The organism is Pedobacter suwonensis (assembly GCF_900111825.1).
GTDB lineage: Bacteria > Bacteroidota > Bacteroidia > Sphingobacteriales > Sphingobacteriaceae > Pedobacter > Pedobacter suwonensis.
Genome location: NZ_FOJM01000014.1, coordinates 57,672 through 173,014 on the forward strand (window position 1 = coordinate 57,672; position 115,343 = coordinate 173,014).

General features: G+C 41.0%; 107 protein-coding genes, 1 pseudogene and 1 riboswitch (2 of these 109 cut by a window edge). Of the genes and pseudogenes, 45 read left to right on the top strand and 63 right to left on the bottom strand.

From position 1 onward, the window contains the following. The 9 genes from BM107_RS17625 to BM107_RS17665 form a co-directional block, all read right to left on the bottom strand. Positions 1 to 216, bottom strand: partial view of a TraG family conjugative transposon ATPase gene (locus tag BM107_RS17625; protein WP_090985779.1) — the start only. 2,250 nt of this gene lie to the left of the window's left edge; the window shows 216 of its 2,466 coding nt (coding positions 1-216); its start codon is at positions 214 to 216; its stop codon lies beyond the left edge, outside the window. Then, positions 194 to 502, bottom strand: a complete 309-nt coding sequence (locus BM107_RS17630) for a plasmid transfer protein (protein WP_090985781.1) — start codon at positions 500 to 502, stop codon at positions 194 to 196. Before BM107_RS17630 ends, BM107_RS17625 begins: the two co-directional genes overlap by 23 nt. Positions 503 to 504: 2 nt before the next feature. Beyond that, positions 505 to 813 (bottom strand): DUF4134 domain-containing protein, encoded by a 309-nt coding sequence (locus tag BM107_RS17635; protein ID WP_090985783.1) that lies wholly within the window; start codon positions 811 to 813, stop codon positions 505 to 507. Positions 814 to 882: 69 nt separating this feature from the next. After that, positions 883 to 1,179, bottom strand: coding sequence for a DUF4134 family protein (locus BM107_RS17640; RefSeq protein WP_090985785.1), 297 nt, complete (start codon positions 1,177 to 1,179; stop codon positions 883 to 885). 2 nt (positions 1,180 to 1,181) lie between these two features. Next, complete coding sequence (locus BM107_RS17645) at positions 1,182 to 1,499, bottom strand: hypothetical protein (RefSeq protein WP_090985787.1); 318 nt, start codon at positions 1,497 to 1,499, stop codon at positions 1,182 to 1,184. Further along, on the bottom strand, positions 1,496 to 1,852 hold the full coding sequence (locus BM107_RS17650) for a hypothetical protein (RefSeq protein WP_090985789.1): 357 nt from the start codon (positions 1,850 to 1,852) through the stop codon (positions 1,496 to 1,498). The genes BM107_RS17645 and BM107_RS17650 overlap by 4 nt, the downstream gene beginning before the upstream one ends. Positions 1,853 to 1,864: 12 nt before the next feature. Then, positions 1,865 to 2,503, bottom strand: coding sequence for a ParA family protein (locus BM107_RS17655; protein ID WP_090985791.1), 639 nt, complete (start codon positions 2,501 to 2,503; stop codon positions 1,865 to 1,867). Positions 2,504 to 2,520: 17 nt separating this feature from the next. After that, positions 2,521 to 3,648, bottom strand: a complete 1,128-nt coding sequence (locus BM107_RS17660; protein ID WP_090985794.1) for a relaxase/mobilization nuclease domain-containing protein — start codon at positions 3,646 to 3,648, stop codon at positions 2,521 to 2,523. Between the two features lie 247 nt (positions 3,649 to 3,895). Further along, a complete protein-coding gene (locus tag BM107_RS17665; RefSeq protein ID WP_139222303.1) occupies positions 3,896 to 4,357 on the bottom strand; it encodes a plasmid mobilization protein in 462 nt (153 codons plus the stop codon). A 1,206-nt stretch (positions 4,358 to 5,563) separates the two neighbouring features. Here BM107_RS17665 and BM107_RS17670 point away from each other — a divergent pair. Continuing rightward, entirely contained in the window at positions 5,564 to 6,007 is a 444-nt protein-coding gene (locus BM107_RS17670; protein WP_090985798.1) for a hypothetical protein, read from the top strand. 67 nt (positions 6,008 to 6,074) lie between these two features. On the opposite strand, the gene BM107_RS17675 is transcribed toward BM107_RS17670, so the two are convergent. Beyond that, entirely contained in the window at positions 6,075 to 6,350 is a 276-nt protein-coding gene (locus tag BM107_RS17675; RefSeq protein ID WP_090985930.1) for a helix-turn-helix transcriptional regulator, read from the bottom strand. A gap of 295 nt (positions 6,351 to 6,645) precedes the next feature. Between BM107_RS17675 and BM107_RS17680 the strand changes: the two genes are divergently transcribed. From BM107_RS17680 to BM107_RS17695, 4 genes are all read left to right on the top strand, one after another. After that, positions 6,646 to 7,767: a hypothetical protein gene (locus BM107_RS17680; RefSeq protein ID WP_090985800.1), complete on the top strand. Its 1,122-nt coding sequence runs from the start codon at positions 6,646 to 6,648 to the stop codon at positions 7,765 to 7,767. 147 nt (positions 7,768 to 7,914) lie between these two features. Further along, entirely contained in the window at positions 7,915 to 8,487 is a 573-nt protein-coding gene (locus BM107_RS17685; protein ID WP_090985803.1) for a cyclic nucleotide-binding domain-containing protein, read from the top strand. A 136-nt stretch (positions 8,488 to 8,623) separates the two neighbouring features. Then, positions 8,624 to 9,061, top strand: coding sequence for a MauE/DoxX family redox-associated membrane protein (locus tag BM107_RS17690; protein WP_090985804.1), 438 nt, complete (start codon positions 8,624 to 8,626; stop codon positions 9,059 to 9,061). A 107-nt stretch (positions 9,062 to 9,168) separates the two neighbouring features. Next, positions 9,169 to 9,555, top strand: coding sequence for a hypothetical protein (locus BM107_RS17695; RefSeq protein ID WP_090985806.1), 387 nt, complete (start codon positions 9,169 to 9,171; stop codon positions 9,553 to 9,555). 57 nt (positions 9,556 to 9,612) lie between these two features. On the opposite strand, the gene BM107_RS17700 is transcribed toward BM107_RS17695, so the two are convergent. Genes BM107_RS17700 through BM107_RS17710 form a run of 3 tightly spaced genes read right to left on the bottom strand, consistent with a single transcriptional unit; the run spans position 9,613 to position 14,828 of the window. Further along, a complete protein-coding gene (locus BM107_RS17700; RefSeq protein WP_159435273.1) occupies positions 9,613 to 10,971 on the bottom strand; it encodes a RagB/SusD family nutrient uptake outer membrane protein in 1,359 nt (452 codons plus the stop codon). Between the two features lie 25 nt (positions 10,972 to 10,996). Next, positions 10,997 to 14,251, bottom strand: a complete 3,255-nt coding sequence (locus tag BM107_RS17705; RefSeq protein ID WP_159435274.1) for a SusC/RagA family TonB-linked outer membrane protein — start codon at positions 14,249 to 14,251, stop codon at positions 10,997 to 10,999. A 10-nt stretch (positions 14,252 to 14,261) separates the two neighbouring features. Further along, the gene (locus tag BM107_RS17710; protein WP_090985812.1) at positions 14,262 to 14,828 is read right to left on the bottom strand and encodes a TlpA family protein disulfide reductase; all 567 of its coding nucleotides are present in this window, start codon (positions 14,826 to 14,828) and stop codon (positions 14,262 to 14,264) included. A gap of 610 nt (positions 14,829 to 15,438) precedes the next feature. Between BM107_RS17710 and BM107_RS17715 the strand changes: the two genes are divergently transcribed. From BM107_RS17715 to BM107_RS17730, 4 genes are all read left to right on the top strand, one after another. Beyond that, positions 15,439 to 15,702: a helix-turn-helix domain-containing protein gene (locus BM107_RS17715; protein ID WP_090985814.1), complete on the top strand. Its 264-nt coding sequence runs from the start codon at positions 15,439 to 15,441 to the stop codon at positions 15,700 to 15,702. A 111-nt stretch (positions 15,703 to 15,813) separates the two neighbouring features. Further along, positions 15,814 to 16,542: a LytR/AlgR family response regulator transcription factor gene (locus BM107_RS17720; RefSeq protein ID WP_090985817.1), complete on the top strand. Its 729-nt coding sequence runs from the start codon at positions 15,814 to 15,816 to the stop codon at positions 16,540 to 16,542. 193 nt (positions 16,543 to 16,735) lie between these two features. Continuing rightward, positions 16,736 to 17,872 (top strand): sensor histidine kinase, encoded by a 1,137-nt coding sequence (locus tag BM107_RS17725; protein ID WP_139222304.1) that lies wholly within the window; start codon positions 16,736 to 16,738, stop codon positions 17,870 to 17,872. A 49-nt stretch (positions 17,873 to 17,921) separates the two neighbouring features. Beyond that, the gene (locus tag BM107_RS17730; RefSeq protein WP_090985821.1) at positions 17,922 to 18,485 is read left to right on the top strand and encodes a hypothetical protein; all 564 of its coding nucleotides are present in this window, start codon (positions 17,922 to 17,924) and stop codon (positions 18,483 to 18,485) included. 166 nt (positions 18,486 to 18,651) lie between these two features. On the opposite strand, the gene BM107_RS17735 is transcribed toward BM107_RS17730, so the two are convergent. The 9 genes from BM107_RS17735 to BM107_RS17775 all read right to left on the bottom strand — a co-directional run bounded on the left by BM107_RS17735 (position 18,652) and on the right by BM107_RS17775 (position 24,379). After that, on the bottom strand, positions 18,652 to 18,831 hold the full coding sequence (locus BM107_RS17735; RefSeq protein WP_090985931.1) for a histone H1: 180 nt from the start codon (positions 18,829 to 18,831) through the stop codon (positions 18,652 to 18,654). Between the two features lie 244 nt (positions 18,832 to 19,075). Next, on the bottom strand, positions 19,076 to 19,867 hold the full coding sequence (locus tag BM107_RS17740; protein WP_090985823.1) for a PRTRC system ThiF family protein: 792 nt from the start codon (positions 19,865 to 19,867) through the stop codon (positions 19,076 to 19,078). Further along, positions 19,864 to 20,580, bottom strand: a complete 717-nt coding sequence (locus BM107_RS17745) for a hypothetical protein (protein WP_090985825.1) — start codon at positions 20,578 to 20,580, stop codon at positions 19,864 to 19,866. Before BM107_RS17745 ends, BM107_RS17740 begins: the two co-directional genes overlap by 4 nt. Further along, the gene (locus BM107_RS17750; protein WP_090985827.1) at positions 20,555 to 21,712 is read right to left on the bottom strand and encodes a hypothetical protein; all 1,158 of its coding nucleotides are present in this window, start codon (positions 21,710 to 21,712) and stop codon (positions 20,555 to 20,557) included. The genes BM107_RS17745 and BM107_RS17750 overlap by 26 nt, the downstream gene beginning before the upstream one ends. Before the next feature lie 19 nt (positions 21,713 to 21,731). Then, positions 21,732 to 21,950, bottom strand: coding sequence for a PRTRC system protein C (locus tag BM107_RS17755; protein WP_090985829.1), 219 nt, complete (start codon positions 21,948 to 21,950; stop codon positions 21,732 to 21,734). 18 nt (positions 21,951 to 21,968) lie between these two features. Then, entirely contained in the window at positions 21,969 to 22,505 is a 537-nt protein-coding gene (locus BM107_RS17760; RefSeq protein ID WP_090985831.1) for a PRTRC system protein E, read from the bottom strand. Continuing rightward, the gene (locus BM107_RS17765) at positions 22,502 to 22,726 is read right to left on the bottom strand and encodes a hypothetical protein (RefSeq protein ID WP_090985833.1); all 225 of its coding nucleotides are present in this window, start codon (positions 22,724 to 22,726) and stop codon (positions 22,502 to 22,504) included. The genes BM107_RS17760 and BM107_RS17765 overlap by 4 nt, the downstream gene beginning before the upstream one ends. 43 nt (positions 22,727 to 22,769) lie before the next feature. Beyond that, positions 22,770 to 23,855 carry a DUF932 domain-containing protein gene (locus BM107_RS17770; RefSeq protein ID WP_090985835.1) on the bottom strand — a complete coding sequence of 362 codons (1,086 nt, stop codon included), beginning with the start codon at positions 23,853 to 23,855 and terminating at the stop codon, positions 22,770 to 22,772. 68 nt (positions 23,856 to 23,923) lie between these two features. Next, positions 23,924 to 24,379 (bottom strand): single-stranded DNA-binding protein, encoded by a 456-nt coding sequence (locus BM107_RS17775; protein ID WP_090985837.1) that lies wholly within the window; start codon positions 24,377 to 24,379, stop codon positions 23,924 to 23,926. A gap of 382 nt (positions 24,380 to 24,761) precedes the next feature. Between BM107_RS17775 and BM107_RS17785 the strand changes: the two genes are divergently transcribed. Both BM107_RS17785 and BM107_RS17790 read left to right on the top strand, forming a co-directional pair. Then, complete coding sequence (locus BM107_RS17785) at positions 24,762 to 25,397, top strand: hypothetical protein (RefSeq protein ID WP_090985841.1); 636 nt, start codon at positions 24,762 to 24,764, stop codon at positions 25,395 to 25,397. Between the two features lie 133 nt (positions 25,398 to 25,530). Further along, on the top strand, positions 25,531 to 26,883 hold the full coding sequence (locus BM107_RS17790) for a toll/interleukin-1 receptor domain-containing protein (RefSeq protein WP_090985843.1): 1,353 nt from the start codon (positions 25,531 to 25,533) through the stop codon (positions 26,881 to 26,883). Between the two features lie 222 nt (positions 26,884 to 27,105). On the opposite strand, the gene BM107_RS17795 is transcribed toward BM107_RS17790, so the two are convergent. Beyond that, positions 27,106 to 28,107 carry a hypothetical protein gene (locus BM107_RS17795; RefSeq protein WP_090985846.1) on the bottom strand — a complete coding sequence of 334 codons (1,002 nt, stop codon included), beginning with the start codon at positions 28,105 to 28,107 and terminating at the stop codon, positions 27,106 to 27,108. A 143-nt stretch (positions 28,108 to 28,250) separates the two neighbouring features. On the opposite strand from BM107_RS17795, the gene BM107_RS17800 reads away from it, so the two are divergent. The 4 genes from BM107_RS17800 (at position 28,251) to BM107_RS17815 (ending at position 33,161) form a co-directional block, all read left to right on the top strand. Further along, positions 28,251 to 28,823 carry a YozE family protein gene (locus tag BM107_RS17800; protein ID WP_159435275.1) on the top strand — a complete coding sequence of 191 codons (573 nt, stop codon included), beginning with the start codon at positions 28,251 to 28,253 and terminating at the stop codon, positions 28,821 to 28,823. Continuing rightward, a complete protein-coding gene (locus BM107_RS17805; RefSeq protein WP_090985851.1) occupies positions 28,820 to 29,884 on the top strand; it encodes a hypothetical protein in 1,065 nt (354 codons plus the stop codon). Before BM107_RS17800 ends, BM107_RS17805 begins: the two co-directional genes overlap by 4 nt. A gap of 197 nt (positions 29,885 to 30,081) precedes the next feature. Next, positions 30,082 to 31,266 (top strand): hypothetical protein, encoded by a 1,185-nt coding sequence (locus BM107_RS17810; protein WP_090985853.1) that lies wholly within the window; start codon positions 30,082 to 30,084, stop codon positions 31,264 to 31,266. 8 nt (positions 31,267 to 31,274) lie between these two features. Further along, entirely contained in the window at positions 31,275 to 33,161 is a 1,887-nt protein-coding gene (locus BM107_RS17815) for a P-loop NTPase fold protein (protein ID WP_090985855.1), read from the top strand. Between the two features lie 295 nt (positions 33,162 to 33,456). Here BM107_RS17815 and BM107_RS17820 read toward each other — a convergent pair whose 3' ends face one another. After that, positions 33,457 to 37,311, bottom strand: a complete 3,855-nt coding sequence (locus BM107_RS17820; RefSeq protein WP_090985857.1) for a YobI family P-loop NTPase — start codon at positions 37,309 to 37,311, stop codon at positions 33,457 to 33,459. A 307-nt stretch (positions 37,312 to 37,618) separates the two neighbouring features. On the opposite strand from BM107_RS17820, the gene BM107_RS17825 reads away from it, so the two are divergent. The 3 genes from BM107_RS17825 to BM107_RS17840 all read left to right on the top strand — a co-directional run bounded on the left by BM107_RS17825 (position 37,619) and on the right by BM107_RS17840 (position 42,636). Continuing rightward, positions 37,619 to 38,146 carry a Panacea domain-containing protein gene (locus tag BM107_RS17825; RefSeq protein WP_090985859.1) on the top strand — a complete coding sequence of 176 codons (528 nt, stop codon included), beginning with the start codon at positions 37,619 to 37,621 and terminating at the stop codon, positions 38,144 to 38,146. 5 nt (positions 38,147 to 38,151) lie between these two features. Further along, positions 38,152 to 40,134 (top strand): hypothetical protein, encoded by a 1,983-nt coding sequence (locus BM107_RS17830; protein WP_090985861.1) that lies wholly within the window; start codon positions 38,152 to 38,154, stop codon positions 40,132 to 40,134. A 654-nt stretch (positions 40,135 to 40,788) separates the two neighbouring features. Next, the gene (locus BM107_RS17840) at positions 40,789 to 42,636 is read left to right on the top strand and encodes a hypothetical protein (RefSeq protein ID WP_090985865.1); all 1,848 of its coding nucleotides are present in this window, start codon (positions 40,789 to 40,791) and stop codon (positions 42,634 to 42,636) included. Between the two features lie 602 nt (positions 42,637 to 43,238). Here BM107_RS17840 and BM107_RS17845 read toward each other — a convergent pair. Next, positions 43,239 to 43,418, bottom strand: a complete 180-nt coding sequence (locus BM107_RS17845) for a histone H1 (protein WP_090985867.1) — start codon at positions 43,416 to 43,418, stop codon at positions 43,239 to 43,241. Positions 43,419 to 43,865: 447 nt separating this feature from the next. On the opposite strand from BM107_RS17845, the gene BM107_RS17850 reads away from it, so the two are divergent. The 3 genes from BM107_RS17850 to BM107_RS17860 are packed head-to-tail and all read left to right on the top strand — an operon-like array spanning position 43,866 to position 46,704. Further along, complete coding sequence (locus BM107_RS17850) at positions 43,866 to 45,032, top strand: di-heme oxidoredictase family protein (protein ID WP_208864411.1); 1,167 nt, start codon at positions 43,866 to 43,868, stop codon at positions 45,030 to 45,032. 2 nt (positions 45,033 to 45,034) lie between these two features. After that, positions 45,035 to 45,481 carry a QcrA and Rieske domain-containing protein gene (locus BM107_RS17855; protein WP_090985871.1) on the top strand — a complete coding sequence of 149 codons (447 nt, stop codon included), beginning with the start codon at positions 45,035 to 45,037 and terminating at the stop codon, positions 45,479 to 45,481. Continuing rightward, a complete protein-coding gene (locus BM107_RS17860) occupies positions 45,478 to 46,704 on the top strand; it encodes a hypothetical protein (protein WP_090985873.1) in 1,227 nt (408 codons plus the stop codon). Before BM107_RS17855 ends, BM107_RS17860 begins: the two co-directional genes overlap by 4 nt. Positions 46,705 to 46,779: 75 nt before the next feature. Here the strand turns inward: BM107_RS17860 and BM107_RS17865 are convergent, their stop codons facing one another. The 22 genes and pseudogenes from BM107_RS17865 to BM107_RS17965 all read right to left on the bottom strand — a co-directional run bounded on the left by BM107_RS17865 (position 46,780) and on the right by BM107_RS17965 (position 73,938). Beyond that, a complete protein-coding gene (locus tag BM107_RS17865) occupies positions 46,780 to 47,472 on the bottom strand; it encodes an HD domain-containing protein (RefSeq protein ID WP_090985875.1) in 693 nt (230 codons plus the stop codon). A gap of 7 nt (positions 47,473 to 47,479) precedes the next feature. After that, a pseudogene (locus BM107_RS25295) lies at positions 47,480 to 49,429 on the bottom strand (LTA synthase family protein). Further along, positions 49,426 to 49,680 (bottom strand): hypothetical protein, encoded by a 255-nt coding sequence (locus tag BM107_RS17875; protein ID WP_139222305.1) that lies wholly within the window; start codon positions 49,678 to 49,680, stop codon positions 49,426 to 49,428. The pseudogene BM107_RS25295 and the gene BM107_RS17875 overlap by 4 nt, the downstream one beginning before the upstream one ends. A 98-nt stretch (positions 49,681 to 49,778) precedes the next feature. Next, entirely contained in the window at positions 49,779 to 49,955 is a 177-nt protein-coding gene (locus BM107_RS24880; RefSeq protein WP_167398035.1) for a DUF2188 domain-containing protein, read from the bottom strand. Positions 49,956 to 49,977: 22 nt separating this feature from the next. Beyond that, positions 49,978 to 50,664 carry a DUF1345 domain-containing protein gene (locus BM107_RS17880; RefSeq protein ID WP_244278850.1) on the bottom strand — a complete coding sequence of 229 codons (687 nt, stop codon included), beginning with the start codon at positions 50,662 to 50,664 and terminating at the stop codon, positions 49,978 to 49,980. Between the two features lie 9 nt (positions 50,665 to 50,673). Next, a complete protein-coding gene (locus tag BM107_RS17885) occupies positions 50,674 to 51,417 on the bottom strand; it encodes a ZIP family metal transporter (protein ID WP_056095217.1) in 744 nt (247 codons plus the stop codon). After that, positions 51,407 to 51,940: a divalent metal cation transporter gene (locus BM107_RS17890; protein WP_139222306.1), complete on the bottom strand. Its 534-nt coding sequence runs from the start codon at positions 51,938 to 51,940 to the stop codon at positions 51,407 to 51,409. The genes BM107_RS17885 and BM107_RS17890 overlap by 11 nt, the downstream gene beginning before the upstream one ends. 3 nt (positions 51,941 to 51,943) lie before the next feature. Next, entirely contained in the window at positions 51,944 to 54,136 is a 2,193-nt protein-coding gene (locus BM107_RS17895) for a heavy metal translocating P-type ATPase (RefSeq protein ID WP_167543444.1), read from the bottom strand. Positions 54,137 to 54,284: 148 nt separating this feature from the next. Beyond that, entirely contained in the window at positions 54,285 to 55,517 is a 1,233-nt protein-coding gene (locus BM107_RS17900) for an efflux RND transporter periplasmic adaptor subunit (RefSeq protein ID WP_090985879.1), read from the bottom strand. Positions 55,518 to 55,527: 10 nt separating this feature from the next. Continuing rightward, positions 55,528 to 59,910: a CusA/CzcA family heavy metal efflux RND transporter gene (locus tag BM107_RS17905; protein ID WP_090985881.1), complete on the bottom strand. Its 4,383-nt coding sequence runs from the start codon at positions 59,908 to 59,910 to the stop codon at positions 55,528 to 55,530. Between the two features lie 104 nt (positions 59,911 to 60,014). After that, positions 60,015 to 60,335: a DUF6660 family protein gene (locus tag BM107_RS25335; RefSeq protein ID WP_146202963.1), complete on the bottom strand. Its 321-nt coding sequence runs from the start codon at positions 60,333 to 60,335 to the stop codon at positions 60,015 to 60,017. Positions 60,336 to 60,754: 419 nt separating this feature from the next. Next, positions 60,755 to 62,935: a TonB-dependent receptor gene (locus BM107_RS17915; protein ID WP_056095233.1), complete on the bottom strand. Its 2,181-nt coding sequence runs from the start codon at positions 62,933 to 62,935 to the stop codon at positions 60,755 to 60,757. Between the two features lie 59 nt (positions 62,936 to 62,994). Further along, entirely contained in the window at positions 62,995 to 63,315 is a 321-nt protein-coding gene (locus BM107_RS17920; RefSeq protein WP_056095236.1) for a DUF6660 family protein, read from the bottom strand. Between the two features lie 336 nt (positions 63,316 to 63,651). Then, positions 63,652 to 63,888: a hypothetical protein gene (locus tag BM107_RS17925; protein WP_139222307.1), complete on the bottom strand. Its 237-nt coding sequence runs from the start codon at positions 63,886 to 63,888 to the stop codon at positions 63,652 to 63,654. 70 nt (positions 63,889 to 63,958) lie between these two features. Continuing rightward, positions 63,959 to 66,496, bottom strand: coding sequence for a heavy metal translocating P-type ATPase (locus BM107_RS17930; RefSeq protein WP_090985884.1), 2,538 nt, complete (start codon positions 66,494 to 66,496; stop codon positions 63,959 to 63,961). A gap of 12 nt (positions 66,497 to 66,508) precedes the next feature. Next, positions 66,509 to 69,292, bottom strand: coding sequence for a multicopper oxidase domain-containing protein (locus BM107_RS17935; RefSeq protein WP_082489585.1), 2,784 nt, complete (start codon positions 69,290 to 69,292; stop codon positions 66,509 to 66,511). A 12-nt stretch (positions 69,293 to 69,304) separates the two neighbouring features. Further along, positions 69,305 to 69,781: a heme-binding domain-containing protein gene (locus BM107_RS17940; protein WP_056095245.1), complete on the bottom strand. Its 477-nt coding sequence runs from the start codon at positions 69,779 to 69,781 to the stop codon at positions 69,305 to 69,307. A gap of 7 nt (positions 69,782 to 69,788) precedes the next feature. Continuing rightward, positions 69,789 to 70,361, bottom strand: a complete 573-nt coding sequence (locus BM107_RS17945) for a DUF3347 domain-containing protein (RefSeq protein WP_056095249.1) — start codon at positions 70,359 to 70,361, stop codon at positions 69,789 to 69,791. Positions 70,362 to 70,478: 117 nt separating this feature from the next. Next, on the bottom strand, positions 70,479 to 70,967 hold the full coding sequence (locus BM107_RS17950) for a DUF3347 domain-containing protein (protein WP_056095252.1): 489 nt from the start codon (positions 70,965 to 70,967) through the stop codon (positions 70,479 to 70,481). 108 nt (positions 70,968 to 71,075) lie between these two features. Beyond that, positions 71,076 to 71,513 (bottom strand): hypothetical protein, encoded by a 438-nt coding sequence (locus BM107_RS17955; protein WP_056095255.1) that lies wholly within the window; start codon positions 71,511 to 71,513, stop codon positions 71,076 to 71,078. A 285-nt stretch (positions 71,514 to 71,798) separates the two neighbouring features. Beyond that, positions 71,799 to 73,013, bottom strand: a complete 1,215-nt coding sequence (locus BM107_RS17960; protein ID WP_056095258.1) for an efflux RND transporter periplasmic adaptor subunit — start codon at positions 73,011 to 73,013, stop codon at positions 71,799 to 71,801. Then, positions 73,006 to 73,938, bottom strand: coding sequence for an efflux RND transporter periplasmic adaptor subunit (locus BM107_RS17965; RefSeq protein ID WP_159435276.1), 933 nt, complete (start codon positions 73,936 to 73,938; stop codon positions 73,006 to 73,008). The genes BM107_RS17960 and BM107_RS17965 overlap by 8 nt, the downstream gene beginning before the upstream one ends. Positions 73,939 to 74,491: 553 nt before the next feature. Here BM107_RS17965 and BM107_RS17970 point away from each other — a divergent pair. From BM107_RS17970 to BM107_RS18025, 12 genes are all read left to right on the top strand, one after another. Then, on the top strand, positions 74,492 to 75,133 hold the full coding sequence (locus tag BM107_RS17970; RefSeq protein WP_090985886.1) for a Crp/Fnr family transcriptional regulator: 642 nt from the start codon (positions 74,492 to 74,494) through the stop codon (positions 75,131 to 75,133). 124 nt (positions 75,134 to 75,257) lie between these two features. Next, positions 75,258 to 76,055, top strand: coding sequence for a sulfite exporter TauE/SafE family protein (locus BM107_RS17975; RefSeq protein ID WP_090985888.1), 798 nt, complete (start codon positions 75,258 to 75,260; stop codon positions 76,053 to 76,055). 85 nt (positions 76,056 to 76,140) lie between these two features. Continuing rightward, positions 76,141 to 77,559: an MBL fold metallo-hydrolase gene (locus BM107_RS17980; RefSeq protein ID WP_056095268.1), complete on the top strand. Its 1,419-nt coding sequence runs from the start codon at positions 76,141 to 76,143 to the stop codon at positions 77,557 to 77,559. 7 nt (positions 77,560 to 77,566) lie between these two features. Further along, complete coding sequence (locus tag BM107_RS17985; protein ID WP_056095270.1) at positions 77,567 to 78,187, top strand: class I SAM-dependent methyltransferase; 621 nt, start codon at positions 77,567 to 77,569, stop codon at positions 78,185 to 78,187. 16 nt (positions 78,188 to 78,203) lie between these two features. Then, the gene (locus tag BM107_RS17990) at positions 78,204 to 78,542 is read left to right on the top strand and encodes a rhodanese-like domain-containing protein (RefSeq protein ID WP_197413310.1); all 339 of its coding nucleotides are present in this window, start codon (positions 78,204 to 78,206) and stop codon (positions 78,540 to 78,542) included. Positions 78,543 to 78,705: 163 nt separating this feature from the next. Beyond that, on the top strand, positions 78,706 to 79,263 hold the full coding sequence (locus BM107_RS17995) for a YeeE/YedE family protein (RefSeq protein ID WP_056095272.1): 558 nt from the start codon (positions 78,706 to 78,708) through the stop codon (positions 79,261 to 79,263). Between the two features lie 11 nt (positions 79,264 to 79,274). Further along, complete coding sequence (locus tag BM107_RS18000) at positions 79,275 to 79,688, top strand: DUF6691 family protein (RefSeq protein ID WP_090985890.1); 414 nt, start codon at positions 79,275 to 79,277, stop codon at positions 79,686 to 79,688. A gap of 14 nt (positions 79,689 to 79,702) precedes the next feature. Beyond that, positions 79,703 to 80,080 (top strand): DUF983 domain-containing protein, encoded by a 378-nt coding sequence (locus BM107_RS18005; protein ID WP_139222308.1) that lies wholly within the window; start codon positions 79,703 to 79,705, stop codon positions 80,078 to 80,080. Between the two features lie 122 nt (positions 80,081 to 80,202). Then, positions 80,203 to 81,543 carry an MBL fold metallo-hydrolase gene (locus BM107_RS18010; protein ID WP_056095282.1) on the top strand — a complete coding sequence of 447 codons (1,341 nt, stop codon included), beginning with the start codon at positions 80,203 to 80,205 and terminating at the stop codon, positions 81,541 to 81,543. Positions 81,544 to 81,555: 12 nt separating this feature from the next. After that, the gene (locus BM107_RS18015; protein ID WP_199562757.1) at positions 81,556 to 82,635 is read left to right on the top strand and encodes a c-type cytochrome; all 1,080 of its coding nucleotides are present in this window, start codon (positions 81,556 to 81,558) and stop codon (positions 82,633 to 82,635) included. A gap of 4 nt (positions 82,636 to 82,639) precedes the next feature. Continuing rightward, positions 82,640 to 83,095 (top strand): DsrE family protein, encoded by a 456-nt coding sequence (locus tag BM107_RS18020; RefSeq protein WP_056095285.1) that lies wholly within the window; start codon positions 82,640 to 82,642, stop codon positions 83,093 to 83,095. Positions 83,096 to 83,435: 340 nt separating this feature from the next. Further along, entirely contained in the window at positions 83,436 to 83,825 is a 390-nt protein-coding gene (locus tag BM107_RS18025; RefSeq protein WP_056095288.1) for a YidH family protein, read from the top strand. 73 nt (positions 83,826 to 83,898) lie between these two features. On the opposite strand, the gene BM107_RS18030 is transcribed toward BM107_RS18025, so the two are convergent. The 8 genes from BM107_RS18030 to BM107_RS25340 all read right to left on the bottom strand — a co-directional run bounded on the left by BM107_RS18030 (position 83,899) and on the right by BM107_RS25340 (position 93,014). Continuing rightward, positions 83,899 to 84,255 (bottom strand): response regulator, encoded by a 357-nt coding sequence (locus BM107_RS18030; RefSeq protein ID WP_056095291.1) that lies wholly within the window; start codon positions 84,253 to 84,255, stop codon positions 83,899 to 83,901. A gap of 87 nt (positions 84,256 to 84,342) precedes the next feature. Beyond that, entirely contained in the window at positions 84,343 to 84,525 is a 183-nt protein-coding gene (locus tag BM107_RS18035; RefSeq protein WP_056095295.1) for a hypothetical protein, read from the bottom strand. Positions 84,526 to 84,556: 31 nt separating this feature from the next. Beyond that, positions 84,557 to 85,123: a hypothetical protein gene (locus tag BM107_RS18040; RefSeq protein WP_056095298.1), complete on the bottom strand. Its 567-nt coding sequence runs from the start codon at positions 85,121 to 85,123 to the stop codon at positions 84,557 to 84,559. After that, a complete protein-coding gene (locus BM107_RS18045; RefSeq protein ID WP_056095301.1) occupies positions 85,120 to 85,350 on the bottom strand; it encodes a hypothetical protein in 231 nt (76 codons plus the stop codon). The genes BM107_RS18040 and BM107_RS18045 overlap by 4 nt, the downstream gene beginning before the upstream one ends. A 68-nt stretch (positions 85,351 to 85,418) precedes the next feature. Next, the gene (locus tag BM107_RS18050; RefSeq protein WP_090985894.1) at positions 85,419 to 86,498 is read right to left on the bottom strand and encodes an efflux RND transporter periplasmic adaptor subunit; all 1,080 of its coding nucleotides are present in this window, start codon (positions 86,496 to 86,498) and stop codon (positions 85,419 to 85,421) included. Positions 86,499 to 86,510: 12 nt separating this feature from the next. Further along, a complete protein-coding gene (locus BM107_RS18055) occupies positions 86,511 to 89,732 on the bottom strand; it encodes an efflux RND transporter permease subunit (RefSeq protein ID WP_056095306.1) in 3,222 nt (1,073 codons plus the stop codon). 7 nt (positions 89,733 to 89,739) lie between these two features. Next, positions 89,740 to 91,131 carry a TolC family protein gene (locus tag BM107_RS18060; RefSeq protein WP_056095310.1) on the bottom strand — a complete coding sequence of 464 codons (1,392 nt, stop codon included), beginning with the start codon at positions 91,129 to 91,131 and terminating at the stop codon, positions 89,740 to 89,742. A gap of 1,544 nt (positions 91,132 to 92,675) precedes the next feature. Continuing rightward, positions 92,676 to 93,014 carry a four-helix bundle copper-binding protein gene (locus BM107_RS25340; protein ID WP_008245450.1) on the bottom strand — a complete coding sequence of 113 codons (339 nt, stop codon included), beginning with the start codon at positions 93,012 to 93,014 and terminating at the stop codon, positions 92,676 to 92,678. A 227-nt stretch (positions 93,015 to 93,241) separates the two neighbouring features. Then, positions 93,242 to 93,310: riboswitch (Fluoride riboswitch) on the top strand. A 42-nt stretch (positions 93,311 to 93,352) separates the two neighbouring features. On the opposite strand from BM107_RS25340, the gene BM107_RS18075 reads away from it, so the two are divergent. Genes BM107_RS18075 through BM107_RS18090 form a run of 4 tightly spaced genes read left to right on the top strand, consistent with a single transcriptional unit; the run spans position 93,353 to position 96,975 of the window. After that, a complete protein-coding gene (locus tag BM107_RS18075) occupies positions 93,353 to 93,907 on the top strand; it encodes a phosphatase PAP2 family protein (protein WP_124910972.1) in 555 nt (184 codons plus the stop codon). A gap of 4 nt (positions 93,908 to 93,911) precedes the next feature. Beyond that, a complete protein-coding gene (locus BM107_RS18080; RefSeq protein WP_008245453.1) occupies positions 93,912 to 94,325 on the top strand; it encodes an EamA family transporter in 414 nt (137 codons plus the stop codon). Positions 94,326 to 94,383: 58 nt separating this feature from the next. Further along, entirely contained in the window at positions 94,384 to 95,664 is a 1,281-nt protein-coding gene (gene eno, locus BM107_RS18085; protein ID WP_008245454.1) for a phosphopyruvate hydratase, read from the top strand. Positions 95,665 to 95,682: 18 nt separating this feature from the next. Next, complete coding sequence (locus tag BM107_RS18090) at positions 95,683 to 96,975, top strand: voltage-gated chloride channel family protein (protein WP_008245455.1); 1,293 nt, start codon at positions 95,683 to 95,685, stop codon at positions 96,973 to 96,975. Positions 96,976 to 97,135: 160 nt separating this feature from the next. Here BM107_RS18090 and BM107_RS18095 read toward each other — a convergent pair whose 3' ends face one another. The 3 genes from BM107_RS18095 to BM107_RS18105 are packed head-to-tail and all read right to left on the bottom strand — an operon-like array spanning position 97,136 to position 98,964. Continuing rightward, positions 97,136 to 97,525: a YidH family protein gene (locus tag BM107_RS18095; protein WP_008245456.1), complete on the bottom strand. Its 390-nt coding sequence runs from the start codon at positions 97,523 to 97,525 to the stop codon at positions 97,136 to 97,138. Positions 97,526 to 97,565: 40 nt separating this feature from the next. Next, on the bottom strand, positions 97,566 to 98,072 hold the full coding sequence (locus BM107_RS18100; RefSeq protein ID WP_056095394.1) for a hypothetical protein: 507 nt from the start codon (positions 98,070 to 98,072) through the stop codon (positions 97,566 to 97,568). After that, complete coding sequence (locus BM107_RS18105; RefSeq protein ID WP_056095397.1) at positions 98,065 to 98,964, bottom strand: LysR family transcriptional regulator; 900 nt, start codon at positions 98,962 to 98,964, stop codon at positions 98,065 to 98,067. Before BM107_RS18105 ends, BM107_RS18100 begins: the two co-directional genes overlap by 8 nt. A gap of 144 nt (positions 98,965 to 99,108) precedes the next feature. On the opposite strand from BM107_RS18105, the gene BM107_RS18110 reads away from it, so the two are divergent. The 5 genes from BM107_RS18110 to BM107_RS18130 all read left to right on the top strand — a co-directional run bounded on the left by BM107_RS18110 (position 99,109) and on the right by BM107_RS18130 (position 103,474). Beyond that, positions 99,109 to 100,194 carry a c-type cytochrome gene (locus BM107_RS18110; RefSeq protein ID WP_082491480.1) on the top strand — a complete coding sequence of 362 codons (1,086 nt, stop codon included), beginning with the start codon at positions 99,109 to 99,111 and terminating at the stop codon, positions 100,192 to 100,194. 19 nt (positions 100,195 to 100,213) lie between these two features. Beyond that, entirely contained in the window at positions 100,214 to 100,669 is a 456-nt protein-coding gene (locus tag BM107_RS18115) for a DsrE family protein (protein WP_008245470.1), read from the top strand. A 19-nt stretch (positions 100,670 to 100,688) separates the two neighbouring features. Continuing rightward, entirely contained in the window at positions 100,689 to 101,609 is a 921-nt protein-coding gene (locus BM107_RS18120; protein ID WP_056870676.1) for a molybdate ABC transporter substrate-binding protein, read from the top strand. Positions 101,610 to 101,620: 11 nt separating this feature from the next. Next, on the top strand, positions 101,621 to 102,370 hold the full coding sequence (locus BM107_RS18125; protein ID WP_008245473.1) for a substrate-binding domain-containing protein: 750 nt from the start codon (positions 101,621 to 101,623) through the stop codon (positions 102,368 to 102,370). Positions 102,371 to 102,487: 117 nt separating this feature from the next. Beyond that, positions 102,488 to 103,474, top strand: coding sequence for a YeiH family protein (locus tag BM107_RS18130; protein ID WP_008245480.1), 987 nt, complete (start codon positions 102,488 to 102,490; stop codon positions 103,472 to 103,474). Positions 103,475 to 103,480: 6 nt separating this feature from the next. On the opposite strand, the gene BM107_RS18135 is transcribed toward BM107_RS18130, so the two are convergent. From BM107_RS18135 to BM107_RS18150, 4 genes are all read right to left on the bottom strand, one after another. Further along, positions 103,481 to 104,872: a beta-propeller fold lactonase family protein gene (locus tag BM107_RS18135; protein ID WP_056095402.1), complete on the bottom strand. Its 1,392-nt coding sequence runs from the start codon at positions 104,870 to 104,872 to the stop codon at positions 103,481 to 103,483. Between the two features lie 3 nt (positions 104,873 to 104,875). Further along, complete coding sequence (locus BM107_RS18140) at positions 104,876 to 105,472, bottom strand: DUF305 domain-containing protein (protein ID WP_082489588.1); 597 nt, start codon at positions 105,470 to 105,472, stop codon at positions 104,876 to 104,878. Between the two features lie 92 nt (positions 105,473 to 105,564). After that, entirely contained in the window at positions 105,565 to 106,761 is a 1,197-nt protein-coding gene (locus BM107_RS18145; RefSeq protein ID WP_008245487.1) for a sulfite oxidase, read from the bottom strand. A gap of 761 nt (positions 106,762 to 107,522) precedes the next feature. Then, the gene (locus BM107_RS18150; protein ID WP_090985896.1) at positions 107,523 to 109,118 is read right to left on the bottom strand and encodes a response regulator; all 1,596 of its coding nucleotides are present in this window, start codon (positions 109,116 to 109,118) and stop codon (positions 107,523 to 107,525) included. Between the two features lie 159 nt (positions 109,119 to 109,277). On the opposite strand from BM107_RS18150, the gene BM107_RS18155 reads away from it, so the two are divergent. Further along, entirely contained in the window at positions 109,278 to 109,649 is a 372-nt protein-coding gene (locus BM107_RS18155) for an Hpt domain-containing protein (RefSeq protein ID WP_090985898.1), read from the top strand. 147 nt (positions 109,650 to 109,796) lie between these two features. Here the strand turns inward: BM107_RS18155 and BM107_RS18160 are convergent, their stop codons facing one another. Then, on the bottom strand, positions 109,797 to 111,404 hold the full coding sequence (locus BM107_RS18160) for a DUF6377 domain-containing protein (RefSeq protein ID WP_090985900.1): 1,608 nt from the start codon (positions 111,402 to 111,404) through the stop codon (positions 109,797 to 109,799). Positions 111,405 to 111,696: 292 nt separating this feature from the next. Here BM107_RS18160 and BM107_RS18170 point away from each other — a divergent pair, with 292 nt between their 5' ends. Then, on the top strand, positions 111,697 to 112,803 hold the full coding sequence (locus tag BM107_RS18170; protein WP_090985904.1) for a glycoside hydrolase family 43 protein: 1,107 nt from the start codon (positions 111,697 to 111,699) through the stop codon (positions 112,801 to 112,803). A gap of 191 nt (positions 112,804 to 112,994) precedes the next feature. Beyond that, positions 112,995 to 115,343, top strand: partial view of a SusC/RagA family TonB-linked outer membrane protein gene (locus BM107_RS18175; protein WP_090985906.1) — the 5' portion only. The gene runs 810 nt beyond the window's last position; only the first 2,349 of its 3,159 coding nucleotides appear in the window; it begins with the start codon at positions 112,995 to 112,997; its stop codon lies beyond the right edge, outside the window.

Genomic DNA, 115,343 nt, shown 5'->3' on the forward strand with positions numbered 1-115,343 from the left:
CTTCTGGAGGACATGGCCTTCACCGATCACCCGGGCAAGATTGGTGAAAATCTCATGAAAATTATCATAAGCCCGGGGGTCTCCACCAAACCTGAGCACTGGATTGGTAATATCGATCAACACGGAAAATTCTCCGTTGAGTCCATATAAAATATCCAGCTCTGCACCGATATCGATCCCTAAATAGGGTACCCTAAATTCTTTTTGTCTTACCATAAAGATTGATTTTTGAAAGATGGTTGGTCTGGAGATAGATCCCAATAGATCGGGTTTTGTTGTGAAGTCCCTTTTTCTGCTGGATACCGATGTAAAAAAAACCACCTAAGATTAGCGTGAGCATAATTACCGCCCCCACATACATATTGATAAGTGCCATACTTAGCGCACCAATAACTAACGAGAGTAATAGGATGCCTACGCCCCAATAAATAAAACGCCCCTTAAAACCTTTGTAGGTCAAGGGCCGCTGTAGTCCCCTGTAGACCGGAAAAAGCCTTTCCATTGTTACAGCCCGAAAAACGCCTTCACGATAAGGGAGGATAGAACTAGAAAGAGACAGGAGCCTCCCCAACCCATCAGCTCCTTGTTAATGTCCTGATCACCGCTGTTCCACTTGGAATATACGCGGATGCCACCTACAATACCGACCAGTCCACCGATCACAAGGGCAATATTAGTCGCCGGATCTACATAGGTCTTAAGCGTGCTGGTTGCAGTATTCAAACCGTTAACCCCACTCTGTGCCATAACATACCCATTGATTGTGCACAGGTACAGAAAAATGATGAACCTTAGATTTTTGATCTTTCTCATTTGATTGGATTTTAATTGTGAATTATTGGGAAATAAAAAAACCGCCGTTAGCGGTTACAAGAATGTGGATCAGAGTCCGAAAACATGGACCAGAACAATATTGATTACTATAATAAAGAGTGCGGAAAAGAACCAAGCAGGAATGTCAGCACTTACATCCTTTCCCATCTGCATTTTATGGTAAACATGTACTGCGCCTATTATGGAAATAAGAGCAGCCAGTACGTAGGATAGATCGGACATGGAAAAAAACGACTCCCTGATGAAACTCCTTGCCTCTCCCATCTCTGCAATACCAGGTTGCGCCATAGCCCTTGTCAAAATCAATATGCAAACGACCACGGTCAAAAAAACTATATATCTCATGATCAGAAGGATACTGAAGAAGTGTACTCGATAGACTCGGAACGCGCCAGGGCAAAAAGCTCCTTTATCGATACCCCTCCAGAAAAAACAATGGGAGGCTCTTCCATTTCTCCATCACCTAGGAAATAATCGATTTCTTCATCTTCGATTTCCTTGAGCGATACCTTTTCAGCAATAGGAAGATCAATTATGACAGTTGTTTCACTTCGGTTCTCTGTATCTGCCAGCTTCCTGTTTCTCGAAAGATCGAAAGCGATAAGCCCGGAATAATAAAATGCATAGATGCATAATAGCCAGGAAAGAAATTGTATCCAAGTCATAGTTCAAAATTTTCTAACGATGTTTTAATAAACTTTTTAATTTCCGGATGCTGATCGAAGAGTCTATGAAGCGCAAATGCTATCACTTTGTTCATATCAATACCAGAGGCCAGCTTGAGCCGGTTGAGCAACTGCACGGTGTGGCGGTTTAGCCTTGGGTGTAACATGTGCGTATTACCGGTACAATCAAATTCCCGGATAAGCTCAATAATTAGTGTCTCTTTATTTGTAGCTTTTTTCTCAACATCGGGCTTTTTTGCTTTTATTACAGGGTCTTTATTTGATAGATTTACATTCTGGGGGCTGATGGTTTTTCTCAGCGCATCAGCCATTGTTGTTATCTCTACTTTCATATCTGCTATTTTTTATATTTTGGATGCAGTCTCTTCAATATGATCCGAATAGATCTGATCAAATACCGGAAGAATGACGGGGTAAAGGGATAACGGTGTCTGAAACGTGTCCGTCCGTTGGAAATCTACGCGGTCAGAAATCACCGGGGTGATTTTTCCGAATTTGGAAAGCTGGGTTTCTACATCAGAGGCAGTATCATACCTTACATTTCCCTTGATCCTATTCGGGATAAATACCAGTTGTCCGCTTGGATTGATCTTCTTAAGCACGACGGAGAACAACACAGTTGAATCAAAACTGAACTCATCGTAGGCAAAAGGACAAAGGATCAGATCTGCGGCGCTGAATACAGGGATCAGCCCATCATCATCAAGCTTCCCGGGTAGATCGATAATTACGATATGCTCTCTGCTTTTGCTGAGAACTGTGTACATAGAAGGAAAATGTTCCAGACCTGCCGCAATAATTTCATAGTTTTCCGGGTTTTCAGCAGCCTTGGTCTTTTCATATTTTTGGGCCAGCGACTGCTGGTAGTCCATATCGATAACGGTTACCTTCCGCTTTTTAACTAGCGTTAGAAAGTTAGCCAGTAATAGAGTGAGCGTACTTTTCCCCGCTCCACCCTTTTGGTTTCCAATAATAATCAGCATAAAATAATATTTTAAGTTTAACGTGTATTCGTTCGGGCTTTGCCCTTCCGCTGACGGTTACGACCATGGATAGCCTCGTCATCAACATCATCTTTAAGTTCAATCTCCCTTACAGCCTCTTCTATTAAGCCTCCACCCTCCAACTCGGAAAGAATATAATCAACCTCAATCCTGGGATCTGAAAAGGATATTCTATATTCGACAGGTTCAGATTGAATCTGATTATTCGTAGACAGGCCATTCAGTATCTCCCTAATGGGCATTACTTCAGATCCTTTCATTACTGATCTGTTGGTATGATCAATTATGGTATATCCGTATGGATGCTTCGCATCTTTAGAATGAAACTCCAGCTCAATTCCAGATCTCTTGCGCATCATTTTTGAAAGGAGCTCCAATTTTGAGCTGAGATCATCCGTTTGCGAGACTTCATAATTCCCCTGTATATCCACTGAAAGTACTTTTTTGAAAATAGCTTTTAATTGTTGTGCTCTTTTTTTATCAGTACAATACTGATCACAGTTATTTTCAATATCTGCCAGCTTAAATTCACGGACGCTCTTCCCATAATTTAGTATCTGGAAAAGATCTTTTTCTATCCGGACTTCAAACCCCACTTTTTCAAGTAATGTCCTCATCTGGGCAACGGTAGAATGTCGGTAGTGAAAAAAATTTTCTAAATTTTTAATATTGGACTTTTGTTTTTTGCAGACGGTGGATAGCGCTCGTACTGAACGGATTTTCTCAAACGCCGAGGAAATCTTTTTACCACACTTATCAATTCGGGTAGATACAATGTGAACATGATTATTCTCTGTATCATTGTGAAAAATGATGAGATATGGATTCTGTCCATAACCCATTTCCGCAAGCCACTTTCCTGCTGTATCCAAAAGTTCTTCTTTCGAAACCGTTTTGCCCTTAGCAGAGATTACCGCATGAAACTGGGGCTTACTCACCCTTTTGTTAACAGATGATACAGCTTTGAGATAGTTGATATAATCCTGTGAACCAATTTTGTCCAGCCCCATTAGGCTTCCGAAATTTCTGACCTTTAAAAGTTCCCCCTTTCCGGAACGCATCTTCTCATGGTTATATCTTACCCCGGCGAAAGTAGCAGAAGAGCCAAGTATCTTTACGATCATAAAATTTAGGAACTAGGTAACCTGCTCACCAGATCACAGAATTACTACAAATCACTGTAACTGGCATCATAGTTATGCCGTTCTGGTTGAAACCTGTTAGCAGTATCGCAAGCTTTTGAGCTACAGTCATAACCAGAGATCAAAGTATGCGACGAAATAGCTATACAGCTACTGTTGAACTTGCTAACAGCATAACTAGGTAATAGGCTAACGAGTTATAGAAGTAGTCCGGTAACTTTACATCAGTTTAGCTCCCCATCAACTTTAATATTTTTTTTATTTCCAGGTTAAGATTTTTTAAAAGAAGAGAATGCTTATCAAGTTCTTTACTATACCGTGTAAAAATTACCGGGGAGAGCACCCGCTGCTTGTTTAATATATTTGCATACTTGGCAAGCTGATTAATATTATTTCCGGTTCTGGAAAGTTCAAGTCCTATCTGATCAATGCTGGCTAAAACTGAACGCCCGTCAAAAATTAGGGCTACGTTAACTTCAAGCACTCGTTTTCTGATTATATCAGTCCTCTTTAGCCCAAGAAGTTTTTCAAGGGATAAAATGAAGATAAATTCTTCCTCCGAAAACCGCACGCTCAACCTTTTGTTTCTCTTACCGTCTTTGAGAAAAGGCCGACCAACCTGTTTGTTCTTTCTTTCCATCCTGATATCATCTAAAAGAGAAAATGAGTTGCGAGTTTTCTCAGCCCCCAATAGCTCCGCTATGGGGCAAGATTCTTTTTGTGGGAATAATCCACAGGATTATTGTCAGACAAAAAGACATCTTGCGGGTATAAAAAAACTAAGATTTTAATGGCAAACCAAACCAGCAGTATTAGGTGATCACTAAGATGGCGCACAACTTTAGCTGATCTGATTTGACATCATCATTTCCTAGATTGATAGGTCTTACTTTAACATAAATCCGTATTGCATGAATTTGAAGCCCAAACATACTTGAGGCGTCCAAATTCCGGGACCAGCGAATGATTCTTAAAATCAAGACACAAAAAAAGGGGCCAGATGGCCCCTCCTACCTAAACTAAAAACTAAAACAAAAAACAAAGTTTTTAAAAACGGTATACCGGGATTACTCACGTAAGTCCATACGGACCTGGCCGTCGCCTGCCTCTGCGCTTTCGTATTATTGATACAATCTCAACTTCGCAAGAATTTTCCGTTCCTCACGGAAAAATGCTTCATCCCACAATTTCAAAGAACCGATGCTATGCACCTATCTATCTGCCAACGGCAGATAGAACTAATATCGAAAGCAGCTATAAAAACAGCTTCCATAAAAGCAATGCTCAACTTGATCGATTCTGACGAATCTCACTAAGCAGGGCATTTGCTCTCTAGTTATTTCGTTAGTGGCAAAACGGGTTATTCCGTTTCATTGACCAAACGTATCCAGTAATTTAGAGTGATAAAATTTTTGACCTGAATTGGCCTAAATTGGCCGCTAAATGAACCTAAAGTGACCTAAAAGTTCTTTTTCCCCGTCGTGCCATAACCTGTAATTAACATTGTGGCCGAGGTAAACTGGGAATAGATCATCAAGAATTCGGTAAGTGGACCTTTTTAAATCGCAGTGCTAAGTGCATAAATTGATTGATATCATAAGCTTATAAATTTTTCAAACCTTAGCCACAGCTAATAAAATTAGCTCTTTAGAATGTCAGATATATTCATTTTGATCCGCTATTCACGGATGCCAAGGATCTATTCAAACTGATTATTCTGGAAGAATTAGGCTAATAAAAACCATGGATGGAAAGTGAAAAAGACAAAGCTTGATGCTAACAAACGCGCGCATTTGATCTATATTTTTTTTATATTGCATCTGAAGGTTACTATATAACAATATGGCTTTTCTACTTTAATACGAAGGGAAAATTATTTAATCTATAATTAAATGTTATGGGTACATTCAGACTACGTTTTGAAAAAGGAAGGGATGATTGGGAATACGGCTATATCACCCTTAAGATTCTGCAAAACACCAATATTATTTCCGGATCTAAACAAGGTGTGGTAGTTGTTACCACCTATGAAATTCTAGATAAGCAGGATGAACTTAACGAACAGCTTTATAACGGTGAGGCAACCTTAAATTATAGACAGACCCTTTATTTTATCCAGGCGACCGATCATATCTCAAAAATACTCGTTTCAATGGGTGAACCTTTATACTCAAACCTTTTTTCCATCGTGAATGGATTCACTGATCGCTTTAAAAACTTACAGGAATTTGAAACATATTACCTTGACTATTCTACCGGCCTGTTGGCTTTGGTAAAAAGAGAATTTGATAAAGAGCCAGAACTCAAGGGCGCACTGGAAAAATTGCTTAACGACGAATAATCTAGGATTACCACCTAGCTAGATCTCGCCTCAAACTTAAGAACTTTCTCAACTGATACGTAGTTACTTATACCCGCCCCCTCCTTTTACTTTCCAGGAATTCCTCTTGCAGTTCACTTTTGTAGAATCTATCTCCACCGGGAAGCTTGCTGGGTTTTAAAATTCCTTTCCTGACCTTTCTCTTGTAAGTACTATCACTTATCCCAAGATACTCCATCACTTCAAGCCGCGTTAGCATTTGATCCTCGGGCAGTGTTAGGTTGCCATAGGACTTGGAATATATAAGTTGCATAATTTCATAAATTTTCAGCAAGACGTCAAGGATTGCATTCAATTTTTCCATATTAAGTTCCATTAGTTTCAGAAAAAAACCTTTATTTTTATAACCAATTTTTGTTACAAAAAGAAGAAACTATGTCTAATACGTCAAGTTCTAGAAAGGTGGTAGAAATTACCACCCCCCACTAATTTTGATCTAAAACAGAAATCTTGAAAATTAATTATAGAGCTTGAAAGTCTGTTCGTCACGGCAATAATTACCTTCTAAACTTCTACCATTATCCCTGGTGTAAAACAATTTCAATTATTAGAAGTATCAGATAATTTTAGGTTTTTATAACCTAAATGCATTCTCATCCATGAATATCGAACTCGGCTATCTCTATCAGATAATTGATTCAATAACGAATAAATCAATAGCGTTTGCACCAGAAGACAATAGTGAATCTGATATTTTGAATGAGGTAAACAGATTAAAACAAAAAATTCATTCCTGTGTACCGGAGAGCAAATGCGGTTTACAAGATTTTATTCATCTACAGTTAACATCCATTGGCAGAATGATAAACCAGATTGAGGATGTTTTGAAACAAGGGATTGAAAGTGAAGATCATCGCAAGCTGTTAGAAGTTATGTTGTTTTCACTTGAAGAACTCTTAAATTATCTATGGAAATACTATCCTTTAGAATTTGATCTTTCGATTCAGCCATCAACCTCAGCAATGGAAAAGTATCAGCAGGAAAATCAGGAAAAAATTGATGCTGCTCTACATTATATAAATTATCTTGAAATCAGTCAGGATCTAAAAGGAATTATCAGAGATACTCTTTATCTTAAGCTATCAGGCACTACGACTTATAAGTGGATTTCATTTAATTTAGAGCTTATAAATTATCTTTGCGACAACAATGATACCCAGCTTTCAGAAGAAGCTATCATTGGAAGGCTTATTTCAAGACAGTTCAACCATCCCCGTTTCTACGAATTCTGCCACACAGTTGTTATCGAAAAACTCAATAGCCTATCAGCAATATCTGATCACTACCGGGAACTAATTTACATGCGTAAATCCCTAATTCAGATCCCTGCATTTGCTGTTTCCCTATATTCGCCTTTCTCTGAAGCAATAAAAGATTCGCTCTTAAAATTGTTTGATTCTGAGCTTGAGTTTCTAAAAGAATTAGATTTTATAAATACTGAACTGGTAAATTCCGGACTCTTGGATTCAACATACAAAGTGTCACTATCAGTAAAGCAATTGGCCTTTTATATCTTTCTGAATGTTGAGGCTGGAATTATCATAGAGCAAAAGGCGACACGCATACATCAGTATGTCATATCACATGTAAGCACTGCTGAAAAGCCTGAAATTTCAGAAAAAAGTTTTAGCAATGGGTATTACGTACATAATCCTGAAGATATCCGTAGAGTATCTGAAAAATTGGCAAGAATGCTTGCGATCGCTCAAGAAAAATACTAAACTTATTAAAAACTGCTCCAGCTTGCTAAAAATTATGTCTGTAGAAATAAATTTTATTGCGTTCTAGTACGAATTAACAGGCAGGTGGTGGGGGTGGTAAATTCTACCACTTGACCGGTAGGCTTCATGTTGTATAATTTTACATTTATGAATTTTACAACATTTTGCAAGCATCTTGAAGGTTATGGCCATGTTTCCTCTGCCCTAAAGGCCTATCTTAGAATTGCTTTAAAAGACCATAAACTCAAAAACAATGAGTTGCTTGATGGAAATTTGCGCAATAGTTTTCCAATTATATTTGTGAGACGAGGATTATTAAAGACTGAGCTTGAAAGCAAATTAGATCCAGGAAAAAAAATGCTCAGATTTCATTTCGAAGGGTCAATCGTCCCGAATTTGATTGAAAAAAACTTTAATGATTTTAAACTAGAAACCTCTGGTCTGGACGACACCACAATTATGGTAATTTCTAAAGGTCATACACAGAACTTATTTAAACTCTTTCCCGAATTCAATCAGCTGATTACAAATTTATTAGATGAAGTAATATTGGAACATTTTCATCAGACATTTGACACACATCATCTGAAAGGCGAGGAACGGCTGGAGTACCTGTTAAGAAAACATCCCGACATTTTTCAATTGGCCCCGGTCAATGATATTGCAGCATTTATTGGGATGCATGCCAATACGCTCAGCGGGTTAAAAAATAAAAGCTAAATTAATTATGTGCATTTCAGGCATTTTTCTAATGCAGATTAGGTTATTTATTTAAAAAGATAGCTTTTTTCTAATTATCGTTAGCTGCCTTACCAACTTTAACTTATGAGATTTGCTTTACAAAAAGAAGCAAATCATGAAAGATCAATATATAAAGATCGCAACCAGCTTATTAATAATTCTCTGGATTTACACTGCAGGATCTAAGCTTATAGATTACCAGGATTTTAAGCACCAGTTGAGGCTCCAGCATTTTTCATCAACAATGATCAGTATACTGCAGTGGGCAATCCCATTTATAGAGATAATAGCTGCAGCCCTATTGACCTTCTTGCAAACGCGAAGAATTGGTCTTTACCTTTCTACGATTCTATTAATTGCATTTACCGGATATATAACATTAATACTAAGTGGATTTTACATAAAAACACCATGTAGCTGTGGTGGCATTTTAAAATCAATGGGCTGGCGTACACATTTGGTATTTAATATTTTCTTTCTCCTGCTAAATATTGTAACCGTCTACTTTATACATTCTAAAGAAAGGAGGCCAGGAAAAGGATTTGCAATTTGAAATGATTACAGTCTGGAAGCCTTTCTGTTATCGATTACAATAATTTGAACCATAATTCAACTAAACTTTTTTGGATATTTTTTCAAGCAAAAAATACCTACTAAAATATGAATACATTACGCAAAATAGGCTTTGGAGCCTACGCATTACTGTTAGGTTTAACAGTTTTGTTCACGCAGTCTGCATTTAAGGCTGCGAATGGTAAAATTTCAAAATTTGAAGCTTTTACCTTTTATTATCATGGTCCAGCAACTTACACTATCAGTGAGGTTGAGGATGAAAACAATTGGAGCACTACTCCTCCAGAAGACGAATGCAGTGGTAATGATAAAGCTTGTGAGATCACTATTGATCGTAGTTATGTGAATAATCCAGACACTGCGCCAACAGTAAAATCCACTTTGAACCTGACTGCGGGTTTAAGTTCAGCCAGTCTTGCCCGTGTAACCGGGTCTTCGGACGGGTCAATGACTTACGCCAATAATCAGCAGTAAATGAAACTAGGGCAGGACTATCCAGTCCAGCCCTGTTTCCACTATCAATTAACTAATCTAATTTTGTTGCAATCCCTGCTCAATGATGTCAGTTGGCAATGGCAAAGCATAAAACTTGGAATTTGGCTCAAGAGAATATATAACTCCATTTAATGCCCGCTTAAGTGTAATCCCAGCACCTTCCACGTTATATCTTTTGATGTCAGCCCATCTAATATTCCTCATAAGTAATTCCTTCCGCCGCTCTTCCCTGACTTTAGAAAGTGCATCAACTTTCCCTATCGCTGTGACAGGTATAAAAGGAACTGAGTTCTTCCATCTTTTTTTCCTTAATAAATTCAGATCTGTCAAAGCTGCTTCTATATTTCCAAGGTAAGCATTCGCCTCTGCTCTATTTAGGATCATCTCATCCGTTGCCAAACCACTAAAAAAAGTTGTTGAACTTGAGGCATAACTGCCCTTGAATTGCTGATACTGACCATTCGGCCTAAAAAACGCTTTTTTGCGCAGATCATCTGCACTATAGGAGTTGTATAACAGGGTATCAATTTTCCCTCTTGAAGTTGAATGAATTGAAAATCCGAAGTTAAGTTCTGTGTAGAAAATAGTTTCTTTATTAAACCGCTTAAACGGGACATTTAGATCAATCCCCAATAAATCAGTATCTGAATTATAATCTATCAAACTTGACTTTATTTTCAGGCATTCATCGGCATATTTAAATGCGGCAGCGTAATCACCCATGTAGAGCTTCACCCTGCTCAATAAGGCAAACGCAGCTGCCCTGGAAGGCCTTAAGGTATTCTCTCCTACATTTGGCAATAACAATAGCGATTCTTCAATATCCGAGATAACCCTATCTAAGCATTTTTTTACCGTAGCCCGCTCCGATTTGACATTAAAATCGGACGATAGTCTCAAAACAATTCCCAGATCCCTTTCTGAAGTTGCCGGGTTATATGCTAAACCGAATGTTGTAGTCAAGCAATAAAAATAATAACTTCTAAAAAAAAGCGCTGATCCTTTAATATTATCCCACTGTTTTGAGTTTAAGTCATCTCTAGGAATGGTGGGTAGTATCTCAAGACATAAATTGGAATTATACACTGGGAGATAGGCGTCTGACCAGTCATTCCCAAATCTATAGTCTATAGATTTCCAAAGATATACGTCTCTTAGTGTCTGGTTAAATCCACTAAGTGTTGTTGGGAGTAGAAAAAAATCATCTGCTTCGCTTTCTCCATAAGATGGAGTTCTCATCAGGTTCATAGTAGCGCCATCGTCAAGCATTCCCTGGAGGTCGTCTACAGTTTTTGGAACGATTAGTTTGGCATCAGATTTTTTATCGAGGTATTTGTCACAACCAGACAAAATGTTCATGCCCACTAGTATCAATAATATGCTGAATCTGTACATAACGTTTATTTTAAAATTTTTAGCATTAAAAACTTCCCCTGATCCCAAATGTGTAACCCTCAAATGGGTTGATGCGCCCAACATAATCAGGATCGATACCATCCTTGTTTGCCCTCCAGATTATCCCAAGAGATGTGGCATTAAAAAAAAGATCAAAAGTTCGAAACGGAAATCTCCATTTACCCGCATCGAACCTATATCCAAGATTGACATAATCTAACCGGATATTATCACCGCGAATTATGTTGACCTCTGAATTTTGGTAAAAAGAATCACTTAGACCATTTATTGGATAGATAAATGCGGGAACATTGGTGAACGATTCATCCCCCGGCTTCTGCCAGCGCTTCTCATAATCAGCATTTCCAATTCCAGAATTCACTAGAGAATTATAGGAAATAGTCTCTTTTCGCGCGAAATACCCAAACCTATAACTCAGGTTAAAAGATAAAGTTATGTTCTTGAAATTAAACGAATTGATCAAAGAGCCAAAGTAAACTGGACTTGCTGGGCCTATGTACCTGATATTGTCGCCATTTAGATTTCCTTCCGCAGAAATTGCAGCATAATCTGTACTTACGGCTCCCTTTAAGTAACCTTGTGGCAGGCCGCTGGAATTGAGTCCTGCCCACTTATATGCTGCTATTGCATACAAGGGTTTTCCCTCAATGGGTGTAATAGACTGTCCAGCACCCAAAAGCCCAAATATCCCTGTCACACTCTGCCTGTAATATTTAACAGTTTTATTTTCAGAGTAATTAAAATATAGGTCCGTATCCCATTTAACATTACCCGATTGAACATTGAGGGAATGAAATTCTGCATCTACACCATAGCCTTTCATATCAGCCACATTTCTGGTAACATCAGCGGCTCCGCCCCAAGCCGTATAATCGAATGGAGTGAGTCCATATAGATCAGATCCCCTTTTTATGTAATAAGCAATTGAACCTTTAATTCGATCCTTTCTGGTTGCAAAATCAATTTTTATATTTAACTGGGAAAGCTGTTCCCATTTGAGATCGGGATTATTGATCGTTCTAATCCTGACGTATGGTAGTCCAGTAATCGCATTAGAACCATAAAGCCCCACAGGTGATGCCGTTCTTGAAAGGTCTACATTGCCACTATACCCAAATGTTGATGTTAGCCTTAGTATGGGAAGCTCTCTTAAATTATAAAAATTCTCGTCAGAAATAGTCCATCCTAATCCAGCTGACCACAAAGGCTTCCATTTATCATTGGTATTTGCCCCAAAAATATTTGAGCCATCTTTTCTAACACTTGCAGATACTGTATATTTTCCTTTCAGAGAATATACAGCATTTCCGTACAGACTAATAAAACGATAATCAAGTTTTGTGAGTACGTCACCAGAGCTAATCTGATTGGTACTTCCAGTAATAAAATTGGGAAAACTATTAATGTAATCTACGTTCCCGTATGTCAAAGGATCGCCATTATACCCGTAAAATAAATTAGTATTACCATCGGTTCCACTGTTTCTCGCCTCTGCGCCGACAATAATATTAACAGAATGGACACCAAAATTTTTAATTCCATTCAATTGGAATCGGTAGGTCGCAGAGTTAATGTTATTCTGTGCAACCCGTGATATACCTCCCTTGGGAATATTATATTTCACGATACCTGTAGATCTGTTTAATTGGGAATAACTGTTAACAAGATTTCTTGCGTAATAACTGTTTACTGAATAGTCATCTGTTGAGATTTCCTGCTGAAACTGCTGCTGGTATGTAAGATCGGCCGAAAGGAAGGATAGAATTTTATAGTTCAATGATATTGATCCATAGATTTCCCTCCGCTTCTGTTTAAATATTGTATTTTCATATTCATTAGCAGGATAATATTTCCAATCCAACAATTTACCGCCGCCGGCAGTATCAGTATATATTTGCCGATAAACCTGAGCCAACGGAATAGCATTACCCAATTCATCTTCAAATTTCAGATATGTCGGTTGCCTACCTGCAGAACTTAAGCTGCCATAAACGGGTCTTCCATTTTGGAAAGAAGCGGCTGTGAGTAAGATATTGGTTGATAAGGTAAGCTTTGAGCTAACCTTATAACTATGCGCAAAACGTAAGTTAGTTCGCTGAGTGGAGGAATAGCTTTCATCAACCGTCTGATCATGACCTGCTGAAAGTGAGTAAGAATTATTAATAGCTCCCCCCCTTATTGATAATGCATACTGTTGGGTTACGGCGTGTCTGTAAAATGATTTCAGATAGCTATCCCTAACATCTTTGCTTCTTAATAAATCAAGTTGCTTAGTAGCCTCTACATTTGTTAACTTATTAGATCTCAAAGCCAATAATATTTCTACAACAGGGGTCAAAGCCTGATATCCAGTATTAATACGATTGTCAAAAAACCCTTTTTCAAATAACATTTTTTCGACGTCTATATAATCACTCGAGCTCATCGTCCTAAACGAACCTAAATTGGGTTTTTCGTTAACTGTCGTGTTTGCATTGAATGAAACTACGATATCCTGATTATACCGACCTTTTTTGGTAGCGATAACTATAACGCCATTTCCTGCTCTTGCACCCCAAATAGAAGCCGCTGATGCATCTTTAAGAATGGAAATATCCTGAACATCAAAAGGATTAATGTTATTGATATTACCCTCATATATAAATCCATCAACCACGATCAGAGGATCAAGAGGACCATTGATGGTGCCCAGACCACGGATGGATATTCCGGTTGTATTTTGTGGGTTCCCATTAGCTTTCCCAACATTCAGTGTTACACCTGAAGTCTGACCTATAATTCTGTCCAGAATATTGGTTCCCGTTCTTGCATTTAACCTTTTCTCATCGATTACAGAAACACTGCCATTTACCTCATTAGGTCTTACCCGTTGATAACCTGTACTAATCTGCACATCACCAAGATCACGGATTTCAGGCACCATTTTAACTGAGAGATATCTTTTACTTTCTTCAGGATTTCGGATTATTCTACTAACTGTAATATATCCGACTGCATTAAATCTTAACGTATCTGGCAATCTTCTCAACTCAACAATAAAACGTCCAGTTGAATCTGCAGTACGTGTACCGCCTGAACCAGAGCGCAAAATGACATTAACGCCTTTCCCATCTGGAAGAAACACCTGGCCTTTTATTATGTTGCGTCCATCCTGAGTCAGGGGATTCTGAGCAAATACAGAGGAAACTGAAAGCAGGGTCATCAAAAATGCCATGATCCATAGTGCTTTATTACTTAGTCTGTAATTACTAAAATTCATCTTTACCATATTATCTCTCCTTTACCGGTAAATGAAGATTCAACCCAGCGATTAATCTTGAAATGTTTTCTTCCTTCAGTTCGTCTGGGCCAGTAATTGCTTTTATTCGTTGATCTGCACCGATCCATACATAATGAGGAAATACATTATGAGGAAACCATATCCTTGTGTTTTTTGGTTTTAGAAGAATAGGTAATGTTATTTCCCGGCCCTCACTTTTTCTTTTTTCCAGAAAGTCCATCAGGATTTTCTCAGTATCCCTTTTGGCATCATCCACTAAGATAATGGCTAGCCTATCCCCATATTTCTTTTGAAATTCCTGCATGTGGGGAGTATATTTAAGGCATGTACTACACCATGTTCCCCAGAAATCAAGAATAATAGCCTTACCCTTATAATCCGATAATTTTAAAGTTTTCGAAATATGGTTGTAAACTGAGTCGAACATAAGATCAGGAACCTTATCTCCGATTACAAAGGCTTCATTTTTAACATTTTGTTGGTATTTAAGCTGAGCATTAGCTTTAAAAAATAAGCATAGCGTAGCCATAGCGATAAATAATATCGTTTTTTTCATGATTTGTTAGTTAGTTGATTAAATGAAACTTTTCCGGTGAATCCGGAAAAAATTAAATGCTCACAGGAGGCCAAGAACCAATACTAAACCTATATTAAATTAAGCACTGCCTCCTGTAGGCACAGGGGGATCACTCAGGGTTTTTAGGCTTTAATGCATACATCCTATTAAAGGGACAGTAGCATAAGACAATTGAAAAATTTAATAAAAATTTTAGAAAATAGAGGACAAAACCATACAATCCATTCTTAAAACAATGGTTAGTTAGTTCTGAATTGTGATTGTCTATTTTCATCCTCGTATTGGTTATACGAGTCTTGGTGATTGAGTTCAATAAATGTGAGAACTACCAACCGTGGTGCAATAAAGTTTCTGACGCCTTAAGTGACACGGAATTACAGCAGTTCCCACATCTATTTCGAAATACAAATATATTGATTTCTACACATAGATATGGGTATTAAACTGCTGTCCTACGTCACGGCGTCAGAAATTGCGACCGCAAGACTCTTATTAATACCTAATTAATATATCTCAAATATACGAAAAATATCAAAAACCCTACTATAGTAGGGCAAACATTTTTTTGTTTATTCTTTACTTAGTCAAAATGGGTAAAGCGTCTGAAATAGAGCAGTTTGTAATTGATAAAGTGAGGGAAATCAGGCTTTTAAAGAAGTATGGTCAAAAGCAATTATCGCTTGAAATGGGGCTGAGCGGAAAATTTGTTGGAAACGTTGAGAGTACGAAAACCGATGATAAATACAATTTAAACCATTTAAATAAAATTGCCGAAATCTTGGAATGTTCCATAAAGGATTTTTTCCCTGATGAACCGTTCGCAGGAGACCTGGAACGAATTTACCCTAAATAAATGATCATTTAAATTGTAAATTAAACCGCTCTTCGACTATCCTTATTGTTTAATCAGTAAAACTAAATCAATGAAATAAAAGAAAAATTAAACCATCCCAAACTACCGCTTATGAAAAACAAAATCAGATGCGTCATCATTGATGATGAACGCCATGCCATTTTGCTACTCACCACTTATATCAGTTCTATTCCCAATCTTGAACTGGTCAAAACATTCAACAACCCTCTAGAAGCATTATCCGGAATATGTATTGAAGATGAGATCGACATCATATTTCTAGATATTGAAATGCCCTATCTTACTGGACTGGAACTGGCTCTCGAGCTAAAACCTAAGGTCAGGTCGATAATTTTCACCAGTGCATTTGACCGATCTCTTGAAGCTTTCGAAGTTAGGGCTACACACTATTTATTGAAACCTATCAAACTAGCCAAATTCACCCAAATAGTTGTTGGAGTGATGGAGAACGAACTCTCCTTAAAGCAACAACCTGGAAAAAATATCAAGTTTTATAAAACGGGCGAAAAGGGGAAACTTACACGATTGAAAAAGCAGGACATCCTGTACTTTGAAGGTGCAAAAAATTATGTTACAATGGTAACTTCCAAAACTGAACAACTTGTTTATCTGACATTGAAGGATGTTGAAAAAATATTCAGCAAAGATCTTTTTTATAGGGTCCATCGATCACATATAATCAATGCAAGAAAGATCCAGAAAATTGTTGGAAATACGATAAACCTTGGACAGGGCCATCAGGTTCAAATGGGCGAAACCTATAAAAAAGGTCTCATAAAATTTCTTGAAGAAAAAACTTTGCTTACCGGCCGGATTTAGCAAGATTGATCAATTAACGGTTTGCATCTGCGATGCCTCCAGTAATAGTAATGAGGATACTTGATGTAGTCGGATCAGTACCATGGGAATTTCGGTTCCCTGCCGAGCTAAAGACAAAAACTGTTTTTTTCTTCAGCCGCTTTTCGGTGCGTTTCATAGCTTTTTTTTTATGAAACTAGCCGTGTTTTAAAGCTTGAAAGAAGTTATTACACCAGCAGTATTAGAGGTTTTACCAAATTATATTATGGCCGTGATGAAGCACTTTACGATTTTACTATCCAGGTATAAAATCCACTTTCTGAGCTGGGCACTTTTCATCAGTGCCGAGACAGGTATAATCGGGTTGGCTACTGGAGTATTCGGGGATGCCAAGAGTTATATCTATCATTATATACAGAACATAGGCTTATTCTATCTATGTGCGCTATGGCTGTATCACCGGATTTTTCAGGTTAGAAATAATTGGATATGGAAGCTGCCAACTTTTTTGGGGGCCGTCTATTTTTTCTACCTATTTACGAGCTATGGCATAGACACGTATCTTCTGAAAGAAACCACTTGGTACAGTTATCACAAAATAAGCATAGGTAAACCGTATATTTTCAGCCAGCTATGGAGATCGTTGATCTTTATGGGAGCAGCAGGATTTTATTACCTCTTTCTTGTGCATCTAAAAGAGATAGAGGTTCGTAAGAAAACGGAAACGGAATACTACCAGAGCATTCTTTCCGAACGCGAACTTCAGATAGAACTGGCAAACGCGAAAAACTCATACCTTAAAGCGCAGATCAATCCCCATCTACTGTTCAATGTCTTAAATTTTATCTATCAGGACGTTTATGGTAAATTGCCGAAATCAGCAGAAGCGGTTATGCAGCTTTCCGATATTATGCGTTACAGCATTAATTGTGAGTTCAGTGAGCAGACCGTCCCTTTAAAGGATGAACTGGAACAGATAGACAGGCTGATTATATTGCACCAAACCCGGTTTGAAAATGATATATGCATAAATTTTACTTATCCTGCGGAGTTGGTATCCAAGAATTTTATTCCACTGGTGCTCGTAACGCTGGTAGAAAACATCTTTAAACATGGTATTTTTCAGGACCCTGAAAATCCGGCCAATCTTGATATCGGCCTGATAAATGACCAGATCGTAATTACTTCTAGAAATCTTCTCAATAGAAAAAAAACGTCACAAAGTATGAATAAGGGACTGGATAATATCAGACAGCGGCTTAAACTGATCTATGGTAGTAAGGCATCAATGGAATACAGCACTTCTGAAGGGATATTTGATGTACGGATTATCGCTCCCCTATTAGATTGATTTATCAGGAACCTCCATCTGTCAATAATACATTAAAAAACACCACACCATGAAAAAATATATCATACCCACCGTTTTATTTTTGCTTCCATTTTTTGCAAGTGCGCAATTGCCCGCAACCCGGGTAATTAACTTTACCTTGCGGACGGTCGAAGATGGGCTTATCCTGGTACCACCAAAAGGAAAATATAATCCTGTTACCGATAGTCTTGATAAGGTTCTGAAAAAATCACCAAAAGACACAACCGCCCTCCTCTACCGATCACTGTTATATTATAGTTATAACCAGATGCTTGCTGCACCCGCGCAAAGGACTAAGGGAACTTTAGAGAATCTGACAATAGCAAAAGATATGATTGAGCTGGCAATCAAAGAAAAAATACTTGATTCACGTGCGAAACTCTTACGTGCACAGATCTATAGCGAACTTTGTTTCAGGTTTAGTGGGGATGAAAGCTGGATGTTCAGTGCCACACAAATTGCATCAAGAAAAAAGCTGTTCAACACATATAAGTTAGCTGCGAACAAATATTATGATGAACTTGGCATAGCTGATAAGAACCATGCCTACGAATATTCCAAGAAGAAAGTGAATTACAATTATCCTTTATGATATTATGCTTTCCCACATTCTATTGCATTGCTAATTTTCACAAATTATCGTGCTGGATTATGATCTAAAATTGGCAATATTTTAAATATCACAAAGAAGGTTTTTATTAACTAAACAAAAAACCACTGATGCTGATCAGTGGTTTTTATCCCAAAACAGTTATTGTTTATTTTTCGCTGTTTTTCTTTTCTGTTACTTCAGTTCTGATATCCTGAGCTAAAACCTTTAAGTCCTGCATTGCTTTGCGCACCCGTGTACCGGCAGCTGCATTTCCATTGTCATAAAATTTTGCAACATCAGCCTCAACTGAAGCGATCACTTCCTGTACTTTTTTGAATTTATCCATTACTTTTCTTTTTTTGCGGTCAAAGACCTCACTGTTAATTGTTTTATCTTTCAGAATTGATTCCAGGGCCAAAACTAAACATTTCATCCAAAAAACCAACGGCCGACAAATGTCACTATTATGTGTATCACGGGTAAACTGATTTTTTCACACGGCAGTCTGTTTAGCCTTGAAATGTGGGGGGCAAAAACAGCTGCCGAAAAACGGGCGGGCGTAGCCCGCCGCCGGGCGATTTGGAATAAGTTTATACCGCTATCGGCTGTGATCTGAAACCTCCCAAACTGAGAAAACACCCTCTGTGTTCTATGATGCCCACCCTTAGCATCTGCCACAAAAGAGATGCGGCCATATTCACGAGTGCAGAATTTATAAAAAGATCCTGCTTTCCAAGGGCTTCGGCTAAAGAGCAGCTTGGTTGATTATCCAGTTCTTCTCCATTCTCTAACATTACTTTATACTCATTTACCATAGAAGGTAGCATTCCAACTGTCTCGAAAGTTAAAGATTTAGCTTGCTTAATTTCTCCAACGGTGGATAGCACAGCCTGTCCCGAATCCCTGCCATTACCAAGATCAAGCAGATAAATAGCGGAATCACGATCAATGTGGTGTTCTTTCCCCGAATGGAGACTTTCTTCTATTTCAAGCCTGGCCCCAATAGTATCAACGCAAGAAACGGTAATATTAGCCAAACGTTTTTTCGCAGTGCTTATATTATACCCGTAGGGCATAGCCTTCCAATCCGTCCCAAAAAAACGGTTAACACGGTTGATGAGTGCAACTCCTTTATTCAATCCTATCTCATTTTCGGTAAAAAGCTGCCTTGCGAGATTGGCTCGCTGAACTGTATCATGGTCAAATACGTAAACATTCAGCCCTGCATGCCCAAGCACATTTAGAGCATGGTTGATCCTTGCAAGGGCTGTAAGCATCTGACTGCCACTTCCTCCTGCACCGATCAGGTTAACTGAAATAGGATTGGTAGGATTTAAGAGGTAAGGGTAAACAATGTGTACCCGTTTTTTTATGCCATTCATGATAGGATATCTTTAAGTTTTCTGCCATTTTTTTTGAGTATTGAAATAGGAAAATCTGTGACTTTGCCAACCTGCCTTTTCCATAGCTGCACGATGTTACCTTTTACTGGTGAAACCTGCTCTAATAGATGGCTAAAAGCCGATCCGAAAAAATACTTTTCCCACTCCGCCATAAACCGCTCCAATCTACAGTCCTTTGGCACATTGATGTCCACATTGCCCATACATACCCTTCCATCTATGTAACAATTGAAAAAGGGGGCGAAGTATAACGGTGCAGATAAATCAGGTCTGTTTTCTTTGCCCAACGCCCAAACCCACAAATGATTTTTGGTAGCCCTCCACAAAAGGGGCGGCAACATGGCTTCTCCGTCACCGATGCCAAGTTCCTTTTTAAAAAGTAGATGCTGCCTGCACCTTGGAGTAAACCAAACTGCACAACCGTCTCCTGCGGAACTGAAGTAAAGAATATTCTCGGGAATAAGCCCCTCGGGCTGTAAAAAAGCAGTATGTTTTTCTTTATCACTTTTTTTAAGTGATTCCGCTAGTTGCCTGCTCTCCTTTATTGACAACGGATGGGCATTTATTGGTCTGCCTAAGCTGTCCATATCATAACTCTCTACATAATGACTGCCTTCGGCCTGTGACGAGTAGAACAGCAACGCTTTATAAGGCATAAAAATCTGATCAAGAAGTGGTGTTATATTTTTCATTGTGAAAGTCATTTAGATTATCGGATATTTCATTTAAAAGATCAAAGAACTCCTTTTCAAAAGAAAGGTCGTGAACAGGCTGATCCTGCTGCAAATCGAAAAACTGAACGCTTAACGGTTCATCGATAGAATCAAACTCGTTAAGTTCTGCATTGACACATTCAATAATTTGATCGTATAAATGATCAGAATTACTCCACATAAAGGAGATATACTGGTCGGCCATGATTATGTTTTCCCCATCATTACCCTTACAAAACTGATCACCATAAATACTGTCCATTATTGAGCGGTTAGGGTAATCATTCATCAGTGTACATACCCTTTGGGCAATGCGGTGAAGTGTGATTTCTGCACTGGTTTTAGGAATGAACTGCTCTTGCCTTTTTTTTAAGGTTTTTAAATTCACCGGATTTTTGAGCCTTTCCAACAACTTTAACCCCTTTTTACGGCTCTGCAAAATCTCATTAAGATAGACTTCCTGTTGACCTAATTCTTCGAAATACTCCGGTTCGCTGCTCCACTCTGTTACATTATCGTAGATATAATATAGATAGCTGCTATCTTCTTCATGATAGGGAACTCCTCCTATCTGATAAAGATATGCGCAGACCGATAACAGCAGTTCAGCCGTTTCCTTTCGGGCTTTATCTGCCAGTAGAGTATTGAGCGGTTCAACTGGCAGATAAAAAAGGGTCATCCCTGTATCAAACTGCTTAACTGTAGTTAAACATGCAAGGCTTTCCTCGATGGATATAATCTTAAGGGAAAGGCTATCATCCAATAAGGCCATTTTTTTGTTCAGTTCAGCGAATGCCAATGCTATATTTTGCGGATATGGACTTTGATTATGGTAATCTATTGCAATACCATATAAGGCACACAGATTTTTAGCGGACTGAAAAAAATCCTTTTCAAATTTCCTCCAATTTTTCAGTTCATGGGGGTAGCTTTTAAGTACAGGTAAGAAATGGTGGTTTAAAAAACCATTTCCGTTAAAATCGGGGGTGCAGGCTTTTTCGGATTGTTTTTTATATCCGATAGATCGGGCGTGCGGTCTAGGTTCTGCGCAAAGCTTGCTAGCTGTTGGTGCAGGTAGTAAGCTTTGGAGTGTGGTGTAGTTCTGAAACATTTTACCCTCCTTTTCATAATTATCCCTTGGTGCCGAGTGTGGTGATAAATCTATATTGCATTTCGTCACCAGTTATTTCGGGGCCTTCAATTTTTGCAGTTGTCAAGATCGGGTAAGTTCCCGAGTAAAAATCCATGACCTGCTCGGGGCTGAATGCTCCCGAGGGGTCGGATAAACGGATGTCCTGTTCCCTAGCTTTAAGAACAAATACCCTTGGCAATATCGTTGCTGTCATCATAACATTATTTTTATGCGTTTACAATAAGGTCAGCTGTTTGCTTTTCCATTCCAATTCTTTCCTCAATTTCTCGATCTCCGCCTTTTTTTCGGGAAAACTTTCTACAACAGGGAGCAGGGCGAGGGCTTCCGAATACTTACAGCCTGCATTGAGTTTGTTGATTTCCGACAGGATGTCCTCAAATTTTGGCCTATCTTCGGTTGACTCGTGTATACTTTCAGTTGCCCCCTTTTTATCGGCAGATTTTTCGATCTTCGGTTTTACCATAATCTTGGCCTTTGCATCCTCAAGCCCTTTATTGTAGGCAGTAAGGTTGGCGAAGAGGTTCTTTGTTTCTTCGATTGGGTGAACAAGGGCATCGAAAATCCCCTCATCAATCTCCTGTGGAGTTCCCCTGTAGACCATCGGCGGGAGTGTGTTTTTATCGTCTCTATTTCCCCCATCTTTTACCACAACCGAAACCACCACTTCGTTTTCTGTTGAAAAGCTTACGTTGAATATCCATACTCCTGTACTATGCAGGCGTTGTATGGCCTGAAAAAAATTAGTCCTCATGACCTGCCCCCCTTGTCTTTACGCAGGGCTATGCCCCTGCTCCGTGAAATAGTATGGTAACCGTTCTGCGCGATTACATCCCTGATAATATTTTCTGCATGACGGATACGTACTGCATCCCCTGCTGAAATACCCATAAGGGTAAGATTTTCAAAATGCTTTAAAGTCTGTGCGATTTCCGCAAGCACCCTTCGTTCTGTTTTTTCTGTCAATATGCTCATGATAAGTGTTTTTTATGGGAGCGGAAGAACCGCTCCCGATGATTTAATTTAACTGAAAGTCTACATTGCCGTTTTTCCCAAGGTCAAGGCAAAGGTCAAAGGCTGACTGTCCCCTCTGCTTTGCTGTTCCCTCAATGATGGATTTAAATTTCGCCTCGCTGTCCTTGAATTTTCGGGCATTCTGATAATAGCCCGTCACGGCATTATATGCCCCGAAAAGGGTGCCTTTGGCGGTATCGATCAGCTGTGATGGTGCGCTCATCGCATAGCTGTAAACGTCATCCACAATATTTTTATAAACACTCGAAGCTTCATCCAGTAATCCCCTTTGCAGTTTGTCCAACACCTCTCTATTTGGAGCCATTGCAACCTGTACCAGTTTTTTAAGGTCTGCATCGGTGATACGCACCTTTGCCCAATGGTTGAAAATCTGCTCCATTTCATCACCTATTCTGCCCGAAATACCCATAAGCGTGTGTGCCTGTTTTAAACGGTCGTTTGCACCCGAAGAATGACGGATTCGGATTGAACTGCTTGAGTTTTTTATGGCAGCATTAAGCGTGTTATTGCATACAATTCTTACAGGGGTAAAGGCAGCTGTAATGCTTCCAAACCCATCGTGAGAGGTGGTGAGAAATAAATATTGTTCAATAAGATCATCTTTGCCCACTTTGATATAGGAGGGCAGTTTGGCGGTGATAAAAATTCGCTCACCTTTTCCCAAAGCCCCTGCGGTTTCATAAAGGATACCCTCGCCTCCCCCAACAATGCTATCGAAGAAAGAAAATGCCTCTGTATTCTGAACTACTTTATAATCCCTGCCCACCACTCCGAGGACTTCCTCTGTATCTGTCCGTACTGTAGAATAAAAATTCGGCACTAATATATCGGGCATAAAGGCATCATTCAGCCCCCCTGCATCTTTGCTCTGAAAAGTAACGAGGTTACGGGAATCAACAGTAAATAGCGGACGTTTCTCTACGTTATAGTCCAAACCCGCAAATTTTAGCGCTTCCGCTGAAGTGGGATAAGATTCCACTATTATACCCAACCCGTGCCAAGCTTTTTCCTTTACCGAAAAAAAACTGTATTTATCTGTTCTGCTGTTATAATTAAGGTTATGTGCCATGATAAAAAATTCTTAAATAATTAATGATGAATAAATTGTCTGTAACTGTAGTATTAAAGCTAAAAGGCTTAAAAAGGCAGGTCACCCTCTAGCCCGTCGAATGTGTCCGTAGGCACAATTTGGACACCCACCCCTTTTACATTTTCTCCTGCTGAACCGTTAGGATTTCTACTGCTAACGGTAGCGCCTTTATTTCTACTGCTGTTACTGCTAACTGTGACAACAGCCCCTAACAGTTTTACCTCGGTAGTATGAAAGGTAAGCGAAGCTTTTGCCTCACCGCCCCCATTGATATAGGCATTTACGCCCACTCTGCCATAAATCTGAACCCAACCTCCTTTTTTTAGGTATTCTGCAATACCTGTGTTCAACCAGTATGAACAGTCAAAAAATGTAGTAATCTTCTTTTGTTCGCCACCACTGCGGTAGCTGTCATTAATTGCAATTGAAAAGTTGACCACTTTCCGTTCTCCGTTCAACGTCTTTACCGTTGCATCTCCTGTTAATCTTCCTGTAATTTCCATGATCAAAAAATTTTAAGTTTTACTTTGTTTTTGTTTCCTTTCCCTTTTTCCAAAAAATCTTTTCAAAAGAAAAAACGGAAAAAAAGAAAGTCCGGAAAAACGGGTGCAGAGAAAACGGAGAGCTATAAGTCCCGGAGGGTGTTCTGGCACAGCCAGAACATTATGCGCTCGCAGAGAAAGGAGCGCCCGAAATTCACGGCCTTTTTATCCGTTTCGATTGGAAAGATTCAAACGAAGATTAACATACTGCAGTCTATCTATGAATACCACTATGTTCTTGGAGATGGTTTACTAGCAATAGCGAAAATCATCTAAATAGAAAAATGAGCAATACCTGTTTGATGTAACATTTAAATTCGGATATTGCAAAAAAACTAATTAAATGGAATTATTACGCTCTCAACTTAATGAACTATATACTTTAATCGTAGATACGGGATATTTTTCCCCAACCCAGTTTGATAAGTCAGCAACAGGTACTGAATTTCGGCTTACAGGAACAGCTTTTTATTTTAAAATATTTGAGAATAGTGGATATGCGAACTCTTTAATAGTTAATTTTTCACCCGGCGAAATACTTTATAAAGATGCATCCTCTTCTATCGTTTGGAAAGATGTAAAAGAATATTTTAAAAAATGGCTAAAATACCTAAAAAGAGAAGTTTCGTCTCCAGATAAATGGGGACGCGCGTTTGATGAAGCACAGTATCTAATAGGTGGTACAGTCGATCAAAATTTGCATTTCACTCACGATGAATATTTGTTAATATCTTCTCAAATTCAAACTATAAAAACATCTTTAGATCGAATTCCGTTATTGCAAGAACAAACTATTGCTATAAAAAATCAGCTCGATCATCTGTTGGAATTAACCGCCCAGCTTAATAAATTTGATTGGCAAAATTTATTGATCGGTACTATCATCAGCATAGTGGTCCAACTTGGTGTGTCCAAGGATAATGCGGTACTTCTTTATGAGTTGATTAAAAATACGTTTCACAAAATATTCCTCAAATAAATCTCATACTTATTGTTAGAATTACCAAGAAGAAATATATAAAACAAAGATGCCACTGCCAGCCTTTGAACGATTGTTTGCAAAACAAAAATTAAAACCTAATCCAAAAAATTAGATAATTTGTATAAATAAAATGGATGCTCAAGAAATTGTAATAGTTGATATTGTTTATAGAGCATATTATCATGCCTATCAAAAAAATGAAATGAGGGGTATAGTAGATATTGCAAATGAAAATGGGCTTTCACTGGAGGATGTTAAAAGATCAATTTTATTTCTAGAAGGAGAAAATCAAATAAAATTCGACAATAAAGGTTATGACCCCGTAAAAAGTGGTGCAGTTTATAAATTAACTAAATCTGGTTATTCATGGTTTGCCAAAACTTGTTATGAAAATGAATTATTAAATAGAACCAAACCACCAGTAACAACGAGAAAGAATCAAATGAAAATTTTTATTTCCCATGCAAGTTCCAATAAAAAATATGGATCTGCTCTTGTAGAATTGCTCCTCGGTATAGGTATTAAGGATGAACAGATCGTTTTCACCAGTAATCCTGCTTATGGTATTCCTATTGGAAATAACATTTTTAATTGGCTAAAAACACAAATTAGTGAAGAAAGTTTTGTAGTCTACTTATTGTCACCCGACTACTATAAAAGTATCGCTTGCTTAAATGAAATGGGTGCGAGTTGGATTGTTGAGAATGAACATGCTGCCATTTTTCTACCTGGCTTTGATTTGTCAGATAAATCCTTTCAAAGCGGAGCTATTGATCCGCGGGAAATAGGTTTTTTTATAAATGACGAAGATCGCTTGACTCAATTTTGCCAAATGTTGGAAAAATATTTTTCAATCACTACGAACTATGTGATCTTGGCACAACGCATTAAAAAATTCCTTAGTGAAATAGATGCGTTAGCTGGGGAATTAGAGCCAGTGAAGGCAGAAAAAGCACCAAGTAGCGAAAGAACTAAATCTGAGGTGACAGAAATAGAACGATCTTTACGCGAGGGCGTTGAGTTGAAACGTAAAATAGACGACATACCAATTATTTCTGGAACATATGGACTTTCCAAGCAATCAGAAAAATTTCTAAAAGACATTTTAGCCGACAAAGCTTCGGACGCAGAGTTATTAATGCTCAACTACATCATTTCCAGAGCTAAATTCAAATTAGGTGTCGGGTGGCAGATGCAACATGAAATAAGCACTATTAACGATTGGGAAGATGTTGTTGAACTAAATCACATGCTTTCCAGGGACTACGAAACTGTGATTAGAAAATTTGATATTAGAGGCCTAACGGAGGTTTCAGCAGTTACAAGTTATGACAATCCCAAAGAGGTTAGTTTAAAGAATGATTTGGCTAAATACATGCTTAATTTACCTCAAGACTTGGTCGACAAAATAGAGGATTCCGTAAATCGGAATAGGAAATCTGGAAATTCTGTCGTGGAAGAACTTGATGATCTACCTTTCTAATTTAAAGATGATCCTGAATTGCATTCCAAACTCACACATATGTAAAGGGCCCAAGTCGATAAAATAGAATTCTATTCTTCTTATGAATGCTAGAGGCACCTATTAGCACCAGAGATTTGTTATAACTGTCGTAGTTTTCTATAGTTACTAACAGGAAATGTATTTTTCCTGCAATGAGCCATTCAATAATATTGCGATAAATTGAAAAGCATGAAAAGCTATTTATTCTGATTTTGGGGTTGTTTTTTTTGCATATTTAACACCAGTTGCCCCAACGCTGAACGCTTTTGTAGGACTAAGGTTTATTCGGTTTACCAACTTATCTCTTTTAGCGAAGCAAGATTTGGTTCCGATAACTTGCCCCGTTTTGCTGATTAGGTAGGTAAACTCCCATTTCCCTTTAGTATTGTAGATAAAGTAAATCTCTGAAATATCAATTTTACTTTTTAAATCCTGCACTTTCTGGTAAATTTTAACCAGCTTCTTGTCTGTAATTGAATTAATAACCGTGCTCGAGCTGTCGGATTTGATTTGCAATTCTATATATGGCTCTCCAGGTATCTCAAAGATAGTCAATAATACCTTATTTTTTGGAATCATACTATTCCTAGTGATTTGTATTGCGTCAGCAACTTTCACGAGTAACTTCTTTGATAAACCATAGATATCTTCACCAATTCCTTCCGCGATCTTCTCGCCAAGCTTAGACATTAGTGGCTTTACAAGTGGTTTGAATAACATATAATATCCAGCGAGTGTAATAACAAGTTGCGGGTCAGGAAGTAAGCTTTTCCGCATTGAAGTATCAAGGCTGGCTTCTCCATCAAACAAATCCATTAATGATTTTCCGGCTCTTTCAAATGATTCAAACGATTTGAAATTGTTCTTATCAACTGTAATGCAGATTTGAGTGATTTCTTTGTTTCGGCCGACCAGCATAAGCGGTATTCCTGAATCCTCTACGACCAATTCGTCATCCCACTCAACCATTTTTCTATTTGCGAAAACGATGGGCTCAGCCAATGCATGATGAATCTGTCCTGCTTGCTTAACTTCGGCATTATCTAAATAACCCAATGGCGGCAAGTCACGACGATGATTAGCCAGATAGCGAAGTTTTAGGTTGCCGTTTACTACATTTACATAATCTTGAAGTTGCTCTAACCCGATGTAATCGCCGTGTTTGTCTACTGTAGTTGATCTTAGAATTGTTTTCTGTGTCATTTTAAAGCGTTAAAGTATAAAATTACTGATTTCTTTAGGGACTAATGTATTGTTAATAATGTATATTCACTTGATGATACGATGATTCCCCTTTGAGGAAATTCTTCATGCTTTTAAACTATTTATTTTTACATATGACTTTATTGGAATTCATAAAATCCCTTGCTTCTGAAGATTCTGCATTAGGTACACTTGCCGATGATGTAATGGGTGATAAAAACTTTCCGTATGATCAGGGGGAAGAAAGGATTATTTCCTATTTACAGTTTATGCTGCACAAGAAAGGAAATGCAGCAATCTTTAAAGAATTCATGGAGGCTTACCAATCACAAAAGGATGTCGAAATCGAATTTAATGATCTGGATACAAAATATGCACCGATGAGGGCCGAACGGTGGGATTTTTTGAAAGCAAATTTTTCCTGTGACAGAGTGATTAGTGTCGGAGAGCCAGAGGACATTTACAGAATTTATGCTGTTGACTCGACAGGAGGTGAAGCAATAAAGTTCGATGTTTATGGGAAGCGAACCTTGACCGATGTTGCTGTAGTTGAAATCGAAAATATTGTCATTGGCGATTTGACGAAAGAACTGTCGTTGGCCGAGGCATTGGCTGCTTTAGGTGATAATAAATTCGAAGGTACACGCACTCCAACCCAACCAAATTATTCGGAGATGATCGATTATTTAAATAGTCATCTCCAAAGCAATAGATGATGAAAGACCTACTTACAGATTATCCAGAATGTCTTTACAACAGTGCTAAAGACCTCAACCTTGGGGCTATCTATCTACGTTATCTGGATCTCTCCATCCCGCCACTAATCACTATTTTCGAAATGGAAAGACCCGCTGTCCTTGCTTATAACCAGTTTCGTAAGATTATTGATAGTCTAGAAAGCCAACCTGATGATGAGTTTTCTTGTAAGGGATTATTTGTACTCGGGATTGCTCAGTTTGAAACGATGTTAAACGATCTGATGATCAAGATTCTTCAATTTTATCCGCAAAAGTTGTCCTTGCTGAAGGGTGTGTATAGTGACGAAAAGGCCCAAGGACTAGCAGTTAGCCAGGAACAATTGCTAAAAGGAGAAGTGATAAACCAGATTATTGAGGCTAGTGTAAACCGACTGGCTTATAGTAGTTTGGATAATTTTTTAAAACTCTTCACCAAACTTTTTGCAATTGACCCCAAAGATTTGAAATTGCCGCAAATTTTCGATGAACTAATTGAAATTAAGGAAACCAGAAACCTGTTACTACATAACAACCTGGTCGTTAACGAGCTATACATAAGAAAGACTGCAGCCGTCAAAAGAAGTATTGAGCCTGGTAAAAAATTAATTGTTAACAGAGATTATACATTAAAATCGTTGACTTTAATTACAGACCTTATTTACGCAATCATTCTTCAAGTGCGTGAAAAATATGGCCATTTTACAGTTTTGCCGCTTTTGAAAAAGCTTTTCGCATATAATTTTAAGAGTCCAATTATCAAATTTGAAGAATTCTGCACACTCAGTGATGACGACGATATTTATGATGGGCCATTCAATTTGCCTGTTGGGAGATCGAGTTCGGAAAATTTTTTCCTTGAGTTCTGGCAAGCGCAGAGAGATGGAACTGCGCTTAACCGAGCTGCAATGGTGCACTTAGGCGGAAGCATAAGAAATTTGGCATTTTTAACTGAAGTTTTTGGTGAGCTCCGGTTCCCATATTGGCAGTATAGCATAACACCGAAAAAGACAAAAAGGATCCCTATATCGAAATTTTCTTAAAAATGACGTCGGGCGAAACGTAGATTTTGACCATTCTTCAATGCATATTTTATCGAAAAGGTGACGCATATAGTTTAGGATAAATTGACAGCTAATATAATTGCCAGAGGGGGTGATCCTAAAGGCGCGTCATTGAAAAAAATATGTTATTTTGTGCATAAATAATTATATCAATAATGTACTAGATAGGGGCATAAATGGACAAAAAATTCGCTACTCAGCAAAAATACTTCGATCTATTTACAAAGGATTTTTTGCCCAATCCTACTCCAAAATATCATGAGGTTGAACTCAAACGTGGAATTAAAACGGTTTACATCAAAGATTTTCCGATAGAATCCATAAAGCTAAAAAGATCACCATATATCGTCTTTATAATATTTGCAAAATTGCTTAATTTCAAATTTCTGGGAAGATGGGAAAAAACACTTTGGGAAATCCCTGTTTTATACAAAGGAATTCCGTTTATGCTTTCACACCGCAAATTCGGCTTTCAGTTTACATCATTTCAAAAGGGAGCAAACTTAACTAAATTAGCAAAGGAAGCTATCAAAAACATTGATAACGCAATTCCATTTGCAGAGCAATTATTTCAGGAGGAGATAAAGCAAAAGGTTATTGATGGAAGAATATCACTCTCCAATGAGTATAGACCTATAAAAGAGCGGTATGATTTCTTTAGAAGGAAGGCCGCAGCAATATACAAGAAAATGAACTTCCCTACTCCTACAGGCGACGCGTTAAGAGATTACGAAATGTTAATCATGCAGAATTTGTTAACGCCACCAGAAGCATCTTTCTATACTGTGGCCATGCTAGATGCTTTTTTCAGCCTACTAGAGCATTCCCTAGTCCTAATCATTCCTTTTTTGAATCATGGGTTTCCCGAAAACAATAATCTGGAACAATTTATTGGAATGAATTGGAAAGGGAAGTACCAGTATGTATTTTCAAAATCTGACCCAAAAACAGTAGCTCACCAACTAAATGCCCTTATAGACATCAAAGAAGAATATCGAAACCCCATTTCACATGGTCATTTTCATAAGAATGGGAATTCCTTTAATGTGCATATGGAAAATCTAGGTGCAATTCCTATGTCACTATCAAAAAACAGGGGTAATTTAAGTTATGGATTTAAATTGCCAGGTGATAAGGAATTTAAACAGATCTGCAATGTTCTGGACTGCTTTGATGACTTCATAGCAAAAAATAAGGAAACTAAATATGGGATACAATATATCAAAACTGGTTTTATAGTGGCTTTTGACAAGAGTTCCCATGAAAAATACATGGATGCGATGAGTTCGGAGAAAGCTTTCGGGAATTTTCTTGATTATACATCGTATCAAATTGAATCTTCCGCAAACATGGACTGGTAAAAAATTAAATGAAAGAGAAAATAGAAAACCCAGATATAACTCAGGATCTGATTATTGATTATTTGTATAAGCAAACAAACTATGCATTAATGCTTACTGCAAGCTGGGGAGCAGGAAAAACATATTTCCTAAAAAACCGAGTCTTTAGCAAAGTATTAGAAACCGGTTACAAGCCCATAATTGTATCGCTGTTTGGCATAAGCTCTATGGAAGAGCTAAAAGATAAAATTTTCGTTTCGGTGTATCCATTAATTGAGAATAAATACTTGAAAGCTGGATTTCCAATTGTAAAGCTGCTTATGAAGGCAGCAGATATTACAAAACTCTGGGGCGGAGAATTGCTTAGCCATCTTGCAGATGGTGCCGATGAAGCCAAAAACGAGCTAAAAACTCAACGATTTAATTTTCTGGCATTAGAAAAACTGCTTATTTGTTTTGATGATCTTGAGCGAATTGATGCAGAAATGCTCAAAGACAACTCGGTGCTTGGTTTTATTAATTCCTTGGTTGAGCAAAGCAATACCAAAGTTATTATCGTAGCAAATGAGGGAAAGCTTCCTCCAGACCTTTTTGGCGAAATAAAGGAAAAAACTATTGGCAACACCCTTCATTTCAGGCAAACTTTTTCGCCCACATTTGCCAACATAATTGAAAATCTGCAGAATACAACCTCCCATTATAAAAGCTTCCTCCAAGAACACTGCAAAACTATCGAAAACCTGTTAAAATATGAAAATGAAAAAGACGTTAATTACCGTACGCTAAATTATCTTTTATCCTATTATGCACCTATTTTTCAGTTCATCAAATCAGAGCTTAAAAATGGAGAATGGAAAGATTACCAGGAAAAATTACTTTATAGTACATTGAGGTTTAGTCTGATGATCTGCGTTGAATTTAAAAAAGGTCGCATTGAATATCACAAGAAACAGGGGCTTGAAAAAGGTATTGAGTATCAGATCAACAGAATGTATGATGAGATAAAAAAGGACAGGATTGTTGAATATGGGGAGGAAACAATAAATAAGTATTTTCCAAATGAAGACTATGATTATTATGAAAGTATATTTGATTACCTGACAGGTGGCAATATATTCAATGGCACCACTTTCAAAAAAGAAGTCCAAACGAACTACAATATGGTGGATGAAAAAACCCCTCCTGCCTATAAAGTATTTAATCAGCTGGCAGCAGCTAATTATAAGAATCTTTCAGATAAGGACTTCATTTCTCTTAATAGACAGTTATTATCTTATGCAAAACAAGGGGAATTTCTATTGCAAGATTACCTCACAGTGGCCTATCATGTAATGAGACACGAAAACGTTCTGAATTTAAAACCGGAAAAACTTGCTGAAGATCTAATCAAAGGGATGAAGAAAAGTCTCCCACGCCAAAAATATTCCCCAATGATCGATAAATATTTAGGCCTTTCAGCAGTTACACCAAATTATTTATCACTAAAAAAAATATCTGATTTTATTAAAAGTGCAAATAAGAAGCTTGGAGAAACTGGAGAGATCAATAAAGATAAACAGCTTGAAGATGAGTTTTTAAACAACTACGATAGTTTACATGCTAAAATGCTTTCTGAGATTGACACAGCACATTATCAGGTCACACTCTCTGGATTAAGGCCAAGCCTATTTCTAAAAACATTTTTAAAAGTAGAAAATGCTAAGAAAAACAAAATAATTACGCTGTTTACAATTATCTATCATTGGAACAGGGGAAATGACACGGAAAAAGATCGCCGCTTCTTGCTCGACCTTAAAAACCTTATTGAGAAGTATAAGGAAGGAAAAAAATTCAGAAATTTGAGTGGAGAACTTCTCCTAGAACTTGACGAACAGGTAAATAAAAAACTAGAGTCGCGAATCAGCTATTCTCAATAACTATTGGCATTGATTGTATGATGTTTATGTTATTTTTTATAACATAACTTGAAAACTTGTTGTAATTACCTATCAGAATTAATTAATATGCATTATTTGCAGATAGGTTAATAATTTTAATTCTTTAATATATTTTTAATCTTATTTTGTCTCAAAAAATCCCTAACCTGAATGAAAAACAATCCATTACGCTACAAATTTCACCAAAAGTGGCGAAGAATAACTCGGTTCGTTAATCGGATGTAAAAACACCATACTTCACCAAACTACGGTCAAAAATCATCAGCACGGGATTCTAATTATGATTGGCAAAAACCCTAAAAAGACACTCATCTTTCTTATCAACTTCAAATCTATGTATCAACTTTCTTCTCTCCAGCACTCTGAAAAGCCAATCATGATATGGCGTGCGTTGAAATTTTGGCTTGTGCCTTTTGTGAAATAATTCGGGGTAATCGCCTTTGAGTTCTGTTATCAGTGCAACTACCTGATCGTTAGAAAGTGTATCTGATCTTTCGTTGAGAAGCTTGATGCGGTTCTCTGCTGAAGATGAAGACTTAAACATACTTTCCATCACAGCAAAAGTTACTGGTACATTTCCCATATCACAAATTAAATTGCAGGAAAGATTAGAAATCTCTCTGTTCGACACAATGGTATCCTCATCCAATAAATTATAGAGCACAAGTTTGTTTTCTACTGTAAAGGTGGTTGATTTTAAAAGCTTAACGATATCCTGTTCGTCCACATCATAAGAGGTACCAAATGTTTTATAAGAAACCTGTCTAACTTCTAAAAGAGTAATGTGCAGGTCCGGAAAATCCTTCTTTAATCTATCGTAGTTTATTTGGGTCATTAATACTGCGCCACTCTTTACCAACCACTCGATCTTATCTCTGGTCATCCCTGTAGTTACCAGTTTAGTGATAGCTAGCCTCTGTGCTTTAAACAATGCCTTGTAAGCCTCAATATCAAGCTCATTGATAGCAAGTAGCGTTTCTATGAAGGTTTTAACAAACTCCTGTGATCGGGAAGGTGCATCTAACATTTTTGTTTTCGACAATTCTTGATAATTCTCTTCTGCATCCAAAAACATCAGAAGCGTTTCATCTAATTCTTTCATTTGACCCTCCTCGGCATCCGGGAGCTGATCATAGTAGGTAAATACATTTTCCCAAGAAGGGAAAACCTCACTATAGTCCATAACTTCCTTCCTGATCTCGAGTTCATCAATAGCCGCCAAATCACTAATCTCAACAAATCCTCTTTGTATGACCTCTGATTTTAAGTCGAAAATTAGGTTTTCATCATTCAAAAGTGCAACCATTTGTTCTTCTTCCTCTTTATTTTGAGAAAGTTTAAGCAATACGTTCTGCACATATTCATTTACATTTGCAGTAATATAATCGTGAAGATTTTCTGCCATAGAAACCATTATTGAAGTGTAATTAGCATTTGATTCCAATCCTATTTCTGAATGTCCCTTTTCTTTAAGCATTTGAACGATATTGACCTCATTTAATTCATAAAGATCATGCTCGTAAACAAAATCAAACAATGTCTGACTATTTTGGTTAGGAGGATCAATGGCTATAAATTTTACATTAAGTTTTTCAAGCAAACCCTTTGCTGGATTTACCTCAGCATCCCCAATAAAAAGTGAGAGAAAATTTGATCTTTTTGCAATATATTTTGCCATATCTCCCTTTAGTGCTGCAACAATATCCAACCCTGCATCAATGGTTAAAAATTTCAAATATTTATCCATTTTGCCAGCAGGATAATTACTCTTGGTTTCTAAAAAAATCCAAAAACCCAGCCAGGCTTTGGCTAGTTGCTTGATAAATAAACCCGCATGCTCAGGTCGCTTTTGCACAAATTCATCAATAAAAGAATTGGTTTGGGTTCGCCCCTCACTTAGGAGTTGGAGAATAGCCTGACATTTTGCTAAAACCTGGTCTCCTGCATTTAGCAGGTAGACAACCAAATCAAGATTGAGAATCACTTCTCTTTTAAAATATTTAACATCAAGTTTTTTAACTACATAATCAGCATGTGTAAGCTGATGTTCAACCGGTAGCGCTGAACCACTTTTGATTTTTCGCTCAAAAACTGAATCCTCCGCAGTCATATTTACTTCATGAAAAAGCGAAATGTAATCATCATAATGTTCGTCGATATAGCCGTTGATCAACAAATTTCTAATTAACTGATTTTCGCCAAATGGTTTCAGGTATGGGTCAATTTCTATACGCTCAAATATTTCACTGATACTCCAGTTTGCAATTGTATTTTTTTCGCTCCTTAATTCATCAATCTCCTTTTTGAGCTGTTCGATGGCACCACCATTTTTTTGGTCTATTAACTGCTTTCGCTGTTTAAAGCTTTTATTCTTGTCAACTAAACGTTCTAATTCGGCAAATGAAAATCTTTCGTCTTTAGTGTGTTCATGATATGTACTGCCGGAATAGTGGTTGAAATAATAATAAGTAAATGAGTTAAGCTTGGATAGTTCTTCAAATGCGGCTGGAGCTACGAGTTGGGCAAATGTTTTTTTACCTCCAGCTTTAACACTTGCAGCATCTGGAAATTTGACTTGTAAGGCATTTACGTACACTCCGATTAGCTCATTTAAGTCCTTAAACTTTAACTCTTCAAGTACTTTTACCTCTCCTACCTTAGCCACAATCTGTTCATCGAGATTTTTTATGAGTTCTTCGATATATCCCGCTTTATTTGCGATGAATTTGTACAATTTACCTTTTCTGCTATGTAGTTTTCCAAAATCCTCTGGGCAAATATTTTTGTAAGCGATCATAGCGAAAAGTTTATCCTGTAAAAGAACCTGCGAAAGGCTTGTCCGATAAAGCTGGTATTCATGAAAAATATTAATCAAAAGCCGCATATCTATATCATCGATGAAGGTTACTACATCTTCGGTAAACTCTTTTGATAGCACATTTTCAAGACCGGCACCTGAAATCAATTTCGCCAGTTGTTCGCCTGCATTTGAAGGGTTAATGAAAGGAATTACTGGAATGATATACTCAAAGAACTTAACTCTTTCATTCTTATCCTCAAATATTTCATCCCTTATCGCATATAGAAACACAATTTCCTTATGATTTTTGCGGGACTTGATGGAAAGCGAATTGTTTAAAAGCGTATTTAGCTCACGAAGTTTGGAAAAGATATCTGTACTTTCAAATCGGTCAAGATCTTCAATAATGACCAGGTTAAAAGGTGTCCTCTCAAAAAAATATAGGATTTCTTCCAGGTGCTCATTAAAAACAGATTTGTCCAGCTTGTCGCCAAGTTCTAGTTCACCTTTAATGGTAACCTTATTAATTTTTGAATTACCAAGCAACCTGATAATACTTTTTGCTGTGAGGCCAATTCCAACAAAAAACACCATGAATATCGGAAATGCCGAATAATCCAACGGGAGTTTCCAATGCCAGCTTGCGGGATTAATCCGATTAATATAATCAAATTTAAAAAGTAGCAGTGCGCTGGTGATCCATAAAATTAATGCACCAGCAATTGAATAAATATGTCGATCAGTAATATTGGTGATTCTTTTAAAACGAGAATCGGGAATGTCAGATGGCTTGACATGATAGAAAATCTGTTGCAGGATACTGATCTCAAGCAAACGCTCAAGTTCTTCTTTTTTGTCTTTAATGTGTCCTTTGTTCAAAGATTTCTTTTTCGTCCTTTGCTTTTTTCCTTTCACAGGGCTGAGGACTGAACCATTTGCTGTTGGGATTTCTACAATTTCTTCATCAAGTGTTTCTTCTAAATCTGCAACTTCCTTAGCAACATCGCCAAATGAGGCAAGGGAAATCCGAAGGTATTCATATTCCTTATGCTGGGATTCAAAGGTATTGATAATCGTACTTTTCCCTGAACCGTAGCTTCCTGTCAGCGCAATATTGGTAATCTTTGGTTCATCAATTGTGAGTTTTAATAAATCAAGGTAGGGCTTAACCCGTTCTAAATCTTTAGGATCAGTTAAAACTTTTGGAGCTAGCGAAATTACATTTTGCGGAGTTTCAGTGTTACTACTTGGTTGCACCTGCGTTGAACTGTGTGAAGTGGTTTGTTGAGCGTTATCCATTTCTGACTTTGCATAATCCCTTATGATCATGCTCCAACGTCTAAAATACAAAATAAATTATAGCTACTCTTATGACTGCGTATTTTCATATATTTCAATAAAAATTTAGCGAAATCGCCACTTAAACTACTCTTTCAAATGCATTGAAAAATTATTATATGCGTATAATTTTAGAACCATTAAAATACTAAAATAAATAGCAAATATTGTTACCTTTGTAATCCTTTTCAAATTGCGTTACAAAACATTATCTCTAATAAATATGTTAGTAACTTATTTGAGATATTTACATATCAGGTTTTAAAGAACTTATCTTTAAATAATAAACTCGGCCATCATGAATAAAATTCCAGCGTTTGATTATGTAGTACACCAACTGCAAAATTGGTATCTTGAAAATGGTGGAAACATGGAAAATAATGATTTATCTAAGTTAAAGATAACGAAATTGCTTTTTTTTACATGTGCCGCATCAGCTTCTTCAGATCAAGCTGGGTTACTTTCTCATTTCGACAATTTCTATGCACTACCTTATGGGCATGTTGAAAGTGACATTCAGGACAAAATGGATATGTCAGTATTTTTCAACATTTCAAAAACTCAACTGACATATAAGACAGCAGGAAGGATGTACGAGGCCGAAAATCTAAGCTTAGAGATAAAAGAAATAATTGACCATGCAATCGAAAAGTTGAAAAATATAAATTACAATTTAATTAAGCTGACAGCTTTTGAATTGGTCGACCTAAGCCACATGTGGCAGTCATGGAAGAGTGTATTCTCGCTTGCTCAACAAAACGGAAGGTATTCCATGAAAATTCCAGTAGAAATGATAATGGCCGAGCCGAAAATTTTTAAGTTATAGTTTAAATGCATCATCTAAATAATGCCCTCTCAAAACTAAATTCTGTCTTTCATTCGACTTGGACAACCGCATTATCATCAGTTTTAAGCTCGGATAACATTAATGACGTTAACAACAAACTTGCTGCACAGGTTGCAATTCTTGGCATTATAAACAGAATTTCGAATGAATTTTATAAGGAGTTAAATCTTTCTATAGTATCTGGTGAATACGTTAATGATTTAACAATTTCAGATACCAAAATATCTGAAATTGAAAGTTTTATTTCTCTACAGGCAGTTTTTGACGTTCCTCGATTTCCAAATATGCTCCAATATTATCAAGATATATTTGCAGAGGGGTTTTTACAACCTATTAGGTTAAATTTATTACAATATAGAGCTTTACTAAAGGTTGTAGGAAGACATATAGCACATCAACCAGGTTCAAGCATGCTATTTCATGAAATAGCTGACCCACCACCAACAAGTAGAAGATTTACAACTACAGCAACTAAACTGTCTGAATTGTTCAATTTCAATGTTAAAGTAGCTGAAATTGACCACACACTAAGTTTTGAAAAAAATACTTTTAAACAACTTTTACTCCTCCAACACAAGTTAAAGAATTTTGCTATTGCTAGTGACGAACTTGAATTGATTTCGGACAAATGTGATTTTTTATTATATAAGTTATCCTTTAGACTAGAGCAATCAAATAAGAAATTTCACTACGTAATAGATTTCAACTACTCTACCTTAACTTTAAAAGAAGTTAATCGTTTTTCTAAATATACAGACATCATAAAAGGCCACTATGGAAAAAATGCAACTGTTATAGCATTTAATCAGCGATCGGCAAATGCTCAAGGTAAGTTAGATACAACTCCAACAACGCTTAACCTAGATGAATATCACTCTTTGATAAAAAAAATCAAGGATGTAGATAAGAATGTAGAATCATTAAATAAATTAAACACAAATTATAGTCTAGCCTACAACCAGCGCATTCTTGGAGCATTGAGCGATTTTGATCGTCGTGCATATGACATTGACATGTGCTATATTGAAAATAATCTATTCTCATTAGAACTAGAAAGAAAGCTGATAACTTTAGATAATTGGGAATCAAAGCTTCAAACGTACACAACGAGGGCTGAATCTTTAAATAACAGCAACTTCTTCCCTTTTTACAAAATTATTGCTGAATTTTTAGTTCCTGAAATTGAAAAACAATTTAAGATCAATAATGAGGAAAGCCTTAAAGTAATTAATAAATTGCTTGATAAGTATGATAAATACTTAACTTCTTTGATTATTAATGCAACAATTTGTGAAGAAACAGATTACATAGCATTCCAAACAGATTATGCAACATCCTTAACTCCAATTAGGCTTAGTAGTGGTTTTACTTACAATTGTTTTGTCTCCTCATCATTTGTTCTCCCAATAGAATACACAAAATTTAAGGATGAAATTGACATATATAAAACTAAATTAACAAAATTTAGAGCTATGTATGATATACAGGATCTGTTACAAACGGATCACAAAACGATTCAGGAAGTCAAGGAGGAAATTGAAAAGACAGATAAGCGACATATAGAGATATTATCTATCTTTTCGGCATTAGTATTGTTTGTATCTAATGAAGTTCAAATTTTCAGCAAGTTAACAAAATTAAGTGACGCAATAATTTACTCACTTTCCTTCGCTTATGGGCTTGGCTTATTTGTTTTGTTAATTTGGTTTATTACTCGATCAGAGGGCGTTAGAAAAACTCGAATTACTAATACTCACAAACTAATTTTTGGCGTTTTCGCGTTAGGTTTTATACTTCAGGTAACATTTTTAAGATATCCCCATTTATTCAAATCAGAAAGAGATAATAAAATTGATAACTTAAGCTTTAAAATTGATTCAGCAAAAAAGGAACTATCTCTCGACACAGCAATTCAAAAATTAGTTAAAAAGGATACTTTACGAACCAAAGTTGCTCAGAAAAAATAGTGATTGTTTAACGATCCATATTCCTTTTTTGGTGATCAAACATTCCATTGCAACCATAATTGACTGTCATTATCTTCAATACAAAAAAATAATATTTCTGCTGGAGATGTCGGAAAAAGTGTTTTTTATCCTTAGTAATTTCGGGAATATTGACGACAAGGGGATTTCAGCAAAAATGGCTACCCGTTCCGCTTTTAAGCTATCACCTCATTTCGCTTTAAAGTGACAACTTTATTTCAGGGCAAACTGGGCGTTCTAATCTTTCGATCAGCTTTTTTCGTGACTGGCTTTCGGGAACATTCTTATAATTTCTGCATTAATATATACTCCTAGGAGCATATCTTCGATTCGGGATGGACTAATATGGGCCTTTCGCTATTTTGGAGGATTATGGCGTTTTTTCTGCATTCTGGCACCTATGAATGGATCTTGATTTTTAGAACCGTCTGAATTTAGTATTTCCGGTGGTAGGATGGATTAAACAAAAAAGTCCTGAGGAAAACGGTTTGGATTAGAATTGTATATTTGTCCAGAGGGAATGGAACTTAGATGTACATCATCCGGTAATCAAATTGGCAGTCAGTTTAAAGCGAACCAGAAGCGTCACTACAGGTTCTTCCCCAGTCATATCAAAATTCCTAAAAAATAACGCTCATGAAATACGATATTCACTCAATAATGTCCTACGAGATTTTTCTGCTTGGACAATACCAAATTGTTACCAAAGGCCTTTTTTACGTGAATGGTAGTTATTTCATTTACTGCCCTGATATTACGGAGACCACCCTAGCCATTGATGGCTCCAAAATCCATGAATGGTTTAGGTTACACAAAATCATGGGCACTTTAATCTTTTTAGTCAGCGAAATACCTGAATCTTCCGTGCAAATCGATGATCAAATCAAACAACTTACATCTCCAGGAACGGGATATCTCCTTACAAGGGCAGATGTTGGGTATGAGCTCAAATTGCTAATACCAAAAATTTATCCGGACTATGAAATCTTGGACAGCATGCCAATCACAGTTTCTTTCCTTGAAGAAGTTTCGGAAGATGGATTTAGCAATCTTCGAAAAATCTTTCAAGCGGCAAAATTCCAAGTTGAAATAAACTTTGTTAATAGCAAAATGCCCCATGTGAGCAAGCCTGAAAAAGAATCGATCTTCAGAAACATCCAAACATATAGAGATTTAAAAAACAAACTTTCACCAGTTTTAAATAAAGCATGGGAGGAAGAAGAGGATACATGGTTAGATAAAAGGCAAAAAATAATTAATGCTAGTCCAAAAGAGTTCGGTCCGTATCGTCCTGTCTCACTTCAAAAGAGATTATTCAGGTGTTTGATCGACTGCAGTTCAGGTTTTTCCGAAAATATTAGAAATTACTTGACAATGTATGACCAGATTTGTCTTGTTGCACCACATTCAGAATACATGAATCAGACATTGGTTGCATTGGGTCTTTCAAAAAAGGAATTGCTCGAGTTGCATAAATTGGGAAAGTTACAGCTCCTTTTTCCAAAATCTATAGATTATTATGACCAAAATTTTGTCCTAGAGTTATTAGAAACCAAAAAGGAAAATGTTCATCTTTCCAGAACGGTAACAACAATGACAATAATGGAAATGAAAAAACGAAATCCATTATTATTCCCCCCCTTGTCTATACAAGAAAAGCAGGTGTTGCTTGGAGCAATCGATAAATCAGTTCCGGTCTTGACAAAGAACAAACGTTTTGCAGATGCCATCCGAAAAACAATATCGGAAACAGGAAACATGTGGATACGCCTTCCTAATGCGATGAACCAGCAGGATTCCATTGTATTAAGTAGTTATGGGACCATCAATCTTATGGGACCCATATTTGAGTTAAACGAAAATCGGGATTTGAAATTGGAATTCATGACGGCTATACCTGCCGTAGAAATGGCTGCAAGTACTGGATCAGTTCTAGTGCCGACGACAGTCCATGGATATGATACGACAAATGTAAGTTCTCTGATTGCAGACCTCTATTCTGGGACACCAAGGGCAGATTGGGTCTTGCATAATAAGAATTTCACAAATTTCACGGCAGAAAATATTTTGGCTGTCAGCGCCAATCTTCCAGTAATTGAACTTGCTACGACTTTCGATTCCGTAGAAATACAAAGATTCAGAGATCTGGTTTTAAATATATCTAAACACCAAAAAACCCATGAAGATGTTTCAGAAACAGTAGAAGCTTATAACCATTTCGTTAGACAGTATGAAAAGAATAAAAATAATCTTTCCGCATGGAACATTAAAGGTTTTGTCATTGGCCTGATAGGAAAGGCCATGCCGGGTGTCCCGATGGCATCGTGGTTAATCAATCACGCCCTCAAACATATTATCAAAATTAGCGGTAACGCCCCAGAGCTAATCAAAATTGTAGAAACGATAGAAGCAGAACTGCAAGGGGGAATACCAGATGCAGTATTACTAAGCAAGATGAGGGATAAAGTCAAAAAAAAGATGTAATCCACATATATGAAAGTTTCTTTTCACTTTGACTATTTAATCGAAACTAACTAAATTTATAAAACAATATAGTTCTTATGAAACTTTGGTTCTTTCTCAGGCTTTGCATTAATATTGCCAAAGCATTTAGCACGATATCACCATAAATAACGAAATAGAGAGACTAAATACCATGTATTATTAATAACATCTTCACCACTTTTTCAAAATTTCCTACCGCTTCACAGTGCTCAAATAAGGTCGAGCTTCCGCAGATTGACTCTACCCAATAAGCATAAACCGGAAAATCCTTTAATAATAGAAATGAGAATTAATCAAAGGTGAGTTTTTGGCATCAAAGCAGAATTAACAAAACTCAAAAAACTAATTCACAACTAATTACACCACTAGGTTCAACACTCTTTCGCCTCAATCCAACACATCATTTAAAATTCCTCCTTTGCAACAGGGATAGTAGCGGATACCTGCCCAGCGCCTAAAGCCCGAAGGCGTATGAGCGGATAGCCCGGCTGTTGCCCAAACAACAAAGCACGCCGAACCCTATAGACGTAAAAAGCCACTTATTCATACCAGTGGCCTTATTTCCCAAAACAGTCTCTTGTTTATTTATCGTTATTTTTTTTCTCTGTAACTTCAGCCCTTATCTCTTGAGCCAAAACCTTAAGGTCCTGCATTGCCTTACGTACTCGCGTACCAGCCGCTGCATTTCCACCATCATAAAATTTCGTTACATCGGCTTCTACTGAAGCAATAACTTCCTGCACCTGTTTGAATTTGTCCATAACTGTTTTTTTTAAAGGGCCCGATGACCACGGTATTGTTTTTTATCTAGGAAACCGTATTCCAGCCCTAAAACTAAACATTTCAACCAAAATTCGAAAAGAACTTTAAAAATTCCGAATCCCGGCACCATTGCCTGCCCTTTTTACATCTGCTTACAAAGGATAAACCGTGGCATCCGCCAACAAAATACCCTATCCGGTGAAGTTCCTGATTTGAAAGCAATAGATGATTTACTGTTTCGGTTTATAATATCGCATTCCGTGCTTTTGTTAAAAAAGTAGTTCATTTTGGGAGCCGTGCATTATAATTCCGACACCGTTAAAATCAATCTAAAAATAAATTTAGATAAATCTAAATTTATTTTTAGTCTTTTCTATTTTTAATATTAGATTTACAAAAAATCAGATAACATGCAGAAAAGATTACCCATTGTCCTGCTTTCACTTATGAGCCTAGTTGCTATAATGGTGTCCTGTGAGAAGATAATCCCTTCTTCTCCAAAAGAGGATGAAATTCTTGATGGCCCGGTGGAAGGACTCAGCTATGACCAGCTCAGACGTTTCGCTTTGGGAGATGCGGCCTTTAACAATGAGATATTTACTCCTGCGAATGGCCTTGGTCCTGGCTTTGTTGCAACCAGCTGCGGAAGCTGCCATGCTGGAGACGGCAAAGGCCATCCCTTTACTACGCTGGTCCGTTTCGGGCAGACCGATGAGACAGGCAATAAATTTTTGGACCAGGGAGGCCCACAACTGCAGAACAGGGCTATTCCCGGGTACAAACCTGAGCAAATCCCAGCAGGCGCCAGCTTTTCAAAATTTACACCGCCTGCCAATACCGGCCTTGGCTTTCTCGAACTGGTAGCTGATGCAGATATACTAGCTATGGCTGACCCCCAGGATCTGGATAATGACGGCATTTCTGGTGTCCCAAATTACGCAGTGCTTCCGTCATATGTTCAGGCCTTTAACAACGCTATTGCACTGAAGGGAAAATATATCCATCGTTTTGGAAAAAAGGCGGCAGCATATAACCTGCTCCACCAGACTGTTAATGCCTACAACCAGGATATCGGGATAACTTCAAGCTTTGATCCTGTGGATGCCTATACGCGGATGGTGATTGATCCTGAAATTTCCACACTTACAGTGAATAACGTGGTGTTTTATCTACAGACGCTAAAAGCGCCCATACAGCGCGATGCCGGAAATGCCGAAGTTGAAACCGGCAGGAAACTGTTCGAAAAGATCAACTGTTCAGGCTGTCACAAGCCTACCCTAAAAACAGTTTTTTCCCCAGTGGTTGCTCTATCCAACAAAGAATTCCATCCCTATACCGACCTGCTGCTTCACGATATGGGACCTGGGCTGGACGATGGTTATACGGAAGGATCGGCTAAGACCTTCGAATGGAGGACCCCGCCCCTATGGGGACTGGGACTTTCGATGAATTCACAGGGTGGATCTTATCATCTGCTGCATGACGGAAGGGCAAAAAGCATCGAAGAGGCGGTAACCCTTCATGGAGGAGAGGCATCTGCAAGCCGCAACAGGTTCAACCAGCTGTCTGGGGCAGAAAGAAATGCCATGCTGAGATTTTTAGAATCACTATAGAAATGAAAAGAAAAGATTTTATAAAAGGCTGTGGAATGGCCTGCCTTGGAGGCCTTGGGATCACCACGTTGATCAGTGGATGCAGCAGCCTGGTGCCGGCGACGGGCGAGATTGCAGGGGATAACCTGGTCGTAGAAATGAAGGACTTTGAACTCAGACAGGGAAAAAATGTCCAGTTCAAAAGATACATTGTAGTCAGCAATGACCTGCTCCGATATCCCATCTGTATCTACCGGCATGATGAACTGAATTATTCTGCACTATGGATGCAGTGCACCCACCAGGGAACCGAGCTCCAGGCTTTCGGAGACAGGCTTCAATGTCCGGCCCATGGAAGTGAATTTGACAATAAGGGCAGAATGACAAATGGTCCGGCAGAAGCAAACTTAAGAACTTTCCCCATTACCATAGAAAAAACCAGGATCAAAATTTCACTGAAGGCAGTATGAAAAAACTCTTTACGCTTATCATATCTATTGGTATCGGTCAGATGGCTTTTGCCCAGATCGACCCGAAACTTTTAAGGGCCAAACCCAGTGATACAGCAAAAAACTCACTCAACATGGATGCAGTTTATGAACGGCCTTTTATTGCCGTGGGAAAACTTCCGGTATCAGTGGGCGGGTATATGGAAGCCAACTGGCAGTATCAGGGTACAGACGGGATCTCTGAAGGACAGCAGTTCCAGTTCAGAAGGATGACGCTATTTGTAGCCTCAACCATTTCCAAGCGCATCAAGTTCCTTTCCGAGATCGAATTTGAACCTGCTGAAAAAGAAATAGCGGTTGAATTTGCTGCGCTGGATCTGGAACTGCACCCCTTGCTTAATTTAAGGGGTGGAATGATATTAAATCCCATTGGTGCATTCAACCAGAACCATGACGGTCCTAAATGGGAATTCACCGACCGTCCGATCGCCATGACACAGATGCTGCCTACAACCTGGAGCAGTGCAGGATTCGGGATTTATGGCAAAAACTATAGCGGTGACTGGATGCTGGGCTACGAGTTATATGCCACAAGCAGCTTTGACGATTCCATTATTGCAAACCATGAAAACAGAACCTCTCTGGCTGCTTCAAAAAGGAATCCGGAAAGGTTTGAAGAAATTGCAAGCGGGCAGCCACTGCTAACGGGAAAGGTAGCAGTGCGTAGGAACAATATAGGCGAACTCGGCCTATCCTATATGGGAGGGGTTTACAATAAATGGCAGTCGGACGGGATTGTTATCGATGACAAACGCAGGCTAAATGTTTTCGCCATAGACTTTAACACTACACTTCCCAAACTTAAGACCTTCATCACCGCTGAGTGGGCATGGATCAAGGTCGATGTTCCCGACACCTATTCCCAGCAGTTCGGGAGCCGTCAGATGGGCGGACATATAGATATTGTCCAACCTGTGATCAAAAGAACGATTCTGGGCTGGCAGCATTCTGTTGTAAGTTTAGCCTGCAGGGTAGAGTATGTGGACTGGAATGTGGGAAAGTTCAGGGAGACCGGCGGGAATATTGGTGATGAGCTTTTCAGTGTAATGCCCGGCATCAGTTTCAGGCCAAGGCAACAAACCGTGCTGAGGTTTTCCTACCGAAAACAGTGGCAGAAGGATATCCTTGGAAACCCGCCTGCCAGAACCGGAGCGGTGCAGTTCGGGGTGTCAACCTATTTTTAATGATACCTGCCAGGATAAACGCGATAAGAAGCCTAAGAGTATATCCCATTCATTGTCCAAATCCATTTATTGTGTTTAGTCTGATTTATTTTTTATGCGTTCCCGTACCAAATGGATATTATTTTGCTTTCCCTGCGAGAGCATAGACTTGCAATAAGGCGTAAAAAAACGGTGAGCCGATAGAAATGCAAGTGTTTTTTTATCCCAATGGCTTAGGTGGAAATCTGCCCTTTTCTGCATTTCGCGCGCAACCTTTGCATCGGTGATGAGAAATTCCTCATTGCCCAGGTTATAGGTATCAGCATCACAGATAATTTCTTCAAGGACATTGCTAGGGCTATGTGGAATTGAGGTGGAGAGTATGCAGCGGCCAATGGTGGAGATGATATCCGGAGCAATCCCTTTATCTGAAAGAAACTCTTCCATCAGCCGCACGCTTCGATGCTCATGGCCGGCAGGAGGCCCAGTTAGCTGCCCGGTGTCATGAAACCATGCGGCAGAGAAAAGTATGAATTCCTGAAGGTCATCCAGGCGAAAATTGGAAGCGATTTCCTGGGTCCTTTTGACCACAAGTCTGGTATGATCCAGATCGTGGTATGCCAGGTCAGTCTGCCAGTGCTCCTCAAAAAGATAGCTTACATAAGCTTGAACATCTCCAATAAGCATGCTGAAGATGTTTCTGCGCCTGCGCTTAAAAAAGTATTTACCTGTTAGCAGGATCACAGACCCCGCTAGCACACAGATCAATAATAACTGATAATAATTCATAATATTCTTATTCTTTTAATCCGCCTGTCCTAAAGAGATAATAGGCACTCTGATAATAAGATATGGCTTCCCTTCCAAGTGTTTCAGAAGATTTCGCTGAGGTCTGTGTATTGGTTTTAAAATCATAAAGATAACTCTGTGGGGCTTTCCTTGGACTGAGTACCACAAGGGTGTCGCTACGGAGATAACCGAGCTTTTGATAGGTTCCTAGCAAGATCCTTGGGCGGTACCCGGGTGATCGAACGTCCATACCGAAGTTATTGCTCTCAAAGTCCCATTTCAACAGACCGAACAAGGTTGGATAGAGATCTATCTGTGAGCAAAGGCTGGGAATTATCGAAGGGGGCAGTCCATTGAGGTTGTATATCATCGCCGGGATATGGTAACGGGAGATATCAATCTCGTTCTTTCCCGCGCTTTCCGCGCAGTGATCGGCAACGAATATAAACACGGTATTGCTGAACCATGGCTTTTTCCGGACCTGTCTTAAAAATTCCCCAATGGCATAATCGGTATATTTTACTGCGCCCTCTCTTCCCGTACCCGGTGGGATATCTATCTTTCCTTTGGGATAGGTAAAGGGCCGATGGTTGGAAGTGGTCATGACAAAATCGTAGAAAGGCGTCTTTAACGAGTGCCTTTTATCCGCATCACGGATTACCGCAGCGAAAAGATCCCCGTCCGATACGCCCCATGCATTTTCAAAGCTCACTTCGCTATCGGTCAGGATGGTCCGCTTTACCAGATAGGCATCGCCCATTGTAAGCTTCCTTCCCCTATCTGTTATGTCATAGCCATTGCTTCAGAAGAACTGGTTCATATTGTCAAAGTAACCGTCCCCGCCATAAAAAAAGCCTGTGGAATACCCACGTTTGGAAAAAATACTGCCTATTGTGCTCAGGTTTGCATTATTGCTCCTCCTTACAATACTGTTCCCCGGTGTTGGCGGAACGGCGAGGGAAAGCGCCTCCATCCCTCGCACGGTACGGGTGCCTGTTGCATACATGCGCTCGAACAGGATGCTCTCTTTGGCCAGCGAATCCAGAACAGGTGTCAGTTTTTGTGTATTGCCAAAAGTGCCCATATAATCAGCGCTAAAACTCTCCATGACCACCGTGATGACATTGGGTTCCGTCTGTCCATTACCGGCCAGAACCGATCTACGTACCGAAGGCCCTTTGAAAATAAACCTGCTAGAGGGAGAGGAGAGTTCTTTTCTTACCAAATTGAAGGCAAGCTGATTTGCGAGCATGGGATAAAACTGATCGTAGCTAAGCTCATTCGCCTTGAAGGCCGCTACGAAAGAATATATCCCTGCTTTGGAAATTTCTGCTGCATAACGGTTACCGCTTTTATCCCCCCAGGAGTTATCTATCTCTATCGTATAGAATATTGTTGTCAGAATGATCAGGGCCGTATTTACCGATCGACGGGCAAAAAGTGTAGCAGACTCGAAGCTCTTCCTGAACGCCCCTTTCATAAGATAGTTCCATAAAAGGGAGATGATGACAACAGCTGAAATCAAAAGCGGCAGCGGATAGGACTCGTTGATGTTGTGCACAACCTCATAAGTATAGACCAGATAATCTACTGCTATAAAGTTAAAACGGCTCTCAAATTCCCGCCAAAAAGTAAATTCAGCGAAAAAAGAAAATATCGAAATCAAGACCATCAGAAAAAGAAGGATATGGGTAAACACCTTGTTAAATCCAGTCCTGTTCCATTTTTGGGGAAGGATGAGCAGATAAAAGGCATAAAATACACTGAAATATGTGGCCACCCCAAGATCGAAGACGAATCCTTTAGCAAAGGCGGTGAGGATTTCTCCAAATCCCAGCCCCGCCTTTCCGAGCGAAACCGCAGTAAAACTGATCCTCAGCATGGTCGAGACACAGATGAAGAAAAAGATAAAGGAATATAGTACACTATATCGGCTTTTCATAAAAATCTGCTTCATGGTTTATTTTTTAGATCCGGGGGTGTTGATAACAGAATCGTTGTTTTTTCGTTGGTATCCTTGTTCCAATGTGAATTATAGAAATGTTTGGCTTTAAAATAAATGGCGAGTGCCAGCAGCAGCGCCAGTATCCAATAAAATACCATCAGGAAAACCGATTTCTTTGGCCCCTTGGCCTTTTTCTTTTTTGGAGCTGTTCCCCCACCCCTGGCAGCACCAGGCCTGGGCCTGTTGTTTCTTTTGGTCTGCATTTTATTCAATGTTTTAAGATCGGTCAGGAGCCTTGTGGATACCTTTCCGCGGTTTGGATTATATTTTGTGTGATCAGGGGATAATCTTTGCACTGCCGTTATCCCTCCAGGCTGATAAACCATTGCTGGGCCCTGTTGATGGCAACCTCAACAATATTGAGCTCGCTTACCTCTTTGGTAATTCTAAGTTCGTTTGCGATCTCGATCGCTTTTTCCCTTACCCTTGGGTCAAGGTCCTTCATCTCAAGTGGAAAATTTTCTGGTGTCCAGTCCATAGGTCTTTAGTTTTATATTAAATTATTTTTGGATCATGCCCGAGAGCACATTGATTGTCAGGGCAACTATTACTGTATTAAAGGCAAATGAAAGCACACCGTGCATCCAGGCAAGCCTTCGGATCCGTTTGGAGGAGATTTCTACGTCAGATACCTGAAAAGTCATTCCAACCACGAAAGCGAAATAGACAAAATCCATATAATCGGGATCTTCTTCTCCCGGAAAGATCAGTCCTCCGGGCTTTTCTATTTTTCCTTTCTTCTCATGCTCGATGTCACAGTAATAGAAATGTGCATATCGCATGGTAAAGACCGTATGAACCAGCCACCATGAGCTAACCACGCAGAGCAACGGAATAACGATAGTCATAAAAAGGCCCTGATCGGTCTTTTCCGAATTCTCACGCAAAAGGATAATAATGGAAAAAAGACTGGCAAATGCAGCGGCTATGGCAAAAAGAAAAATGAGCGTCCTGCTGGAATCCTGAGCATGGGCATCGTGTTTTATCTGACTGGGATGCGAGGAGCTAATGGTTGTCCATGCAAGCGCTATGCTGGTTGTTGCATAGCTTAGCCATGCAACCATCCACCTGACAGAGGCTTCCAGTTCCATAGCATAGCAAATACCAAGGACGGCAAGAGCAACACCCAGGGAGAGGTAAAGTTTATGGTGCGCATCGAGCTGACTGATTTTAGTGATAATATTCATCGGTTTAGATTAAATAATGAGCCCTAGAACCATAAACAGAAGAAATCCTAAGAAAAAAGCCGCGGTAAAAAATGGAGAATCCTTTTCTTCATGGGCTTCGACAAGAAGTTCCTCGGTAACTAAAAACAGTAAGGCTGCGCTACCAAATGAGAGCACAAGTTCCAGTACTTTTTCTCCTGTAAAATGCAGCATAAAAAAACCTCCCCCTGTTCCCAATAGAAAAACCAGGCCAAATAGCGAGAGCACCCTGATCAGCCTCCTTTTGGAACTTCCAAGCTTGGTCAGCCTGGTACCTACTGCGAGCCCCAGCGAAAGGCATTCCATCGCAAGTGCCAGTGCAAGCAGGGTTCCTTCTTTTGATCCCGCTGCAAATCCTATCCCTAAAAGAAGACCGTCCAAGAGCAGGTCAATGCCGACCGCGATAAGCATTCCCCAAGGCAACAGCTTGCTGTCGTTTGTTCCGCCCATTTTGAGCTCAAGCCTGGCGGTATACCATTTGATCAGAAGCATGGCCGAAATACCCAAGGTAAAACCTATAATTATCGCGGTTGTATCATGGATCCTGATCATATCTGGCAAAAGCTCGACTGCCACGACTGAAAAAACTACACCTGCAGCAAAGTGGAGGATCGTACTCTGCACAGCAGCCGTGGGCTTTTTCCAGGTTACGATCATGCCACCGACTATAAGTAAGACGACCGGAAACGCTGCAAACAGCAGTATGTTTAATGAAATAAGTTGTTTAGCCTGCATAATTCTTTCTTAAATAAAATCTATAGGCACGAAAAGAAAGGTACCCCAAATTGAGGTCGAGGCATGTGCCGATAAGAATCTCCATGGGGGTCAGGAACAGATATTTCTGCACTGAGCCAAGTGTCGAGTAAGGCAGATAGATGATGAAGAATAGAGGTACTCCGGTAAAGAGCACACTAAAAACAATTGCATGAACGGCAGGAAATATGAGATGCTCCACAGCGTTCATATCAGTGATATAGGCACCAATGTTCAGGACGATTGCCGGCACGCTGAATATGATCAACAGGTACAATACCCATTTTGGATAGTGTTTCCTAAGCGTTGTGGTCAGCCTGATACGGTCGCAATCCTGGACTGCAGCCATCAGGGGGATCGTGATGATCACTGTCCAGAGTGCTGCCAGACCATATTTTGCACCGCCCTGTGAATAGGTGGAAATACCTGATGGGTCATCGTCACTCGCACCGGTAACGATGCCCGGCCCCAGGGCCTTCAGGAATTTTTTAACCTTTTTGAACATGCCTTATTTTTTCCTCTTTTTTGGTGCTTTTTTATTATGTCCGTTGTCGTAAGCAAGTAAGCGCAGCGCATTGAACACTACGACCAGCGTCGATCCCTCGTGGGCGATTACTGCCGGTCCGATCGAAGCGACACCCAGTATGGTCAGTGGAATAAGTGCGGCGACAACGCCAAGGGAAATCCAGAGGTTCTGTTTAATGATACCCCTGGCTTTACGGCTAAGCCCGATGGCAAAAGGAAGGCTTTCCAGCTTATCGCCCATCAGGGCAATATCTGCTGTTTCCAAAGCAACATCAGATCCCGCAGCGCCCATAGCGATACCTACGGTACTTTTGGCCATGGCCGGGGCATCATTCACGCCGTCTCCCACCATCGCAACCATTTTTTCTGATTTGGCGAGTTTCTGTACTGCCTTGACTTTGTCTTCCGGCATAAGGTTGCCCCATGCCTCGGTTACACCAATCTGTTTGGCTACCGCTTCTGCAACCTGTTGGTTGTCCCCGGTGAGCATAATCATTTTTTTGATCCCCAGCTCTTCTAGTTCTTTAAGCACATGTTTTGCCTCTTCACGGGGAACATCCATAAGGGAAAGAATGCCGATGAAAGCTTTATCGACCCTGACAAGCATTGAAGTATGTCCGCCCTTTTCCAGCTCTTCAACCTGTTTGAGAATATCTTCGGGTATTCCATCCTTTTCAAAAAGGGCCTTGTTTCCAATGAATACTTTTTTACCGTTGACCTCAGCCTGAACACCTCTTCCGGTAATGCCCTTGACGTTATGTGCCTCAGGAACGGATTTTTTCTTCATCTTTTCGAGTGCGCCTTTTACAATTGCTTCGGCCAGCGGGTGGTCGCTGAGTTTTTCAACTGCAACAGCAATACCCATTAGTTCCTCTTCAGATATGTCGTTCAGTGGAATCACGTTTGTGAGCTGGGGCTTGCCTTCGGTAAGTGTTCCGGTCTTGTCGAACGCGATGGCGTTGAGTTCGCCCAGATCTTCCAGTGGCCGCCCTCCCTTTATAAGGACTCCGCCACGTGCAGCCCTTGCAATACCGCTAAGTACTGCGCTTGGGGTAGAAATCGCCAAAGCGCAAGGGCTGGCAGCAACCAGTACGGACATCGCGCGGTAAAAACTTTTGCTAAAAGGCTCATCAATAACCAGGAATGCAAAACATAGTGCGGTCACCAGAACCAATACTACCGGAACGAAATACTTTTCGAACCTGTCGGTAAATAGCTGCGTTGGGGATTTTTGTTTTTCCGCCTCATTTACCATTTTGATCAGGCGTGAGATGGTCGAATCCTTGGCTTCCCGGATTACCTTAACCTCCAGAACCGAGGCTCCGTTGATTGTTCCGGCAAATACACGAAACTCGGGCTTTATGGTTTTTTCGGCAGAATAGTCCTTTGATGCGTCCGGTATGGGTGATTTGTCCACTGGCACACTCTCACCCGTAATAGGGGCCTGGTTGACACTGCCCTCACCCTTTACAACCACTCCGTCTGCCGGAATTTTGCTGTTGGGCTTGATGATAATGACATCTCCAAGCTGAAGATCTTCGATGCGCACCTCAGATTCCTTGCCATCCCGGACAACCAGGGCTGTCGGGGGAGCCAGACTGGTAAGGGCAGCTATAGATTTTCTTGCCTTGCCCATCGCATAGTGTTCCATCGCATGTCCCAGACTGAACAGGAAGAGCAATAATGCGCCTTCGGCCCAGGACCCCAGGATCGCTGCGCCGATTGCGGCGACCAGCATCAGAAAGTCGATCTCAAAGCCACCTTTCAGTATAGTTTCAACTGCTTCCTTGGCCGTAAAGAAACCGCCAAAGAAATAGGCTGTTATGTAGAGTGCAAGGCTTGCCCATTCGGGAACACCGTCTATGAAAGAAATTCCAAATCCTATCCCCAGCGCCGCGCCACAGATAAAGGCGAAGATCATTTCCGTGTTCTTCCCGAAAATCCCGCCATGTTCATGATCATGACCTTCCTCTTCAGCATGGTCAAGATGTGCCTCTTTCTCCTTTTCAGCTTCTTTTCCCTTCCTGGATGGTTTTTCAGAAATAGGCTGTGAAGAAGTTTTGGTTTCTTCCTTTTCCGGATTCGCTTTTGTTTCTTTGGAATCTGAGCCTTCCTTCCGGACTACGGGCTTTTTGTCAGATGATTTGCTTTCGGATTTTTTCTTCTTGTTTTCCATATCGGGGTAAATTGATTTTTGTTGAATATTCAGGGCAACCGCTTTATCTGTATTCTCTGCCCGTGTGGGTCCACTTTTTTTAAAAAGATGCCTCCCTAACGAGGCACCTTTTATTCAATGTGTGTACTAAAAATTCTTTGTGGGGACTTTACTCTTCTTCGCTGTTCTTCATTTTTGACAGCAGATCATATGTACCTTTAAGTACAACCTTGCCTGTAAAATCCCGTCCCGAAGGCATGGTTACCTCTATATAACCGCCGTCGGATATACCCGTTGTAACCTCTACCATTTCAAAATGATGGCCGGCCTCAGTGGCGCCCTCTTTGTTTCCGGATTCGTTTTTTGCTGGTTCCTTTGCCTTTTTGTCCGCCGAGTTCTGGACGAAAATGTATTTTTTGCCCTCAAAGTCTACAACCGCTGCAGAAGGCAAAGCCATTACCTGCACGGCACCTGTTTCGATGAAAGCCTTAAGGTAGGTGCCAGGGATAAACCCGGCGCTTCCCTGAGCAATAGCATGAACGGTCACGGTCTTATCGGCATTGATCTCACCGCCTACCAGCTGTACGACTGCAGTCCGTTGGGTAGAATCATTGGTGAGTGAAAAAAGCACCTTTTGTCCTTTTTTTACCTTCTGTGCATCTTTTTCGAAAACGTTGAGCTCAACATGGAGATTCGAACTGTTTACGATTTCGAACATTGCATCATTGGGGGCCACAAATTTGCCCGTATTTACGTTAACCTTGGTTACATAGCCATTGATCGGCGAGTAGATATTTATCTGGCTACGGATATTGCCGGCGTTTAGCGAGGATGGATTGATATTGATCAGTTGAAGACGTTGTTTTAGTGCATTTTCCCTCGCAAGATTTCCCAGATAACCTGCTTTGGCCTGTTGGAGTGTTTTTTGTGCATTAACGTTCTGCTGGGCAAGGGTCTGTTGTCTTTTGTATTCGGAATCCGAAAGTTCAAGCTGGCTTTTGCTCTCCAGGTAATCCTGTTGCATCTGCACATATTCCTGATTCTGGAGTATGGCAATAACCTGACCTTTGCTCACCTTTGTACCCTGTAACAGCGGAGTCGATTTTACGATGCCACCCATCTGGGTGGTAATGCTCACAAGGTTCTGCGGTGGAACATCTATGAAACCGTTTACTTTCAGCATACCACTTAGGGCACGGAGCTCGGGACTTCCCAGCTCTACCCCTACGGACTTGAACTGCGACTGGCTGAGCTCTACTGAGTTGCTTTCCTCCGTGGCCGTGCTGTCTGCAGGGGCTTCTGTTCCAGCGCCATCTTTTTCCTTGCTGCCGCAGGAAGAAAGCACTACTGCCAGTGCCCCTATGTAAGATAATCGGCTGAGGGCTTTAAATATTTTTTTCATTTTTATATTGTTATTGACCTTTTAGGTACTGTAATGTGTATACTGATTGATTATATTGGTTGATGGCCTCCAGATAGCTGAAGCGGATATCAGAGTAGGTACGCAGAGCCTGCAGATATTCTACATAGCCGATCTCTCCTGCCTGAAATGCAATCTGGGACTGCTTTAGGATCAGGTTGGCATTCGGTAGGGCACTGTTCTTGTAATAGGCGATACTTCTGGAATTTTTTTGAAGGTCCTGGAAAGCCTGCTCATACCTTCCTCGAAGATCTGTCTGGGAAAGGATAAAATCGCTTTCGGCTACCTGCTTATCTATCTTTGCGGCTTTTATCCTTGAGGAGAAAGGCTTAAAGAAAAGCGGTATGGAGATCCCTGCGGAAACCCCCTGAAAACGTTTGCCTCCATTAAAATAAAGATCCTGACCGCCAACATTCTGTGCTCCGATAATAGACTGGTTGAAATAGCCGATACTGAAATCGGGGCCAGAGCGTGAGCGCTCGAGCCTTACCGTCTTGTCGGCAATATCTATCTGCTGGGCCTGCAGCGCAAGAATTGGATTTTCTGATGTAACGGTATCAGTCTGGCTAACATTCCAGACTACCTGGCCAAATTCCGCGTTCATGATACTGATCTGTTCTCTGGTATTCAGCAAACGCTTAAGTTCGGCGGTATAGGCGAGGATATCAGCTTCGTTCTTGCTCATCTGGTTGCGAACCTCATTATACTGAGTTTCGGCGGTAGTTTTTTCAAGCAGGTTGGTCTCTCCGGCCTGGTACCTCAATGAGGCGGCCTTCAGAAAGTTACTGTAAACACTGTCCTGGCTTTTGTAAAGCTTTTGAAGGGCAATGAAATAGCCCAACTGGGCGTAAACGCTTTTCACCTGATAGGAAAGTTCTCTCTGTGTTACCTGAAGGCCGATTTCAGCTCCCCTGATCTGCGCATCATACAAGTTGCGCTGACTTTTGAACAGACCCGGATAGGGTATGTTCTGAGAAGCCGAAAAGTTATTGTCGCGTTTGATGGTATTCATCTGTCCGTACTGCACCTCAAAGCTGGTCTTTCCCAGATCTGTTGAAGATCCCCTTAGCGCCTGTTGCCTGCCAATCTGCAGGGTGGACGACTTCACAGCCTGGTTATTACTCAATGCTGTGCTCAAAGCCTGCTCAAGGCTCATACCCTTGGTGGGAACCGTCTGCGCCCGGGCCTGTCCCGATAAAATGAAAAGTCCAAAAAACACCGCTAGGGTAACTACAGTTGTTGGAAGGGCAGTTTTTTTGCTTTTCCAACCTTCAAAATAAGTATATAGCACTGGAAGGACGATTAAGGTTAATATGGTGGAGGTAATGAGTCCCCCGATTACTACGGTTGCTAGTGGTTTCTGCACCTCAGCGCCTGCTGCACTGGATATTGCCATTGGAAGGAACCCAAGAGAGGCAACAGTTGCGGTCATCAGTACAGGTCTTAGACGGATAGCAGTTCCCTTGAGGACAATGTCCCTTATACTATATTTATCCATTTTTTTCAATCTGTTGAATTCGGTAATCAGTACGATTCCGTTGAGCACGGCTACCCCGAATAATGCAATAAATCCAACACCGGCGGAAATGCTGAAAGGCATTCCCCTTAGGATTAATGCAAATATTCCGCCGATTGCGGCCATCGGAATAGCAGAAAAAATCAGTATCGACTGTTTTACAGATCCAAATGAGAAATACAGCAATAGCAATATAAGTAAAAGTGCAACCGGAACGGCAATAGAGAGCCTTTGTGTCGCCTCTTTTAAGTTTTCGAACTGCCCTCCATAGGTAATGTAATATCCTGCGGGCATTTTGATCTGTTCGTTTATTTTCTGCTCGATCTCTGTTACCACACTCTGGATATCACGCCCACGGACATTCAGCCCCACTATGATGCGCCGTTTGGTATCCTCACGTTGAATCTGGTTAGGGCCTATCTTAAACTCTATGTCAGCAAGTTGGTCAAGTGGAACCTGATTGCCGTTCGGGGCAGTCACATAGACATTTTTAACATCGTCAATACCTTGGCGGTTCTGTTGGGAAAGGCGCACAATGATATCGTAACGCTGCTCTCCCTCATATACCAGCCCCGCAGATTGTCCTGCAAAAGCAGTGTTGAGTGCCTGGTTAACCGTCCCTATGCTCAATCCATATTGTGCAATCCGGTCACGGTTGATCTTTACCACAATCTGTGGCAGACCGGTTGCCTGTTCCAGATAGAGATCTTTTGCGCCCTCTACACCCGAAACAATTTTCCCGATCTTTTGGGAGATACTGGTGAGGGATTCTAGGTCATCTCCGAAAATTTTGATCCCAATATCCTGTCTAACTCCCGAGATAAGTTCATTTGAGCGTAATTGGATTGGTTGTGAAAAACCGAAGCTCACGCCGGGAACTTCTTCAAGTGCCTTACTCATCAACTCGGCCAGTTCTTCCCTATCGTGGGTAGTGGTCCAGTCTTTTTTATCTTTGAGTATGATGGTCAGATCGCATGCTTCCATTGGCATGGGATCGGTAGGAATCTCGGCAGCACCAACCTTACCAATTACTTCTTTCACCTCTGGAAACTTTTCTACAAGGATTTTTGAAGCCTGATTTACTTTATCAATGGTCTGGGAAAGGGAACTGCCGGTAAGTAACCTGGTTTCTACCGCAAAATCACCTTCCTCCAACGTGGGAATGAATTCTCCCCCCATCCGGGTAAAGATAAAAATACTGATGGCCAGAAGAACAACCGATGATGCCACAACAATTACTCTTTTATTGAGTGCAGCCTTGATCATTGGAGTGTAACGGCGCTGGAAAAAATCCATCATCCGATCTGAAAAATTCTTTTTGTGCGCAACTTTTTTGCTTAAGAAAAGCGAGGAAACCATAGGAACATAGGTAAGGGACAAAATAAAGGCCCCCAATATGGCAAAGGAAACGGTTTGTGCCATAGGTCCGAACATCTTGCCTTCAATACCTACAAGGGCAAGGATGGGAAGATAAACGATCAGAATAATGATCTGTCCAAATGCCGCAGCGCTCATCATCCGCACGGCAGATTTTTCAACCTGCTCATCCATTTCGGCCTGCGAGTAGGCGCGGCCGAGCTTATTCCCAGAGAGGATGTGCATGGTGGCTTCCACAATAATTACCGCCCCGTCGACGATAAGTCCGAAATCTATCGCGCCAAGACTCATCAGGTTTCCCGATACGCCAAAAAGGTTCATCAGGGAAATCGCAAATAGCATGGCAAGCGGAATCACCGAGGCAACAACCAGCCCGGCCCTAAAATTCCCAAGAAAAAGAACTAGGACAAAAATAACAATCAGGGCGCCCTCGATCAGGTTTTTGGCTACTGTGCCCATGGCACGATCAACAAGCGCACTTCTATCTAAGAACGGCTCAATGGTTACCCCCTTGGGTAGAGTTTTGCTGATTCGGTCTATCTTCGCCTTCACCTGTTTTACCACGTTATTGGCATTTGCGCCTTTCAACATCATTACTATACCGCCAACAGCCTCACCTTCACCATCCTTTGTGGCACGGGTAAGTGCGCCGTAACGTATGGAACTACCGATCTGTACGGTGGCGATATCGTGGATAAGTACCGGGATTCCATTCGCATTGTTTTTGACAACGATCTTATTGATGTCATCAAGATTGCCGACCAGGCCTTCGCTCCTAATAAAATAGGCATTTGGCTTTTTGTCTATATAGGCGCCTCCCGTGTTCTGATTGTTCTGTTCAAGGGCAGCGAAAACATCGCTGATGCTCAGGTTCAGGCTCCGCAGCTTATCGGGATCTAGCGCAATCTCATACTGTTTCAAAAGTCCTCCGAAACTGTTGACCTCTGCAATGCCTGGCGTCCCGAGGAGCTGTCTCCTTACGATCCAGTCCTGGATACTACGCAGCTCTCGTGCGTTGAATTTCTTTTCGAATCCAGGCTTTGCATGGATCACGTATTGGTATATCTCCCCAAGACCTGTTGATATGGGTGATATTTCTGGATTACCAAGTCCTGATGGGATGTTATTCTTGGCCTCGGCAAGCTTTTCGTTTACCTGTTGCCGGGCCCAGTAGATGTCAACATCATCATGGAATACGATAGTTACAACCGATAGTCCGAACCTTGAAATGGAGCGTACCTGCTCTATTTCAGGTATGGTGGACATGGTCTGTTCTACGGGATAGGAAATAAGCCTTTCTACCTCCTGGGTAGCAAGGGATGGGCTAAGGGTTATGACCTGAACCTGATTATTGGTGATATCAGGAACGGCATCAATGGGAAGTTGTCTCAGGGAATATACGCCCCATGCGATCAGCCCCAAGGTGAACAGGGCTATTACAAGCTTATTCGCTATTGAAAACTGAATAATTTTTTTCAGCATTATTTGTTTAATTAAGTAAAAAATAAAAAAACCAGATCAATGCACAGCGTAGCCTCGTATGGATTATACGGGCAAAAACATAGCATCGAAATGAAGATCGATTTTTAACTTAATTTAGGCGGCTGCCAAACAGATAATGGTAAAGAGATAACCTCACCCATGTAAGCTTCATTATATTCTGAGCTTATTGGTTTTGAGATTACCACAAGAGGTGTTGAAGAAATAACTTCAGAAGTGGTATTACAGCAGGAACAAACGCAGAACGGTGAACAGAAATCACTGCGTTCTTTTTCTGTAGAATGGGTTGTTATGCTTTTTTCAGTTAATGGTCCACCATGCAACTTACCCATAGCCAATACGTCAGCGCATGGAATGCAGCTGAGTATTACGATAATGAAGCAGAGAAACAAACTGGATATTTTCACTTTCAAAATTTTACCAAATATATAAACTTATTTAAGAACAATTTTTTTTAGTCCTGGTTTGAAAAAATTTAATACTTTTTTATTAAAATAATCATAGCCTATAGGTTTTCACCCATCATTCAAAAGTTCCACCACTTGAACAACCAAACGGAAACCTTCTTTGCCCAAATCAAAAAACTTCATATAATCTGGGTAAAAAGGGAAGGAAGTTTTCATTTATTGATGAGATAAGTCCAGAGGTAAGCCTGAATCTTCCACTAACAGACCTTATCGGCCAGCATAGACTCTTCTGATGGGAAATGTCTTTTAACCGCACCGAAAGCTTCAATTATTCAGCCAGCCAGGGATTTTTTGGCCATCAAATCCCTGGCCCGGCTAAAATGTGAATCCACTACCCAGAAAAGTCGATTACTACAGGTTTAAAGTTTGAATTTTATCCCTCCGTTTACTACAAACCCATCTACAGGCGCATAGATGTCCCTGAAAACAGGGCTAGTAATGCTACCTGTATAGATCGAATCAAAGCTGGTCTGCCTAGTGTCCGTTAAATTCTCAAAATTCACAAAAATTGAAAACCGTTCCCAAAGCTTTTCTGCCATCAGACCAGCTGTCCAATAGCTTTTACCAGTGGCACCATCGTTTAACTTCTGTTTGCTGAAATAGTATGCTTCGGCACCGATCTTCCATTTATCTTCAAGCTCATACATCAATACATTATTTACCCTGTGCTTTGAAACCAGCGGATAATTTGTGCTGGTGCCTCCTGTATGCTGGTTCACATCCGCTAATGTATAACCGATGAAAAGTTTAAAATCACCGTAGGTTACTTTGGCATTTGTTTCCATTCCCCTGGTATCTAAATTACCTTTAGGCTGAACATAGGTCAGGTTGGCTCCATTAGCAGCAGTCAGCAATATCGGGTTATTGATACGGGTATAAAAAAACATCTGATTGATGCTGAATCCAACCGCTCCGTCAAACAATGAGGTGCGATAGTTAACATCATAGTTGGCGCCATAAGAGCGTTCCGCCTTTGTATTGGCCACATCTAAAGGCGCTACATTTCTGAACTGGATCCGCTCAGCATCTTCGGTAAATACAGTTGGTGCCTTATAACCCAGACCACCGCCTAATCGGGTAGAAAAATGTTCATTGATCTTCCACAATCCGGAAATTCTTGGTAAGAAGAAAAATCCGTATTCATTGTGGTAATCTCCCCTTACTCCTGATTCAAGACTAATTTTTTTAGATATGTTCCAGGTGTTCTGTGCAAATGCCCCAATGGTATTATAATTGTAACTTCTGAGTGCATTGTCACTGTTCTGGTCTTCCTTAAAATTGTCGGTCAAAAAGTTCACCCCCAACACCCAGTCTGCTTTTTCTCCGTTACGGCTATAATTGGCCTCACTGTAGGTTGACACTTGAACGCCTGAAAAAAGGTAATTTGGCAACCCAATACTCCGGTCGTAATAGCTCACCGAATTGCGGATAACAAGCTTTTCCTTTTCGCTCAGTCTATGATCCAACTCAACCTGAGAGCTGTAACGCCCGGTTTTATTCTCCTCAAAATAAGAATGGGCAGCACTGCCATTTCCCTTCACATATTCCAGGTCGCCGCCAATCCGTTTTTCAGTTGTGGCGTTGATTCCGGCCAAAAGCGTAGTCGCATCATTGAAATAAAAATATAGTTTGGGGTTCAGGGTGAAACGGTCAAACTTGGGGATAGCGGTTAAGCCAATATCAGAAGGATCATAGGCAGTCCCTTTGTTGTATGCACCATAAACCGTGATACCTATTTTATCAAATTTCTGTCCATAAAAACCACTGGCATCCAGTCCCAAAGCAGAAGTACCGTTTAAAAGGAAATTAAGCTGACGCGCTTCAGTCGGTTTTTTAGAAACCAGGTTCACCAGTCCAGCAATTGCTCCACCTCCGTAAAGGGTGGACGATGAACCTTTGATCACCTCTACCTGCTGCAAATCCAATGGGGCAATCTGAAGCAGGCCCAATCCACCCGAGAAACCAGAGTATAATGGAAAACCGTCCCTAATGATCTGGGTATATTTTCCGTCCAGTCCCTGTATGCGGATACTGGAATTTCCGCTGGTCGCAGAAGTCTGCTGGGTCTGGATGCCTGTGCTTTCTGCCAGCATCATGCGGATGTCGCCAGGTTTCATATTACCTTTTTCGTCCAGTTCTTCCCCGGCGATGACCTCAACCCGTGTAGGAATATTATCAATGGTACGGCTGCTCCTTGTAGCTGAGATCACTACATCCTCTAGTTCCTGGTCTTCTTCAGCTGCAGTAAGTAAAATAGTCAAAACGTTAGTTTCAGCAAGGGGAAAGGTCAGCGTATCAGTTTTGGTCTGATAGCCTACATAACTAAACTGAATGATCTGTTTACCTGAGGGTATACCATTAATACTTGCATTACCTGCACTATCTGATTTAGCGCCAATGGTCGTTCCAAGAACTTTTAACGTAGCTCCTGGAAGTACTTGGTTTGTCTTTGCGTCTTTGATGACGGCTTTATATCTATTTTGGGCAAAGGCGGTAACTGTAAACAACAGTATAGCCAAAACCACAATCGTTCTTTTCATAATGATCTTTAAATAATGATTTCGATAAATATGTCCGGTTAGGACGAGGGAAAAATAAACTACGAAAGTTTGGGCGGCTGCCAGATAGAAATTGAAATGGCCTGTAGCTGAAGTGGGATGTAAGCCGTATTATGCTGTACAGGTAAAAGCTGGGCCGCAAAAACGATCGTTGTCCGTGTAGTGATGGTAAAGCCGATACAGGTACCACAGACATAAAACGGTGAACAGCCTTTGCAACAATTATCGTTATGTTCACTGCAAGCATGTTTTTCCGCTTTATCGGTTTTCAGTACATGGCTATCTTCTCGCGCTAAAGCGCAGCATGGTACCGCGGTTAGCGTATATACGATGAGAGATAAAACCAGGGCAATGAATTTCACGGTGTAAAAGTATAAAATTTACTAATACTCTGTGTTGTTGTTATGTGATATAATAGATTGCAAGATCTGTAAATGAAGAATAAGAGCCTGGCACCCTCAAATTTGACTGTCCAATTGATTGGGGTTATTTCGCAAGCTTCAAGGCATCAGCAAACTCACCGGACAGGGGGACTGTTTATGATAGCTGTGGGGGATGCTTCCACGTCGTGCTCGACACGCTTGAATTCAATTTCAATACTATTTGCATCGGTTGTAGAACAGCCTGCATTTAAGTGAACATAAGGTAACAACCCCTTGGGTCACCGTCGTTAGGCTTTCCGAGGGATCCCAGGTTGATCACATGTTTGAACTTTCAATATGGGGTTTCCAAATTCTGTGATACGGCTTGTGGAAGTGCACCACAAAAAGCAGATCTGCATCAGCTTCTTTAAGCATTTCCAAAACATAGTCTGCATCTGTGTCTATCAGTATGTATTCATCTATACTACTGGTACTGCCGTGCGCGAAAACAAGATTTAGTTTTTCACCGCTCAGTTTATATTCTAACCTGATATGCGCCGGAAGCGTTTTCAAATATCCCCTGTTATCCTCACGCAACGGCCATCGGTAACAGCATCTGCCTTTTTCCTCTACTAAAAAAATATCAGTCGATTTTGGCATTTCTCAATCTCAGGGAATTCAAAATAACGGAAACCGAGCTAAAACTCATCGCGAGTGCAGCTATCATGGGAGAAAGTAAAACTCCAAAAAACGGATATAAAATACCAGCCGCTATCGGAATCCCCAATACATTGTATCCCAGGGCAAAAAACAGGTTTCCTTTGATATTGCCCATTACTTTATGGCTCAACAACCTTGCTTTTGCGATCCCGTTTAAATCCCCCTTCACCAATGTAATCGAGGCACTCTGGATAGCAACGTCTGTTCCCGTGCCCATGGCAATCCCGATATCAGCCTGGGAAAGTGCAGGGGCATCATTGATGCCGTCACCTGCCATGGCTACCTTTTTGCCTTCGGCCTGTAGTTTTTTTATTTCATTCAGCTTATCTTCAGGCAACATCTGAGCTTTGAACCCATCCAGATTTAAAGTTGCGCTTACTGCCCTCGCTGTATCCTCATTGTCTCCGGTAAACATGATTACCTTGATGCCTTCCTGCTGGAGCTTTAGAATAGCAGCTGTGCTGGAATGCTTGATCTTATCCGAAATCACAACAAACCCCACTGCTTTATTTCCAACGGCCAAATAAGAAACCGTCTTGCCCTGCCTTTGAGCGGCACTAACCTGCTCGGACAGACTAGGATCAATCGCCGCTTTAACATGCTCCATCAGTTTTTGGTTCCCCAAAGCCAGTCTTTCCCCATTCAGACTGCCTGTTACGCCCTTCCCGGTAACGGCCTCAAAGTCGGATATAGCCTTAACGGATATTTCGTTTTCCTCCCCATAACGCAAAGTTGCCTGTGCCAATGGATGTTCGCTGCTGCTGTTCAAAGCCACAATTTTCTCCAGGATCTGTTTTTCGGTAAAGCCCTTATCTACGCTAACCACACTTTCAACCGAGGGCTTTCCCTCTGTAACCGTACCAGTTTTATCGATGACCACTACATCAATAGCATTCATTTTCTCAAGAGATTCCGCATTTTTGATCAGTATACCAGACTGAGCGCCCTTCCCTACTCCCACCATTACCGACATTGGGGTAGCCAGGCCTAGCGCACATGGGCATGCAATAATCAATACCGCGATTGCATTTACAAAAGCATAAACATAGGCCGGATCGGGGCCGTATACTGCCCATACCACGAACGTTACAATAGAAATCAATACCACAACAGGCACGAAATAACCTGAAATTTTATCGGCCATCTTTTGGATGGGCGCTTTTGAGCGGCTGGCGGAATTGACCATTTCGATGATCTGGGAAAGCAGTGTTTCTGAGCCTACCTTTTCGGCAAGCATGACAAAGGTCTTTTTACCATTGATGGTTCCTGAACTGATTTTATCCCCTATCTTTTTCTCAACAGGAAGGGGTTCTCCTGTGATCATGGATTCATCAATTACAGCTTCCCCGTTCTTAATACTACCATCCACCGGAATTTTTTCACCAGGCTTTACCCTCAGCAGATCTCCTTTCTGAATATCATCAATAGATACTGATATTTCCTTATCCCCGACCACTTTTGTTGCTGAATTAGGTGCCAGCTTCAACAGCTCCTTAATGGCGCTGTTGGTTTTGCCATGCGCCCGGGCTTCCAAAAGCTGACCGAGCAGTACCAGCGTAAGAATCACGGTTGCCGCCTCAAAATAAACGAAAACGGTGCCGTGATGTGTTTTAAACTGATCAGGAAAAACTCCGGGGAATAGAAGGGCGACAATACTGAAGCCCCAGGATACCCCGGCACCAATCCCAATCAGTGTAAACATGTTCAGTTTCCAGGTAATGATGGATTGCCATGCACGCTGAAAGAACATCCAGGTTGCATAAAAGACCACCGGAATAGAAAGAAAAAACTGAACCCAGTTCCAGTATTTAAGTTCCATTAGATCAAACAAAGGATTGCTGGGAATCATTTCCGTCATGGCAATAACAAAAATGGGTATGGTAAAACCTGCTGCAATCTTGAACTTTTTGAGCAGGGTTTCATAAGTTTTATCTTCTTCTTCAAGGTTTGTCCCTGTAGGTACCAGGTCCATTCCGCAGAGCGGACATGATCCTGGTTTGTCCCTGATAATCTCGGGATGCATGGGGCAGGTAAATTGAGATGCCTGTTTCTTGGCAGGCTGTTTTACCAGGTCCATCCCGCATACAGGGCAATGACTTGGCTTATCATAAGTCTTCTGACCTTGACAGTGCATAGGACAATAAAACAGGCCTCCCGCTTCATTTTTATCATCATTTTCAACCTTGGGACTTTGCTCATGGGTTGAATGATCATGATTAGGATGTTCTGAAGATTTTAGAACATGTTTTCCCTGAACTGCCATTTCAATACCGTAATGTCCGGCGGCAGAAAGAGCCTCCTGCAGCTTTTCCGTCGGGATATGTTCTTGCATAGTTATGACGGCTTCAGCAGGTTCAAGGGTCACCTGTGCAGAAACGCCATCAATCGCATTCAGCACATTTTCGACTTTGCTCCGGCAGCCCTGACAGCTCATTCCGGTTATTTTATAGGTGTGTTCCATGTTTTTGATTTGTTAATAGCTTAATGTCAATCCGGCGCCATAGCCCATATCACTGTCATAATGTGTTGAAAGCCCAAAATACTTAGTAACGATGTACCTGAATCCGGCCATATATTCCTTATCGGTATTGACCATAAACTGGAAGCGCAGTCTTTTGGAAACGGGGATATCTTCCCTCATCAGCTGAAACCTGACATTCCCCTTGTGATCGAGGGAAGCATCTGCAACGATCAGCAGTGGTAGGGTATATTGAACTCCCAAATGAAATACCTGCCTGAAATTTTTGGTATTTCCCTGCCCGAAAAGGTTGTTTCCCGGCGAAAGTGATTGCCCGAAAACATTCTTGTCCAAGGGATCAACCGTTCTTTTTCTAAAATCCCATCCGATATAGGGCAATAGCCATTGGTTTCTCCCGATATATCTTCCAAAATGACTTTCACTTTCATAGCCCATTTCCTTGTCAAACCCAATCCGCCATTCAGTGGTAAAGCGGTAACGGGTATTGGCGAGCATAATCTCTCCGTCGCTGCCATTGGTTTCGATTCCGATGCGTGCCATTGGATGAAATGCCCTGTCATCACTGAAAAGTTTTCGCTGTGCCAGCTTGGGGTCCGGGATTTCGGGATTAGGCGGAGAATTCTCATAACTGAATACCCTTCCCATACCGCTCATCATGTGATAGAGAATATGGCAGTGGAAGAACCAGTCGCCTCCTGGCTCTGTTGCTGCAAATTCAAGGGTATCCCGCTCCATGGGCATGATGTCGATAATGTTCTTCATCGGGGCATATTCTCCCTGCCGGTTAATTACCCTGAAGTCATGGCCATGAAGGTGCATAGGATGGCGCATCATACTGTTGTTGTAAAGGATTATCCTAACATTTTCGCCCTTTTTTATCAGTATCTTATCGCTTTCAGAAACGGTTTTGTTATCCAGCGTCCAGACGTAACGGTTCATATTTCCTGTAAGGTCAAACTTAAGTTCCTTCCATGGGCCTTTTGGCAGGGTTGTTTTCTTTGGATCTCGAAGCATATTATAGTTCAGAGTAACGATATCGGCGGTTTCTGCCTCCATATTCATCCCTGCCATGCTCTTGTCACCAGACATCTGCATACCAGGCATCCCCTTCATTTTTTTCTCTGTTTTTGAATTTTCTTCACCGGTTACCTCCGGGTACATCACCGTATTCATATCCATGATCTGGTTCTGCATCTTCATGCCTTCCATCTGTACCATATTGCCGCTCATATCCATCATATCGTTCATCATTTTCATTCCGGCAAAATACTTCAGTTTGGGCATTTTCTCTGCATGGACCTTTTCTCCCTTGCCCAGCCATAGTGATGCTGATCCCGTACGGTCTTCAGGAGTGACCAAAAATTCATAGCTCTTATTTTCCGGAATCGTGACCACTACATCATAGGTTTCGGAAACCGCTATAATCAGCCTGTCGACCTCTACAGGCTCCACATCATTTCCATCGGTAGCGACAACGGTAATCTTGCCCCCTGCATATTTAAGCCAGAAATAATCTGAGGCTCCACCGTTTGCAATACGCAGCCTTACCTTGTCCCCAGCCTTGAACTGCGGCTGTTCGTTCTGATTTTTCCCATTGATGAGAAAGGCTTCATAATAAACATCGCTCACATCCATGGCATTCATGCGCTTCCATTCATTGGCTACCTTTGTTTTAAAATGTCCGGTCCTGATCGCTTCTGCATAACTCTGGGTAGTCCCTTTTTTGATGGCAAACCAGTCGTTGGCATTTTTCAGGCTTCTATGAACCTCCTCGGGCTTCATATCTGTCCATTCGCTAATGACTACTGGAAGGGTTGGAATATCCCACTCCGTACGTTTGTTCATGATAAATGCCCCATACATACCTATCTGTTCCTGAAGGCCGCTGTGGCTGTGGTACCAGTGCGTTCCATGTTGGACGATGGGAAACTTATAGATGTAGGTAGTGTGCGGTTTGATCGGCATTTGGGTCAGAAAAGGAACACCATCCATCTTGTTCGGAAGAAAAAGTCCGTGCCAGTGCAGCGCGGTTTCCTCGTCGAGATTATTGTGCACGTAGATCAGGGCGGTATCGCCCTGCGTAAAGGTCAGTGTGGGCATGGGGATCTGACCGTTTACCGCAATTGCCCGCTTTGATTTTCTCCCATAATTTACCGTTGTATCGGCTATGTAAAGATCATAACGCACGGTACGTGGTGGAAATTTATTCGCAACGGTCTTAATCGGGCCCAAATTGGCCTTTGCAGTTTTGATATTTTCCATGTCAGAACTGTTATCATCCATTGCCATGCCCGCCATATCCCCCATATCCTCACTCTTTTTGGAACTTTCCTTTGTTCCCCCATTCTGTTCAGGCGCTGACCTGGGCTTTTCCCTGATTAGCTTCATCCCGCATTTGGGACAGTTGCCAGGTTTGGAGTCATGGATCTCAGGGTGCATTGGGCAGGTATAGGTTACTGATTCCTCTTTTGGCTTACTTTCCAATTTTTCTGCCAGCATTTTCATGCCTTCCATAGCTCCCTTTTTTGTACCTTGCTTCTTTTTGCCCGGATCAGCTGTCTTTGCCTTATCCACTTTACCTTTCTGCAGGATAAGCTTCATTCCGCACTTTGGACAGTTACCGGGTTTTTCCGATTGTATTTCCGGGTGCATCACACAGGTATAGATTACCCTGGACTGACCAGCACTGCCGTTCTTGTCCGTTTTCATTCCCTTCATATCCTGGGCGGAAACCACAGAATAAATTATCAATAAAAAGACTGTTAATATATTTTTCATTTCTTTGTTAATTTAAAGAGCAGTGAGATTCTTTCTGTTCAAACTATCCCTTGAATTCTGTACCCACTTTATGAGTATCGACTTTTCCCTTGGATCTAATATTGCATTTCTGTGGATCAGGCTATAAGAGGAAAGCGGCATTGTACCATCTTTTAAGCTATTTTCTATGGCCCGCAGTTTGTTCTGACGCCTCCGCAAGGTATAGCCGGCAAATTCATTAAAGTTCAGCTCCTCTTTTCCCGATCGTATGTGACTGTTAAGGTACCAGTGAAGCGGCTGAACATAGGCATACCATGGATATTCCGTGTTGTTGCTGTGACAGTCATAACATGATTTTTTAAGTATCCCCTGCACATCATCAGGCATAGGAACAAGTGTGGATATATCCTGAGGCATAGCCTGCGCGCTTTTATTGCGTGCAGGCTGTAAGATCTGCATAAGCATGAAGATAACTAATAGCCCAAGAAAGGTTTTTTTTATGCCCGTCATTTTTGTGCTATTTCAGTTCTTCTTTGACAGTGCCACAGGTGGGCATCGTTTTTCCAAGGTAAGGGTTTTTGATCTCCTTTATCTCACTCACCCAGATTGCACCCTTGTTATTGTTGTACATGGGACAACGGTCCACATACAGGGGCTTGTCAGTGCCAAGGAGCTTGATCATATCGTACATGTCTTTGCTCAGCATATCGAAATGCTCACGTTGATGGGCAATATTGCCTGCATTGGAACCGATATGCTCTGCGTGCTCTTTGGCATCATCCCGAATATCGCTATATGCCCTGGCCTGCTCCGAAGTCAATGATTTTTCATCAAAACTGGCGAACGCTGCGACCATTTCACTGCCTGCGGCGGCAGCTTGTTTATCATCGTCCGTGGTCAGGGCATTTTTCAGTTTCAGATAGCCGGATAAAAGCGCAGCCGTTTGGGATTTTTTTACATTATTGGTTTCCCTAGAAACATTTTTGGTCGTGGAATCCGCAACAGCGGAATCTTGCTTTTCATTTTTGCCATTTGTACAGGCGGCAAGGAAAAATAGTGGGCCCAGAAGGCTATATATTAATGTTTTCATTGTTTTTGATATATCTTGAATAAATTATTTCGAGCTGTATGTAGAATATATGCATACAGCTATATTGAACGGACCAAAACATCACAATGCTAAATGTCCGCTCAATAACAATATGAATTATTTGATAGTCTCCTTTACTGCACCACAGGTCAGCATCTGCTTACCGAAATAAGGGTTTTTGATACCAGCGTTATCAGAAAGCCAATAGCTCTTTTTCAATGGACAATAGGTATAATAAACAGGCGCTTTGGTGAGTTTAACGGCTTTTGCCAGTTTAAAAAGATTGGCAGAAAAAGTTGCGAAATATTCTCTCTGATGGGCAATATCCTTACTCTCCGATATGTGCTTGGCATCAAAGGCAAGCTTATCCTGTAAACCTATAAATATATTCATATCGGCTTCTGGCATTGACTTCATGTCCATGCTGCCCAGCGCTCTGGAAAACTCAGTGGCTTTTGAGGCGGCGACTGTCGCATCTGCATTTATCAATGCATTTTTGATATCGTAATAAGAAGTTAAAAGTGACTGTGTCTGGCTATTTTGCGCAAGGACGCGGCCAGTGAAAACGATTGCCAATAGGGCAACCAGAAAAAATATTTTTTTCATGATTTTAAGATTAAATGTTTACACTCTTTCCGCAGGAGTTTTGGCCGCGCGAAAGCCAGGCACCATGTCAATGTAACACGGGCTCTATTGGTAATTCTTGGTGAAATCTTATATCTGAAAGCTATTGATGGAAATCCGGATGTCCCTGTTGGGTGGCCGCTCCCGCTGTCCGGCGTAAACGCTCTTTTTGAGAGCCAGTTTGACAGAAGGAATTAAAAAGTTGTAATTATAATCTGGAAGCAATAGAACAGGTAGGATAACCTGGTTTTTAACGCTTTGGGGAACAAGCTTCCCCTGAACCACAAGGTCGTTGACCAGAGTCTTGCAACAGGGATCTTCTTTTGAAAGATTCGGTCCATTTGAAGCACTGTGTTTATGCACATGTGCACCTTTATGCTGATGATCATGTTTGTGATTATTCTTTTTAGAGGAAACATGTACATCACTTTCTCCATGATTATCTCTTTCCATTCCAACTGCACAGGCAAGGCCAACAACAGTGTTGAGCAGAAAAATCACTAAAAGAAAGATGGCTTTGGTTTTCATCAGACTACAAATCTATATAAAGATGCAAAATTAAATTTATATAATTTCCCATATCTTTTATATAATTATATTAGAAAATCACCTCAAATTTCTGACATTGAACTTGTTTCAATATTTTTCGGCCCCTCGAAAAGTAATTTCGTTTCGCAGACTCCGACCTGTCAAATGCTGGATTTGCTTTTCACCAAGGTCCAGACAGTATTAGCGCAATCAAGCTACATACTATGCCAAATTTTACTTACCATGGGTATTTATCCATAAGATATGACGCACCAAATCATAACCTTACCCTCCATTTTTGAATATCGATTCACTCTCCAAGAGGTAGGCTCTACTGGTGACCACTATTTCACCTAGTGAAATGCCAGACAATACCTGCACATAGCCCCCGTTCCCTGCTCCGGTATTGACCTTTCTTCCAGAAAAACTTCCATCACGATTTTTGATCCATACCTTATTGCCTTTACCTCCTGCTAGTATTGAAGATGTGGGCACAGCAACAGCATTCTGTTTTCCATTACCAATGGAAATGTATGCCAACATCCCCGGCCTGATCAGCCCCTGCGTATTTGGAACTGCGATCCGGATGAGCACAACCTTAGATTCATCTGATAGTTCAGGATTTACAAATTCCACCTTGCCTTTAACAACCTGTCCGTTCAGATCTGGAAAAGAGACATTCACCATGTCATTTTCCTTATAGTTTCCGCTTTCGCCGGCATATAACTGCGCCTCTATCCATAGATTGGCTAACCCTTGCGTTTTTAATATAGCCATCCCTTCAGTTACGTAATCACCCTCGTGGATGGCTATGTCGCTTACCGTTCCGTTAACCTTGCTGTATATGGTAACAGTGGCCGAAGTTTTGGACAAAGAAGAAAGATTTATGATCTGGGCGGAGTTCAGGCCCCATAACAATAACTTGTGCTCTACTGTCTTGATCATGGCCTCATAATCGACGTCAGGATTATTTAATACCTTCTGCTGCTGCCTGGCCAAAAGGTATTCTTTTTCGGCTGATAACAGGTCTTCGCTATAAATGGAATACACTGCCTGACCTATTGTTATTTTTTCTCCAACGGACCTAACAAATAAACGCTGTATGCGTCCGGCCACTCTTGCACTGATCTCTTCCGCCTTACTTTCGTCCGTGGCAACTGTTCCGGTCAGAAGTTTTTCGCCCCCTGTATTTTCTTCCCTTACCGTATCAACTGTTATGCCTGCCAACTGAATCTGGCTTGCTGTCAATGTTATTTTTTCCGTGGCAGAATTTCCTGATCCAGTAAGTTCGACCTTGATCAGTTTCATGCCACAGATCGGACAGTTGCCGGGATGGTCTTCATGTATCTGTGGATGCATGGAACAGGTATAGTAAAATTTGCTTTTTGCTTTTGCCGCCGGCTCTGCTTTTTGTTTGCAGCTGTTAAATATACTTACTGAAAGCACAATAATCAGTAAGGCACAGATCCTTTTCAGGTTAATTCTTTTTATGTTATTCATGACCCTTTGTTTTGATGAAACTCTCACTGTCTGTTAAATACCCTGCATCTACTGCCAGGGTATCGGTTGCGGAAAGGCCTCTTGTTATCTGTATTTCGTTCCCTTTGAAAGTCCCAATATTTACACTATGTGCATAGTATAAGCTGCCTTTTTTTAGCCAGATTATTTTTGTCTGCCCAAGATCCTGCAGAGCAGACCTCGGTATCCAAAGCCCTTTGGATTTTCCCGTCTCTATTGAGGCATTGATTAGACTGTTTACCTTCAGCTGATGTTCCATATTGTCCAGATAAACCCTTGCGCTAACCGTTTTGTCACCTTGCTGAAGGGTAGGTTCAATAAAATCTACTTTCCCATATAACGTTTTACCTGGCAGATCCGGCAGGGTAATCTTAACCGGTTGATTTAACTCTAAGCTGGCCAGTGAATTTCTGTCGATCTTGATAATGGCCTGGAACAGGGCAGCCCAGGTGATCAGCTCAGGCATAATCTGGTAAGGGTGCCTTAAAATATGAACCGGCCTATGGTCCGACAGAGAAAGCCTGCGTTTTTTAAGGTAGACGGTAAAAAGAAGAATTGCGCAAAGCAGCAACCCTCCCGGTAAGCTTCCCCTTGGAGAGAGGATGATTTGTCCGGGTTCAGCAGCAAAAGCAGCATAGTTCCCTGCAGCATAAACCAGTTTATACCCGATAAGAAAACCTAAAAATCCATTGGTTATCCATTCCCATAACAAAATCTCCTTCTTAGGCTGTATAATAATCTCAACAGGTGCTATATGTCCTGCAGCCTCCTTTCTTTTAAGCTCAGCAGAAAACAGCAGGTAACCAGAAATAAATGCCAGGGCCACAAAGAAACCGAAAGTCTGAACGGGAAGCGGAATATATATTCCAAATAGGTATTCAATAAGATGGGTCAGGGTTGGGAACATAGGCAGAAACTGAAAAACCGCAACGTAAAAAAATATATTAGCCGCCATCAGGAAATTGCCCCAAGTAGTCCATAAAGTGGGGACCCTTTAAAAAGCAGATCCCCACTGATCCTATTTGGATAACAATAAGTCTTAAGCCAGCAAGCGTTTGAGCCACTTTAATTCAATATATAAAATTAAATGCCCAAAGACTAGTAAGCCACGCCTCAGAAGCTAATTATGACCTCATTGTTACGATTCATAGTTATGGTGGTACCTTTAAAAAGTCGCACTGATCGGGCTATTTCTTTCCGGGTCGATCAAAAAACATAAAGATTAACAAGGGATAAAAAATAAAAAACAATATGTGATTTTTGTCAGCTTTATCCCTGGACGAAGTGTTAGGTTTACTTTGGAAAAAACGCGCTGCATGTTTTAATTAGGGAACCATAGAGAGTTTCTTTGTAAATTTATTATACCCTTTATTCTATATCCAAAAAATGTATTCCAATATTTTAAAGAATTTTGGCGCAGGCCTGCAGTATAGTTATCTTTAAAATCCAAAACAGCTAAAATGAAAGATATGACCATTGCGGAATACATCGAAAGACTTTTTCCCCAGTTTGAACCTGCCCTTAAGACCATCCTTATCGAGAATGCGACGCTTAGGGATTTTCAGGGAGGTGATATGCTCATGCAAACTGGGCAGAATATGCGCTCCACGGTGCTTATCGTAGAAGGCATGGTAAAGCTCTACAGGGAGGGAGAAGATGGACAGGAATTCTTTATGTATTATCTCCAGCCAGGAAATGCGTGTGCACTTTCCATGATATGCGCAACCAAACAGGAAACCAGTCAGGTAATGGCAAAGGCCATTGAACAGACCAAGGTACTCATGATTCCGATTGCCCTGATGGATAAGCTGATGCGGGATTACAGAACATGGTATTACTTTGTCATTGAAACATACCGTATGCGCTTTGAAGAACTCCTCTTTGTCATCGATAATATCGCCTTTAAGGCAATGGATGAGCGGCTGGCCTTTTACCTGAAAAAGCAAGCTGGAGATTTAAACACAAAAGAACTGCACCTTACCCACAGTGAAATTGCATCTGATTTGAACACCTCCCGGGAAGTAATTTCAAGGCTGCTTAAGAAAATGGAGCAGGCAGGAGAAATTAAGATGTACCGTAATTACATCGAATATTTAGCCTAAGCCCATAAAAAGAATAAAGTTATTTTTACTGCGAAAGGCATCACTTCTTGAAAATATAATGAGTGTGACAAAAGTCACCAACATTGGTAGATGATAACTCGATTTTTGTTAAAAAATAACAGAAATGGAAAACATTGCATACGTTGCATCTGCCTTAATTGGAATTTCGCTTGGATTGATCGGCGGTGGCGGTTCTATCCTCACCATGCCGGTACTGGTTTACCTATTTGGGGTTAATCCGCTATTGGCTACTTCTTATTCATTGTTCATCGTTGGCTCTACAAGTTTAGCAGGTACAGTCGGGAATTTTAAGCGTGGGCTGGTGAATATTAAAACAGCTTTGCTGTTTGGTAGTGCATCCATCTCAACTGTATTCTTAACCCGCAAATTCATTATCCCCCTTATACCCAAGATAATAATAAAAATCGGCGATTTTGAGTTAACAGAAAACATGCTCATGATGGTACTCTTTGCAGTTTTGATGGTAGCGGCTGCAACAGCGATGATTAAAGGTGCAAGAGCAGAAAGCAGCACCCGAATAGAAAAACCCCCACTTCACATCGGTAAACTGTTTTTATACGGCATTGCCATCGGCCTCGCTACTGGTTTTTTGGGTGCTGGTGGTGGCTTTCTACTTATTCCTACACTTGTTATTTTAGTGGGCTTACCCATGAAAGAGGCCGTAGGTACTTCACTTTTCATCATAGCGCTTAATTCGCTCATCGGTTTCACCGGCGATCTTGGACATTTCCATATCGACTGGATCTTTCTCGCCAAAATTACTACCGTTGCCATCGCCGGTATCGTGGTAGGTGGAATGATAAACAAAAAAATAGATGGAGGAAAACTGAAGAAAGGTTTCGGGTGGTTTGTACTGGTTATGGGTTGCTACATCATTCTAAAAGAGGTAATATTTAAGTAACCTTCAGAAACAAACTCCTTGTGTGACAAAAGTCACCAACGACCATATCGTTAAGGATTAATTTTGACATACTAATTTAATCATCATGATTATAGAACAAATTTACACCGGATGTCTGGCACAAGGTGCCTATTATATAGAAAGCAACGGAGAGGCGGCCATTATCGATCCGCTTCGAGAGGTTAGTCCGTATATGGAACGTGCACGGAAGAACAACGCAAAAATAAAATACGTGCTCGAAACACATTTCCATGCCGATTTTGTATCCGGACACATTGATCTGGCTAAAGAAAGCGGCGCAGAAATCGTTTACGGGCCGAATGCAAAACCCGACTTTGATTTTTACGGTGCGAAAGACGGAGAAGTGTTGCGACTTGGTGGGGCAAAGATTAAAGTGTTGCACACCCCAGGACATACCATGGAAAGCACCTGTTTCCTGGTTAGCGATGAGCAAGGAAAGGAAATAGCACTGTTCTCCGGCGATACGCTTTTTATAGGCGATGTGGGAAGACCCGATCTGGCACAGAAACCGGTCAGTGAGCTTACAAGTGAGATGCTAGCAGGTTATCTCTTTGATTCTTTACGCAATAAGATCATGCCTTTAAGCGATGATATTATGGTTTATCCTGCACATGGTGCGGGTAGCGCATGCGGAAAAAATATGAGCAAAGAGACCACCGATCTTTTGGGAAATCAAAAGAAGACCAATTATGCGCTAAGGGCAGGCATGTCCAAAGACGAATTCATTAAAGAGGTTACTGATGGTCTTTTACCGCCTCCTGCATATTTTCCTGAAAACGTCATGATGAACATCCATGGATATGATAGTTTTAACAAAGTGATAGAACGAGGCATGCAAGCCCTTAACCCCGATGCTTTTGAGCGGGTTGCAAATGAAACAGGAGCGGTAATTCTCGACACAAGAGCTCCAGAGGATTTTATAAAAGGCTTTCTCCCAAACTCGGTAAATATTGGCATCGATGGAAATTTCGCCCCCTGGGTAGGAACTTTAATCCCGGACATTAAACATCCTATTTTACTTATTACAGATGAGGGTAGAATTGAAGAAGTGCTCACCCGTTTATCAAGAGTAGGATTTGATGGTGCAGTAGGTTACCTAGATGGCGGCGTCGTTGCCTGGAAAAAAGCTGGTCAGGAAACCGACGAGATAAAATCGGTTTGTGTAGCCCGGCTGGCCGAAATCGGCAAAAAAGCGGAGGTAAATATTCTGGACGTCAGAAAAACAAAGGAATACTTAAGCGAGCATGTCGAGGGTGCTGTCAACCTTCCACTGGATTATATCAACGAAAACCTCGGCACCGTCGATAAAACCAAGACCTACTTTGTTCACTGCGCAGGTGGTTACCGTTCTGTTATTTTCAATTCCATCATGCGCTCACGCGGGTACCACAACCTCATCGATGTGGCTGGTGGTTTTAAGGCCATACAGGAAAACGGATGTATTCCGACTACAGCATTTGTATGTCCAAGTACCTTAATATAAAAGGGATATGAAAAATGAGAAAAAATCGCACTGGGAAAAGGTGTATTTAGAAAAAAGTCCTGACCAGGTCAGCTGGACGCAGGTCTACCCCACAGTTTCAATGGAGATGATAACGGGGTTCAATCTGGATAAATCTGCTCCGATAATCGATATTGGCGGGGGAGACAGTCTGCTTGTGGATTTTTTGCTTCAGGAAGGCTACAGCGATATTACCGTAGTGGATATATCTTCCCGGGCATTGGAAAAGGCAAAGGCAAGGCTTGGAGAACTGTCTGGCAGGATACACTGGATCGAGACAGACATCAGGGATTTTGTGCCGCAAAGAAGTTATGCAGTCTGGCATGACCGGGCCACTTTTCATTTCCTTCATTCATCAGAGGAAATCCATAGTTATGCAAACACGGCAGGTCAGTTTACCGGAGAATACTTGGTCATGGCGACTTTTTCGCTCACCGGACCAGAAAAATGCAGTGGCCTGCCCGTTTCAAGATACAGTGAAAGAACGCTGCGCGAGATATTTAGAGAAGGGTTTACCGAAATAGAGTGCAGGCCGCAAGAGCACACTACCCCAATGCAAAGCACGCAGGATTTTCTGTTCTGCAGCTTTAAAAAAAATACAGAGCAATAAGAAACGAATAAATACAATGAATAAACTACTTCAAATGATCAGCAGTTTTTTTTCAAAAGGTGCGTACAACCTCGATGGCTACCACTTCAAAAACGAATTTACAAAAAGCAGTGACGCAGTCCTCTTAGATGTAAGGACAAAGCCTGAATATGCCCCAGGCGCGCTTCCTTCAGCCATATATATCGATTTCCTGGGTTCTGCCTTTTCTTTAGAACTTGCAAAGCTGGATAAGGCCAAGCGGTATTTCCTCTATTGCAGAAGTGGAAAGCGTTCCTCCTCAGCGGTATCGGAGATGAGAAAACTTGGGGTGGAAGCATTCAACCTGGTTGGAGGTATCGGTACCTGGCCAAAATGAAGAAATATATTCAAGAAATATTGATCTATTCAACGCTGCCGGCCGGATTTCTTCGGGATGGCAGTTTGCTAAAATGATTCAGCACTTACTTGCTCAAACCGCCACAGGCATTACCTTTTAACAACAACAAAAACACCCATATTAACATTTCATTTAAAAAAACATGATTGATTTTATTAAACAACCCTGGCCTTGGTATTTCTCGGGCAGCATGATCGTACTCATTATGCTCATCCTACTTTTTTTCGGAAAGTCCTTTGGCTTTTCATCAAACCTGCGAACGATGTGCAGCATAGCCGGAGCAGGCAGGAAAGTAAAATTTTTTGATTTTAAATGGAAAGACCAGACCTGGAACCTCATGTTCCTTATCGGCTCGGTAATAGGTGGATTTGTTGCTACAAATTACCTTAGCAGTCCATCTCCCGTAAAATTATCATCCGCCACAATCTCCGATTTAAATCAATTGGGCATTAAGTTCGATGGTGGGTTAAATCCAACCGGCCTGTTTTCACTGGAAGCAATGAAAGATTTAAAAACGCTGGCTATTTTACTCATCGGTGGTTTATTAGTCGGTTTTGGATCTCGTTATGCAGGCGGTTGTACTTCTGGTCACGCCATATCCGGGCTTTCGAATCTGCAAGTACCATCACTAGTAGCCGTAATCGGTTTCTTTGTTGGTGGCCTGATCATGACTTTCCTCATCATGCCTTTTATCTTTTAAATCTAAAAAAAATGAAATTCATAAAATATATTCTTGCAGGAACACTTTTCGGAATCATCATGACCAAGTCTGAGGCTGTTTCCTGGTACAGGATCCAGGAAATGTTCCGTTTCCAGTCTTACCATATGTATGGAATTATTGGTACGGCCGTTGTACTTGGCGTAATTGCAGTATGGCTGATCAAAAAATTCAAAGCCAAGGATCTGGCCGGAAATCCGATTGTCTTCCACGATAAGGACAAGGCCTATATAAAATACCTACTAGGCGGCACCATTTTCGGCCTGGGCTGGGCACTCACCGGCGCCTGTCCCGGCCCCATGTTCGTCAACCTTGGGAGCGGATATGCCGGTATGGCGGTGGTCATCCTTGGTGCGCTCCTGGGCACCTATCTATACGGAGCGATGAAAAGCAAGCTCCCTCATTAATAAAATAGAATCTGATGAGCAAACTAAGGGCTATAATAGACCATAGATGTCCCAGGTGCCGAAAGGGAAAATTATATACCCATTCCATGTTCCATTGGAAATATGATCAGATGAATAAAAAATTTGCCTGCTGCAACCTGAACTATGAGATAGAGCCGGGCTTCTTTATCGGAGCGATGTATGTGAGCTATGTTTTCATTGTCGCAGAACTTGTCAATGCGGGCATTCTGGCATTCATGATCTTTGGCGAAGAAGAGCAGTGGGCAATCATCGCAACCACTATTTCTCCGGTCATCCTACTGTTCACCTTCAACTACCGCTATGCCAGGACCCTTTTGCTCCATATCCTCTCTCCGATCAAATATGATGAAAGTGCAGGCAGAAACTGCTGAGAAGATTTTGGGGCGCTGTGACAAAAGTTACAGTGCGAAGAACCGCTAAAGGGTAAATTTGATGTAAACCTGGCAAAGGCAGGAATCATACCGTTAAACACATTAATCAAAAATAAAAACACATGAAAATAGAACAATTTGAAGACAAGCACCTCTCCCATTACAGCTATGCGGTACTGAGCGAATGCCGGAATGAAATCATATTGATCGATCCCTCCAGGGATCCGTCTGCATATTACCATTTTGCCGAAAAACACCAGGCCAAAATAGTTGGTGTTATCGAGACGCACCCGCATGCGGATTTTGTGAGTGCTCATCTTGAAATCCATCATAAGACCGGCGCAACAATATATTGCAGCAAACTCAATACGCCGTCCTACCTGTTTTCCCCATTTGATGAAGACCAGACGATAACCCTGGGAAAGATCACCTTAAGGGCAATCAACACCCCGGGGCACTCTCCGGATAGTATCAGTATTTTGCTCGAACACGATGGGAAACAAAAAGCGCTATTTTCCGGAGATACCCTTTTTATCGGTGACTGCGGAAGGCCGGATTTAAGGGAAAGCGGAGGTGATTCAATGGCGGAACGCAATTTCCTTGCCGCCCAAATGTACCATTCATTAAGGGACAAACTGATGAAACTCTCAGATGAAGTGATTCTGTATCCGGCACACGGGGCAGGTACGCTCTGCGGAAAAGCGTTGAGCGAGGCCAATAGCAGTACCATTGGTGCTGAAAAAAGAAGTAACTGGTCACTGCAGGAAATGACTGAGGCCGATTTTGTGAGCGCATTAAATGAAAACCAGCCATTCATTCCATTTTACTTCCCTTTTGATGTGGCCTTGAACAAGAAAGGCGCAGCACCGTTTGAAGATTCGGTAAGTGCGGTTCAGATCATGGAATCCGGTGAAAACTTAAAACCAAATGCCCTAATTATCGATACGCGAAGGGAAGATGTTTTTAAGAAGGGACATATAGAAGGCGCTGTAAATATCATGGATGGAAACAAATTTGAAACCTGGCTGGGCAGCATTGTGAAGCCTGAAGAGCCTTATTATCTTATGGCAGAAAATCTTGCTACATTGCATAGTCTTATCGCGAGGACCGCATCCATCGGGTATGAAACGCAGCTTGCCGGCGGTTTTATAAACGCAGTAGAAACTGTCCCGGATGAGATTATCGATATCCAAAATTTTAAAGAGAACCAAAATGGATATACCATTGTGGATGTGAGGAACAAGACAGAGCGTATGGAAAACAGTATTTTTGAGAACAGCATAAATATTCCACTGGGAAATTTAAGGGAAAGGGTAAACGAAATTCCGCTGGAGCAACCCGTAGCAGTACACTGCGCCGGTGGATACAGAAGTGCGGCTGCAAGCTCACTGATTGCATCCGTTATTGATGGCAAGCAAAAGGTGCTTGATATTGGTGAGGCCATTAAGGATTTTCAGAATTAATATTTTAAAAGTGTGAAAACAGAAAGAAACAACGAGGATAAACTGCAGGTATTTGCCCGGTTTGGAAAATATCTCGTATGGACGTCATTTCTATTCGTTGTGATCATGTTTTCTCTTGTTTTAGCACTCAGCGGATTTCATCTTCCAAAAAGTTTCTATGCGGATAAGCCTAATCCATCCATTCAAAAGAATCAAATAAAACCTTTAGAGCGCCGTGTTGCTAAACCCGAATATTGGAAGGCGCCTGATACGATGCAGCTTCAGGGCAAAGCTGATGCGGATCTGATCAGGTATGGCCGGGATTTGATTGTCCGTACGGCATACTATTTAGGGCCGCAGGGTATCGTAGGAAAGCTGACTAATGGTATGAATTGTCAGAACTGCCACTTGGATGCAGGAACCAGGCCCTTTGCGAATAATTTCTCCATCTTTTATGCAGGTTTTCCAAAAATGAGCGCAAGAAGCGGTAGAAAGGAAGAAGCCTTTGAACGGATTAATGAGTGCTTCGAGCGAAGCATGAACGGCAAAGCTCCGGGAAGAAATTCCAGGGAAATGGTCGCCATGTTGGCCTATTTAAAATGGGTTGGAAAAAAACAGGATGCCGCACATTCCATTGCGGATAATTCGGTAAAAAAAATCCCATATCTGGATGTGCCTGCAGATCCCCTGAAGGGGAAAATGGTATATGCCTCCAAATGCAGCAGCTGTCATGGAGAAACGGGCAAAGGCGTTGCCTCACCTGATGGAAAAGGATATATGTACCCTCCCCTTTGGGGCAGGGACAGCTATAACGATGGTGCAGGAATGTTCAGGCTTGGAAATTTTGCAGGATTTGTCAAAAACAACATGCCTTATGGCGCCACCTACAAAGATCCGAACTTAACGGATGCGGAAGCCTGGGACGTAGCTGCATTTGTGAATGCGCAGCCCAGACCGCACCTGGATTCCAAAAACGACTATAAAAACCTGTACACAAAGCCAATAGATTATCCCTTCGGGCCATATGCAGATCACTTTAGCGAAAAGCAGCATAAATATGGTCCCTTTATTGACATGGCTGAACAGCACGCACCTATAAAACAGAAAAAATAGAAACATGAAAAAATTACTGATCTTACTCCAGCTTGTCATCATGATGGTCATCACCACCAATGTATCTGCACAGGAGACAAAAAAACCGTTTACGGGTGCTGTTGCAAAAAAGAAATCATATAAAGCGCTATATGTACTTAACAGTGCCGAGGAAAAACATATTTCGGGAACACTCAGGAACATCAACAATGCTTTGGAGGATCCAAGATTGAAGGGAAAACTGGAGGTTGAGCTTATCGCCTTCGGGGATGGCGTGGCGGTTTATCGCAAGGATGGAAAGTTCCTTGAGCAGCTTAATTTGCTAAAGTCAAAGGGCGTAATTCTGGCGCAGTGCGAGAATACCGTTCGCGAGCGGAAAATCGATAAGTCAGATCTCTTCGATTTCATCAGCTATGTGCCAAGCGGCAACGGAGAGATCATCATCCGTTCGGCGGAAGGATGGGTAATCGTTCATCCCTAATGTAAAAACCAAAACGGCAGTGAATCTTTAAAAGGTGCAAATTGGTATTTGGATACGATGCAAAGATTAGGATCAGTTGTGCCGGATCCATTTCACCCGGGGCCGCAAACGCCGAAAATTATTGTCATGTTTAAATATCAATGGCTTATGCCGGCAACACTAAAATTCAAAAGGTTCGACAAAATTGTCTATCATCGTATGTGCTGTGCGGAGTAACGCATTTAAAAATGCTAGGGAATTTATCGAAAAGCTACATAATTAAAACAGTACTCGCCCAAACAGCATTGATAAAATTTTGTTAATCAGGCATGCGGTGATCCGTCAACCAATATTATCAATAATGGAAAAAGAAGAACAAGCCATTCCTAAATCAAACACTGGTGACCATCTGGCCAACGAACGGACTTTTCTTGCCTGGATAAGAACTAGCATAGGAATTATGGGCTTTGGTTTTGTGGTGGTAAAGTTTTCACTTTTTATCAAGCAGATCACTCTCGCTCTTGGGGCCAAAGCCGTCGTACACCAAACCGGCAACTCACAGAGGATAGGAATACTTCTTGTCGGGGTAGGCGCACTGACCATCATCCTGGCATTTATGCGCTATCAAAAAACTCATACACTTATTAATCAAGGCAGTTATTACCATTCCTCTACACTCATCAAAGTCCTTACCGTGGTTATTTTCATTTCAAGCATGCTTTTGTTGATATATCTTGTAAGAACGACTTAGCGGATCTCTGACATGGAAACACTGATTGTGAGCACGAATACCAAACTTGAGAGAACCCGTACTTTATCACCGGTCAAATATGTTTCGCTACCAAACGCAGCAGGTCGTGAATATCGAAAGGCTTTTTAATAAAATTCTCTGCAGCGCAGCCCCTTCTGATGTCATAACGGTCCGCATGAGCACTCATCATGATAATCGGAACATTCCGGGTTTTCTCTAAGGACTTCAGGTAACTGCAGACTTCAATGCCGTTTCCATCGGGGAGCATAACATCCAGCAGAAAAAGATCTGCAACATGATCACTTAGCCCTGCCATAAACGAGCTTACCGAAGAAAACGCGGAAACCCCGTACCCCTCACTGTTAAAAAGAAGCTGTAATACTTCGGTTATACCCTCATCATTTTCCAAAAGATATATCATCTTTTCCATTTGTCATGCATATTGTGGGTTGCCCCTGGTTATAATAAATCTGATTTGCCATTCCTACGAATGTTTTTTAAAGGTCTAAAAAGGCCCCTACTTCCTCAATTTTCGCTTCTCATTGAGATGGCCGGTTTCCAGGTTCAACCGCTCCAGCAGGTAACGCAATAAAACCTCTCTATCTTGGTTTGCGGGGTGATATGCGTTATCTCCACCCTTTGCTGAGGATTTATTATGGTCAAAAGTTTCAAATGGTTGTGAAATATTTTTCTCTGTCATAATTTAAATTTTAGGTTAAATATTTTGCCTATTATTTTTTAGTTCCTGAAATTGCCAGAGCCAAACGAAGTCCAAAAAAGGAAACCTGCCCTCCGCTGCTTTTCCAACCCTCATAACGAAGGCCGAGATCTGCACTATAATGCTTCGAAATTGGAATGCTGGCACCCAAAGTCGGTCCGTAGGCAAAAGAGGTATTCAGCCGGTCTCCAAGAGTATTTGCTGCACCAAGCTCAAGGGCAGCGTAATAGATACCTTCAAAGTAATATTTTGCTCCGACTTTAATTGGAACAACACCATTCATGCTTGTTGGCTCTCCTAAATAATCGAGACGTTTTTTTACCTCATCCCTGTAGCGGAAAGTCATATAGCCCGCAGATCCGGTTAGGTTGAGGTGCTCCGAAACCTTGAATTCCACCTTTGTTGATGCCCCATATCCGTTGACATAAGTTTTAGCCGTCTTACCGGTCGGAAAGCCCATGACAAAGCCTACCGATATCTTGGGGACGGCAGTTTGATCTTGCGCCTTTACCTTTACAGTCATTAATAGCAGGAAACAGATCAGAAAAGGTTGAAATGTCCATCCGGCATAGGCACTCATAGGGAGGTCCTGTAAAAAATGTTTAACTCGGCCGCAATGCTTTCCAGGTAAGGGGCAAGCTTAAAATCTCTTGATACAAAGGATATTACCCCTTGTTTTTTACATTCCCAAACCGTCCCAACCAGCTCTCCCTCGATGTAGACCTGGTTGCATCTTTTCTTTGGGACATCTATGCAAATGTGTTTTCCCCCGATTTCAAACTCATGGTTAAATTCTAAATCTTTCATATTTTCCTTTTTTCTTATCTGACTAATAAAAAGATTTGCCGGGCGGCTAATATCCGCCCGGCAATGTTTTATAGCGTCTGACCGCTTTTGATCTCATCGTTCGCGGGCGAAATAATCTCTGTCCCGGCTTTGATGGAACCAAAAATCTCGGTCATCTCTGTTCCCTTCATCCCTTCCTTAATGTCAACGAGCTTGGCTTTACCATTTGCAATTTCCACTACGTACTTCCGTTCTGTAGAACGCACGATAGCAGAATTAGGCACAAGAAGCGAAGTCGCACCGGATTTAAGCGGGATTTCAACCTCGGCATACATGCCGGCCTTCAACCTGTTATCTTTATTGGCCACGTCAACCTCGACGATTTCCTGGCGCATGTTGCCCAGTGAATTTGCAGACCGGCTGATCTTGGCCTGGCGCTGTTCCCCCGGCAGCGCATTGAAGCGGAACTTGACCATCTGGCTTAGGTCCACTTTGTCTACATAATCCTCAGGTATAGAAACTTCAAGCCTCATGTGGGTCAGGTCCTGCAATACCAGCATGGGTAGGTCCGAAGATTTGCCCGCCGACACCAGTGCTCCCGGTGATACATTCCTGTCAACGATCACCCCGTCAAAAGGCGCATATACTTTCAAGTAGTCCTGCATGGTACGTACGGAGGATACATTTGACCGCTCAGCCTCCGCTATGGCCTTATCTCCTTTCATCCTGGAAAGCGCATTATCAAGTTCTAGCGGAGATACCGAACCTTCCTCTTTTGCTGCTTCTTTCAGACGTCTGTATTTCTCACTGCTCGCCGATGCGGTCTCCCGTGCCTGCAGGTAACGGGAATTTGCCGATTGCAATTGTGATTCGAGTTCCGGTGCTTCCAGGGTCATCAGCAGCTGGCCTTTGGTCACCTTAGAACCCAAATCGACCAGTATTGCTTTCACAAAACCATTGGCCTTGGGAAAAATGTTTACCTGGTTGAAAGGCTTGAGCACCCCGGGAATGCGGGTAAAACTGGAAAGGGCCTCTTCTTCGACCTTTGTGGTTTCATATTTGGCTTCCTTGCCGTTTTTTTCGGGACTGATGTTCACGGGCTTCTGTTTTCCGCCACACGCGGCCAGAGTACTTATAATTATTATGATGGGAATGAATCTGGTTTTCATGTTGTTTATCTTTTAAATTCTTGTTTTTCTAGGCATTAGGTTTGGTTCTTTTAAGCTGCTTTTTTTCTGTACCCAAGCGAAAACCTGCGGAAGGATGAAGAGCGCGGCAAGGGTTGAAAAGAATAGCCCACCAATAACAGCCCTGCCGAGCGGCGCGGTCTGTTCACCGGATTCGCCCAACCCAGAGGCCATCGGGATCATCCCGGCTATCATCGCAAAACTGGTCATCAGGATCGGCCTTAAACGAATCCCGGCACTCACCACTGCCGCCCGGGTAGAATCCTTGTAATCCAGCCTGAGTTTTTCGGCGTTGGTCACGATAAGTATCGCATTGGCCACTGACACCCCGGTGGACATGATCATCCCCATGTAGCTCTGTAGATTGAGGGTCGAGCCTGTAAGCAATAATGCGGTAAGCGACCCAAGGATTACAGCAGGAACGGTCGAAAGAACCGTCAGCGAAAGCTTGAAAGACTGGTAATTGGCCGCAAGCAGCAGGAAGATCACCAATATCGCAAAAGCAAGTCCGCCCTGAAGAGAAGATAGTGTTTCAGTCAACAGGCTCGACATACCTTTCACTTCAGCAGTTAGTCCCTTAGGAGGCGTGCCTACGGACTTTAGTGCCTTTTCTACATCAGCAGTTGCCGTTCCAAGATCCTTTTTATAAATGTTTGCGCTCACGGTCAGAAAGCGTCTTGGCCCGGAGCGGTCATATTCTCCTGGAAGGTAACTGGTATTGAAAGTAGCGATGTCGCCCAGTACCGGACTGCTCTGCCCTTTAACCAAAGGAATTTCTTTGAGCTCATCCATTGTATTCATGACATACTCTGGAACCTGTACCTGTACCTGGTAGGTATAGGCGGTTTTTTCATCGAGCCATTGGTTCTTCTCAGTAAATCGGCTGGATGAGGTACTTGCAGTAACTGACCTTGCGATATCAACCACGTTCAGCCCAAACTGCGCCGCCTTTAATCTATCAAGGGTAATAGAAACCACGGGAATGTGCAGGGGTTGAGCAATCTGGATATCACGGAGGTAATCTATTTTTTTAAGTTTAGAGAGCACCTTATTAGCGTAAGACTCGATCTGGTCCATATCTTTTCCTGCTACTCTGATCTCAATAGGAGTTGCAGCGCCTTGGCTCATAATCTTTTCGGTCATGTCAATCGGCTCAAAGGTGATACGTAGGTCAGGAAGTTTATAAGCGATGTTCTTTCTCAGCGCATCTTTCAGCTCATCCATATTTACCTTATAATCTTCATCAAGGTTCACCTGAAGCACAGCCTCATGGGTACCGGTATTGAAGATATATAAGTTACTTGTTCCGTAACTACTCGGAATAAGCCCAACGTATCCCGAACTAACTGCGATATGGTTATCTACTGTCTGATTGATAATGGAAAGTACCTGCTTAAATTTCTCCTCGGTGCGCTCTAATCTGGTACCGTCCGGCGCTTTGATGCGGATCTGGAACTGTCCGTTATTGAGCTTTGGCATCATATCCTTTCCAATAAAAACAAATCCCAGTCCTGCAAGAGAAATCACCAGAACTAAATAAATCCCGACAATACCTTTTTTCATCGGCATCCACCGCTGGATGATTGCCATAAACCGCACCTTCACCCTTTCAAAGAAATCATTTTTTTCCGGTTCATCCTTTTCATTTTGCAGATGCTTTTCTACCTGCTCTCCTTGCCTCTCGTCCAGGGCCTCTCCTGCATGAGCATGGATCTTACCATGGTCATAGTGCTGGTAACGTTCTTCGTTTATCATCCAGTTGGATAGAATGGGAACTAAGGTCTGGGCCACGATGAAAGAGACAACCATGGTGAAGCCAATCGAAAGGGATAGTGGCAAAAACATCGCCTTTGGTATACCGTTCATCATAAAAGATGGTGCAAATACGGCCAGAATACACAGCAGGATGAGCAGCAGCGGGAATGCGATTTCTTCACAGGCATCGTAAATGGCTTCGCGTTTGGGCTTGCCCATTTCCAGGTGCTGATGGATATTTTCGATCGTCACCGTTGCCTGATCGACCAGGATCCCTATTGCAAGTGCCAGACCGCTCAAGGTCATGATATTTATGGTCTGACCGAACATGCCTAGTAAAAGCACCCCAATTAAAATCGATACCGGAATGGTGATCACCACGATAAGACTGCTTCGCAGATCACGCAGGAATAGCAACACCATTAGGCCCGTTAATAGTGCACCAAGACCACCTTCAGTGATCAGGCTTTTTACCGAGTTGATAACGGCAACAGACTGGTCAAATTCATAAGAGATGTGGACATCGTCCGGCAAGAGGCTCTGCATTTCGGGGATTTTGGCCTTTAAGGACTTTACCACTGACCAAGTCGAGGCGTCTGCTGTTTTGACCACAGGAATATACACAGACCGTTTCCCGTTGATCAATGCATAATCCACGGTAACATCCGCTGCATCGGCAACCCTTGCCACATCCCTTACCAATATTGAAACGCCGTTTTTTGTAGCTATTGGAATGTTGTTGAATTCATCGACCGTTTTAACCAGGGAGTTCATAGAGGTCACCATCATGGTATTGTCCAACCTTAGATTTCCCGAAGGAGACATGACATTGAACTTGGATAAAGCCCCTACCACCTCGTCCGGAGTCAGATTATAACTCCTTAATTTGCTCGGATCTACACTAATGGTAATCGAGCGGGAATTGGCACCGAATGGCGGTGGCGCTGAAAGCCCTGCGACAGAGGAAAACATGGGCCTGATACGCGTTGCCGCCATATCATAGATTTCTTTCAGACTGCGGGATTTGGCCGAGAGTACAAGCTGGCCTACTGGCAGTGAAGAGGCATCAAAGCGGACCACCTGCGGAGGCAAAGCGCCTGGAGGGAAGAACTTCATGGCCCGGTTAACCTGCAAGGCAACTTGGGCAGAAGCCTCTGCCATATTGGTGCTTTCATAAAAACTCAGCTTTAGCATCGTCAAACCCTGAATGTTTTTGGCGGTAATATTCTTAACGCCATTAACATAAAGAAACTGATCCTGTAGACGAGTGGAGAAGAAGCCCTCCATCTGTTGTGGAGACATACCTCCGTAGGATTCAATAACATATATTGTCGGCGAATTAAGCTGGGGGAAAATATCTATTGGGATCTTCAGCGCACTGAGAACTGCAAAGAGCAGTAAACTCGCGGTGATCACCACTGTTGTAATCGGCTTTTTCAGGGCCGAGGTAACCATTGACATATCTTTATTATTTTAATGTGTTTAACAGTGAATCTACTTGGTTGGTGGCGATAGCCTTTTGAAAAAGCGCCCGGATGTACAGATATTTTGCGTTGACAAAATCGGTTTCTGCACGGTAAAGGATGGTCAGGGCTGCATTGAGCTCAATGATGTCGGTCAGCCCGTTCTTATAAAGCGAGAGCTTCTGGCGATACCCTGCGGCCGCTGCCTTTAGCTGGTTTGGTATTTCATCGAGTCTTTTATGCGCGGTACTGATCTCAAGGCCTGCCTGAAGGGCGGCATTTGATAACATTAGCCGCTCCTGCTGTAGTTCCTTTAAGTAAAAATTGCTACTGGCCTTTTGGGTCCTAAGCTTCAACTGACGCCTGCGCAGATCAAATAAGTTATAACTGATCCCTACGCCCACGAGGTAATTTTCCCGTTGCCATTCCAAGCCATTCGAGAGACTGTTGAAATTATCATTGGCATCAATGCTTGATCCCCTTGACCAGGCAGCAGCTTGCAGGCTTACCTTTGGATTATAGGCTTTTTTGACCAGGTTTTCCTTCTCAACGCTGCTTAGATAATTGCTTTTGTAGAAATCAAGCAGCGGATGGCTTGAACTGTCGGTCAACTTTACCGATAGGTTTACCTCAAGCGATTTTAGCCGATCCAGGATCGTACTGTCAGCGACAATACTTTCCGGATTTAGCCCGCTGATTGCTGCAATGTCGAGCTGAACCTGTCTGTAGGTATTGTCCATTTCAATATAGTTCAATCTTGATTTGGAGAGTTCGGCCCCTGCGATACTGGTATCCACACCCGGACGCACACCGCTTCTGGCAAGGGATAAAATCGAACGGTTGATCTGCTCATTGCGACTGATATTGCTTGCTTGAATGGATAGCATGTCCTGAAGCTTTAGTAGACTCAGGTAATCATCAATAGCGATGGCCCTTGTCTGGTATCGGCGCTGGGCAAACTTGGATCGTTCAACGACAAGTTCTGATTTGGCGACTGCATTCTGAGCTTTATAGGCACCAAAATTATAGACCTCCCAATCAAGGGAGACAATACCAAGATTAGTAAGTGTAGCCTTGGTAGTGCTTTCAGTCCTAACACCTCTGGAATTGGAAGGAACAATACCAAAGGCCATGTATGGCCCTGCAACATTATTGTTTGAGCCCAGATCTGCCTGATAATTAAGCTTCAGATTTGGAAGGGCATTCGCCGCGGTCTCTCTTAACTGGGCGGCACGTATATCAACTGTTGCTGAATCAGCGGCCAGTGAAGGTGAAAAAGCGGTCACGTGATCGATCAGATCAACGATCCCGATGGGCTTTGGGGAGGTTTGGGCATGGCTTTCCAGCCCCATATATAAAAGTGGGAACAAACAGAAAATCTGTTTAATACGGATCATGTCTTTAAATTAAAATTTAAGGAAAAAGATTTGACGGACGTCTTGGACAGGAAACACGGTGATTAACCGGCCGTCGTCACTTCATCATTTGAAGGACCTGTCAATAAAAGAAAATTGAGATAAATCTCAGATCCGAAAGACCTGGTTGGAAATATAAATTGGGACTGATCCGGCAATCCTGTATCTGATCTCAAGAAAATACCTGTTTAGGTTAGAGGCTAAAAGCGAAAGCCCCAAAAATAAGATGACGCCGATAAGAAAAGCTTCCAAAACAGGAAGCACGGTTTTCTTGCGTTCATCAAGGATACACTTAAATTGTCTGGTAATTTTTGAATCCTTTCCAAGCGGAGAAAAGCTACCTTTGTACTGCGCAGCTGATTTTATTCCCCGGGCGGACTCTAAAAGGGAGAGGTTGGATAAAAAAAAGATATTGCCCAAAGAGATAATCAGGTACAGCAAGACGACTCCAATTATAGAGCAATTTGGTACCTGCTTAACTTTCAAACCCTTCAAATTTAACAACCTAAATATATAGGCGCTAAAATCTGCATTAATCTAAAAAGATGAGAGGATAAACCGCAACAAAACCGTTACAAAATATCAACAAATATTAGGTTACGATATTTCTCACCCTACTTTCGATTGTCATCGAATAATTTCTTTTTCCTATACTGTCCCTCCATCTTGTTGTTCAAAACTTTATCAAAATTAACCACAGCTTCACAATGCTCAAAAAGGGTCGAACTTCCGCGGGTTGACCCTACTAAGTGGCAATATGAGGCATCTAAAAAGTATGCCTCTTATTTTTTAAACATTAAGAACTTGAAAATAAGTCACTTACAATAGATTAAATTGAATTTTTCGGTTCGAACTTTTTAGAATTTTCCCTAAAATTAAGATATACCGCAACTATTTATAAAACACCAATTGTCTAGACATCAGTGTTGAACTCCATAAACTGCTATCTAATTAGCCAAATAAGCATGTGGATTAGTTTCAATTGCGAACATCGATCAGCTTGAATATTATTCAATTATAGGATAAACGGGGGGAAATCCGTTTGGTCTAAATTTTTTTACAATTATGCGCAAATGCCATGTAGCTTGCATTTAATTTAGAAGGTACATACCCTCGGTTTAACAACGTGATTGATTTAACACCGCCATTGAAATGAAATTTGTATTTTTTGTTTTTTGAAATAATTTGATGAAGCGGGAATTGAAAGTTCATGCATTATTTAATGCATTCCTCAACTCGCATCTAGCCTTCATTTTCATAGAATTCGAATTATCAAGTACTCATCATCAAAAACTGAAATTCTTATTTGAATAATGGAATGAGTTTATGAGAATCATATCCTAAAAAACCCATTTTTTTAAGGCTAGAGAAAGGACATACCAAGAACAACCTCAAACCTTGGTAAATATCAAATAATGAGGGAATAATGAAAATAAAATGAATGGAATAAATTTGCCTATTTATAAAAATGAAAGGGCAACTAGAATGCTGCCCTTAATCAATTAATGCTCACGGTGATTGGCATCTTAAGCAGCTACTCCTGTCATTCTTCTGCATTCTTCCGCACAAGCCTTACAAGCATCTGCACATTCCTGACAATGCTGGGTATGATGATTACTACACTCATCTCCGCATTGCTGGCAAATATCTGCGCAAATACGGCAAATGTCTTGAGCAAAAGAGCTACCCATACTCATCAATTGAGCGGCAGAGTAGCAGATGGCTGCACATTGCATATCAAGCTCAATACACCGCGCCATCATTTTCACGTCTTCTTCCTGAGTGCATGAACTTGCACAATGATTGCAAATTGAAGCACACTTTAAGCATGCATCAATACAGTTTTTCCATTCATGGTATCCCATAACTTTAATTTTTTAGGGTTATAAAAAAAATTCCTATATAGATAACATGGTTATTTCCAGGCGGTTTCATTTTGTTTAAGAAAAGCTTTAATCCCGTGATATGATGCTTGTTTAAACGGTAGAAGAATAAGAAACTGGTTCTCGTATTCAAATAAGGAGGAATAGTGATAAATTAAATTCTCAACACCTACTTTAAGATTTTGCACATCATTTTATTAGTATTATATTTGCAATACGGAAATGGTGTCCTTCCGATTCAACCGCTTTTTTCAAAAGCTGATGGCGCCTACAATAGAAATTCCAGCAGGTAATAAAATCTGCCGGTCAAAGTATTGTAGGTGAAAAAATTAAAAATAAATTCTCAACTCTTATTGCTGGCAGCTATCTTAATTGCGCTTGTCTTACTTTGTCTGTCTGCCAAAGTGAGATCAGTGTTAGCAATGGTCCTGCCGGTTGAAACTGAATGGTTCTTGTGGATAAATCAGCACCATAATGCATTCTGGGATACGATCATGTACTGGGCCAGTGATAAGCGTTTTTGGCTTCCTTTTTATGCCTTCATTATTTATTGCCTCTTCCAGAATTTCTGCAAAAAAATTTGGCAGGTTCTTATTACCATTGCGCTACTAGTTGCTAGTGCAGATCAGATTGCTTCAGGACTGATTAAAAACACCGTTAAGCGTCTACGCCCTTCCCATGAACCGAATCTAACTACGATCATTCATTTAAGTAAAGCAGGTGCGGGTGGGATGTATGGATGGCCATCCGCTCTTTCATCACCTATCTTCAAAAGCATTCTTTCCGCTGGTTCGGCATTTACCGGATCATTGCCGGAGCAACGGTTCTTGTACTCATTTACTTTGGAATTATTCAATAACGGAAAATTAACATAAAACTATGTGGTGGATCTACGCGCTATTATCAGCTTTCTTTGCTTCCCTTACGGCCATCTTTGCAAAAGTCGGCGTAACCAATGTCAATTCTGATTTGGCTACTGCCATACGAACGGTGGTAATACTGATTGTAGCCTGGGGGATCGTAATGGCCAGAGGCGAACTTAAAGGAATTACGGAACTGTCAAAGCATAACCTGCTATTTCTTTTTTTATCTGGCCTTGCCACCGGCTTGTCCTGGATATTCTACTACAAGGCTTTGCAGATCGGGAAAGTGTCCCAGGTCGCCCCTGTTGATAAGTTGAGTGTTGCCCTAACTATTATACTTGCAATGGTGTTCCTGAAAGAAGCTCTTACCCTGAAAGTATTCTTTGGTGCCCTGCTGATCATTGGGGGAACACTGGTTTTGATCTTTTGAGAAACTCAATTATTTGTAAGCAACCGAAATACTAAAAATCAATATAAAACAAAAAACTATGAAATTAACTAAAATTCATGCCCGTGAAATTTTGGATTCCAGGGGCAATCCGACAGTAGAAGTAGAAGTCACTCTTAACGGAACAACAGCAAGGGGTATTTCTCCATCCGGGGCAAGTACGGGTGAAAAAGAAGCCGTAGAGCTTAGAGATGGTGATCCAGAGCGCTATAATGGTAAAGGCGTGGAAAAAGCAGTAAAAGGGATTAACGTCGAAGTCGGCAAATCAGTCACCGGCTTATCCTTTGAGGGTCAGCAGGCCTTCGATGATCATATAATTGGTCTGGATGGAACCGAGAATAAATCAAGGCTCGGCGCAAATGCGATGCTTGCGGCCTCAATCGCCTTCGCCCGGGCTTCGGCCGTTGCAAAAGGGATTCCCTTGTATAGGCAGCTAGTGGAAAGGGAAGGTTACGTAATGCCCGTACCGTGCATGAATGTCATTAATGGGGGAAGGCATTCTGATAACAACATCGATTTTCAGGAATTTATGATTGCCCCTCATAACGCCCCCTCGTTTAAGGAAAGTATCCGTATGGGCGAAGCTGTTTTTCATTCCCTGAGAAGTCTGCTAAAAGCGAAAGGCTATTATACCGGAGTTGGTGACGAAGGTGGGTTTGCGCCAAATCTGAGTTCTAATGAGGAAGCCGTCCAAATCATCATGGAAGCGATACATATTGCCGGTTTTGCTCCAGGCAAGGATATTTCCCTTTGTCTTGACCCAGCGACCAGCGAAATGTGGAATAATGGAAAATATGAATTTTATAAAAGTTCTAAAGAACGGATCACAACAGATGAAATGATTGGCTTTTGGGAAGGATGGTTAAAAGAGTACCCAATTATCCTGTTGGAAGACGGGTTGGGCGAAAACGATTGGGAGGGATGGAAAAAGCTGACCAGCCTTTTGGGAGACAAAGTGGAATTGGTTGGAGATGATATATTCTGCACCAACCCGAGTATTATCCAGCAGGGAATCGACCAGGGCATTGCAAACAGCGTACTGATTAAATTGAACCAGATCGGTACAGTTTCCGAAACGCTAAAGGCCGTAGAACTAGCCCAAAAAAACGGTTACAATTGCTTTATTTCTCACCGCAGTGGTGAAACTGAAGACACGACAATTGCGGATCTGGTTGTCGCTACCGGTGCGGGGCACATCAAAACAGGAAGTGGCTGCCGCTCTGAAAGGGTATCTAAATTTAACCAGTTGCTTCGGATAGAAGAAGAACTTGGTGATAGGGCATCATTTGCAGGAATCAATACTTTTTATAAAAAATTATAAATCAGCCGCTAACCTACAATGAAACATAATAAATTTTTATTTGAACACCTTTCGGTTTTTAAATATGCGGTTCGATGGACGCTGCTTATACTTCCTGTTGCCATTGCAATAGGAAGTATGGTTGCCTTGTTCCTTTGGCTGCTAGGCTGGGCCATTCACTTTCGCTTTCAGCATACCTGTCTCATTTTTCTGCTACCTTTAGCAGGTATTGTGATCCACCTGATTTATCAGTCAGTTGGTAGGTCCTCAGAAAAAGGAAATAACCTGATCATGGATGAAATCCATAGGCCGGGTGGTGGAGTGCCCAGGCAGATGGCGCCAGTAATCTTAATAACTACAGTGATTACCCATTTGTTTGGCGGATCGGCTGGAAGAGAGGGAACCGCGGTACAAATCGGAGGAAGCATCGCAGGAATGTTTAGCCGCTGGTTTAAGCTAAATGAGGTAGACACCAAGATGCTCCTTACCGCGGGAATTGCAGCCGGGTTTGGGGCGGTGTTCGGAACACCGCTCACCGGTGCCATATTTGCAATGGAAGTTCTGGCCATTGGAAGAATAGAGTACAAGGCTTTACTTCCCGCATTAATTGCCAGCGTGCTTGGTGATCTTACTGTCTCTGCCTGGGGCATCCATCATACCGCTTATCACATCGATCTCATAGAGAAAAGTGCCTACTTTCTATCTGAATACCTGCCGGTAAACCTACTCCTGCTTAGTAAGGTTATTCTAGCATCCACATTGTTTGGTCTGGCCAGCTACCTGTTTGCTGTAATGGTGCATGAGATCAAGGCCTTTTTTTCTAAAGTATGTAAGATCCAGTGGCTTATTCCTGTTATCGGTGGTCTGATTATTATAGGCTTGACTTACGCCATCGGGAAACCGGATTACTTAAGTTTGGGCGTGGATAGCGAATACCAAGGAGCCGTTACAATTCCCTCTGCTTTTCAGCCTGGTGGAGCAGATACTTGGAGCTGGTTATGGAAGACCATTTACACAACTTTAACATTAGGAACTGGATTTAAAGGTGGTGAGGTAACGCCTTTGTTTTATATTGGCGCAACATTAGGCAATGCACTTTCGACCTTATTAAATGCTCCAGTTAGTTTGTTTGCTGCCCTTGGATTTATTGCTGTTTTTGCTGGTGCAACGAATACACCCCTTGCCTGTACGATTATGGGTATAGAACTTTTTGGTAGTGAATACACCATGTTTTTTGCGGTAGCCTGTTTTACAGCCTATTTTTTCAGTGGCCATTCAGGTATATATTCTTCACAGCGTATTGCGGTACCCAAAATATTTACGGGAACATAAAATATTGACTTATCCTGTTCCTGTGGATTATCATAAAGAGGTGAAATTTTTATAAGATCCTTGACCAATGCAATCAGCAATTTATATCAAAAAACAACGCTATATCGACCGCTTTCCTTCCTCTCTTTTCTAAAGCATCAAGTACAGATGATTTAACTGCCTATGTTGTTTTAATAAGGTAGAGCAGTAAAAGTATACTAGCTATGAAAACTAAAGCGGTTAAAACTTTAACAAAAAGTGTTGAATGGTAATACACCCCCTGATTCAATTGTTCTTTCGTTGAATTATATCTTAAGTAAGAACAAATGATAGTAATTGCTCCCAGGGCAACTAGAAAAATCCCGATAATGCGGGAATCTCCGGTTTGGTGCAGGGGCACTTTACTCCCCAGTGCGGCACTGATCTGCTTGATAAATAGCGAGAATTTCATCACCACGAAGCCAAATCCCATGATACCAATACTGGTTCTGATCCAGGCCAAAAATGTTCTTTCATTAGCCAAATGGTCTCCTGCATGCTGTTTGGTGTTTTCCTGATCTTGAATTTTCATCTTGTTCTGTATCGGTATATTACAGCAATATATTTGCATGTTATGTCAATATCGATGCCAGTTTGGAGATGATAACCCTGGTATCCCGGATGCAAGTAAGCCTGTTTGATTCAGTGCCGGCAGGATAGCAGGTAACTGCAATTTCTTCGATAAACGATAAGCCTGATAGGTCAATAGATTCTTTAACCTCTTGTTCAATGCTTTTCATTAGGATCATGATTAATCGGGGTTGATATGTTCTGATTTTATGAGCTAATTGCTCTATTCCCCCCTGCCTCTGGTTTTTTCTGATTTTAACTGACGATTTATCAATAGGTGTACAAGTTAGATGTTCCAAAAAGCATCCCGTGCCTTTAAAGAACTGCAAAAAATCTTCTACAGATTTAAAATCGCCAAATACCTCACTAAATGCAAGATAAATTGTTCGAAACAGATTAGTATTTCCCAGGTAAAAATGTTTATCGTCACCTCCAGGAGCTTCAGAAACAAAGAGCAGCAGCACTTTAGCTGGCTGATATTGCCTCGAAATTTCGGTAACACTATACATTATAGTTGTAGCTTTTAGCGAAGCGCATAAATAGTTCCGCCAGAGCGTCCTGCTGACCATGAAGCTGAATGAAATGAAACGGCCTTTCGATAACCATATCCTTGATATCTATGATGCGGCATTCATTATTCTTGAGCTCTTTCAATATGGAGTGGATAGATAAAAAAGCCAGGCATTTGCTGTGAATCAAATAGGATTTAATGCTTTCGGTACTACCTAACTGCATTTCTATATTTAAGTCCCCCACCTTTATCTGGTGTGCTTTTAAAGCATATGCAATAACATCTAGTGTACCAGAACCAGGTTCACGAAGTAATAAATCATAATCCTTCAACTCATTCGGTTTGATCATTTCCTTTTTCATGGCATAATTGTGACCAGAACACACCAGCACCAGCTCGTCTTTTAGATATTGTTCGTATTTAATCTGTGGGTTCCGGGAGATGCCTTCAATGATTCCAAAATCTATTTCCTTAGCAATCAAACGCTGCTCTACATCTTCTGTGTTTCCGGTAACCAGTTGAATTTGTATATCCTTAAACTTATTGTGAAACTGTGCCAATACAGGTGGAATGATATATTGTGCCACAGTACTGCTGGCACCAATCCTCAATATTCCTTTATGCTGTTTAGTAAGTAGATTCATATCATATTCCAGTTCCCGGTAAGTTCCAAAAATCTGTTCTGCGTAATGCAACAATAATTCGCCGGCTGGGGTGAGGCTGATTTTTTTGTTTCCACTGCGTTCAAATAATGACATTTTGAACTCCTGCTCTAATTCTTTAATGTGTTTGGTTACAGCAGGCTGACTGATAAATAACTCTGCCGAGGCCTTTGTAAAATTCAGCCTTTTAGCGACAGCATAAAATACTTGCAAACGGAAATCTATCATACACGGTTTTAGTAGATAACCTAAGATACAAACAATTTGTTTCAACGGGTACTGACATCATAACCTTACGTTATCATCAATAACTTTTTATGCTTTTTCTGATGAGTAGAATAAATGCACATTTGTAACAGAAAAATATTGGTTATGAATAAGGAATCAACAGAAAAAGAAATCAGACAAGCACTTATATATACAGCCAGGACAACGGCTATCATTGCGTTTCTATTTGTTGCTTGTGGAACCATTTTCATCTGCACTTTATTTTTTAATGGGCAGCCAGATGTAGTGACAGCAAAAACCAAACAGGATGTGGAAACCGGTATAGCTGCTGTTAACGTCAAAAGCCAGGTTGTACCTGCTGATGCCTGGAAAGCGCCTGATGAAAATACGATTCCGGCGGACACCAAGTACGGCCAGATGATCAGGTATGGCAAAGAATTAATAGCACATACGAGCAAATATTTTGGGCCAAATGGATCCATAGCCCGTATTACAAATGGTATGAATTGTCAGAATTGTCACCTCGAGGGTGGAACCAAACTGTTCGGAAATAATTATGCTGGTTTTATTTCCAGTTTTCCTAAAATGAGTGGCAGATCAGGAAAGGTTGAACCTGCATCGGCACGTATTGCAGAGTGCTTCAATCGAAGTCTTGCAGGCAAAGTACCAGACGAATCTAGTAAAGAGATACAGGCAATGCTGGCTTATATGAAATGGCTTGGAACAGGTGTAAAAAAAGGGGAGAAAGTGTTTGGAACGGGAACCGAAAAATTAAAATTCCTGGATAGGGCAGCGAATGTCAAACATGGAGCGATTTTATATACCAGTAAATGTCAAAGTTGTCATGGTGCAAATGGTGAGGGAATACTCGATGAAGACAAACTAACTTATGTTTATCCGCCATTATGGGGCAAACACAGCTACAATGATGGCGCAGGGATGTATAGACTCAGTAACTTTGCGGGGTTCGTAAAGAACAATATGCCATATGGTGCCAGATATGGAGATGCGCAGTTAAGTGATGAGGAGGCCTGGGATCTCGCTGCTTTTGTGAACTCACAGCCAAGACCACATAAAGATCAGGGAAAAGATTACCCTGATTTGTTAAAAAAACCTTTTGATGCGCCATACGGACCATATGCCGACAAATTTTCTGAAAATCAACATAAGTATGGTCCATTTGCACCAATTGTAACCTCCGAAAAACAAGTAAAACTAACAACTAAATAAATCATCAAAATCTAAAATCATGAAAAAAATAACCTTAATCTGTACATTATTTTTGCTGATCGCAGCAACCTCGGCCACTTTTGCCCAAGCTACACCTGCTAATTTTACAGGGGCAAAAGCCACCCTGAAAAATTATAAGGCACTGTATGTAATCAATAACGGTGATGAGAAAAAGATTGCAGGAACACTTCGAAACCTAAAAAATGCACTCGACGATCCCAGGTTAAAAGGGAAAATCAATGCAGAACTTATTGCCTTTGGAGATGGCGTAGCTGTTTACCAGAAGAACGGATCTTTTGAAAAAACATTGTTAGAACTGCAATCCAGAGGAGTAATTCTTGCACAATGTGAAAATACCGTCAGAGAAAGGAAAATCGAAAAAAATACCTTATTTGATTTTATCAGTTATGTACCCAGCGGCAATGGTGAAATCATCATCCGTCAATATCAGGGATGGGCAGTTGTACATCCTTAAACCAAATAATTAGAAAATCATGAAATATATAAATCACACCTTTTTAGCCACAGTTGCATTTTTATTGCTTTGTGGAAATGTTAAGGCCCAGGATCATCGCTTTGATCCGCCCTGGAATACTCCACCTGAAAGTAAAGTTCAGTTCACAGTACCTGGAGTAGACAATGTGCCTGATCTTTTTGGAGACATTAATGATCCCCAACTGGTGGTTTTCTTTGCCGGTAACCAGTTTATGTGCATTGACGAATTAATTGCAGCCTTTAAAAAGTCATATCCACATTATCAGCGGGTATTTGCCGAAACGCTTCCCCCAGGCATTTTAGCCCAACAAATAAAAACCGGTAGCATTGTGGTGGGCAACATGAGAATTACCTTAAAGCCGGATGTTTATACAGCTGGTAAGAACCGGATAGACATGACCCCTGAATGGTTTAGCAAAACGACTTTATATGCTAGAAACAGGTTGGCAATCATGGTCCAAAAGGGAAATCCGAAGGCATTGAAGTCACTCAAAGATTTAGCAAATAAAGAGCTGAGGATCAGTATGCCCAATCCAGAGAATGAAGGGATCGGTAAACGTATTGAAGAAGCCTATGTGAAAGCTGGAGGGGAAACATTAAAATCTACCATCATGGAAGATAAAGTTAAAGATAAGACTACTTATCTTACCATGATCCATCATCGCCAATCACCAATGAGGATCCTATACAACGAAAGTGACGCCGCTCCAGTATGGTATACTGAGGCCTACTATCAGAAAATGATTGGCCATCCTGTTGAGCTCATTGAAATTCCTGAAAAAGAGAATATCCATGCGCAATATATAGCGGGACAGTTAAAAGATGCGCCACATCCGGCCGCTGCAAAAGATTTTATGGATTTTTTGATCAGTCCGCAGGCTGCTGCCATCTACAAAAAGTTTGGTTTTGATTTACCTTAAACATAAACACAATGAAAAATATATTTTTAACCATATTGTCAGTCGTTGCTGTAGTGACCATTGGGAATGCACAAATCCCAAACGATACTTTATATGTCTATGGTCCCGGTGGGCCGCTCGGACCGATCAATGAATGTGCGAAGGTTTTTGGAAAGCAGCATGATATCGTAATTAAAGTCACTGCCGGGCCAGATAATGAATGGATGCCGGATGCAATGAAACATGCAGATCTGTTCTTTGGAGGAGCAGAATACATGCTTTCAAAATTCATGTCTGACCACCCAAACATGATAGTGGCGAACTCTCGGACAGAGTTATATAAACGTGCGGCAGCGATCCTGGTACGGCCCGGCAATCCTAAAAACATCAAAAATCTGGGCGATCTCTGTAAACCAGGTGTGAAAATTCTTGATGTGAATGGGGCTGGGCAAATGGGGCTTTGGGAAGATTTGGCAGGTCGACAAGATCTGATTGCAAACATACAGCAGCGTATAGCAGGTACATTTGCAAATTCGGCATTGGGTATTGCTGCATGGAAAAATGATCCTCAATATGATGCCTGGATAACATTTGGCTCCTGGCATAACCGTTTACCAGACCTCACCTCAATGGTTAGGATTCCTGTTACACAAACAGTCTATAGAGGTACACCTGTAGTGAGGGGTAGCACTGGTACGCATAAGTCGGAAACTGAGGATTTTATCAAGTTTATGCAATCCGATAAAGGACATCTCATTTTCAAAAAATGGGGTTGGGAATAAATAATGTCTAAAAACTTATCTTCTATAACATGAAGTTATGGAAGATAAGTTTTAATGATTTGATCGGGGTTTATTAGTTATGGATCTTTGAATTAGAAAATAAAGACAATCAAAATTATGACACAAATCAAAGACAATTCAAATTCTTCTAAAATAAAGGCGGGTAACCTGCTAAACTTAAATTTAAACACCCGTAAAATTATCTTCATCCTGGCAGTTTTGCTGTGCCTCTTTCCATTTATGTCGCCTCCTTTAGCCTTATTGCTAGGATTAGTATTGGCGCAACTAATGGAACATCCCTATCTGCATTTAAATCACAAGGCCACAAACCTGCTGCTAAAAATTTCTGTTGTCGGGCTAGGATTTGGAATGAATGTATTCAGTGCAATGAAAGCAGGAAAAGAAGGCGTACTGTTTACCGTAGTTTCTATTTTCGGAGTGCTTATCATTGGTTTTATCCTGGGAAAAGTATTTAAAATAGAACGTAAAACATCTTTTTTGATATCAGCTGGAACGGCGATCTGTGGTGGAAGTGCTATTGCTGCATTGTCGCCTGTAATGAACGCAGAAGAAAAACAGATCTCCGTTGCAATGGGTACTGTTTTTATACTCAACTCGGTGGCCTTATTTCTTTTCCCCGCTATCGGACATGCGCTTAACTTGTCACAGTCACAATTTGGTATGTGGTGTGCCATTGCTATTCACGATACCAGTTCTGTTGTTGGGGCAGCCAGTAAATATGGTGAACAAGCACTACAGATAGCCACAACTGTTAAGTTAGCCAGAGCACTATGGATTGTTCCCGTAGCGTTTGGTACATCTTTCCTGTTCAAAAGCAACAATAGCAAAGTTAGTATACCCTATTTTATAGGGCTATTTATCCTGGCAATGATCGCCAACACCTACTTACCTTTTATTAAGCCTTTTGCGCCCTACTTTGTAGCATTAGCAAAAGCAGGCTTAACTTTAACCTTGTTCCTGATAGGAAGCGGACTCTCATTTACTATCTTGAAAGCAGTGGGGATAATGCCACTGTTACAAGGCGTAATTTTATGGATAGTAATTTCAAGTGCTGCATTATGGGCAGTTATATCTTTGGTTTAAAATACATTAGTTACTGATCATCACCAGCTTTTTTGAAAGATCATCAATAAGAACCACATGTTTATAATCGGCGCCACCTGTTCCTACACTCTTAATTATCCCCGAGGATTGACCGCTAAAAGCTCCTTTTTCATCGGTCTTAAAAGAATTGATGACATAATCTGCGTTAAACGTATCATTTGAGGAGTTGGTTAACGCTAAAGTATACGAAGTATTTGGCTCGAGTTTTTTAAAGTCCTGTTGGACAAGATCAGTCAAGCCTACGCTTCTTACGTTTAGCATGCCTGATGACATTGAATTATCCTTATTCATCAATTTAATCACCTGACTTTTGTCTGCAAGATTAAGCGGGGTTAAATTTTCTTTTGAGGCATTTGCAGGGCTGGCATTAGCGGCGTACAACAATGCTTGCGGACATTGTCCAATAGCAATGGTTTTTACAACGGCCATTTTTACCAGATCAACCACTTGTACCTGGTCATCATTTTCTAATCCGACATATGCAAATTTACCATCTGCCGAAGTCCAGACGCCATGTGGCAATGATCCTGTCGCAACGCTATCAGTAAGCTTGAAATCTTGTGAAACACTAAATACTTTTAAGCTGTTTTCTCCGCCAATGGTTGCCAGCATCACAGGTGAATCATTAACTAAAGTAAAAGTGACATGGTTGGTAATTGGACCTGTATTTAGTACTGTATGTATCGTATTTGTCTCCGTGCTGATGACAGTGATCTTCCCTACATCCTTATGTGTCAATGCAATCCATTTCCCATCAGGACTACAGAATATATTTGGAGAAAATGGACTAACTACTGGAATACGCTTTACAATAGCATAAGAAGTTGCATTCACTACATCCACTTCTGCAGTAAAGCTGGAACAAATATAAGCCCATTTTCCATCTGGAGTAAAAGCAACCATTCCCGGGCCGTCGGCTACTGGAATTTGCTTGATTTCAATCAGTTTATTTGCATCAATTACGCTGATATACGATTCTCCTCTTACCGATATCCATGCCTGTGATCCTGAAGGGTTAAAGGTTGCCTCATGCGGTGAACGTCCGATATAAACAGTTTTTAAAACTTTATTTTTTGCTGTTGAAATAAAGGTTACTGAATTTGATCCAATGGAAACCGCTGCTAGTAATTGCCTTTTAGGGGAATAACCCAGGCCATGAACCAGGGCCTGTCCCTTATATAGAGGACTTAAGATATCAGGTTGGGGTTTACCAAGAACAATATTTCCTAATAGCGTTTGTGTTGAGGGATCTAAGACAGAAACCGTATTAGATATCTGATTGCCTGTATAAACCCTGTCTTGGGCATAGATTGATTGTGCTTTTGATTGTAGGGCAAAACTGAATATTAATAGCGTAAACAAGGATATCTTTTTCATATGTTAATGGGAGTTTGTAAATGTCTTCATTTGTTGGATTTCTATCTGTTCATCTGAGATAATATTCTCGGCCAGTCTTTTTACATTTTTATTTTTTCCATACCGCAACTCAACTTTAGCCATGTCGATGGCAGCCTGATGGTGAGGAAGCATTATCCTTGCAAAGGACAGATCAGTATCAGACAATTGTTTTTCTTCAGGCATTTGTTCCATCATCACTTTCATCATCTTCTGGTTGGCGTTTTGATGTTGGTTGCCTGTAGCGATAAATCCTTCAGGATGGCTGAGCAGGAGTCGCATTTGCTGAATCTGGGTTTGTTGCTCAGCTTTGATACTTTTAGCTAGCTGAATCATTTCTTTATTTTTTCCGGTCTTAATCTCTTCTTCTGCCATATCAATAGCACCCTGGTGATGTGGGATCATCATTTGTATGAAATCTCTGTCTGCAGATGTGGTAGCTGATATTTCATCCATCTTCATCATCATATGAGCCATTTGCCCAAGGAAGACATTTTTTTTAGTTGCCATTTGCATGTGTTCATGTTGTGCTCGTGCAGAGAAACTAGCAAATAGTAGAAGTATAGACGTGAATCTGATCATGGTTTGATGTAGAATATTAATTGTGATAAACTGTTTATGCCAAACAAGCCTTATGCGATAACCGCAAGATCCTGAAATTTGTTCTTATTGAGCTATATTACATCTACATCAATTGGCGAGATAAAATTAACCATGTAAGTTCTTCTGTCTAAATCATGCTCCATGGGTTGCGTTTTGCCATTTTGATCTGTCGCTCTAGCCATTAAACTATATCTTCCAGTCTTAGCAGGAACCACCCATTCAAATTCAAATAGCTGCCAGGCGAAAGGGATAGCAGGACCAATTAATTTTGCTGGTTGCCATGAATTTCCTTTATCCGTGCTTATTTCTACTTTCGATAGGTTACTATCACCTGACCATCCTGCACCCCTTACTTGATAAGGTTTTCCAGCCGGCACCGCTTCAAACAATACCGGCCTTGATATTTCAGACTTAACCAATGTAGTGGTTACGGGCGTCAAGGTAGGTAGTCCTTCAACACGCTTCCAGTAAGCATATTCAATCGTCTGCCAATAGCCATCAAACGGCTTTTCAGATGCAGTAATTTTCATCAGCCATTTCACAGATGCCATACCATACCATCCTGGAATAATTGCCCTTGCCGGGAAACCATGTTCAGCACTCAATGGTTTTCCATTCATTTCATAGGCGATGATGATGTGATCCTGCATTGCTATATTTAACGGAATGCTTCGGGCGAATTTGATTTTTCCTGGTGATTTCGGCTCTTCTGTAATCATCCCCTCATCATTCCCTTCCAAAATAATGTCTACCGTACCCACCTTTATGCCAGCCTTCTTTAACAATACGGATAAAGGTACTCCTGTCCATTCAGCATTGCTGATCCCACCTTGTTCCCATCCTAAACCCTTCACTTTTGGGGCGAGGTTAGCACGTCCGTTTCCGGCACATTCTATAGTAGCCATTACCTTTTTTGCAGGAAGCTTTTTAAGTTCGCTCAGATTGATCTTTATGACATGATTGGTGTTGCCGCCAATCTCTAATTCCCAATTTGTAGCATCAATATTGGGAATATTAAAATGACTCCTGATGAAGAACTGGTTATTTGGAGTAATCCTGTTTTTTAACGTAGGAAATGGAAACTCCATATTTAATGGCTTTTTCTCTCGCGTAATAAGTCCTGGAAAGTCATTGTCTTCTCTGGTTTGTTGAATCTCCTTCGCCGAAGCCCAGGATGGTATTGTTGCGCCAGCTATCACCGGGATAATTCCAGTAACAAAATTACGTCTGTTTAACGTGTAGTTTTGTGATGTTTTGTCGTTTTTCATTTCAATAAATGTAGGTGATTACAATATAGCCAAAAATCTCTCATAGGATAACTTGTATTCTTCCTTTTTCTTGATGGTTGAAAGGAAACAACTGTAGACTTTACTTCATCGCTGGCCTGCTAGAAAAGACACAATAGTTCTATAACTGTTTATCAAATACTCATCTCAATTTCTATCAAAAAACGGTCGTTTCCTGAGAACATAAACATAGTTGAAACAATTCATTGAAGAAGCCTTGTGATCAGATATCACAATCATAAATTGCTTTGTAAAACTTATAATATTTTCTTTTTCCGATACTGCCCTTCAACCTTATTGTTTAACAAATTCTCAAAATTAATTATCGCTTCGCAATGCTCAAAGAGGTTCGAACTTCCGCGGATTGACTCTACTAATTAAAAGCTCATCGAAAGATGGGCTTTTTTGTTTAGATCTATAATTTAATTGGCTTTTACCTTTGCGACACGCTAAGAGTAGATGGGGCAAAATATTCTTCACATGGCAAAAAGTGATTCAAGGATTACTGATTAATCTGAATATCTAAACATCCGAAGCATTGGTCAAAAAGTCAAATTTATAATAGCACTTTCTCCGACATAACATTTCGTAAAAAGCTTTCAAGATCAACGCTTGTTAAAACTGGATATTAAACAGAAATTAAATCATTAAGGTTCAATCAATTCGAACAAGACTAAGGACAGAAGCTTGACAACCCAATTGAGCAGGAGATGGAATATATTGGCTATAAATTTATTAAAATGCTATAAGTGATCCTTATTTAGCAGCTTATACAGTTGTGAATATAAGTTTTCTGGTTCAATTGGCTTCTGGATATAGGCATCTATCCCAACATGGTCCCCAGCTATCCTGTCTTCATCCTTGATAAATGCAGAGAATGCCATAATAGGGATGTACCTATTGTGTTCAGATAATTCATTTCTGATTTTTCGTGTAGTCTCTACACCGTTCATCACGGGCATATTGATATCCATTAGTATCACATCATACTGTTTTGATTTAGCTTTAACATAGGCATCCAGTCCATTTTCAGCCTCATCAACCTGAATATTCCATTCTGATAATATCTGTTTAGTCACAAACCGGTTAATTTCGTCATCATCAGCAAGTAACAAAGAAATATTGCTGAAAGATTTTAAAAACCGCTCTTTACTTTCAGCTAATTTAGCTACTTCAACTTTGTTATTCACTTTGTACCAGTTAGTAAAGGTAAAAGTTGTACCCACTCCAACACTGCTTTCCACATTCAGGGTGCCTCCTTTAAGTTCAACCAGTTTTTTAACAATTGGCAAGCCTAAACCAGTAGAGCCGAATTTATCAGCCATGGGGCATTCCAGCCGCTCATACCGGTTAAAGATCTGACCAATTAATTCATTAGGAATACCGATTCCGGTGTCAGAAACAGAAAAGTTCAATAATATCTGCGATTCTCTGACTTCGGAGATGGTAACCTTCACATTTACACCACCGTATTCGGTAAATTTAATCGCGTTATTAACCAGGTTAATTAAAATCTGATTGAGCCTTAAGGTATCTGCCATCACAACTTCTGGTATGTTTTTATCAACAGAACATGACAAAACAAGATTTTTGCTTTCTGCCAGGGGCCGGGTCAGCTCACATATATCATTAACCAGTCTGCTCAAATCGGTTTCCACTTTATTCAGTTTCACTTTCCCGGCATCAATTTTTGATATATCCAAAATGTCGTTCACTAACTGAAGTAGAAGCTTAGAGGAATAAGTCAACATTCCCAAAAGTTTAGCCTGGTCAGCGTCCAATCTGGTGGTTTCCAAAATGTGTATCAGCCCCAAAATAGCGTTTAATGGTGTCCGTATTTCATGGCTCATATTGGCCAGGAAGTTTTCTTTTGCCAGTTTACTCTTTTCTGCAATAGAAACCATCTCCAACAGTTCCTTCTTATACTGTTCCAGCTGATGATTTTTATTATTGATTTCCCGCTGTTGAAGGATTAGCTTGGTAATGGAATCTACTTTTGCCACGGTGACATGTAAATCAAGAGGCTTAAAGAGATAATCAACAGCCCCAAGCGTTAAACCCTTCACCACATCGTTGGTATCCATGGAGTAGCCTGTAATCAAAATCACCATTACCCCGCGTGTTAATGGGTTATTCTTTATAGACTCGAGCAGTTCATACCCCGATAGTTCTGGCATATTCACATCTATCAATGCAATATCAATAGAATGATCGATACACATTTGCAAACCTTGTTTTGGAGATGTAGTAACGTAGCATACAATATCGTCTCGTTTTAGCGCAGTTGCCAAGATCTTAACATTATTATAATGGTCGTCTACTATCAGGATATTTATCATTCGAAAGCATATTAAGCTTTTTAAACAATCTTTTTGTTACATTGTTTCAGATAAGTTACACATCTCACTATAACAGATTCATCCTACATCGTATATATTTAATTCAAAAATATAAATAGTACAGAATGAGAATATTTAACCCTAAGATCAGCTTCGGATATGTGTGATTCAAACAATGTCGATAAACCATTAAACCTTTCCTATCTTGAAAAAATTTCAGGAACCAATACGAAGTTTATCATTACCACAATTGATCTTTTCAATTCGCATGTACCAAAGCTAATGGAGGAAATAGAGGATGCAATTGCATTACAAAACTGGGATAAAATTGCGTTTCTCGTACATAAAATGAAGACTTCATTTGGCTACCTGGGTAGAGAAGATATTATTGAAGACCTTTTAGAAATAGAACAATTTGCGCTTACTAAGGTAGGTGTGGCAAATATAGTATTCTGCTTTGGACACGTAAAGGCATCCATCAATAAACTGAGCGCACAATTGATTCATTACAAGAACCAACTCGCAAATTAATGCTTAAGCAAGAAAATGAATAAGTTGACAAGTAATTAAGAAGCTTATATAGCGTATATCATTTGTACTGTAAACACAGGAAATATAAGTTGATATCCAGCCATTGTAAATCTATGTTGGAAAATATATTTGCAGTTTCTTATATCATTAGCGGTCATCTGTAAATTTGATTTCCATTATCTTTTGCTCAAACTGTTCAGGAGCAACCAAAGCTTTTGCTTTCATACGGGCTTTATAGGTATAAACGGTATTTACGGTATAATCCAATATACGGGCAATGGTTTCCGTATCGCTAACTCCTAAGCGGATCAATGCAAAAATACGAAGTGAGGCAGTGAGCATTTCACCCTCTTTTAGCTCAATCTGCTCATCGGGCCTTAAAAGCGCATTAAACGAGGAAACAAAGTTGGGGAAAAGGGTTAAAAAAACCCTATCCAGGGTATTAAACAATTGATATTTCTCTTTCTGTATATGAACATTTCCCAGCACCTGTGTTGCATCCTGATATTTCCCTAATTTAATATTGTGCTGAGCTTTGCGTTTAACCTTATCAAGCGTTTCGATATAAGATGAGCAGGTTTTAAAAAACAGGCCGATGAGTTCTTCCTTGATCCGGGACGATTCCCAGAGTTTGCTGTTCACGTCTTCAAGTTCTGTATTCTTTTCTGTAATGATCAGATCGTTTTTTTTGATATGAATCACCTGTTTCCGGAAAAGTACCAACTGGAACAGCAAAACCACAGCCACCAACACGAAAATCACAATTCCAATCCAGAGCATTTCTTTCTCATGCTGCTTTTCTTCTATCAGTCGGCTTGCGATTAAGGGCAATACCGATTCGATTTGTGCCGCCCTGTTTCTGGTTCCATAAAAAGCAGCATTACCGAGTGCCTCCTGCATACAGATATAAGCATCATCGTTCCGGTTCATTTTAAAAAGCTCCTGTCCCAGTAAAAATATGGCAAACGTTTCTTTAGTAGCCGACCGGATATCGTTGATTGCCGCAAGGGTAAGCAACATCAGCTTATCATCACCTGTGTAGGCATGGCTAATTCTGGTAGCGACTATGGCAATCTGATGCTCTGATAAACCATGAGTCAGTAGATATCGGTAATAAAACGCTGCGTCTGGTTTTTTATCCTGCTCAGCCGGGGGAAGAAAAGCAAGGCTAATGATTTTTTCAAGTTCACCAGGATTGATCAAAGTCCCCGCCTTTTTGAATGCTGCCTGGGCGGCTTTGCGGTAGCCCACAGCATAATATGCGTCATTGTCGTAAGCGCCGATTTCATCGAAAAGCATACCACGTAAATTAAGGTAGTCGTAACGTAACCTGCCCGGGAGGCCAGCCGTGTCGATCTCTGCAATTGTTTCAAAAGCCTCCTTGTAAAAGCCCGACTTCACCAAAACCGTAGCCAGTCCCATCTGGCTTTGAATGAGGTAGTGCTTACCGCTTAACTTTTTTGAAAGGGCAATCAATTTATTACCGTTGGTAATTGCAGAATCAAAACGAAAAGAACTGTACTCATTGAACAATCCTGACAACAATTTGTAACGATCAAGATAATCCTCAGCAGGAACAGTTGCGAGCTGCGTACGCAACCTTTCAATTTTTTGTTCTTTCTGCCGGATATAATTGTTTTCTGCTGAGAGTTCCCTTCTCAGTAATTTCCATAAACTGTCCACTTTCGATGTTTGTGCACTAACTGCCAGAACATGGACCAGCAATATGATTATTACAAAAATTTTCTTTATCATTAATATTTCGGATGGCGGCCAGCCTGTTACATAAACATACAGCAAATTCTGATCTATGCCGATATGGCATTACAATATTAGGGTTTAAAATTAAAATGACAGCATTCTGTTACCTAAAACGGGTTGAAAACAGTTTTGATTTTCAAGCAACGATACGAGCACAAAACACTGTTATACAGGTATTTAAAAATTATACAATCTTGATTTGAGGTAGATCGGCCTCTGGATCGGAATGATACCGTTTTTTGATCGCTACTTTTGGTCAACCAAATAACCAACCATTCCAAGCTTTATGAGAAACAAATTTCTTATTTTGATGACTGCGGGACTTCCCCTATTATCCACAGCCTGTCAGAAAAGTTCTCAGGGAGATACGACGATCAACACCGAACAAGGTGCCCTTGTAAAATACTTCCAAAACCCATTGGTAAATGGCGATCATGCCGATCCTTTTGTTGCCCAAAAAGATGGAAACTACTATTTTCTGTCTACCAAGGGTAACCGTGTGGCCATAGCCAAAACAAAAGCGATGTCGCAACTGGCCAATGCCATTGAAACAACGGTTTGGACACCGCCTGAAAATACCGATCACTCAGCTGACCTTTGGGCCCCGGAACTGCATTTCTTAGCGGGAAAATGGTATATCTATGTTGCCGCGGCACAAAAGGGGGTAGATGACAGTAACCGCATGTTTGTATTGGAAAATGAAAACGCAGACCCAACCCAGGGAATGTGGAATTTTAAAGGCAAAATCGCCGATTCAGGAAATGATCAATGGGCGATAGATGGTTCCGTTGCTACCATAGGCAATAAAAACTATTTCGTGTGGTCAGGCTGGGAAAATCCTACCGAAAAATATAAACAATATATTTACCTCGCCCCCATGTCGAACCCCTGGACGATCAGCGGACCACGAATCAAGATATCATCACCAACAAATGACTGGGAAAAATGGGAGCCCACTTTTCTTGGCGCAGGCGTAAACGAAGGGCCGATTATGCTGCAACGCGATGCCAACAGCCCCGTATTTATCATCTTCTCTGCCAGCCGTTACAGTAGTGATAATTACTGTTTAGCACAGATTCAGTTGAAGACCGGCAGCGACCCTGCAATAGCAGAAAACTGGATCAACAAAAAACAGGTATTTGTGAAGAGCGATAAAAATTCAGTTTATGGCCCCGGACACAACGGTTTTTTTACAAGTAGCTTCACCGATCAGAACGGTATGGTGAAATCTGAAAATTGGTTTATCTACCACGCCCGCAGCACACCAAATAACCCGGGTCAGGCCAGAACCACAAGAATGCAACAACTTAGCTGGAAAGCAGATGGATCACCCGATTTTGGAACCGCCATTAGTACCGGGATTAACCTTCCCTGCCCTATTAACGAACAATAAGCAAATTAACTAGCAATTAGCACTGTGCCATTAAACATGGCAAGATGGCCTGCCTATAACTTTTTTTTATTAACCCGCTATTTAGATAAACGATTTATAAACCCCAAAAATGCTTCTACTGCACAGGAGTATGATCGCATTAACTATGCTAATTCAGATCATTTAATTAAGCAAATCCTTTTAAACCAGTTATGAGAAAACTTTTACATTACAACAAAGCAGGAACTGCTGCCAGGACCATTAGTCTTGCTAAGCTGTTTATTATTTTCATTTTATTCCTTTGTTCCTCAGCCTACGCAAATGCCAGGTCTGATAGCGGGAAAAAAAACGATCCCGCGATGTTTTCAGCAAACACCATGTTGAAAGATATTGATGTCCGCGGAAGTGTAACCGACACCAGCGGAGTTGGTTTGCCCGGTGTAGTGGTCAGCGTAAAAGGCCGAAACGGTTATGGTGTAGTAACCGACGTTAATGGCGGCTACATGATCAAAGTTCCGGAAGATGCAACCCTGGTATTCAGTATGGTGGGTTTTATAAGGCAGGAGGTGGCAGTTGGATCGAGGGAGTTTATCGCAGTCAGGCTACGCCAGAACCAGGCTATGTTAGAAGACGTGGTAGTAGTGGGCTATGGTACACAACAGAAGAACAATGTTACCGGCGCCCTTACTTCGGTTACCTCAAAGGAACTATTACGAACGCCAACCGCCAGTTTAACCAACAGTCTTGCAGGGCGTTTACCGGGACTGTTAACCATACAAAGCAGCGGTGAGCCCGGAGCCGATGGATCAGCACTTTACATCCGTGGATTTGGCACTTACCAGGGCAAAAGCCCATTGGTGCTGGTTGATGGTATAGAGAACAGCATTGATGGTATTGATGCCAATGATGTAGAAACCGTGAGCGTTTTGAAAGATGCAGCGGCTACGGCTGTTTATGGGATGAAAGGCGCTAATGGCGTTGTGCTGGTAACTACAAAAAGAGGGAAGACGGGTAAACCGCTAATTTCACTCACCGCACAGACTTCACAACAGCGCCCTTTCAATATGCCAGAATACCTCGATTCATTCGATGCGCTCAGCTTATTCAGGGAAGCACTGAATAATGACGGGCTGAATGCCAACCTTTACACGGATGCATACCTCAATAAATTCCGCGACCGCAGTAATCCTACTTATCAGTACCTCTATCCAAATGTTAACTGGACAGAAGAACTGATTAAACCTTCATCAATGATGAGCCAGGCCAATCTAAATGTTAACGGCGGATCCTCAACAGCCAGGTATTTTGTATCGATGGCTTACCTGAAACAGGATGGGTTATACAAATATGACGATTTGAATGCTTACAATATCAATGCGGTGATGAACAAGTATAACTTCAGGAGCAATATTGATATTGATCTTTTGCCTACACTGAAGCTTGAGCTGAATCTTTCAGACATTGTTCGCGATAGAAACTATCCAACTGAAACCGCAGGCGCATTCTGGTCTGAGATACGCAATACACCTGCATATATCTATCCTTTAAAAAACCCTAATGGTTCAGTATCCGGACAAAAAGACTCTCCGGCCAACCCTTACGGCCGTTTAACGCAATTCGGATACGGGCGTTTTTTCGAAAATACATTAAGCTCCATTATCGGCTTTACATTAAAGCTGCCTTTTGTTACTGAAGGATTGAGCTTCAGAACACGGTTCGCTTACGATGCTCAGAACTTTAGGAACATTACCCGTCAACGGAATTATTCTACCTATCGTTTTATCACAAACGAAAATGAAACGGACCTGAGCAAAGGACGTTACGAAGAACTGACCACTGGCGATGGTTTGCTCGGCTTTAATATTGCGGCCAATGGCAGTCGCAAATCGACCTTTGAAAGTTATCTGAACTACGACAGGACGTTTGCCCAAAAACATGTTGTTTCGGGTATGCTGCGTTATAACCAGTCACAGAGTTTTCTGGCCACCGCCACTGCTGATGGCGCTATTGCCGCGCTGCCTTACAAACAGCTGGGCCTGGTAGGCAGGATCAATTATTCATTTGACAGGCGTTATGTACTGGAATTCGATGCCGGTTATAACGGTTCTGAGAACTTTATGAAGGGACGGCGTATGGGCTTTTTCCCTGCGGCATCTGCTGGTTGGATCCTGTCTAATGAAAACTTCCTGAAAGATTCTAAACTGGTGAGCCTGTTAAAATTAAGAGGTTCTTATGGTATTGTTGGCGTAGATAACAGTGTTGGCCGTTTTGCCTATTTAAGTACCTGGCAAACCGGAAACGGAAGCGGCTACCGATTTGGCCTGGCAGCCGATGGAGATGGTTATTCAGGTGCCCAGGAAAGTGCCACTGGAAATTCATTCTTAACCTGGGAACAGTCAAAGAAAACCAATATTGGCTTGGATTTCGAACTATTTAAAGGGCAGATCGCTTTTACAGGTGACGTTTTTACCGAAAGGCGCTCACAGATCCTGACCACAGCGGCCATCATTCCAAATGTAACAGGTGTTCAAAATCTACCGGCCATAAATGCAGGTATTGTA

Excerpts from the sequence above, each read along its gene's own strand:
- BM107_RS18000 (WP_090985890.1), top strand. The coding sequence starts at position 79,275 with ATGAAATTCATAAAATATATTCTTGCAGGAACACTTTTCGGAATCATC.
- BM107_RS17830 (WP_090985861.1), top strand. The coding sequence starts at position 38,152 with ATGCATCATCTAAATAATGCCCTCTCAAAACTAAATTCTGTCTTTCAT.
- BM107_RS17980 (WP_056095268.1), top strand. The coding sequence starts at position 76,141 with ATGATTATAGAACAAATTTACACCGGATGTCTGGCACAAGGTGCCTAT.
- BM107_RS17700 (WP_159435273.1), bottom strand. The coding sequence starts at position 10,971 with ATGTACAGATTCAGCATATTATTGATACTAGTGGGCATGAACATTTTG.
- BM107_RS17955 (WP_056095255.1), bottom strand. The coding sequence starts at position 71,513 with ATGAAAACCAAAGCCATCTTTCTTTTAGTGATTTTTCTGCTCAACACT.
- BM107_RS17855 (WP_090985871.1), top strand. The coding sequence starts at position 45,035 with ATGAAAAGAAAAGATTTTATAAAAGGCTGTGGAATGGCCTGCCTTGGA.
- BM107_RS17805 (WP_090985851.1), top strand. The coding sequence starts at position 28,820 with ATGATGAAAGACCTACTTACAGATTATCCAGAATGTCTTTACAACAGT.
- BM107_RS18100 (WP_056095394.1), bottom strand. The coding sequence starts at position 98,072 with ATGTATAGTGTTACCGAAATTTCGAGGCAATATCAGCCAGCTAAAGTG.
- BM107_RS18145 (WP_008245487.1), bottom strand. The coding sequence starts at position 106,761 with ATGAAAAACGACAAAACATCACAAAACTACACGTTAAACAGACGTAAT.
- BM107_RS18090 (WP_008245455.1), top strand. The coding sequence starts at position 95,683 with ATGAAACATAATAAATTTTTATTTGAACACCTTTCGGTTTTTAAATAT.
- BM107_RS17975 (WP_090985888.1), top strand. The coding sequence starts at position 75,258 with ATGGAAAACATTGCATACGTTGCATCTGCCTTAATTGGAATTTCGCTT.
- BM107_RS17775 (WP_090985837.1), bottom strand. The coding sequence starts at position 24,379 with ATGGAAATTACAGGAAGATTAACAGGAGATGCAACGGTAAAGACGTTG.
- BM107_RS17930 (WP_090985884.1), bottom strand. The coding sequence starts at position 66,496 with ATGGAACACACCTATAAAATAACCGGAATGAGCTGTCAGGGCTGCCGG.
- BM107_RS17675 (WP_090985930.1), bottom strand. The coding sequence starts at position 6,350 with ATGGAAAAATTGAATGCAATCCTTGACGTCTTGCTGAAAATTTATGAA.
- BM107_RS17900 (WP_090985879.1), bottom strand. The coding sequence starts at position 55,517 with ATGAAAAAAATATTTAAAGCCCTCAGCCGATTATCTTACATAGGGGCA.
- BM107_RS17730 (WP_090985821.1), top strand. The coding sequence starts at position 17,922 with ATGAAAAAATATATCATACCCACCGTTTTATTTTTGCTTCCATTTTTT.
- BM107_RS17755 (WP_090985829.1), bottom strand. The coding sequence starts at position 21,950 with ATGATGACAGCAACGATATTGCCAAGGGTATTTGTTCTTAAAGCTAGG.
- BM107_RS18035 (WP_056095295.1), bottom strand. The coding sequence starts at position 84,525 with ATGACAGAGAAAAATATTTCACAACCATTTGAAACTTTTGACCATAAT.
- BM107_RS17880 (WP_244278850.1), bottom strand. The coding sequence starts at position 50,664 with ATGAATATTATCACTAAAATCAGTCAGCTCGATGCGCACCATAAACTT.
- BM107_RS17680 (WP_090985800.1), top strand. The coding sequence starts at position 6,646 with ATGAATATCGAACTCGGCTATCTCTATCAGATAATTGATTCAATAACG.
- BM107_RS18150 (WP_090985896.1), bottom strand. The coding sequence starts at position 109,118 with ATGATAAATATCCTGATAGTAGACGACCATTATAATAATGTTAAGATC.
- BM107_RS17750 (WP_090985827.1), bottom strand. The coding sequence starts at position 21,712 with ATGTTTCAGAACTACACCACACTCCAAAGCTTACTACCTGCACCAACA.
- BM107_RS17765 (WP_090985833.1), bottom strand. The coding sequence starts at position 22,726 with ATGAGCATATTGACAGAAAAAACAGAACGAAGGGTGCTTGCGGAAATC.
- BM107_RS17650 (WP_090985789.1), bottom strand. The coding sequence starts at position 1,852 with ATGAAAGTAGAGATAACAACAATGGCTGATGCGCTGAGAAAAACCATC.
- BM107_RS17995 (WP_056095272.1), top strand. The coding sequence starts at position 78,706 with ATGATTGATTTTATTAAACAACCCTGGCCTTGGTATTTCTCGGGCAGC.
- BM107_RS17905 (WP_090985881.1), bottom strand. The coding sequence starts at position 59,910 with ATGCTGAAAAAAATTATTCAGTTTTCAATAGCGAATAAGCTTGTAATA.
- BM107_RS24880 (WP_167398035.1), bottom strand. The coding sequence starts at position 49,955 with ATGGACTGGACACCAGAAAATTTTCCACTTGAGATGAAGGACCTTGAC.
- BM107_RS17940 (WP_056095245.1), bottom strand. The coding sequence starts at position 69,781 with ATGACGGGCATAAAAAAAACCTTTCTTGGGCTATTAGTTATCTTCATG.
- BM107_RS17685 (WP_090985803.1), top strand. The coding sequence starts at position 7,915 with ATGAATTTTACAACATTTTGCAAGCATCTTGAAGGTTATGGCCATGTT.
- BM107_RS17740 (WP_090985823.1), bottom strand. The coding sequence starts at position 19,867 with ATGAATGGCATAAAAAAACGGGTACACATTGTTTACCCTTACCTCTTA.
- BM107_RS17645 (WP_090985787.1), bottom strand. The coding sequence starts at position 1,499 with ATGACTTGGATACAATTTCTTTCCTGGCTATTATGCATCTATGCATTT.
- BM107_RS17670 (WP_090985798.1), top strand. The coding sequence starts at position 5,564 with ATGGGTACATTCAGACTACGTTTTGAAAAAGGAAGGGATGATTGGGAA.
- eno (WP_008245454.1), top strand. The coding sequence starts at position 94,384 with ATGAAATTAACTAAAATTCATGCCCGTGAAATTTTGGATTCCAGGGGC.
- BM107_RS17695 (WP_090985806.1), top strand. The coding sequence starts at position 9,169 with ATGAATACATTACGCAAAATAGGCTTTGGAGCCTACGCATTACTGTTA.
- BM107_RS18045 (WP_056095301.1), bottom strand. The coding sequence starts at position 85,350 with ATGAAAGATTTAGAATTTAACCATGAGTTTGAAATCGGGGGAAAACAC.
- BM107_RS17810 (WP_090985853.1), top strand. The coding sequence starts at position 30,082 with ATGGACAAAAAATTCGCTACTCAGCAAAAATACTTCGATCTATTTACA.
- BM107_RS17705 (WP_159435274.1), bottom strand. The coding sequence starts at position 14,251 with ATGAATTTTAGTAATTACAGACTAAGTAATAAAGCACTATGGATCATG.
- BM107_RS18050 (WP_090985894.1), bottom strand. The coding sequence starts at position 86,498 with ATGAAAACCAGATTCATTCCCATCATAATAATTATAAGTACTCTGGCC.
- BM107_RS17815 (WP_090985855.1), top strand. The coding sequence starts at position 31,275 with ATGAAAGAGAAAATAGAAAACCCAGATATAACTCAGGATCTGATTATT.
- BM107_RS18025 (WP_056095288.1), top strand. The coding sequence starts at position 83,436 with ATGGAAAAAGAAGAACAAGCCATTCCTAAATCAAACACTGGTGACCAT.
- BM107_RS18010 (WP_056095282.1), top strand. The coding sequence starts at position 80,203 with ATGAAAATAGAACAATTTGAAGACAAGCACCTCTCCCATTACAGCTAT.
- BM107_RS17960 (WP_056095258.1), bottom strand. The coding sequence starts at position 73,013 with ATGAATAACATAAAAAGAATTAACCTGAAAAGGATCTGTGCCTTACTG.
- BM107_RS17845 (WP_090985867.1), bottom strand. The coding sequence starts at position 43,418 with ATGGACAAATTCAAACAGGTGCAGGAAGTTATTGCTTCAGTAGAAGCC.
- BM107_RS17985 (WP_056095270.1), top strand. The coding sequence starts at position 77,567 with ATGAAAAATGAGAAAAAATCGCACTGGGAAAAGGTGTATTTAGAAAAA.
- BM107_RS17915 (WP_056095233.1), bottom strand. The coding sequence starts at position 62,935 with ATGAAAAGAACGATTGTGGTTTTGGCTATACTGTTGTTTACAGTTACC.
- BM107_RS18160 (WP_090985900.1), bottom strand. The coding sequence starts at position 111,404 with ATGATAAAGAAAATTTTTGTAATAATCATATTGCTGGTCCATGTTCTG.
- BM107_RS17885 (WP_056095217.1), bottom strand. The coding sequence starts at position 51,417 with ATGCAGGCTAAACAACTTATTTCATTAAACATACTGCTGTTTGCAGCG.
- BM107_RS17890 (WP_139222306.1), bottom strand. The coding sequence starts at position 51,940 with ATGTTCAAAAAGGTTAAAAAATTCCTGAAGGCCCTGGGGCCGGGCATC.
- BM107_RS18095 (WP_008245456.1), bottom strand. The coding sequence starts at position 97,525 with ATGAAAATTCAAGATCAGGAAAACACCAAACAGCATGCAGGAGACCAT.
- BM107_RS18005 (WP_139222308.1), top strand. The coding sequence starts at position 79,703 with ATGAGCAAACTAAGGGCTATAATAGACCATAGATGTCCCAGGTGCCGA.
- BM107_RS18125 (WP_008245473.1), top strand. The coding sequence starts at position 101,621 with ATGAAAAATATATTTTTAACCATATTGTCAGTCGTTGCTGTAGTGACC.
- BM107_RS18115 (WP_008245470.1), top strand. The coding sequence starts at position 100,214 with ATGAAAAAAATAACCTTAATCTGTACATTATTTTTGCTGATCGCAGCA.
- BM107_RS17710 (WP_090985812.1), bottom strand. The coding sequence starts at position 14,828 with ATGAAAAAAACGATATTATTTATCGCTATGGCTACGCTATGCTTATTT.
- BM107_RS17635 (WP_090985783.1), bottom strand. The coding sequence starts at position 813 with ATGAGAAAGATCAAAAATCTAAGGTTCATCATTTTTCTGTACCTGTGC.
- BM107_RS17860 (WP_090985873.1), top strand. The coding sequence starts at position 45,478 with ATGAAAAAACTCTTTACGCTTATCATATCTATTGGTATCGGTCAGATG.
- BM107_RS18130 (WP_008245480.1), top strand. The coding sequence starts at position 102,488 with ATGACACAAATCAAAGACAATTCAAATTCTTCTAAAATAAAGGCGGGT.
- BM107_RS17735 (WP_090985931.1), bottom strand. The coding sequence starts at position 18,831 with ATGGATAAATTCAAAAAAGTACAGGAAGTGATCGCTTCAGTTGAGGCT.
- BM107_RS18140 (WP_082489588.1), bottom strand. The coding sequence starts at position 105,472 with ATGATCAGATTCACGTCTATACTTCTACTATTTGCTAGTTTCTCTGCA.
- BM107_RS17945 (WP_056095249.1), bottom strand. The coding sequence starts at position 70,361 with ATGAAAACATTAATATATAGCCTTCTGGGCCCACTATTTTTCCTTGCC.
- BM107_RS17795 (WP_090985846.1), bottom strand. The coding sequence starts at position 28,107 with ATGACACAGAAAACAATTCTAAGATCAACTACAGTAGACAAACACGGC.
- BM107_RS18120 (WP_056870676.1), top strand. The coding sequence starts at position 100,689 with ATGAAATATATAAATCACACCTTTTTAGCCACAGTTGCATTTTTATTG.
- BM107_RS17655 (WP_090985791.1), bottom strand. The coding sequence starts at position 2,503 with ATGCTGATTATTATTGGAAACCAAAAGGGTGGAGCGGGGAAAAGTACG.
- BM107_RS17720 (WP_090985817.1), top strand. The coding sequence starts at position 15,814 with ATGAAAAACAAAATCAGATGCGTCATCATTGATGATGAACGCCATGCC.
- BM107_RS17850 (WP_208864411.1), top strand. The coding sequence starts at position 43,866 with ATGAGCCTAGTTGCTATAATGGTGTCCTGTGAGAAGATAATCCCTTCT.
- BM107_RS17660 (WP_090985794.1), bottom strand. The coding sequence starts at position 3,648 with ATGATCGTAAAGATACTTGGCTCTTCTGCTACTTTCGCCGGGGTAAGA.
- BM107_RS17785 (WP_090985841.1), top strand. The coding sequence starts at position 24,762 with ATGGAATTATTACGCTCTCAACTTAATGAACTATATACTTTAATCGTA.
- BM107_RS17825 (WP_090985859.1), top strand. The coding sequence starts at position 37,619 with ATGAATAAAATTCCAGCGTTTGATTATGTAGTACACCAACTGCAAAAT.
- BM107_RS17770 (WP_090985835.1), bottom strand. The coding sequence starts at position 23,855 with ATGGCACATAACCTTAATTATAACAGCAGAACAGATAAATACAGTTTT.
- BM107_RS17630 (WP_090985781.1), bottom strand. The coding sequence starts at position 502 with ATGGAAAGGCTTTTTCCGGTCTACAGGGGACTACAGCGGCCCTTGACC.
- BM107_RS17935 (WP_082489585.1), bottom strand. The coding sequence starts at position 69,292 with ATGAAAAATATATTAACAGTCTTTTTATTGATAATTTATTCTGTGGTT.
- BM107_RS18105 (WP_056095397.1), bottom strand. The coding sequence starts at position 98,964 with ATGATAGATTTCCGTTTGCAAGTATTTTATGCTGTCGCTAAAAGGCTG.
- BM107_RS18170 (WP_090985904.1), top strand. The coding sequence starts at position 111,697 with ATGAGAAACAAATTTCTTATTTTGATGACTGCGGGACTTCCCCTATTA.
- BM107_RS18060 (WP_056095310.1), bottom strand. The coding sequence starts at position 91,131 with ATGATCCGTATTAAACAGATTTTCTGTTTGTTCCCACTTTTATATATG.
- BM107_RS17840 (WP_090985865.1), top strand. The coding sequence starts at position 40,789 with ATGAAATACGATATTCACTCAATAATGTCCTACGAGATTTTTCTGCTT.
- BM107_RS17950 (WP_056095252.1), bottom strand. The coding sequence starts at position 70,967 with ATGAAAAAAATATTTTTTCTGGTTGCCCTATTGGCAATCGTTTTCACT.
- BM107_RS17745 (WP_090985825.1), bottom strand. The coding sequence starts at position 20,580 with ATGAAAAATATAACACCACTTCTTGATCAGATTTTTATGCCTTATAAA.
- BM107_RS17865 (WP_090985875.1), bottom strand. The coding sequence starts at position 47,472 with ATGAATTATTATCAGTTATTATTGATCTGTGTGCTAGCGGGGTCTGTG.
- BM107_RS18020 (WP_056095285.1), top strand. The coding sequence starts at position 82,640 with ATGAAAAAATTACTGATCTTACTCCAGCTTGTCATCATGATGGTCATC.
- BM107_RS17790 (WP_090985843.1), top strand. The coding sequence starts at position 25,531 with ATGGATGCTCAAGAAATTGTAATAGTTGATATTGTTTATAGAGCATAT.
- BM107_RS17640 (WP_090985785.1), bottom strand. The coding sequence starts at position 1,179 with ATGAGATATATAGTTTTTTTGACCGTGGTCGTTTGCATATTGATTTTG.
- BM107_RS17690 (WP_090985804.1), top strand. The coding sequence starts at position 8,624 with ATGAAAGATCAATATATAAAGATCGCAACCAGCTTATTAATAATTCTC.
- BM107_RS18135 (WP_056095402.1), bottom strand. The coding sequence starts at position 104,872 with ATGAAAAAGATATCCTTGTTTACGCTATTAATATTCAGTTTTGCCCTA.
- BM107_RS17970 (WP_090985886.1), top strand. The coding sequence starts at position 74,492 with ATGAAAGATATGACCATTGCGGAATACATCGAAAGACTTTTTCCCCAG.
- BM107_RS17715 (WP_090985814.1), top strand. The coding sequence starts at position 15,439 with ATGGGTAAAGCGTCTGAAATAGAGCAGTTTGTAATTGATAAAGTGAGG.
- BM107_RS18110 (WP_082491480.1), top strand. The coding sequence starts at position 99,109 with ATGAATAAGGAATCAACAGAAAAAGAAATCAGACAAGCACTTATATAT.
- BM107_RS17760 (WP_090985831.1), bottom strand. The coding sequence starts at position 22,505 with ATGAGGACTAATTTTTTTCAGGCCATACAACGCCTGCATAGTACAGGA.
- BM107_RS17875 (WP_139222305.1), bottom strand. The coding sequence starts at position 49,680 with ATGCAGACCAAAAGAAACAACAGGCCCAGGCCTGGTGCTGCCAGGGGT.
- BM107_RS17820 (WP_090985857.1), bottom strand. The coding sequence starts at position 37,311 with ATGATCATAAGGGATTATGCAAAGTCAGAAATGGATAACGCTCAACAA.
- BM107_RS18055 (WP_056095306.1), bottom strand. The coding sequence starts at position 89,732 with ATGTCAATGGTTACCTCGGCCCTGAAAAAGCCGATTACAACAGTGGTG.
- BM107_RS17965 (WP_159435276.1), bottom strand. The coding sequence starts at position 73,938 with ATGTTCCCAACCCTGACCCATCTTATTGAATACCTATTTGGAATATAT.
- BM107_RS17895 (WP_167543444.1), bottom strand. The coding sequence starts at position 54,136 with ATGGAAAACAAGAAGAAAAAATCCGAAAGCAAATCATCTGACAAAAAG.
- BM107_RS17990 (WP_197413310.1), top strand. The coding sequence starts at position 78,204 with ATGAATAAACTACTTCAAATGATCAGCAGTTTTTTTTCAAAAGGTGCG.
- BM107_RS18040 (WP_056095298.1), bottom strand. The coding sequence starts at position 85,123 with ATGAGTGCCTATGCCGGATGGACATTTCAACCTTTTCTGATCTGTTTC.
- BM107_RS18030 (WP_056095291.1), bottom strand. The coding sequence starts at position 84,255 with ATGGAAAAGATGATATATCTTTTGGAAAATGATGAGGGTATAACCGAA.
- BM107_RS25340 (WP_008245450.1), bottom strand. The coding sequence starts at position 93,014 with ATGGGATACCATGAATGGAAAAACTGTATTGATGCATGCTTAAAGTGT.
- BM107_RS18155 (WP_090985898.1), top strand. The coding sequence starts at position 109,278 with ATGTGTGATTCAAACAATGTCGATAAACCATTAAACCTTTCCTATCTT.
- BM107_RS18080 (WP_008245453.1), top strand. The coding sequence starts at position 93,912 with ATGTGGTGGATCTACGCGCTATTATCAGCTTTCTTTGCTTCCCTTACG.